Genomic DNA, 113,552 nt, shown 5'->3' with positions numbered 1-113,552 from the left:
AGCGCCTTCGACCACGTGCTCGAACCCGGCATCCCCGACAAGGGCGAGCTGTTGACGACCCTCAGCCTGTGGTGGTTCGACCAGCTCGCCGGCGGCGACGGCGGGCCGTCGATTCCGAACCACCTCGTCCCCGACCACCGCCTCGAAGGGGAAGAGACGGTGAGCCTGATCCCGGATGCCGTGCAGGGCCGCGCGATGCTGGTGCGCTCCCTCGACATGCAGCCGATCGAGTGCGTCGTGCGCGGCTACCTCACCGGGTCGGGATGGGCCGAGTACCGCGCGTCGGGCACGGTGTGCGGCATCCCCCTCCCTGAGGGCCTGAACGACGGTGACCGCCTCCCCGAGCCGCTCTACACGCCGGCGTGGAAGGCTCCGATGGGCGAGCACGACGAGAACATCACGTTCGAACGCTCCGTCGAGCTCGTCGGCGCCGAGACCGCGACCGCCCTGCGTGATCTGTCGCTCGAGATCTACCGCCGCGCCTCCGCGACCGCCGAGGCCCACGGGTTGATCCTCGCCGACACGAAGTTCGAATTCGGCTACGACGCCGACGGCGTGCTGACCCTGGCCGACGAGGTCCTGACCTCCGACTCGTCCCGGTACTGGGATGCCGAGGCCTGGCGCACCGGCACCACTCCCGGCGAGCGCATGGCGAGCTTCGACAAGCAGATCGTGCGCGACTGGCTGTCGGCGAACTGGGACAAGCAGGGCGAGCCCCCCGTCCTCCCCGCCGAGATCGTCGAGCGCACGCGCGAGCGCTACGCGACCCTCCTGCGCCTGCTCACGGCATCCTGACCTGCCCGCGGAGGCCTCGACGAGTTCCGCCACCGCCCCTGCCGCACGAGGCCCCGGGGCACCACCCCGGCCCCTGAGCACCACCCCACCCGGTCCCTGAGCACCACCCCACGAGGTCCCTGAGCCTGTCGAAGGGACCGCCTCTCGCAAGGAGACACATGTTCCGCTGGAAGCTGCACGGCGACGGCCGCACCGTCGCACCCGGAGCCGTCGTCGCCCCGGGCGAACGCCTGAACTGGGGCGCGACGGTCGCGATCGGCCTCCAGCACGTCATCGCGATGTTCGGCGCGACCTTCCTCGTGCCGGTGCTCACCGGGTTCCCGGTGTCGACGACGCTGCTGTTCTCGGGCGTGGGAACGCTGCTGTTCCTGCTCGTGACGAAGAACCGCCTCCCCAGCTACCTGGGGTCGTCGTTCGCGTTCATCGCGCCGATCACCGCCGCCACGGCCACCGCCGGCACGGGTTCCGCCCTCGCGGGCATCGTCGCGGTCGGCGTGCTGCTCACGGCGATCGGCTTCGTCGTGCAGTTCGCGGGTCTCGGGTGGGTCGACAAGGTCATGCCGCCGGTCGTCGCGGGCGCCATCGTCGCCTTGATCGGCTTCAACCTCGCCCCGGTGGCGTGGTCGAACTTCCAGGTGCAGCCCCTGCCGGGCACCATCACGCTCGTCGCCGTCATCCTGTTCAGCGTGCTGTTCCGCGGCTTCCTCGGTCGCATCTCGATCTTCCTCGGCGTGATCGTGGGCTACGTCGCGACCGTCATCATCCAGCTGACGACGGGTGAGGTCCTCATCGACTTCTCCGTCGTGGAGCAGGCCCCCTGGGTCGGGCTCCCGACCTTCGAGATCGCCGACTTCACGAAGCCCGCCACCTGGTCGGTCATCGCGATGTTCCTGCCGGTCGTCCTGGTGCTCGTCGCCGAGAACGTCGGACACGTGCGCGGGGTCGCGGCGATGACGGATGCCACCGCCAACCGCTCCACCGGGCGCGCCCTCATCGCCGACGGCGTCGCCACGACGCTCGCGGGAACCTTCGGCGGCTCGGGCACGACGACGTACGGCGAGAACATCGGCGTGATGGCCGCGACCCGCGTGTACTCGACCGCGGTCTACTGGGTCGCGGGCCTCAGCGCGATCGTGCTGAGCCTCTCGCCCAAGGTGGGCGCGGTGTTCAACACCATCCCGCCGGGCGTCCTCGGCGGCGTGACCACGGCGCTGTACGGCCTGATCGGCATCATCGGCATCAAGATCTGGGTCGACAACCGCGTCGACTTCTCGCGTCCGGTCAACCAGTACACCGGCGCGGTGGCCCTGGTGCTCGCGATCGCCGGGTTCACGATGCAGTGGGGCGACTTCCAGCTCGGCGCCATCGTGCTCGGCTCGGTCGCGGCCCTGGTGATCTACCACCTCGGCAACGCGATCGCGCGCGCCCGCAAGACCGGCGCCGACGACGGCGGACCGATCCCCGCGGTCGGCCCGCTGGGCGGCGACCCGTCCTGACGCGCCCCGCCCGCGTCACGTCCGCGCCGCCCGCGGCGCGCGCCGCGAGATGACCCGTCTTCGCCGAGATGACCCGCGTTTCGCGCGAAACGCGGGTCATCTCGGCACACGGTGGTCATCTCGGCGAGCGTCGGCGCACCCCGGCACCGCTCAGCCGGCCCGGGTAAGCTGGTCGAGGCGTGTCGGGAAGTCTGGTCGACGATCTGTCGATCGACCCCGGAAGGGATTTGCCCATGACCGAGACCCACACGCGCGCGCCGAGCTGGCCGGGCTACCGCGAAGTCCACCGCGTCACCACACTGCTCCGTCAGGAGTCCGTGGGCGGAATGCTGCTCGTGGTCGCCGCGATCATCGCGATCATCTGGGCCAACTCCCCCGCCGCCGACGCGTACTTCGCGCTGCGCGACTTCCGCTTCGGCTACGAACCGTGGCACCTCGAGCTCAGCGTCGGGTCATGGGCGGCCGACGGCCTGCTCGCGGTCTTCTTCTTCATGGTCGGCCTCGAGCTGAAGCGCGAGATCGTCTCCGGCAGCCTCCGGCGATTCGGCACCGCGATCGTCCCCGTGACGGCGGCCTTCGCCGGTGTCGCCGTGCCCGCCCTCATCTACGTCGCGATCGTGCACACGCAGCCGAGCCTGCTGGCGGGATGGGCCATCCCCACGGCCACCGACATCGCGTTCGCCGTCGCCGTCCTCGCCCTCGTCGGCTCGCACCTGCCCGGTCCGCTGCGCATCTTCCTGCTGACGCTCGCGGTCGTCGACGACCTCATCGCGATCGCGATCATCGCGATCTTCTACACGACCGACATCCAGCTCCTCCCCCTCGGCGTCTTCGCCGTGCTCGTCGTCGTCTACGGCGTGATCGCCCACCGCGCCCGCGCGTGGTTCTCGCGCAACGCGTGGGGTGCCTGGGTCGTGCTGCTGCCGATTGGCTTCGCCGCGTGGGCGTTCCTGCACGCCTCGGGCGTGCACGCCACGATCGCCGGTGTGGCACTGGCCTTCACCATCCCCGTCGCCGCGTCCAAGCGCCAACCGGAGCACCACGGCATGGACCTCGCCGAGCAGTTCGAGCACCGCTTCCGTCCGCTCTCCAGCGGCATCGCCGTGCCGATCTTCGCGTTCTTCGCGGCGGGCGTCGCCGTGGGCGGCGGCGAGGGGGTCGTCCGCGCCCTGATGGACCCCGTGACCATCGGCGTCGTCGCCGGTCTCGTGCTCGGCAAGCCGATCGGCATCCTGCTCGGCGTGCGCCTGCTCACGCTCGTGACGAAGGTGCGCCTGGATCCGGCCCTGAAGTGGATCGACCTCGCCGGGGTGGGGCTGCTCGCGGGCATCGGCTTCACGGTGTCGCTGCTGATCGCCGAGCTGAGTTTCCCGGCCGGTTCCCCGCACACCGACGACGCGAAGATCGCGATCATGGCGGCCTCGCTGCTGGCATCCGTCCTGGCCTCCGCGGTGCTGCTCGTGCGCAACCGGCGCTACAAGCAGCTCGCCCTCGCCGAAGAGGTGGATGCCGACGGAGACGACGTCCCCGACGTCTACCAGCAGCCGGAGCCGCCGCGACGCTGAGGCGTCACCGTCAGCCGAAGATCTGCGACGAGATCTCCGACAGCCACGCGCGCGCGTCGACGTTGACGGTCTCGAGATAGATCCACACGCCGTCTCGAGCGACCACGACGTCTTCGGTCTGCGCCGTACCGCCGGCCTTCACGCAGTACTGGGCGCCGAAGTCCTCCGCGGCCTGGCACTCGTACCCCTGGGCGGCGAGTCCGTCGACCCCGGTGGAGACCTCGGCGGCGGACGCGGTGCTGATGAGGAGCAGAACGCCCGCCGACTCCTCCTGGATCCAGTTGCACGACAGCTCGGTCGTCGCGTTCGCGGGTGCCGGCCGCACGAACCCGTCCGCGTGCTGGGCGGTCAGGCCCCCCACCGTCTGCTGCCGTGTCGCCGCCGTGCCGAGATCGTCGCAGGATCCCGGGATGGCGGCCGGGTCGACGGTCGGGGCGGTCGGCGCGGCCGTCGGGGTCGGGGTCGGGGTCGATGCGGAGCCCGTCGGCGAGGCGCTCGGGGCAGTCGCCGACGGCGAGTCGACGGTCGTGGTCGACGCCGGCGAGGGGGACTCGGGGACGCATCCCGTCAGAAGGGCCGCAGCCGCGATCAGCAGCGCGCCCGACACGGCGATGAATGCACGGTTCATGGCGAGACCCCCTCCGCGTGACGGCGCTGTCCCGCACCGACCGCTCTCTGCGCTCACCATAGCCCCGAGAGCAGCGCTGCCTCACCAGGCTCTTGACCCTCACGCGGCGTGAGGGCCGACGCTGGGGCCATGGACCAGAATTTCGAGGCCTTCGCGGTCAGCCCCGTGCCCCCTCCCGGACCGGATGCCGTCGCGCCCCCGTTGTACCGCGGCATCTACGGCATGCCCATGTTCGTCACCCTCTCGACCGCCGACCTGCCGGCATCCGTGGACTTCTGGACGCAGGGCCTCGGTTTCTTCGAGCTGTTCGCGATCCCCGGGCAGATGGTCCATCTTCGACGATGGGCCTTCCAGGACGTGCTGCTCGTGGTCGGCGAGAAGAGCCCGAGCGCCCCGCCCGCCAGCGTGAGCTTCGCCTGCGTCCTCGACGAGATCGACACCGTCGTCTCGTCGTTGCGCGCCCTCGGCGCCGTTCCCGAGGTGCGCGAGACCCCGTGGAACACCCGGGACGTCGAGGTGATCACCCCCGAGAAGGCGCGGGTCGTCTTCACCGCGGCCAAGGTGTTCGACCCGGCGACCGTCGAAGGCCGCAACCTGCAGTCGGTGGGGATCGGGCGCGACGACAATGGGTCCCATGAGTGAGCAGGAGATGCCGGTGGGCGAGACGGCCGCTCGGCTCGGTCTCACCGTGCGCACGCTCCATCACTGGGACGAGATCGGTCTCGCGCGCCCGGCCGCACGCTCGAGCGCCGGCTATCGGCTCTACACGGACGAGGATCTCGAGCGGCTCCGCCGCATCGTGGTCTACCGCGAGCTCGGTCTCGACCTGGATGCCATCCGCGCGGTGATCGACGAGCCCGGAGGAGACGTCGCCGCACAACTCCGGGTCCAGCGGGCCCACGTCGCTCAGCGCATCGCGCAGCTGCAGATCGTCGACGACGACCTCGAGCGCATGATCGCGGCGCAGGAGCGCGGCATCCTCCTCTCCGAAGACGAGCAGCACGAGACGTTCGGGCCCGGCTGGGACACGAGCTGGCCCGCCGAGGCGCGAGACGCCTATGGCGGATCACCGCAATGGCAGCAGTACGCCGAGCGCTCGGCATCCCGTTCCGTCGACGACTGGGCGGAGGTGACGCGGGCGGTCTCCGCCGTGGACGAGGAGCTCGCGGACGCCGTCGCCTCCGGCGTCGAGCCCGGTGACGCGGTGGCCGACGCGCTCGTCGAGCGGCACCGCACGGTGTTCTCGCAGTACTTCCCCCTCACCCGGCAGATGCAGGTGCACCTCGGCCGCATGTACGCAGCCGACCCGCGCTTCGCCGCGCACTACGACGCGATCCGCCCCGGGCTCGCCACGTGGCTGCGCGACGCGATCGAGGCGAGCGCCCGCGCACACGGCATCGACCCCGACACCGCACGCTGGGAGTGATCAGGCGGAGCCGCGCTCGATGACCTCGGTGGGCAGGATCGTCGCGTGCGCAGCCGGCCGCCCGGCGAGGATGTCGAGCAGCACGGATGCCATGTACCGCCCCTGCGTGAGCGAGGGCTGCCGCACCGTGGTCAGGGCGGGGCTGAGGGCCGTCGACACCGCGGAGTCGTCGAAACCCATCACGGCGACGTCGCGCCCGGGCTCCAGGCCCTTTTCGCGCAGCACCGTGTAGGCACCGCGCGCCATGAGATCGCTCGCCACGAAGACCGCGTCGGGGCGCTCGCCCGCGGCGAGCACGCGGGCCATCGCCAGCGCCCCGCCCACCTCGGTGAAATCGCCGTTCTCGACGGCCACGGGCTGCAGCCCCGCCTCGGCGATCGCGTCGCGGAAGCCCTGCAGACGGTCGATGCCGGCGGGCATGTCGGTCGGACCCGACACCGTGGCGATGCGGCGGTGTCCTCGGGCCAGCAGGTACGAGGTCGCGACCCGGCCGCCCTCGACGTTGTCGACGTCGACGTAGTAGTCGTCGGCGCGCACCCGGGCGGGGCGCCCGCCGTAGACGACGGGCACCACGTCGGCGACGCGGTCGAGAAAGGTGTCGCTGGTGTGGTGCGAGGCCACGATCGCCCCGTCGACGCTGCCCCCGCGGAGATAAGCGAGGGCCTTCGCGCTGGCGTCGTCGCTGGCGATCAGCATGTTCATGATGTAGTCGCTGTCGCCGATCACCTCGCCGATTCCGGCCACGATCGCGGCGAAGAACGGATCGCCGAAGAAGCGGTCGGTCTGCTCGGGGATGACCAGTGCGATCGCCCGCGTCTGCCGGCTGGCCAGGGAGCGCGCCGCGCGATTCGGAACGTATTGCAGTTCGTCGATCGCGCGGCGCACGGCCTCGAGCGCGGCGGGAGAGACGGCCGTGGAACCGTTGACCACGCGTGACACCGTCGAGCGGGAGACGCCGGCCCGCGCCGCGACCTCTTCGATCGTGGCGGTACCGCGAACGGGTGCGATCTCCATAGCCCTGCCTCCTGGCGTACCCGGTGGTCGAGCTCTAGACCGCGGGGGCCGCGGCCAGAGCACGCTCGGCGATGATGCGAGCGTACTGCCGGCCCGAGTCCTTCAGAACGCGCTCCTGGGTCCGGTAGTCGACGTACACGATGCCGAAACGCTTGGCGTAGCCCCAGGCCCACTCGAAGTTGTCCATGAGCGACCAGTAGAAGTAGCCGCGCACGTCGACACCGCGCTCGACGGCGTCGAGGACGGCCCCGAGGTGGGCCTCGACGAACTCGACGCGGTCGATGTCGTGGACGCGCTCGTCGCCGTCGTCGGCCACGACCTCGTCGTCGTACGCCGCGCCGTTCTCGGTGACGTACAGAGCCACGTCGGCGGGGGCGGCGTACTCCTCGCTCACCCGCTCCAGCAGGCGCGTCAGGCCCTCGGGCTGCACCTCCCAGCCCATGTTGGTGCGAGGGAGGCCGCGGTCGTGCCAGTAGAGCTTCTCGTGCGCCGGGAACGGCACACCGATCGGACGCGGGGTGGGCGCGTCGCCCGCGGGCGGGTCGACCTCGGGCGGCGTGCCGCCCACGAACTCGCCGTGGTAGTAGTTCACGCCCAGCGAGTCGACCGGGGTCGAGATGATCTCGAGGTCGCCCGGGTGGACGGCCTCCTGCCAGCGCGCCACGGCCTCGGCGTCGGTGTCGCGGAAGTCCTTGATGATGTCGGCCGGGTACGAGCCGCGGAAGATCGGGTCGAGGAACCACCGGTTGAACTGCCCGTCCACGCGCCGCGCGGCGTCGAGGTCGGCGGGATCGGCCGGGTTCACGGCATCCGCCACCGTGAGGTTCAGCGTGATGCCGAGGTTGAGCGAGGAGTCGCGCGCCCGCAGTTCGCGCACGGTCTGCCCGTGACCGAGGAGCAGGTGGTGGGCCGCGAGCATGCCCTCGGCCTGGGAGAAATGCCCGGGCGCGTGGATGCCCGCGGTGTAGCTGAGGAACGACGAGCACCAGGGCTCGTTCAGCGTGGTCCACACGTCGACGCGGTCGCCGAGGGCGTCGTGCATGTCGAGCGCGTACTCGGTGAAGCGGTCGCTCGTCTCGCGCACGGTCCACCCGCCCCGCTCCTGCAGGGCCTGCGGGAGGTCCCAGTGGTACAGGGTGAGCCAGGGCAGGATGCCGGCATCGAGCAGTTCGTCGACGAGGCGCTTGTAGAAGTCGACGCCCTTCGCGTTGAGCGCGCCGCCGTCGGGGCGCACGCGCGACCACGAGGTTGAGAAGCGGTACGTCTGCAGGCCGAGCTGCTTCATCAGCTGCACGTCGTCGGCGTAGCGGTGGTAGTGATCGCACGCGACATCGCCGTTGTCGGCGTTGATGACGGCATCGGGGACGCGGCTGAAGGCGTCCCAGATCGACGCGGTGCGGCCGTCTTCGAAAGCGGCGCCCTCGATCTGGTAGGCGGCGGTCGCGGCGCCGAAGAGGAAGCCGTCGGGGAACGAACGGGTGGTGGACATGGATCGGGTTCCTTCCGTGGGCGCGAGGGTCATCCCTTGACCGCCCCTTGCATGATGCCACTGACCAGCTGCTTGCCCGCGAAGACGAACAGCAGCAGCAGCGGGATCGTCGACAGGAGCACGCCCGCGAGGACGATCGAGTAGTCGACGAAGTAGTTGGACTGCAGCAGCGACAGGGCCACCGGCAGGGTCGGGTTCTGGCGGTCGAGCACGATGAACGGCCAGAAGAAGTTGTTCCAGGCGCTCACGAACGTGAACAGGCCGAGCATCGCCGCCGCGGGGCGCGCGGCGGGCACGCCCACCGTGAGGAAGGTGCGGAACGAACTCGCCCCGTCGACACGGGCCGCCTCGATGAGCTCGTCGGGCACGGCCTGACGCAGATACTGCGTCATCCAGAACACCCCGAACGCACTCGTGAGGGCGGGGATGATGATCGCGCCGAGCTGCCCGGTCCACCCGAGCTCGCTGAAGAGGATGTAGAGCGGGACCACGCCCAGCTGCATCGGCACCGCCATCGTCCCGACGACGAAGACCAGCAGCCACGGCCCGCCGCGGAAACGCAGCTTCGCGAACGCCCATCCCGCGAGGGTGGAGAAGAAGACGACGGATGCCGCGATCAGGCCGGAGCTGATGATCGAGTTCAGCAGCGCGGGCCAGAAATTGACCGCGGAGTCGCCGATCACGGCGGCGGCGTTGGTGAAGAAGTTCCCGCCCGGGATCCACGAGCGGTTCGCGTCGCGGATGGTGGACGAGTCGCCCGAGCCGATCAACAGCGACCAGTAGAAGGGGAAGACACTGGCCAGCAGCACCGCGCCGAGGCTCGCGTAGACGATCCAGCCGGGGCGCGATCCGCGCACCGGACGCGGGCGGCGGCGCGAAGGCGACGGGGTGCCGCGTTCCACGATCGGGACGGGTGCGGCGTTCACGGCGGTCATCGACGCGTCTCCTCTCCGCGGATGCCGACCGACGCGGCATCCGCCCTCAATCGTTCTTCGGCGGCCCGGGCCTGCGCCCGCCGCTCTCGGCGGCTGCGGGGATCGCGGCTGCCGTCGTCGCGCACGAGCGAACGCGTGACGACCATGTTGATCGCGCCGATGGCGAGGATGATCAGGAACAGGATCCACGCGAGGGCCGCGGCGCGGCCGAAGTTCCACTCCCCCCAGCCGACGTTGTAGAGCCACAGGGTCACGGTGAGCCACTGGTTGTCGGCTCCGCCCGTGCCGTACTGGTCGTACATGCGCGGCTCGTCGAAGATCTGCAGTCCGCCGATCGTCGCGGTGATGATGACGAAGATCAGGGTGGGCTTGAGGCTCGGCAACGTGATGGAGAAGAACTGGCGGATCTTGCCGGCGCCGTCGACCGTCGCGGCCTCGTAGTACTCGCGCGGGATCGCCTGCATCGCGGCGAGCAGGATGAGGGTGTTGTACCCGGTCCACCGGAAGTTGACCATCGTCGCGATGGCGATGTGGCTCGCGAACGCGTCGGAATGCCACGGCACCGCGGGCAGGCCTAGGTTCTGCAGGGTGGTGTTCACGACGCCGTACTGGTCGCCGAACATGTTGCTGAAGATGAGGGCGACGGCCACCGGCGCCATCACGTAGGGGATCAGCACGCTCATGCGCCAGAAGGTCTTGGCGCGGATGTTCTGGTCGAGCATCGCGGCGACGAAGATGGCGATGATCAGCTGCGGGACGCTGGAGAGCAGGAAGATGCTGAAGGTGTTGCGCAGCGCGATCCAGAACTTGGGCTGCGAGAGCACCCACGCGTACTGGTCGAAGCCGATGAACTCGCCGGAGTTGCGCACCAGGTCCCAGTCCATGAACGAGATCACGGCGGTGTACGCGATGGGGAAGAGCCCCGTGATCGCGAACAGGATGAAGAACGGCGAGATGTAGAGGTAGGGCGAGAGCTTGAGGTCCCACGTACTGCGGCGCGTGCTGAATCCCACGCGGCGGGGTTCGCGGGCGCGCGTCTGCGGCGCCGCGCCCCCCGTGGGGCGTTCGAGTGTACTGGTCACGATCTGTGCTCCGTTTCCGTTGCGCGAGGGGCCGGAAGCTATCGCCCGCGACGATGCGGGAGCGACGGGTCTCGACCCCTCACGCGAGAAGGGGACGGGCGACGGATGCCAGGGGCGCGAGGCCGCGGCCCCTGGCATCCGATCGCGGGGTCAGGACAGGGCGTCGACCTCGGTCGCCCACTGCTTCCACGAGTCCGCGGCGCTCTGCGTTCCGTCCTCGACGCGGGTCAGGGCCTTCTGCATCGCGTCGTTGATCTGGAAGTAGAACTGGCCCTTGAAGGGAGAGACCTTCACGGCCTGAGCGCGCTCGGAGAGCATCTCGCCGACCGGAGCGTCGTTGAAGTACGCGTTGACGCTGCCGGTGAGGGCGTCCGCCTTCAGCGCGTCGGTCTGGCTCGGGAACGTGCCCGCGTTCTCGAACGCCTTGACCTGCGTCTCGGGGTCGGTCAGCCAGTCGGCGAGCTCCTGCGCGGCTTCGACGTTCTTGCCGTTGCCGGGGACGGTCAGGTACGAACCGCCCCAGTTGCCCGCGCCGCCGGGGAAGACGTTCGCGATGTCCCAGCCCTTCACCTCGGGGGCGTTGCCCTCGATCACGCCGAGCATCCAGCCGGGGCAGAGCATCGTGGCGAACGCGCCGTTCGACAGGCCCGCGAACCAGTCGTCGGACCACTGACCGAGGTGGGCGGACTGCGTGGCGCTGGCGGCGAGCACCTGGTCGTAGATCTTCTTGACCTCGGGGTTGCTCGTGGCGGTGATCGACCCGTCATCCGGGTTCTCGTACGCGGCCTCGACCTGGTTGATCGCGCCCTGGTACGTGCCGCCGGCGGAGTCGAAGAAGGCCTTGCCCGTGGCGGCGACGTACGTGTCGCCCGCCGCGAAGTAAGTCGACCAGTCGCCCTCGAGCATCGCGGCGACCTCGGCGCGGTCGGTGGGCAGCCCTGCCGCGGCGAACAGGTCGGAGCGGTAGCAGACGCCCTCGGGACCGATGTCGGTTCCGTAGCCGACGAGCTTGCCGTCGGTGCTGGTGGCGGCCTCGACCTTGTAGTCGAGCCAACGGCTCTTGAGGTCGTCGGGAACGGGCGCGAGCAGGTCGGCGTACTCCATGACCTCGGGCAGCCAGTCGACCTCGATCGCCTCGATGTCGGCGAGGCCGGTCTTGCCGAGCTTCTGGAAGTAGTTCTCGCGGGCCTCGTTGCTGGTGGCGGCCTTGTTGTGCACGATCTTCACGTTCGGATGCGCGTCCATGTACTCCTGCAGGAGCGCATCGGTGTAGCCGAAGTCGTTGAAGGTGGCGATGGTGAGAGTCACGTCGCCGTCTCCGCCCGAGGCGGAGCCCCCCGCGCCGGAGCAACCGGCGAGGACGAGGGCGGAGGTGGACGCGACCGCGGCGACGAGCGCGGTCCGGCGCAGGGCATGGGTGTTCACAGATCACTCCTTTGTGGTGGGTGTGAAGCGGTGCGAGCAGTCGCGCTGTGGGAGCGCTCTCACCGATCGGGACGACAGTATGGGATCGCTCCCACGCCGTCAAGGGAGCGCTCCCATTCCGTTACCCGGTCGAGACTCGCCTCACGCCTCTTCGATAAACGCTCGCTGCACTCGGAAACGCTCTCGGAATGCGTTTCCCGGTGCTGCGGGCGTTTATCGGGGTGGCGGTGCGGCGCGCCCCGCACCGCCGGCGCCCCGCCCCACCGGCGCAGTCGCCCCCACCGGCGCGCCCCACCGGCGCAGCCGCACCACCGGCCCAGCCGCCACACCCCCACCACCGCAGCCGCCCCGCACCACGAGGCGTCGCCGCGCTCGCGTAAGATGACTCCCACAACGCCACCCGACTTCTGGAGCTGCAGTGCCCACCATCGTCGTCGACGTCATGCCCAAGGCCGAGCTTCTCGACCCGCAGGGGAAGGCCGTCGCCGGCGCCCTCTCCCGGCTCGGCGAGAACCGCTTCTCGGACGTCCGCATCGGCAAGCGTTTCGAGCTCACCGTCGAGGGCGAGGTCGACGAGGCCACGCTCGCCCGGGCCCGCGAGCTCGCCGACGAGATGCTCTCGAACGCCGTCATCGAAGACGTCGTCAACATCGAGGTCATCGAGCGGTGACCGCGCGCATCGGGGTCATCACCTTCCCCGGCTCCCTCGACGACCGCGACGCGCAGCGCGCGATCCGCCTCGCCGGTGGCGAGCCCGTCGCGCTCTGGCACGGCGAGCACGACCTGAAGGGCGTCGACGCCCTCGTGCTGCCCGGTGGCTTCAGCTACGGCGACTACCTGCGCGCCGGCGCCATCGCCGCGTTCGCGCCGATCATGGCCGAGGTCAAAGATGCGGCAGCCAAGGGCATGCCCGTCCTGGGCATCTGCAACGGCTTCCAGATGCTGGTCGAGGCGCACCTGCTGCCCGGTGGCCTCATCCGCAACGCCCACCAGCAGTTCATCCGTCGCGACCAGCGCCTGCGCGTCGAGAACGCCTCGACGGCCTGGACCAGCGACTTCTCCGAGGGCGACGAGATCGTCATCCCGCTGAAGAACGCCGACGGCGGATACATCGCGGATGCCGAGACCCTGGCCCGCGTGAACGGGGAGGGCCTCGTCGCCTTCCGCTACGTCGGCGTCAACCCGAACGGCTCCCTCGACGACATCGCCGGCCTCACCAACGAGCGCGGCAACGTCGTGGGACTCATGCCCCACCCCGAGCACGCGGTCGAGCCCGGCTTCGGCCCGGGCACCGCCGCAGCGATGCGCTCGGGCGTCGACGGCCTCGGCTTCTTCACGTCGGCCATCGCCGCCGCGGTGAACGCCGCCGCCTGACCCGGCCCCGCCGTGACCGACAAGCGCGCCCCCGATCAGGACGCGCTGATCGATCGCATCCTGCACCTCTGGCGAGCGGATGCCGACACCCTGCCGTCCGAGCCGCGCCTGGCCGCGCTGACCGGCGCGAGTCGCAACTCGGTGCGCGAGGCGCTGATCCGCCTCGAGGAGCGCGGATACGTCCACCGCACGCAGGGGGCGCGCACCTCGCCGAACCGGCGCCTGCCGGGCGTCGGGCGCCGCATCGACCAGCAGTTCGACCATCTCCTGTCGATCCGCTCCGCCGGTTACGACGCGGCCCTCGACCTGGTGTCGTCCGAGCGCGTCACGCTGACTCCCGGCATCGATCGATTCGACGATCTCCCCGACGGCACGAGCGTGCTGCGCACGGTGAAGATGTGGCGCGTCGACGGGGAGCCGTACGCCCTCGCCGAGGACCTCGTACCCGTCACGCGAGAGGGGGAGCTCGACCCCCACAGCCCGGTCTTCGCTCTGGCGGAAGCCGCCAACGGCGTGCGCGTGGCCTGGGAGACGCTGTGGATCGAGGCGAGCGGCCTGGATGCCGAACGCGCGGCCCTGCTGTCGTCGACACCCGCGACGCCGGTCATCGAGATGACCTACTGCGGGTACGGCGCCGACGACGCCATCGGGTACTGGTCGCGCGAGGTTCAGCTCCCCGCACCCCCGGGGCTGCGCAACGCGCTGATCCGGCGCGTGCGGGCGTGAGCGTTTCGGACGCGTAACAGCACGGTGAACTTGTCCGACAAGATGCTCACAGCCTTGTTGGACAAGCGTAACGTCAAGGTCACCCGACGAAAGCGAGCCGTCATGACCGACACCCTGACCGTCCACCCGCTGCGATCCGAGGTCGTCTCCGCCGAGGCCTTCGAGGCCTTCGGCGTCGTCCTGACCCCCATGGAGGACGGCACCCCGTTCACCGCCGAGGAGGCCGTGCTCGACGTGTCGGGCGGCATCCCGCGCTTCTACCTCATGCACCTCGACGACAAGCCCGCCGAATTCGTGCGGGTGACCCGTCACCTCGAGACGACGCAGACGCTGATGGCCGTCGGCGACGTCGAGTGGACCCTCGCCGTCGCCGCCCCCGGCATCGACGAGCCCGCGCTCGACGACCTGCGGGCCTTCCGCATCCCGCCGCGCACCGCCGTCACGATGCGCAAAGGCACCTGGCACGCGGGCCCCTTCTTCGCCGATCCGAGCATGGACTTCGTCAACCTCGAGCTCGACGACACCAACGTCTCGGACCACCACAACCACCGTCTCGACGACGCCTACGGTGTGCGCGTCGTGATCGACGGGGAGTGAGGGTGCTCACCCCCCTCCCCGACGCCGCCGCACGCCTCGCGTCCCTCGAACGAGACGCCGCGCACCAGGCGGAGCTGAGCGCCGGGGACGGACGCTCGTGGGCCGGCACCCGCGACGGCGTGCGCCCGGTGGTCATCGTCGGCGCCGGTCAAGCCGGTCTGGTCCTCGCCCGGGGCCTGCGGCGCCGCGGCATCGACGACGTCGTCGTGATCGACGCAGCCCCCGCCGACGCGGCCGGCCCGTGGACCACCTACGCGCGCATGCACACGCTGCGCACCCCGAAGGACATCGCGTGGCCGACCTGGGGCACCCCCGCGGTGAGCCCGCGGGCGTGGTTCGAGGCCGTCTACGGCGACGCGGCCTGGGAGGCCATCGAGTACTTCCCGACGGTGGCGTGGCAGGGCTTCCTGCACTGGTACCGCGACGCCTCGGCCGTGACCACGGTCGCATCCACCCGTGTGCGCTCCCTCGTCGTCGAGGGCGCCGACGACCCCCTGACCCTGCACCTCGACGGGCCCGACGGGGAGTGGATGCTGCCCGCCCGGCACGTCGTGCTGGCCACGGGCATCGAGGGCGCCGGCGGTCGACACCTTCCCCCTCTGCTCGACGGCCTGCCTGCCGATCGCGTCCATCACACGCACGACGACATCGACTTCTCCGCCCTCGCGGGCCTGCGCATCGGCATCCTCGGAGCCGGCACCGGGGCGTTCGACAACGCCGCCACCGCCCTCGAGCACGGGGCGGCGAGCGTCGACGTGCACATGCGCCGCCCGTCGATGCCGCAGGTGAGCCCGTATCGCTGGATGGAGTTCGCCGGACTCATCGAGAACTACGGCTCCTTCACCGACGCGCAGAAATGGGCGTTCAACGTGCACCTCTCCGCCGTCGACCAGCCCGCGACGCAGAACGCGCTGTGGCGGGCGCACGCGTTCGACACGTTCCGCTTCCTCACCTCCTCGCCGTGGGAGAGCGTGTCGTGGACGGGCCGCGACATCGCGGTGGCGACGCCGCACGGCATCCATCACTACGACGTCGTGCTCGCGGCCACGGGGATCGCGGCCGACCTGGCGCGGCGCCCCGAGCTGGCGGGCGTCGCCGCGGACGCCGCGCTGTGGAGCGACCGCCTGTCGCCCGCGGAGATCGCGCAGAACCCGGGGTTGGCGGCGTTCCCCTACCTCGACGACGACTTCGGGCTCGTCAGCCGAAGCGCGCCCGGCCGTTCGGCGCTGTCGCGCATCCACATGTTCAACCACGGTGCGCGGATCAGCCAGGGCATGCTGAGCCATCAGATCCCCGGCCTCGTCGGCGGCGCCACGAAACTCGCCGCCGCCCTCTCGCGCCGCCTGTTCGAGCACGACTCCGACCGCCTGCTCGCGGAGTACCTCGCCTACGACGTGCCGGTGGGCGTGCACATCGGCCGCCGCGCGCAAGACTCCTCCCCGCCGCGGGATCCGCGGGTAGCGTCGATCGGGTGACGACCTCCACCCCTCTTCTCGTGTCCGTGCCCACCCCCCAGCTGCGCGACGACCTGGGCGCACTGCCCGACGGCGTCGAGGTGGTCGTGTGGGACATGCAGGATGCCGCTCCCCGAGAACGCTTCGACATGGTGGTGCCGCCGTACATGTCGATGACCGGCGTGATCGAGCGCCTGCGCGAGATCGAGGTCGGGCTCGTGCAGAGCCAGTCGATCGGATACGACAACGTCGAAGGACGACTACCCGAGGGACTCGTCTTCGCCAATGCCGCGAGCGTGCACGAGACCGCGACCTCGGAGCTCGCCGTGGCCCTCACCCTCGCCGCTCGACGTCGGCTGCCCGAGTTCGTGCGTGCCCAGGACCGCGGCGAGTGGTCCGGCGGCGGGGCGCCCGGCCTCGCCGACGCCCGCGTCACCCTGCTGGGCTTCGGCGGGGTGGGCCGCGCGATCGCCGCGCGCCTGAAGCCCTTCGAGGTGCACCTGCGCGCCGTCGCCTCGCACGGCCGCTTGCAGGACGACGTCGAGGTGTTCCCCCTCGGCAAGCTGGCCGAGGTGCTCGCCGACACCGACATCGTCATCGCCTCGCTCCCCGGCGGCGACTCCACGCGCCACATCCTCGATGACGCGGCACTCTCGGCCCTGCCCGACGGCGCGCTCGTCGTGAACGTCGGACGTGGGCCGCTGGTCGACACGGACGCCCTGGTCGACCACGTGCGGCGCGGTCGCATCCGTGCGGCGCTCGACGTCACCGACCCCGAGCCGCTGCCCGAGGGCCACCCGTTGTGGAGCCTTCCGGGCGTGCTCATCGCCCCGCACGTGGGAGGGGCGACGGATGCCATGCGCCCGCGCATCGCGCGCCTCGTCCGCCGTCAGATCGAGCGCCTCGCCGCGGGCGAGGAGCCGCTGAACGTCGTGCTCGGCGGCTGACGCCCCCGCCCCCCTCACCCGTCGAGTGTCCAGGACACGCCGCCCCCGTCCGGCGGATGCGGCGCGTCCTGGACACTCGACGGGGATTCGCCGGGGCGCGGGTGCGGAGGGAGGGGCCGCGAGGCGACGACGGGCCGCCGGGCCACGGCGGTCAGCCGCGGAAGCCCGCCGGGTTCGACAGCAGGTCGGCGAAGGCGAGTTCCGCCGGGCCGATGAGCATGAGCCGCGACCGCAGGTGCGCACGCTCGAGCCGGATGGTGCGCCCCTCGGCGCCGAGGGGATGCACGCGGACGGCGTCGGCGAGACGCTCACGGCTCACCGAGAGCAGCGCGCCGAGGTATCCGGAGAGCACCACGGTCTCGGGGGCGAAGGCGTTGACGAAGTTGGTCAGGGCGAGCGAGAGCATCTCGACCTGACGCGTGACCTCGGTCATCACGCGCGGGTTGCGGGCGACGCCGAGCTCCACGTCGAGTTCGTCTTCGTCGAGCTTGCGACGGCCCAGCAGTGGTTCGAGGATGTCGAGACTGACCTCGGCCTCGAGGCACCCTCGACGTCCGCACACGCACGCGCGACCCCGCGGGTCGACGACGGTGTGCCCGAGCTCCCCGGCATAGCCGGAGGTGCCGCGCAACAGGGTGCCGTCGATGATGAGGCCGCCGCCGATGCTGTGCATGGCGCCACCGAGGTAGAGCAGGTTGCCGACGCCCACGCCGACCCCGAAACGCGACTCGGCCAGAGCGCCGATGCTGGCGTCGTTGCCCGCGGTCACCGGCATCCCGAGCTCGTCGCTCAGCCGGGCGGACACCGGATCGCGCCGCCAGCCGAGAGTGGGCGAGACGAGCACGGAGCCGTTGGCGTTGACGAGCCCGGGCACGGCGAGACCCGCCCCCACCACGCGGTAGTGCCGGTCGATGTCGGCGCGCATCGCCTCGACCGACGACGCGACGATCTGCACGAATCGGCGGGGCGAGGGCGCCGAGGCCGTGTCGTGTCGGAGTCGGGCGTGGACCACTCCCCCGAGACCGACGAGCGCGACGGTGACCGCGTGGGGTTCGGCCCGCACACTGAGGGCGGCGACGTGGTCCTCCGGCTCGAGGTCGAGGGTCGGGCGCCCGACCTTGCCGGTGCGCTCCCCGCTCGGCGCCTCGCGCACGAGGCCGAGCTCGGTGAGCTCCATGATGAGCCCGGTGACGGTGGAGCGGTTCAGCCCCGTCATCGCCCCCAACTGCGCGCGTGAGAGCGCTCCCCGAGAGTGGAGCAGCGCGAGCACCGACGCGAGGTTCTGCTGCCGGATCAGGTCGTTCGTCGTACGACCGGCCGGGGGCGCGAGCGGGGTCGCGGGCTCGAACACGGCAGGGGTCATGAGGGGAGCACCTCCCCCATCATCCCATCGGAGTCGCACGGACGAGAAACGCAGCGGATGACGCGGCGGGTGAGGCGGCGACGCGGATGGGGAGCGGGCCCCGGGGCCGCGCTCCCCATCCGGTCAGACACCGCCGTTGCGGCGCTTGTTGAAGATGTCGAAGGCGACCGCCAGGAGCAGCACGATGCCCTTGATGGCCATCTGCCAGGCGGCGTCCACGCTCAGGATCGACAGGCCCATGTTCAGCACGCCCATAACGAGGCCGCCGACGACCGCGCCCACGACCGTTCCGATGCCGCCCTGCACGGCGGCGCCGCCGATGAACACCGCGGCGATGGCATCCAGTTCGTAGTTCTGACCGGCGGATGCCACGGCGCCACCGGCGCGAGCGGTGCTGACCACCGCGGCGAGGCCCGCGAGCACGCCCATGTTCACGAAGATGAAGAAGTTGACCCACTTCGTCTTCACGCCGCTCATCACGGCGGCGAAGAGATTGCCGCCCATCGCGTAGATGTGGCGACCGAACGTGGTGCGGTTGAGCACGAACGTGTACGCCAGCACGAGCACGGCGAGGATGATCAGCACGATCGGGGTGCCGTTGTAGGCGGCGATCGTGAAGGCGACCGCCATGATCGCGACGACCGCGATGGCGTTCTTGAGCCAGAACGACCACGCGAGCTCACGCGGCAGTTCGAGGCGGCGCAGCGTGGCCCGGGTGCGCAGCTGCTGGACGATCAGCAGCACGCACGCGATCGCGCCCAGCACGAGGGTCAGGGAGTCCCAGTTGCCGAGGTAGCCCAGGAACGGCGGCAGCCAGCCGGCGCCGATCGCGGTGAAGCCGTCGGGGAGGCCGCTGATCGTGCCACCGGTGAGGAGCACGAGCGTGAGGCCGCGGAAGAGCAGCATGCCGGCCAGGGTGACGATGAACGCCGGGATGCCGACGAAGGCGACCCAGAAGCCCTGCCACGCACCGACCACGGCACCGACGACGAGCGAGAGCAGTACGGCGACGAACCAGGGCAGACCCCATTGATTCATCGCGATCGCGGCGATGGCGCCGACCATCGCGACGACCGAACCGACCGACAGGTCGATGTGGCCGGCGATGATCACCATCACCATGCCGATCGCGAGGATCAGCACATAGGCGTTCTGCTGGATGAGGTTGTTGACGTTGCCCGGCATGAGCAGGCGCCCGCCCGTGAGCACCTGGAACAACACGATGATGATGACGAGAGCGGCGAGGATGCCGAACTGACGGAAGTTGATGCGCGACAGGATGCCGCGGCGGCGCGGACCCGGTTGCGTCGGCGCCTCGACCGTCTGGGTGGATGCGGTGGCCATTGCTGTCAGTTCCTTCCGGCGGTCATGTGCCGCATGAGGGTCTCCTGCGTCGCGTCGTCGCGGCTGACCTCGGCCGTGATGCGTCCCTCGGAGATGGTGTAGATGCGGTCGGAGAGGCCGATGACCTCGGGCAGCTCCGACGAGATGACGATGACGGCCTTGCCCTGGGCCGCGAGCTCGTTGATGATCCCGTAGATCTCGTACTTGGCCCCGACATCGATGCCGCGGGTGGGCTCGTCGAGGATCAGCACGTCGGGTCCGGTGAACATCCACTTCGACAGGACCACCTTCTGCTGGTTCCCGCCGGAGAGGCGCCCCGTGATCGCGGCGACGCTGGGCGCCTTGATGTTCATCTTGTAGCGGTAGGAGTCGGCGACCTTGTACTCGCGATAGCGGTCGACCACGCCCAGTCGGGCGAGGCGGGCCAGAGCGGATGCCGACACGTTGACCTGGATGTCGCCGATGAGGTTGAGACCGTACTTCTTGCGGTCCTCGGTCGCGTAGGCGATGCCGTGCTTGATCGCCGCGTCGACGGTGCGCACGTCGATCTGCTGACCGTTCTTGTAGACCTCGCCCGAGATGCCGGTGCCGTACATGCGACCGAAGATGCTCATCGCGAGTTCGGTGCGACCGGCGCCCATGAGGCCGGCGAAGCCGACGATCTCGCCCGCGCGCACCATGAACGACGCGTCCTGGATGACGACGCGCTCGGTGTCGACGGGGTGGTGCACGGTCCAGTTCTCGACGCGGAACAGCTCGTCGCCGATGTCGGGTTCGCGTGGCGGGAACAGGCTGTTGAGGTCGCGGCCGACCATGGCGCGGATGATGCGCCCCTCGTCGGTGTCGGGGTCGGAGCGGTGCATCGTCTCGATGGTGCGGCCGTCGCGGATGATCGTGATGCGATCCGCGATGCGCAGCACCTCTTTGAGCTTGTGGCTGATGATGATGCACGTGATGCCCTGCGTGCGCAGCTGGTCGATGAGGTCGAGCAGGTGCGCCGAGTCGTCGTCGTTGAGGGCGGCGGTCGGCTCGTCGAGGATGAGGAGCTTGACCTCCTTGGCCAGTGCCTTCGCGATCTCCACCAGCTGCTGCTTGCCGACGCCGAGCTCGTAGATCTTGGTGGCCGGGTTCTCGCGGAGCCCCACGCGCTTGAGCAGGTCGGCGGCGGCGGTGTTGGTGGCGTTCCAATCGATGACGCCGCGCTTGGACTTCTCGTTGCCGAGGAAGATGTTCTCGGCGATCGAGAGGTAGGGGCTCAGCGCCAGCTCCTGGTGGATGATGACGATGCCGGCGGCCTCGCTGTCGTTGATCGAGCGGAACTCCATCCGCTCGCCTTCGAGGGTGATGGTGCCCTCGAAGGAGCCCGCCGGGTAGACGCCGCTGAGCACCTTCATCAGGGTCGACTTGCCGGCGCCGTTCTCGCCGCAGATCGCGTGGACCTCACCGCGGTACACGTCGATCGACACGTCGGCCAGGGCCGGCACGCCGTTGAACGACTTCGAGATCCCCGCCATGCGCAGGATCGGTTCGGTCATGGTGTGTTTCCTCCGTCAGCTTCCTCGCCGCGGTGGCGAGGATCGAGCGGCGGGGCGGGCGAACCCGCCCCGCCGCGAGAGGGCCGGGGCGGGCGAGCCCGCCCCGGCCGATGGGGATCAGAGCCCGACGTCGGAGGCCTTCAGGAAGCCCGAGTCGATGAGCTTGGACTGCACGTCGTCCTTGACGACGACCTCGGGGGTCAGCAGGTAGGACGGGACGACCTTCTTGCCGTTGTCGTAGGTCTTGGTGTCGTTGACCTCGACCTCCTTGCCGTCCTTGATCTCCTGAATCATCGTGAAGACGCGGTCGCCGAGGGCACGGGTGTCCTTCCAGACCGTCATCGACTGCGTGCCGTCGAGGATCGCCTTGACGTTGGCCTTGTCGGCGTCCTGACCCGTGATGATCGGGTACTCGGCGCCGGCGGTGTAGCCGGCCGACTTCAGCGACGCCTCGATGCCGATGGCGAGGCTGTCGTTGGGCGAGAGCACGACGTTGACCTTCTTGCCGTCGCCGTAGAACGACGAGAGACGGTTGTCCATCTCGGCCTGCGCCTTGTCGGACGCCCAGCCCTGGATGCCGATCGACGCCCACGCGTCGTCGTTGGCGGGCGACTTGCCGCTGGGGACCACCAGCTGGCCCTTCTCGACGTAGGGCTGGAGCACGTCCCAGGCACCGGCGAAGAAGAACTTGGCGTTGTTGTCGTCGGGGCTGCCGGCGAAGGGCTCGAGGTTGAAGGGACCCTTGCCGTCCTTCAGGCCCAGCTGCTCCTCGATGTACTGGCCCTGCAGGGTGCCGACCTTGTAGTTGTCGAAGGTGGCGTAGTAGTCGACGTTCTCGCTGCCGTTGATCAGGCGGTCGTAGGCGATGACGGTGGCGTTCTGCGACTTGGCCTCTTCGAGGACCGGGCCGAGCGTCGACCCGTCGATGGCGGCGATGACGAGGATCTTCGCGCCACCCGAGATCTGGTTCTGGATCTGGCTGATCTGCTGGTCGGTCTTGTTGTCGGCGTACTGCAGGTCGACCGTGCACCCGGCATCCTGCAGCTTCTTCTGCAGCTGCTCGCCGTCGTTGATCCAGCGCTCGAGGCTGCGGGTCGGCATCGCGATGCCGACGTTGCAGTCGCCGCTCGCGCCGGCGGCGTCTCCGCCGCCCTCGGCGGGGCGCGTCGAGCTGCAGGCTCCGAGGCCCACCGCGAGTGCGGCGATGGCCGCACCGGTCAGGATTTTCTTCAGCATGTGATCTGCGTTCCTCTCTGAACAGCAGGGACCGTGTGGTCCGTACCCGCGCCCTCCCCGGCGTCGGATCGGGTACGTCATCGTCCCGGCACTCTGGTCCGTCGAATTATGACGGCTCCGGAAAAATATCCACCGCGGGGGGTTTTGTCTATAGGCACGTCAAAATTGCCCACGCCGTGATCAGACCGTGACCGAACGTGCCGGATCCCCGGAAAGACGCGGCCGAGCCAGGCCTCAGCGGGTGTCGCGGTCGGCGCCCGACCACAGATCGCCGCACTCGATGAGCGACGCGCCCTGCGCGACGAGGTACGGCCGCGCGCCCACGTCGCCCCGGGCGGCGTCCGCGACGGCGGCCCAATGCGATCGGCCGAGCAGCACGGGATGACCCGGGGCCCCGGCGTACGCCGCTTGCGCGAGCGCGTCCCGATCCGCGTGCCGGAGCATGCGCGCCACCGCCGCGGGCGGCATCCCCGGGGTGTCGACGGGGACGACGACAGCGGCGATCCCCGCCCCGGATCGCAGTGCGCCGAGGCCGGCCCGCAGGGAGGCCGCCATGCCCGACTCCCAGTCGGCCACGGTCACGATCGTCGCGCCCCGCGGAACGAGAGCGACGGCCTCCTCGGCCCCGGCTCCCAGCGCGACCGTGACGTCGCGGCATCCGCCCTCCGTCAGCGCGCGGACGGCGAGGGCGATCCACGGCGTTCCCGCGGGGGTGCGCGCGAGAGCCTTGGGACCGCCGAAACGACGACCCGCACCCGCGGCCAGCACGAGCCCCGAGACGGCGACGGGAGGCGCGGCGGGCATGGTCACGACAGCGTAGCGTGCGCGAAACACGCCCCGATTACCGTCGTCCCATGCTCGATCTGGCCGCCGACCTGGTGCCTCTGATGGATGCCGGGGTGCCGCTCGCGGCCGTCACGGTGACCGCCGTGGTGCGCAGCGCCCCGCGCGGCGTGGGCGCGACCCTCGTCGTCACGCGCGAGGCGCGCGTCATCGGATCGATCTCCGGAGGCTGTGTCGAGAACGACGCCGTGATGCTCGGTCTCGACGCCCTGCGCACCGGACACGTGCGTCGCGCGCGCTTCGGGTTCACCGACGACGGCACCGTCACCCCCATCGCCGCGGGGCTCGCGTGCGGGGGTGCGGTCGACGTCGTGGCCTACCCGCTCGACGACAGCGTCCGCCCGGCGCTCGAAGCAGCCCGCGCCGGACGAAAGGCGACCGTGCGCCTCGACCTCGACGGAGGACCGGTCGTGCTCGAGCGGCCCGCGGCCCCGCGCCTGATCGTCCTCGGCGCCGGCGAGCACGCGGCGGCGCTGTGCCGGCTCGGCGCGGCCGCCGGATTCCGGGTCACGGTGTGCGACGACTGGGCGCTCCTGGCCACGCGCGAGCGCTTCCCCGACGCCGCCGAGGTCGTCGTCGCCGCCCCGCACGAGTACCTCGCGACCGTCGACGACGCCGACGAGCGCACCGCGGTGTGCGTACTGACGCACGACGAGCGGCTCGACATCCCCGCCCTGCGCGCCGCCCTGCGCATGCCGGTGGGCTTCGTCGGCGCGATGGGGGCACGGGCGACCGTCGCGCGCCGCGCGCAACTGCTGCGGAACGCGGGGGTGACGGATGCCGAGCTCTCGAGGCTTCACTCCCCTCTCGGCCTCGACCTCGGAGGCGCCTCGCCCGAAGAGACCGCCCTGTCGGTGATCGCCGAGATCGTGACATCCCGCAACGCGGCGAGCGCACGACCCCTGCGCGAGAAGGCGGGGGCGAGGCTGCACGGATCGGGTGCCGCGGGACACGACCCCTCCTCGGGAGCGCGCGCCCGGGTCTCGGCCGCGGACGACGCCGGCCTCGCGTGCGGCGTGAGGACCGCATGAGCGCGCTCGTGGTGCGCGACGCCGTGGCCGTCGTCGAGGCGGCGGGCCGCGTGCGCACGGGCGACGTCGTGATCGCCGACGGGCGGGTCGTCGACGCGGCCGACCTCACCGGAGCGCGAGTCGTCGACGCGAGCGGGTGCGTCGTGACGCCGGGCCTGGTCAACGCCCACCACCACCTGCTGCAGACCGCGTTCCGCACGCTCCCCGGCACCCGCGGCATCCCGATGCGCGAGTGGCTTCCGGCGATGGCGTCGGCATACGGCGAAGCGGGCGTCGACCCCGACCTGACGCTGCTCGCCGCGCGTGCCGGCCTCGCCGAAGCGCTGCTGAGCGGGGTGACGACGGTCGCCGATCACCATCTGACCTGGCCGAGCGGTGCCGACACCGTCGGGATGGCGCGGGCCGCGGCCGACGCCGCCGCGGGGCTCGGTGCACGCCTCGCGTTCGTGCGGGGAACCGCGCGCGACGACCCGCAGGAGGCCGCCGCCTCGGCCGAGGCGATCGTCTCGGCGCTCGTGCCCGAGGGCGCCGGCGGCGTCTCGGTCGACGGGATGCTGCAGGTCGCGGTCGGGCCCGCCGGGGTGCACAGCGATCCCCGCGAGACGTTCGAGCTGCTGGGCGAGCTGGCCCGACGCCACGGGCTCCGACGACGCACGCAGGCCAACGAGGTGGTCGACGTCGAGATCGCGCTCGAGCGCTACGGACGACGACCCCTCGATCTGCTCGAGGAGTGGGGCTGGCTCGCTCCCGACGTGACGCTCGCCCACCTCTGCGACGTCGCCCCCGACGAGATCGCCCGCCTCGCGGCATCCGGGGTCACCGCCACCCATGCGCCCGGCTGCGACGTGCCGATGGGCTGGGGAGTCGCCCCGGTTCGGCGTCTCCTCGACGCGGGGATCGCGGTGGGCCTGGGAACCAGCGGCGGCGGCAGCAATGACGCGGGCCACCTTCTCGCGGACGCGCGCCTGGCGATGCAGGTCTCGGCGCTGGTGGGGCCGCAGCTGCCGGCATCCGAGGTGCTGACGATGGCCACGGAGGGCTCCGCCGACGGTCTCGGTCGCCCCGAACTCGGACGCCTGACGCCGGGCTCGGCCGGCGACCTGTGCCTGTGGGACGTCTCGGGCGTGGCCGATGCGGGCGTCGCGGATCCCGTCGCGGGGCTGCTCTGGGCCTCGCCCGGCCGGCGCCCGCGCACGGTCGTCGTGGGCGGGCGGATCGTGGTCGACGGGGGCCGCCTCGCGACGGCCGACGAGGGCGAGATCGTCGCCCGCCTCTTCGAGAGGGTGGCACGATGACGTCCATGGCTCCACCGGCGGTCCCCCTCTCCGCGCTTCCGACCCCCGACGCGCACACCCCCACGAGTGACGAGCGCCTCGGCGCGCACCTGCGCAGCCTGCGGAAGGCGCGCGGGCTCACGCTCACCCAGCTCGCCGAGGCGGCCGAGCTGTCGCATCCGTTCCTCAGCCAGCTGGAGCGCGGGCTCGCCCGGCCGAGCATGGCGAGTCTCGAGCGGCTCGCACGGGCCCTGGGGACGAGCCGGGTCGAGCTGATCGCGGGCTCCGAGCCCCCGCGTGCCGACGCCGATGCGCAGCCGTCGTTCGTCGCGGCCGGAGAGGGCGTGACCGGTCCGTACGCGGAGGGCACCGCACGCCTGCTCGCGGAGGGCCCGCGCCGCTTCGAGCCGCTGGAGTTCACGGGGTCCAACCCGCAGCCGGGCGATCACTACGTGCACGACGAGGACGAGTTCCTCACGGTGCTCGAGGGCTCGATCGTGATCTCGTTCGGCGCCTTCGGCGAGCGCACACTGCACGTCGGCGACTCGGTGTATTGCCGCTCGGGCACGCCGCACCGCTGGCACTCGCCCGACGGCACGCCCTATCGCCTGCTGATCGTCAAGGAGGTCGTCCACGGCGACGGCGCCGACGATCCGACCGACGTCTGACCGAGGAGGAGAACGCGTGAGCGCAGGGGTGAGCTTCGACGCCGTGGTGCGGGAGCGACGGGATGCCGCCGAGGGGATCGTCGTGCTGGACCTCGAGCGCGCGACGGGGACGCTGCCGCACTGGTCGCCGGGGGCGCACATCGACGTGGTGCTGCCCGACGGACTCGAGCGGCAGTATTCGCTGTGCGGGTCGCCGAGCGCGCGCGGCACGTGGCGCATCGGCGTGCTCCGCGAGCGCGAGGGCTCCGTGTGGTTGCACGAGAACGCGCACGTCGGGGCCACGCTGCGGGTCCGGGGCCCCGCGAACCACTTCCTCTTCGCCCCGACCGCGGGGCGCTCGTACGTGTTCGTCGCCGGCGGCATCGGGATCACGCCGATCGTGCCCATGATCGAGGCCGCGGAGGCGGCGGGGGCCGCCTGGACCCTGCTCTACGTCGGACGGTCACGCGCGACGATGGCCTTCGTCGATGAGCTCGAGCAGCGCTACGGCGACCGCGTCGAGGTGTTCGCCGCAGACGAGGGGCGCCGACTCGACATCCCCCGACGCCTGGGCACGCCCGTCGCCCGCACGGTCGTGTACGCGTGCGGACCCGCGCGTCTGCTCGAGGCCCTCGACGCCACGATGGCGGTCTGGCCGCGCGGGAGCCTGCACGTCGAACGCTTCGAGGCGAAGGTGCTCGGGCCGCCGGTGTGGACGGAGCCCTTCGAGGTCGACCTCATGATGTCGGGACTGACCGTGACCGTTCCGCCGGAGCGGTCGATCCTCGACGTGGTCGAGGAGAACGGCGTCGTCGTGCCCTCGAGCTGCCGCGTGGGCACGTGCGGCACCTGCGAGGTCGCGGTCGTCGACGGCGACGTCGAGCACCGCGACTCCGTGCTGTCGCCGGAGGAGCAGGAGGCCAACCGCACGATGATGCCGTGCGTCTCGCGAGCCGCGTGCGATCGGATCACCCTCGAGCTCTAAGGCTTCACCCTCACGATCACCCGCTGGTCGCAGGACCCCTCGAGCACGCCGGCTCAGAACTCGACGCGGCGACCCAAACGGCCGGCCCGCGCATCGGCAGCCGCCCGACGGAGCACGCGCAGCTTCGCGGGACGCCCCGTCAGCACCGTACAGCCGAGGCACAGGGCCCAGAACAGGGCGGCATTCACCGAGCGGGCGGGACTGCGCCGACGACCGGTGCGCAGCTCACGGTGGATGCGATTGCGGACCGAATAGTACAGCAGGGCGTCGTTCGTGGACCGGAACATCGCCAGGACCTCGAACCCGGGCGGCATCCATCGCTCGCCGCGCGGATCGACCACGACGGCGTCGCAAGACAGACGGATGAGCCCGCCCGCCGCGACGATGCGCGAGGTGTACTCCAGGTCGTCGCCGTAGAGCACGAGAGCGGTGTCGGGGAAGCCGATGCGCCGGATGACGTCGGCCCCCACGAGGAGCCCCCCGTACGGGGCGTAGGCCAGATCCGCCCCGCCCGCAGCCGCCGCCGGACGCCGCAGCCCCAGGCGCTCCCCCGCGCGGCGGGCGAAGAGGGTCAGCTCGACGCCGGCGAACGACCGGTCTTCGCGCGGCTGCTCCCGCGCCTGCTCCACCCGGATCGCCTCGGCGATCTCGGCGGGCGCGGCTCCCGGGGCCCGGGTCGGGGCGACCGCGCACAGCCCGTGTCCCGCCGCGCGAAGAGCCCGCTCCTCGCGCAGGAGCGCCGCCAGCGCGTCGCCGGCGGGAAGGTTGTCGTCATCGAGCACCCACACATGGTCGGCCCCCGCCTCGACGGCCCGGGCGAGGGCGATCCCGAACGCGAGCGCCGATCCCTCGTTGCGTTCCAGATGGTGCAGGTGCACCCGCGGCGCGTGCTCGCGCGCATACTCGACAAGCGCCTGCCGGGACGACGGGGTCGAGCCGTTGTCGACCACGACGACCTCCCTCACCCCCGCGGCGAGGAACGCGTCGACGGTCGCCAGACACGACGCCGATCGCGCGCCGTAGGTGACGGTGGCCCCGACCACGCGGGGGAGAGGAGAAGAAGAGGTCACGAGCTCAGCTTTCGTCGGAGGTGGAGGCGTAGACATCGGCCAGCGTGCGCCGGAAGCGCTCCACCGAGAACTCGGCAGCCGCCGCGGGCTGCACCGCGCGAGCCTGGCGGCGCGCGCCGGCAGGATCGTCGAGCGCAGCGCAGACGCCGTCCGCCAGACCCGCGGCGTCGTCGGCGAGGGCGAAGGCCGAGAGGACGTCGTCGACGATGCCCTCGACGCCGATCGAGGTCGACACGACGGGGATTCCGCGCACCATGGCATCCACCGTCTTGAACTTCACGCCGGCACCCGATCGCAGCGGGATGAGGACCAGGGCGGCGTCGGCGTAGTACTCCTCGAGGGAGTCGACGCGACCGGTCACTGTGACGGTGTCGGGCACGAGCTCCGCCTCCCGCCGCATCTCGTCGGTGGGGTTCGCGCCCGCGAAGACGAACCGCGCGCCCGGGTGCCGCCGATGGACGCGGGGAGCGATCTCGCGCAGGGTCCACAGGGCGGCGTCGGCGTTGACGGAACGGTCGAACGCCCCCACGAACAGCACCGTTCCCCCACCCGGGGCCGTCACGACGGCCGACTCGGCACCGGACACCGCATCTGGCGCGACGGGCTCGGCCAGAGGCGGCCGCACGACGCGGACCGGGGCCGCGCAACGCGCCGCGCGGTGCACCACCGCGGCATCCTTCGCGCTGAAGACGAGGACCGTGTCGACGTCGGTGTATACCCGCCGCTCGTCGCGGCGCACGGTGGCGAGTCGCACGCGGGCGACCAGGCCCCGGGGAGACCACCGCGATCCGGCCGCGGCGAGGAAGCGTTCCGCGCTCTGCAGCATGACATCGTGCGCGAAGACGAGGCGTCGGGCCGGAGCCCCCACCCACCGGGCGAACCACCCCATCTGCGTCCACTGGAACTCCACGGCATCGGCCGCGGCGAAGAGCGCGCGCACCTCGGACGACTGCGCGAAGGCACGGCACACGCGCCTCACCGGGCGGACGGGGAAGAACCGCCGCTGCTGCCGTTCGTCGAGAGCGGTGAGGCGCCGCAGACCGCGTCGGGGGGCGGGGAGAGGCACGAGGACGATGGTCGCGGTCACCGTGGATCGCGCGCGGGCCGCGCGATTGTCGTCGGAGTCCGGGGCGACGAGGGTGACCTCGTGTCCGTCGTCGGCGAGCGCCCGCAGGTGGCGGAGGTAGTACTGGCCTCCGGCGTGCGGAATGCCGTCGAACGGCACCACCGGCGCGACACTGACGATCCTCACGTGCTTCCTCCCCGGCGCCGACGGCGCGGCGCTCGAGCCCACTCTGCGGATATCGCTCGCGCACTTCCCCGGCCGCGCTCCCGCACGGGGCGGGTGAAGCAGCCGGTCGCGGCGAGTTCCGCCAGCGGGTGAGAACAGGGACGGTGCGCGCTCACGATGCCGCGCGGCCACGCGAGACCGGGGGCGTCGACGCCTCCGCCGACGCGTAGTGTCCGCCCGGGAAGGGAGCCGAGGTGAGGATCACGCACGTCCAGAGCAGCTTCGTCGCACCGCTGGGCGGGGCCGAGTCGTACGTGCTCGCCCTGGCCTCCGAGCAGGCCCGGCGAGGTGACGAGGTCGAGATCCTCACCGCGTGGACCGACCCCGACACCGTCGAGCGGGCGCGCCGAGCCGGCGTGGCCGTACGCGTTCGCGCGACCTATCGCCCCTATCGCCCCGACCAGCACGGAGCGGGCACCGCCGCCAAGGTCGCGTTCCACGCGCTCGACGTGCTCGGCACCCTCGGACCGGCGACCTGGATGCCGAAGGAGGCGCGGTCCGACGCCGTGGTGCACGTCCACCGCTTCCAAGGCGTGGGCGCGCAGGTGCTCCGGGCCCGACACGGCGCGGTGGTGCACACCGCGCACGACTACTGCCTCGTCGACACGACGTCCACCTCCATCCGCGACGGACACGAGCCCGCGCGCCTCGGCGGCGTGCAGCGGCTGCGCGCTCGCGCCATCTGGCTCGCGGCCCGACGCTCCAGCATCCTGGTGTTCCCGAGCGAGCGCGCACTGGCCCGTCACCATGCCCTGGGCATGCCCGCCGAGGGTGTCGAGCAGCGGGTCGTTCCGCACGGGTGGCCGGCACCCGCCGTCTCACCCGCTCGCGTCGGGAACGAGGGACGCACCCGCCCGCGCTTCGTCTTCCTCGGCAAGCTCCAGGCGACCAAGGGCATCGACCTGCTGCTGCGGGCGTGGGAGCGGGCCGACATCGACGCAGAGCTGGTCGTCGCCGGCGACGGCCCCGAGCGGCCGACCATCGAACGCGCGGCGGCGACGGGACGGATCACCTACGTCGGATGGGTCGACGCCCAGCAGAAGGCCGACCTGATCGCCTCCGCGACAGCGCTGGTGTTCCCCTCGCTCTGGCCCGAGACGTTCGGACTGGTGATCGCCGAGAGCCTGCTCATGCGGTGCCCGGTGATCGCGACCCCCCAGGCCGCCGGCGCCTTCGTGCGAGACGGCGAGAACGGACTCGTGACGACGGACGCCACACCGGGCTCGCTGGCCCGCGCCCTCCGTTGCCTCGCGCACGACGCGACGCTGCGGGAGGGCCTGGCCCGGGGGGCCGCCGCGAGCGCCGCGGCGCTCGACTTCGGTCGCCACGTCGACCGGGTGCAGGCCGTCTACGCCGACGCCCGCGGGATCTTCGCTCGGGCGCGCTGAGCCGGGTCGGCGCGCCCCCTCGCGAGAGACGGGCGAGCGCACGGCGACGGCGCCGAGGCCCGCGGCATCCCGGGTTCGCCCAGCGAACCGCAGCCTGTCCGACATGTTTGTCACGAGGGTCACGCGGGAGAAATACGGCGGAAACGCAGGCTTCCTAGCATCGGACCAACGCCGGATGTTGCTCACACCAACACTGACGCAGCCGCCCCGAGCGGCTCGCCCCGTCGCCGTGGCGCTCGTCTCGACTCCTGCCTTCCCGACTCTCCGGAGGTCTCCGTGTCCGCCGTTCCACCCGTCTCGATCGCCGCTCTGCGAGGTGTGCGACTCGCCTCCGGCGACGTCGTCGACATCGCGCTCGACGGTGACGCGGTGCTCGCGGTGGTCCCGGCCGGCAGCCCGCTGCCCGAGACGGACGGCGTCGTGCTCGACCTCCCCGGCTACCTCGTCACCGCCGCCGGCGCCGAGCCGCACGCCCACCTCGACAAGTCGCAGTCGTGGGATGCCATTCGGCCCCCGTTCGGCGACCTCGAGCGCGCCATCGAGAGCTGGCATGCCTTCGCCCTGACCCTGGACGAGGACGACACGCTGCGCCGAGCCCGTTCCACGGCGCTGCGGATGCTGGCATCCGGGATCACCTCCGTCCGCACCCACGTCGACCTCCTGCGCGGAGAGGACGCCCTCACGGGTGTCCGCGCCCTGGTCCGGTTGCGGGCGGAGCTCGAGGGAGTCATGGACCTCGAGCTCGTGGCCCTCGGCGGCCCCACGGTCGCCGACGAGGTCTTCGAGGCCGCGCTCGACGCGGGCGTCGACCTGGTGGGCGGTGCGCCGCATCTCGCCGACGACCCGGTCGCCGACCTCGAACGCCTCGTCGCCCTCGCCCGGCGCCGCGACGTCGGCCTCGACCTGCACACCGACGAGAGCCTCGCAGGGGCCGACACCCTGGCCGCCTACGCCCGGTCCGTCACCGGCTGGCACCGGCCACGGACCGCGGGCCACTGCGTGCGGCTGAGCATGATGCCCACGGCCGACCTCACCGCCCTGGCCGAGCAGGTCCGCACCGCCGACATCGGCGTCATCGCCCTGCCGATCACCAACCTGTACCTGCAGGGATGGGATGCCGAGCACGCCGTGCCCCGCGGGATCGCGCCGATCGGACGGCTCAAGACCGCCGGCGTCCGCGTCGCGGCCGGAGCCGACAACGTGCGCGACCCCTTCAACCCGGTGGGCCGCTGCGACCACCTCGAGACCGCCTCGCTGCTCGTCAGCGCCGGGCACCTCGCCCCGGAGGACGCTCTCGACGCCGTCACCGTCGGCGCGCGAGACGTGATGGGGCTGCCGTTCGCGGGTCCCGTCGCCGGCGCGCGGGCGGAACTGGTGGCGATCCAGGCGGACTCCCTCGGCGAAGCCGTCGCCTTCGCCACTGCCGACCGCGTCGTCATCCATCGGGGACGTCTCGTCAGCCGCACCCGCGTCGCGACCGAGACCGCCGCCCTCTCCTCGTCCGTCCCCACCCGCACCGCCGCACCCGCGACGGCGTCGTAACCCGACCCCACGGAAAGTGAGCGCCCCCGTGACCCTGGCCTCCCCCGCCCCGGCATCCGTCGCGGATCCCACCGCGCCGATCCTGGACTTCCGCAACGTCGCCATGACGTTCCCCAACGGCACCACCGCCCTCTCGGGCGTCGACCTCACCGTCGAGCGCGGCGAGTTCGTCAGCGTCGTCGGCCCCTCGGGCTGCGGCAAATCCACGCTGCTGCGCATCGCCTCGGGTCTCGAATCCGCCAGCGAGGGCACCGCGACCGTCAACACCGACCGCATCGGCTATGTCTTCCAGGACGCGACCCTGCTGCCGTGGCGCGACGTGCAGGCCAACGTCGAGCTGCTCGCCGAGCTCAACTGGCAGCCCAAGCGCGTGCGCACCCCGAAGGCCCAGTGGGCGATCGACCTCGTCGGCCTGAAGGGGTTCGAGAAGCACCTCCCCAAGCAGATGTCGGGCGGGATGAAGATGCGCGCCTCGCTCGCCCGCTCCCTCACGCTCGACCCCGAGCTCTTCCTCTTCGACGAGCCCTTCGGTGCGCTCGACGAGATCACCCGCGAACGCCTGAACGACGAGCTCATCAAGATCTTCGTCGAGCAGAAGTTCGGCGGGCTCTTCATCACCCACTCGGTCTCGGAGGCCATCTACCTCTCCACGAAGGTCGTCGTGATGTCGGGTCGCCCCGGCCACCTCGTCGACACGTTCGAGGTCCCCTTCGACATGCCGCGCGACCCCGAGATCCGTTACACCGCCGAGTTCGCGAAGCTCGTCGGCGAGGTCTCCCACGCCCTCCGGGAAGGACACTCATGAGCACCACCTCCGCTGAGCCCGTCGTCGACGAGGCGGCCGTACCCCCGGCATCCACTCCTCCGATCGAGCCGCCCCGCACCCGCACGGCATCGCGTCGTCGGGGCTTCGGATCCCGCGCCGCCGTCATCGGTCCCCCGCTCGCGGTCCTCGTCGTTCTGCTCGGCGGCTGGTACGCCGTGTCGATCGCCCTGGCCGCGTCGGGCAAGGGCTTCCTCATGCCGATGCCCCACGAGATGTTCACGCTCGGGTTCTTCGACCCGCAGGTCGGCGCCGACATCTGGATCGCCCTGTTCCGGACGACCGGTGTCGCCCTCACCGGCCTCGCGGTGGCGATGATCCTCGGCATCGGTTGGGCGATCGCGATGTCGCTGGCGCGGTGGGTCGAGCGTTCGACCTACGCCTACGCCGTGATGCTGCAGTGCATCCCGATCCTCGCGCTGGTGCCGCTGGTCGGCTTCTGGTTCGGGTACGAGTTCACCGCCCGTGTGATCGTCTGCGTGCTGATCGCCCTGTTCCCGATGGTCTCGAACACGCTGTTCGGCCTGCAGTCGGTCGACAAGTCGCAGCGCGAGCTGTTCCGCCTGCAGAAGGCGAACAAGTGGACGGTGCTGACCAAGCTCACCCTCCCCGCCGCCCTGCCCTCGATCTTCGTCGGCATGCGCACCTCGGCGGGCCTGTCGGTCATCGGCGCGATCGTCGGCGATTACTTCTTCCGCCGCGGCGAGCCGGGAATCGGCTCGCTCATCGCCAACTACCAGTCGCGCCTGCAGAGCGCCGAGCTGTTCGCCGCCATCCTCGCGGCCTGCCTGCTCGGCGTCGCGATCTTCGCGTTCTTCGGCTGGCTGTCGAAGGTGGCCGTCGGCCGCTGGTACGAAAGCGCCCTCTAGACCCCGGATGCCACCGCACCGCCCTCCCGCGCGCAGGCGCCGGAGGCGGCATCCGGCGTACCCGAAATCCCGCAGCTCCCCCTCCCGCACCCGAGCACCACCGACGTCACAGAAAGCGAACCAGCATGCAGCGCTCCACCCTCCTCCGCGGCACCGCCGTCACCGGCGCCGTCGCGATCGCCCTGACCCTCACCTCCTGCGCCGGCAGCGCGGCGGAGAGTGCGCCGGCCGCCTCCTCCGACATGGAGATCGGTTCGGTCGACCTCTCGACCGACTGCCCCTCGACGATCGTCGTCCAGACCGACTGGAACCCCGAGGCCGAGCACGGTCACCTCTACGAGATGATCAAGGACGACTACACGATCGACGCCAACACCAAGGCGGTCACGGGTCCCCTCATGTCGGACGGCGAATACACCGGCGTCAACCTCGAGATCCGCGCCGGCGGCCCGGCCATCGGCTTCCAGACGGTCTCGGCGCAGATGTACCAGGACGACGCGATCACCCTCGGCTACATCAGCACCGACGAGGCGATCCAGCTCTCGTCGACCACGCCCACCAAGGCCGTCTTCGCCCCTCTCGACATCAGCCCGACGATGGTCATGTGGGACCCGGAGACCTACCCCGACGTCAAGACGATCGATGACGTCAAGGCCGCCCTCACGGCGAAGGGCGGCGTCTGGCGCTACTTCGACGGCTCCGCCTACATCGAGTACCTCAAGAGCGCCGGTCTCGCCGACTCGGCGATCCTCGACGGCTCGTACGACGGCACGCCCTCGAACTTCGTCGCCGCCGGCGGCAAGGACATGCAGCAGGGCTTCGCCTCGGCCGAGCCGTACGTCTACCAGAACGAGGTGTCGGCGTGGGGCAAGCCGGTCGACTTCGCGCTCATCCACGATGCCGGATGGCAGACGTACCAGTCGTCGGTGTCGGTCAAGGCCGACAAATTCGACGAGCTGTCGCCGTGCCTGTCGAAGCTCGTGCCCGTGCTGCAGAAGGCCGGCGTCGCGTACTACAAGGACCCCTCCGCCGCGAACGACCTCATCCTGAAGCTCGTCGACGAGTACGCCACCGGCTGGACCTACACGCAGGGCGTGGCCGACTACTCCGTGAAGACGCAGGTCGACCTCGGCCTCGTGGGCGACGGCCCCGACTCCACCTACGGCAACTTCGACGACGACCGCTTCGCGGACTTCTTCGACAAGGCCGGCAAGGTCTACACCGACCTCGGCACCCCGCCCGCGTCGGGCTACACCCCGGCCGACCTCTACACGAACGAGTTCATCGACACCTCGATCTCGTTCTGACCCGCTCGGCCCGGTCCGCCTCGTGCGGGCCGGGCCGTTGGGTGGGGCGGTTCCGCCCTGCGCATCCCCGGTCCCCCAGCCTGTCGAAGGGACCGGAGCCGGAGGCTTCGACACGCTCAGCCACCTCCCCGCACAGGTCCCTGAGCCCGTCGTAGGGACCGGAACTCATGACATCCCCGGTGGCTTCGACAGGCGGAGCCACCTCCTTTGCATCCACCCCACCCGCCCCACCCGGAGAAACACCCATGAGCGACACCGCCACCCGCGTCCTCTCCCTCGAGGACGAACTGCTCGACCTGCTCGGCCCCGCCGCCGTCAGTACCGAACCACGCGTGCGCGAGCGCGCCAGCGTCGACGGCTCCCCGATGTCGCCGATCATCGCCGCGAAGCTCCCCCTGGGCCTCGCCGACCTCGTCGTGTTCGCCGCCGACGCCGAGCAGATCGCCACGGCCGTGGCCGCGGCATCCCGTCACGGGGTACCGATCACCGTGCGCGGCAAGGGCACCGGCAATTACGGTCAGGCCATCCCGATGCAGGGCGGCCTCGTGATCGACACCACGCGCGCCAAGGCCATCGTCGAGGTCGGCGACGGGTACATCACCGCCGAGGCCGGGACCCCGATGGTGCTGCTCGAGCAGGCCGCGTGGGCCGCCGGCCAGGCGCTGTGGATGTACCCGTCGACCGCACAGTCCACGATCGGCGGTTTCCTCTCGGGCGGCTCCGGGGGCACCGGGTCGATCGCACACGGCTCCAACGACCGGGGCTTCGTCGCCGCCCTCGACGTCGTGCACGCCGACGGCAGCGACGAGATCATCCACGTCGAGGGCGACGAGGCCCAGAAGTACGTGCACAACTACGGCACCGCCGGGGTCATCGTGCGCGCGACGGTCCGCCTCGAACCGCTGCGCGAGTGGCGTGGGCTGTGGGCGAGCTTCCCCGACTTCGCCGGCACCCTCGCCGTGCTGCAGACCATCGGCAACCTCGAGCCCACCCCGCGGCTCGTGTCGGGCGACGGGCCCGAGATCTCGGCATCCCTCCCCTCCGACGAGGCGATCCCCGAGGGCCGATCGAGCCTGCGCGCGATCGTCGACGCGTCGCTGATCGAGGGGATCACCGCGATCGTCGAGGGCGCGGGCGGACGTGTCGAGGCGGTGCGCGAGGGGCCGCAGGCCAGCATCCGCCTGTCGATGCTGAGCTACAACCACCCGATCGAGTGGTACCAGAAGAGCCAGCCGCACGAGGTGTTCCACCTCGAGGTCGCGGGTGCGCCGCTCGCGGACGACATCGAGGCCGTCGAGAGCGTGTTCGCCGGCGGCAAGCTGCACATCGAGTCGACGAAGGCGTTCCCGATCGGCATGCTCGCAGCCCCCTACGTCAGCGAGGACGACGTCTACCGCGGCATCGCCGCGCTCAACGCCATCGGCGTGGGCGTGCACAACCCCCACCAGTGGAACGTCGACTTCAACGTCGAGCAGACGGTCGAGACCGCGCGCCTCACCGACCCGAACGGCCTGCTGAACCCCGGCAAGCTCAACCCCGACTACACCGGCGCGCGCAAGGGAGCGATCATCTCATGACCCGTCTTCTCAGCGAGCTGAGCGGTTCCGCCGCCGCCGAGGCCCTCACCGAGGACTCGATCCTGGTGCTGCCCACCGGGGCGATCGAGCACCACGGACCGCACCTGCCCCTGGCGACGGATGCCATCGTCGCCGAGGCGTCCGCCACGGCCGCCGTCGCGCGCGCCGCCGCCCAGGGGCTCGACGTGTGGCAGCTGCCGACGCTGTCGATCACGAAGTCGGACGAGCACTCGTGGGCCCCCGGGACGCTGTGGCTCACGCCCGAGACCATGCTGCAGACCATCGTCGACATCGGCCGCTCGATCCTCACGACCCGAGCGCGCACGCTCGTGTTCCTCAACGGCCACGGCGGCAACGTCGCGCTGCTGAACGTCGCGAACCGCGAGCTGCGGCGCCGCTTCGGGCTCCGCACGTTCTTCATGCCCGCCGCGCGCGTGCCCTCGTTCGACGGCACCGACGGGGGCCCCGACGAGCACGGAACCGGCATCCACGCCGGTCACGGCGAGACGAGCATGATCATGCACCTGCGCCCCGAGCTCGTGGACGCCACGAAATTCGAGGCCACGGTTCCGGCGCACATCGGAGACTTCCGGCACATCGGCTTCAACGGCAAGCCCGTGACCTTCGGGTGGCTCTCGAACGACTTCGGCCCCACCGGCGTGCTCGGCGACCCGACGGGGGCGAACGCCGCCCACGGCGCCCAGCTGTTCGAGGACAGCGTCTCGTTCGTCGTCGAGGCGCTCGAGGAGATCAGCCGATTCGACTACACGGCGTGAGGGGTTCGAGGCGCGCACAGCTCCTGCACCTGCGGCGTCCGGCGGCCGCGGCGGGCATGCCGCGCGCGTTGCGCAGGAGTTGTGCAGCTTCCGGGTGCGGCCTCGCGCCGACCCCGGGGACCGCGGATACTCGGCCCCGCCCGCACAACTCCTGCAGAATCGGGGGCGCCGCCCGTCACGCGGGCCCGAGGCGTGGAACCTGCAGGAGTTGTGCACCGACGACCGCAGCCCGGCGGCCCACGGAGACGACGGTGCCCGCGTGAGCGTCGCCGCCGCCCCGGCCACCGGCGTCCGCGCCTACGGGCAGGTCCTGGGTCTGCCCGGGGCCCGCAGCTTCGTGGCCGCCGGCATCCTCGCGCGCTTCCCGCGCGCGACGCTGTCGCTCGGGATCATCCTGCTCGTGTCGGCCACGACCGGGAGCTTCGCCTCGGCGGGACTCGTCGTGGCTCCGCTCGTGGGCGGCATGGCCGTGGCCGCGCCTCTCTGGTCGTCGCGGATGGACCGGCACGGCCAGGCCCGCGTCATCCTGGTGTCTCTCGGATGCCTCGTGCTCGCGGCATCCGGTCTGCTCGCCCTCGTGCTGACGGGTGCGCCGTTCTGGACGTGGCTGATCGCGGCGTTCGCGACGGGAGCCGCCACCCCGGACCTGACCTCGGCCGTGCGTGCGCGGTGGACGGTGCTCGCGCCCGCGTCGCAGCGCACCGCCGCTCTCGCGCTCGAGACGATCGCCGACCAAATGGTCTTCATAGCCGGACCGCCCGCCATCACGGCCGTCGCCGCGGCCGTGGATCCCGCGGTGGCGATGCTCGGCTCGCTCGGGCTCGGCGTGATCGGCGGCGTATGGCTCGCCGCCCAGCGCGGGACGCAGCCTCCCCCGCAGCCGGGCGGGGCGCGCCGCGGGCTCGTCCTCCCGCCTACGGGCGTCGTGCCGATCGCCCTGGCCTGCGTCGCGCTCGGCGGGGTCTTCGGCGCGTTCGACGTCAGCCTCGTCGGGTGGGCCGACGTCGGCGACCGCCCCTGGCTCGCCGGGCCCGCGTTCAGTGCCCTCGCGGTGGCCATCGCGATCGGATCGGTCGTGACCGGGGCGCGGGCGTGGCGACTGTCCCCCGCCGCGCGGTACATCGGCTTCGCCGCCGTGGCCGCCGTCGTCGCCGCAGGGCTCCCGTTCGCCCAGGGCTCGGTTCCGCTGCTCTTCGGCGTCATCCTGCTGCTCGGTCTCGCGGTGTCGCCGGTGATGGTCTCCGGCATCCTCGTGGCATCCGCCCGCGCCCCGGAGGGCCGCGTGACCGAGACGCTCGCCTACCCGACCGCCGCGATGTCACTCGGCGTGCCGATCGGCGGTGTGATCGCCGGAGCGGCTCTGGATGCCACGGGTCCCGCCGCGGCTCTCGTCACGATCGCGGTGTCGCTGGCGCTGGCCGCGGGCATCGCGGCCGCGGGTGAGGCGTTGTTGCGGGTGGGGCGGCGGTAACCACGGACGCGGCGGCGCTGCGCGAGCGAGGTCCCCGAGTCCGTCGAGGGGCCGGGACGCTCGCGCGAGACCCGGCGCTCGAGATCAGATCGCGATCTCGCGGAGAGCTCGCCCCGCCACACTCCGCGGAGTCTCCTCGCCCCCGTGGAGCGCCCACCAGACCACGGACGCATTGACCGCCGCGGCGAGCACATGCACGCGGACGACGATCGAGAAGTCATCGGGTCGCGCGTGCGTCCGTTCCGCGGCGAAGAGCGCCGCGGCATCCGTCATCGTCCCGATCGTCGGGGCACCGAGCTGTGCGAGGGACGGGTTCGCGCGGATGACGCGAAGCCGGTGGCGCGTGACCTCGATCGACTCGGCGGGGATGGCCGCGCTGGCCTCGAAGGCGCGGCGGATCACCTCCCAGACCGGGTCCTCCTCCGCGCTCTCGGTCAGAGCGGCCTGAAAGCGCTCGAGCGACTCCTCCAACCCGTCCCAGACGAGAGCGGCCTTGCTCGGGAACAGACGGAACAGTGACCGCCTGCTCACCCCCGCCTCCGCCGCGACATCGTCCATCGACACCGCATCGAACCCCTGCTCATCGAAGAGACGGAGCGCGACGAGGGAGACGCGGCCGGGATCGATCGTGCGCGGCCGCCCCGCGGCACGCTCGTTCGGATGTTCCATAGACACCTTTCGGCACTGAGTGCTAAAACCGTGAGTGGCGCACTCGCGCCCTCACGGAGGAGAAGATCATGACCGCGTCGACCGTCGCACGATTCGCAGACAAGACCATCATCGTCACCGGTGCCGGGTCCGGCATCGGGCGCGCCACGGCGACGCGGATCGCGCACGAAGGCGGGCGCGTCATCGCGACCGACGTCGTCGCCGAGCGACTGGACGCCCTGCGCGAGGAGCTGAGCGGCCTCGCCGTCGAGACGGTGGTCGGAGACGTTTCGGCGCCCGACACCATCGCCGCCCTCATCGAGGCGGCGGGGAATCACATCGACGGACTCGCGAACGTCGCCGGGATCATGGATGCCTTCCTGCCGCCGAGCGAGGTGGACGACGCCACCTGGGACCGGGTCCTGAGCGTCAACCTGACCGGCCCGATGCGCCTGACGCGCGCCGTGCTCCCCCTCATGATCGCGGCCGGCGGGGGCGCGATCGTCAACGTCGCCTCGGAGGCGGCGCTGCGCGGATCCGCCGCCGGTGTGGCGTACACCTCGTCGAAGCACGCGATCGCCGGATTCACCAAGAGCGTCGCGTTCTTCCACGGACCGCAGGGCATCCGCGCGAACGCCGTCGCCCCGGGAGCGGTCGCGACGAACATCGAGGCTCCGATGGGAAGCGCCTACGCCGCGGGACGCGTCGGCCCTCTCCTGCAGGTCGTCGTCCCGCCCGTTGCGCAGCCCGAACAGCTCGCCGCGGCCATCACCTGGCTGCTGAGCGACGACTCCGCCAACGTCAACGGCGCGCTGCTGCCGAGCGACGGCGGGTGGTCGGTGATCTGACGGTCATTCACCGCCGCGCGCTCGGTCGGGCGCTTCGACAGGCTCAGGCACCTCCGCCGCGCCCGCGAGCGCGGACTCTGAGCCTGTCGAGCAGACCGGAACCGTCTGGGCGGCGATCGCGCGACGCGTAGCGTGGTCCTCATGGACCCCGAGAACGAGGAGCAGCGATCGCGCTTCGCCCACTGGAGTTGGCAGGACCGGTCGCTGCGGTCCACCACGCCTCCACGACTCGAGGACGGACGGCGTCTCATCCGCGTCTTTCCGGAGTGGATCAGCGGCCTGCCTCTCTGGGAGAACTTCACCGACAACTATCCGTTCGAGCGCGACGCACTGCCGCTCTCGGCCGAGTTGCAGGACGCTCTCGAGGCGTGGAACGAGCACTGGCAGGATCGGGACCTCGACGAGGAGCTCCCCGATCTTGACATATGGCTCGCAGAGGGCAGGGAGCTCGTCGCGCGGCTCCGGGACGAGCTCAAAGACATCGCCGAGGTGCGGGCCGAGTTCGAGGGGTGACGCGCGCGTCCCGTTGTTCGACTGTCCAGAACACCCGGGCACCTGCCGCGGCACGTCCGGGTGTTCTGGACGCTCAGCGCGATAGGAACCGCCGCGCGCGAGGCGCGGGCAGAGCGGAGCCGAAGGACCGACGGAACCGGCGGGCTACAGGATGACGCCGAACTCCTCCGCCAAGGCGGGCAGCTGCGTGTGCAGCACCTCGGACGCCTCGACCGCGAGCGGGTTCGTCGAGACGCCGTTCTCGTTCACGAGCTCGCCGCCGACATAGACCTGCGTCAGGTTGCGCAGGCCGCACGCGAGCACGTAGCTGCGCACCGGGTTCCACAGCGGGCCGACGTCGGGCTTGCGCGGATCGACGACCACGAAGTCGGCGAACTTGCCCACCTCGAGGCTGCCGACGCGGTCGTCGACACCCATGATCTCCGCTCCCCCGAGGGTGTGCAGGCGCAGCACGCGCTCGGGCATCATCGACAGCGGGTCGTGGGTGCGGGCGCGCTGCATGAACATGCCCATGCGCATGTTCTGCCAGGGGTCGGCGACGTCGGTGCAGGCCTGGTCGTCGAGGCCCATGCCGACCTTCATCCCCTGCTCCAGCATCTCGGGCACGTGCGCGATCCCGGACGCCAGACGCCCGTTGGATGCCGGCTGCCACGACATGCTGGCGCCGCCGGCAGCGGCATCCTGAATGATCTCCGGCGTCGTCTGGATGAAGTGGCCGAACATCATGCCGGGGCGGAGGGCGCCGGCGTTCTTGTACAGCTGGAACTTCGTCTGCTGGTGCTCGATCGCCTCATACGTCTCGAGGAAGTGCGCCTGGTTGGTGACGCCGAAGCGGTCCATGACGGCGACCTCGATCTCGGCGGCGTCGGGGCGAGTCGACCACTGCACCTGGCCCATGATCGAGGCACCGAGCGCGATGTCGGGGTCCATGGCCAGGACGTGGTCAAGGGAGGCCTCGAACCGGGCGAAGATCTCCTCGTCGGTGCCGACGGTGGCATCCAGCGCGATGGAGTCGACGAAGCGGAGCCCGGCGTCATGGCATCCGTCGGTCTGTCGGGTGTGCCAGGCGTGATCGCGCAGGATGCCGCCGCCGTCGGCGCGCTTGCCCTCGACCATCGGCTCCCACGGCAGGAGGGGGTCGGTGAAGTTGTATGCGGTGGTCACGCCGTTGGCGAGGAAGTCGAGCGAACCGTGCAGCGTCGCCCAATAGATCTGGTCGGGCGAGGCGTTGTTGAGCACGCTGAACATCGACGTGCACCAGCCGTACAACGTCTGGTCGACGCCGAGCCCGCGCGAGCCGCTAGTGAAGAGGTGGCTGTGACTCGAGACGAAGCCGGGGGCGACGAACTTGTCGTCGACGTCGAGGATCTCGTCGGCGGTGAGTCCCGGTTCGGGGTCGCCCGCGCCGATCGCGGCGATGCGGCCGCCCTCCACGAGCATGTACCCGCGCTCGATGTAGCCGGGGTCGTCGGTGCCCGCGGGGACCGTGATGAGACGTGCGTTCGTGACGAGGAGCGACATGTTGATGACGGTAACAATGGCGTGTTTCCGCGGTGTTCCGGGCCGGTGGCGGGGGTTTTGCAGGCAGCCTCGTCCCATTTATGTCGGTGCATGTCCCAGAAACGGCCGGTGCAGCGCCCCTCAACCCACCACAAGTGGGACAAGGGTGCGCAGCGCAGCGCGAAAGCAGCGCCCCAGCAGAGCCTCGTCCCACTTCTGGCGGTGCATGTCCCAGAAACGGCCGGTGCAGCGCCCCTCAACCCACCACAAGTGGGACAAGGATGCCTGCACAGCGCCCCAGCAGAGCCTCGTCCCACTTCTGGCGGTGCGTGTCCCAGAAAAGGCCTGTGCAGCGCCCCTCAACCCACCACAAGTGGGACGAGGGTCGAGCGGGTCAGGCGAACGCCGCCCGCACCGCCGGTGCGATCTGCGCGAGCACCTCGTCGCGCGCGGGCGTGGACGGGAACACGAGGAACAGGTGCGGCACGCCCTCGCGCCGCACGAATTCGACGGGGGTTCCGGATGCCGCCACCCGCGCGGCGTACTCCTCGGCTTCGTCCGCGAGCGGGTCGACGGCCGCCGCGACGATCACGGCCGGCGCGGAGCCGGCGAGCTCCGGCGCCCGCAGCGGCGCGGCCTCCACGGGAACCTCAGCCGCGCCGCTCCCCGACGTGCTGCCCGGCGCCGCACCGGCCGCATCCGGCCGCGGCAGCGACGCGGCTACGGGCGCCCCGCCGCCGGCATCCTGCAGGTACAGCCCCCAGTACCACTGCATCCCCTTCGCGGTCAGCGGCAGGTTCTCGGTGTGAGCGCGGTAGCTGGGACGGTCGGGATCGGGGGCGTCGAGAACGGGGCACAGGAGCACCTGCACCCGGATGCCGGGAGCTCGGCCGTCCCGCGCACGCAGGGCGAGGGCGGCCGCGAGGTTCCCGCCCGCGCTGTGCCCGGCGACTCCGAGCAGCGCGGGGTCGATCAGCCCCTCCGCTCCGGACGCCGCGAAGCGCAGCGCGCTCTCGAGGTCGTCGAGTCCGGCCGGGAAGGGATGCTCGGGCGCCAGCCGATAGTCGACGCTGAGCACCTGCGTCCCGGCGGCGAGCGCCAGCGCGCGGCACAGCGCGTCGTTGTTGTCGAGGTCCCCGGCGACCCATCCCCCGCCGTGAGCGAACACGAGCGTGCCGCGGTGACCGGCGCGTGGCCGGTACAGGCGCAGGGCGAGGCCGTCGGCATCCAGGTCGATCGACTCGAGATCCTGGTCGTCGGGCAGACGCACCCACGACGGGTTCGCGCGCAGCTCGGCGATCCGTGTGGCGTCGTCGCCGTCGGCATCCGTCGCCCCGGACGGGATCGTCCCTGCCTGAGCGGCGAGGCGCGCGAGGTGCGCACGCACGGGGGGATCGGTGATGGCCGGGTGCACGGCGTCGGTCACGGGGGTCCTTCCGGTGGGGTTCGGGATGCCGCTGATCGCACGACGCCCCGAGCGTAGACCGCCGGATGCCGCCGTCACCGCCGTCACGAAGAAGCTTCACGCCGCCGAAACATCGGCGCCTCCCCAAACCCCGGCGCCTGTTACCGCCGCGAAACAGCGCCGTCTCCGCGGAGTACGGGGCCGGGCGTACCGTGACCGCCAGGGCGACCCGATGCCCGCGGGAGGAACCTCATGTCGCAGCGCGTCATCGTCACGGGAGGCTCGGGCGGCATCGGCGCCGCCATCGTGGCCCGGTTCACCGCCGACGGGGCCCGGGTCGCGGTGCTCGATCGCCGCGCCCCGGCCGAGGGTGCGGCATCCGCGTTCTTCGCCGTCGACCTGCGGGATCCCCTCGACACGCGACGAGCGGTCGGAGAAGCCGTCGAGGCGCTCGGCGGGATCGACGTGCTCGTGAACTGCGCGGGGGTGTTCCAGCACGCATCGCTGCTCGACATCACCGTCGACGACTGGGATCTCGTCCTCGACATCAACGCCCGAGCGACGCTCGTGACGATGCAGGCCGTCGCTCCCCGGATGCTCGAGGCGCGGGGCGGCACGATCGTCAATATCGCGAGCATGGCCGCCAAACAAGGTGGCGGCGGCGAGGGCCACTACGCCGCCTCGAAGGCGGCGGTCGTCGCCCTCACGCGCGCCGGCGCACAGGAATGGGGATGCCACGGCGTCCGCGTCAACGCCGTGTGCCCCGGGTACGTGCTCACCGACATGGGCGCCGACACGCGTTCGGAGGACGACGTGAGGGCGTGGAGCGCGAAGTCACCGCTCGGCCGACTCGGGATGCCCGAGGACGTCGCCGGGGTCACGCACTTCCTCGCCTCCCCCGCGGGCGGTTACCTCACGGGGCAGGCGATCAACGTCACCGGCGGGATGATCATGCACTGAGGCGGGGGCGCGGTGAACAGCGGCGTGTGACCGCGCGTGACGGCGGCCCCGCGGCGCGCCGGAGGGCGGTGGTTACGGTGGGGCTCTGGCATCCGTTCCGCCGTTCCCGACCTGGAGAGCACATGTCCGAGTACTTCGACCGCACCGCCGACAAGACCTACACGAAGGTCTACAAGAACGAGACGCCCGACATCCTCGCCGCGTTCGCCGCGTTCGATCAGGCGGTCTTCGCCCCCGAGGGGCGCGCGATCCCGCTGAAGTACCGCGAGCTGATCGCCCTCGCCGTCGGCATCACCACGCAGTGCGTCTACTGCATCGACGGGCACTCGCAGAACGCGGTCAAGGCGGGCGCGACCGAGGCCGAGCTGGCCGAGGCAGCCTGGGTCGCCACCGCCATCCGCGCGGGCGGCGGGTACGCGCACGGCCGCCTGGCGTTCAAGCTCGGCGAGGACGCCCGTCCCCACGAGCACTGACGGCTCCTCCCCGTGGACGACGAGATCGGGGCCGGGTCGCCGCAGCCGGGCGGCCCGCAGCCCGACGCCCTCGAGGCGGAGGCGCTGGAGTTCATCCGCGCCCTGATCCGCATCGACAGCGTCAACACCGGCGACCCTGCGACGATCGGCGACGGCGAGACTCGGGCGGCGCGGTTCGTGCAGGCGCAGCTCGAGGACGCCGGGTACGACACGACGCTGGTCGAGCCCGTTCCCGGACGGGCGAGCGTGATCGCGCGCTTGACCGGGTCGGATCCGGATGCCGGTGCCCTCGTCGCCCACGCGCACCTCGATGTGGTGCCGGTGGATGCCGCCGACTGGACGCATCCGCCGTTCGGCGCCGAGATCCACGACGGCATGCTGTACGGACGGGGAGCCGTCGACATGAAGGACTTCGCCGGCATGTTGCTGGCGATCGCGCGGGCATTCCGGCGCGAGGGGATCGTGCCGCGCCGCGACCTCATCTTCGCGTTCTTCGCCGACGAGGAGGCCGGGGGTGTGTGGGGCGCGCGATGGATCGTGCGGAACCGCCCCGAGCTGTTCGCGGGGGCGACCGAGGCGATCAGCGAGGTGGGCGGGTTCTCGCTGCCGCTGCCCGGTGACCGGCGCGCGTACCTCGTCGCCACGGCCGAGAAGGGGGTCTCGACCGCGGCCCTCACCGCCCGTGGGCGCGCCGCGCACGGCTCCCGGCCCACCGCCGACAACGCCGTCGTGCGCCTGGCGCGGGCCGTCGCCGCGGTCGGTGCGCACGCGTTCCCCGTGGTCCGTACGGCGACGCTCGAACGGTTCGTCGAGACCTGGGAGCGCGCGGGCGGGCGGATCGACGACCTCGGGTTCGCGGCATCCCTCCTCGACGCGGGCCAGCGCAACACCGCGTCGCCCACGGTGCTGACCGCGGGCGGCAAGCCCAACGTCATCCCCGCGTCGGCGAGCGCCGTCCTCGACGTGCGGATCGTCCCCGGGCAGCACGACGCGGTGCGCGCGGAGCTGGCCGCCGTCGTCGGCGACGAGGTCGAGGTGACGTGGGCGCGCGACATCGCGGCGATCGAGTCGCCCGTCGACGCGCCGCTGGTCGGGGTGCTGCAGCGCGCCATCAGCGCAGAGGATGCCGACGGGGTGGTCGTGCCCTACCTGCTGCCGGCGAGCACCGACAACAAGCACCTGAGCCGGCTCGGCATCCGCGGGTACGGGTTCGTGCCGTTGCGCGTGCCCGCCGATTTCGACGTGTTCGGACAGTTCCACGCCGCCGACGAGCGGGTGCCCGTCGAGGCCCTCGCGTTCGGCACGCGGGTGACGGCGCGGATCCTGCGCGAGGCGTGACCTCGCGGCCGGCGCCGCGCGGAGCCGGAGCCGACGCTCGACGCCCGGCGCGCACAACTCCTGCAGAACCGCAGGTTCGGCGCCTCGCGACCGCTCCCGGCACCGATAGTGCAGGAGTTGTGCGCCGCGTCGACCGCCCCGCTGGCCAGCCGGCCGGCCACGGGTGACCGCGCATCCTGCGCGAGGCCCGAGACGGCGCTCGGCACCGCGAGCGCACAGCTCCTGCAGAACCGCGGGTTCAGCGCCCGCAACCGCCTCCGCCGCAGGTAACGCAGGAGTTGTGCGCGGCCCCGCGCGGCGGTCGCGCGGCGCGTGCCGGACGTACCCGACCCCGCAGTCGCCGTCCAGCCCGTTACCGCCCGTGACACCGGATTTCGGTGCGTGGCGGAGCGTTTCGACCCGTGAATCCGCGCCTCGCGGAGCTCTCCGGGGCGGTCGTACCGTGACCCTCACCCACCGACGCCCCCGCGTCGTTCCGGAGTCTCGAGGAGCACGCCATGACCACCACCGCGCCGGCACCCGCCGACCGCACGGCACCGCCTGCCGCGTCGACCACCGAGGTCGACCTCGGCACGATCGCCGTGGTCCCCACCCGCCACTGGTGGCGCTGGATCTTCAGCGCCCTGCTCTTGTTCGTCGTCGCCCAGTTCGCCTGGAGCCTCGTGACGAACGACCGGTACATGTGGGGCACCTTCGCGCAGTACTTCTTCGCGGAGCCGGTGCTGATCGGCATCGGGTACACGCTCGGGCTCACCGCGATCTCGGCCGTCGTCGGCTTCGCGCTCGGGACCCTGCTGGCCCTCGGCCGCCTGTCGGCCTCTCCTCTGCTGAACGCCGTCGCGTGGGGCTACATCTGGTTCTTCCGGTCGGTGCCGCTCGTGGTGCAGATCATCGTCTGGTACAACCTCGGCTACCTCTACCCGACGCTCGGCCTCGGCACCCCGTTCACGACCGACTTCTGGATCGTCGAGTTCCCCACCGTGCAGCTCGTGAGCGCCTTCGCCGCGGCGATCCTCGGCCTGGGCCTTCACCAGGCGGCGTACTCCGCCGAGATCATCCGCGGAGGGCTCGTCTCGGTCGACCCGGGCCAGCACGAAGCGGCTGCAGCCCTCGGGATCCCGGCATCCCGTCGCCTGTTCCGCATCATCCTGCCGCAGGCGATGCGCTCGATCGTGCCGAACGCCACGAACGAGGTGATCGGGCTCGTGAAGGGCGCGTCGGTGGTGTTCGTCATCGCGATCCCCGAACTGTTCTACGCCGTCCAGGTCATCTACAACCGCAACAGCCGCGTGATCCCGCTCCTGCTGGTGGCGGTGGTCTGGTACACGCTCATCACCACGATCCTCAGCGTCGCGCAGTACTACATCGAGCGGCACTACGCCCGCGGTTCGGCCCGCGCTCTTCCGCCGACGCCGGTGCAGCGCACCCGCCGCTGGGTCAGCGCGCAATGGGCACGGCTCGGCGACGCCCCTCCTGGCGGAACGGATGCCGACGGCCCCGCCGCCGCGAAGGGGGTGCGCGCATGAGCGCCATCGCCCCCACCCGCGGACTCGTCGAGGTCCGCAACGTCCACAAGGCGTTCCACGGCACCGAGGTGCTCAGAGGCATCGACCTGACGGTGCACCCCGGCGAAGTCGTGGCACTGCTCGGCCCGAGCGGCTCGGGCAAGTCGACGCTGCTGCGCACGATCAACCACCTCGAGACCGTGGATGCCGGCTCGGTCACCGTCGACGGGGACTTCATCGGCTACGAGCTCCGCAACGGCAGACTGCACGAACGGCGCGAGCGCGAGGTGCTGCGACGTCGCACCCAGGTGGGCATCGTGTTCCAGAACTTCCACCTGTTCCCGCACCTGACCGCGCTCGAGAACATCACCGAGGCACCGCTCGCTCTGAAGCGTCTCGGCAAAGACGACGCCGCCGAGCTCGCCCGGGGGCTCCTCGACCGCGTGGGACTCGCGCACAAGGCCGACGCCTACCCCCGACAGCTGTCGGGTGGCCAGCAGCAGCGCGTCGCGATCGCCCGCGCCCTGGCACTGCAACCGAAGGTGCTGCTGTTCGACGAACCGACGAGCGCCCTCGACCCGGAGCTCGTGGGCGAGGTGCTCGACGTCATCCGCGACCTGGCGAAGCTCGGGACGACGCTGGTCATCGTCACGCACGAGATCGGCTTCGCCCGCGAGGTCGCCGACCGCGTGGTGTTCCTCGACCAGGGGCGCATCGTCGAGCAGGGCACGCCCGACGACGTGCTCGTGCGCCCGCAGCACCCGCGCACGCGCGAGTTCCTCGCGAAGGTGCTCGGCTGACGCGCACCCCCGACACAGGTCTTTGAGCCCGTCGAAGGGACCGGGACCCGCGGTACACCGGGTGGCTTCGACAGGCTCAGCCACCCTCGCCGCGACCCAGGTCCCAGAGCCCGTCGAAGGGACCGACACCCACCGAGCCCGGTGGCTTCGACAGGCTCAGCCACCTCCGACCCCGCGACGCGACCCTGCGCCGCGGCACCCCACCCTCACAAGGAGACACAGCATGGCCCTCAGCAAGAAACAGGGGATCGCCCTCGGCGTGATCGCCGCCGCCCTCGTCGCCGTCGTCGGCGTGGGCGTCACGATCGGCCTCACCCGCCCCGTCGAGGCGGAGGCCGCGGCCGCCCCCACGGCCACCGCCGGCGCGAACCCCGACACCGGCGACATCCCCCGCATCACGGGCAAGGCCGTACCCGAGGCCGTCGCCGCCCTCAAGGCGAGCGGCTTCACCCCGATCGAGCCCGGCAAACTCACCGTGGCGATCGGCGCGTTCGTCCCGCCGCTCAGCTACCAGCCCGAGGGCACGACCGCCGCGACCGATGTCGCCGGCACGGAACCGAACGTCGGCGAGCTCATCGCCGAGGGTCTCGGGCTCGAGTACAACCCGGTCGTGGTCGCGTGGGCCGACTGGCCGCTCGGCATCCAATCTGGCAAGTACGACCTGATCACCTCGAACGTCACCGTCACCGACGAGCGCAAGGAGCTGTACGACTTCGCCAGCTACCGCCAGGACCTGCTGGGGTTCTACGTGCGCTCCGACAGCGCGATCTCGAAGATCGAAAAGGCCGCCGACATCTCGGGCCTGAAGATCGTCGTGGGCTCCGGCACCAACCAGGAGAAGGTGCTGCTGAAGTGGAACGAAGAGCTGACCGCCGCGGGCAAGGCCCCCGCCGAGCTGAACTACTACGACGACACCGCCGCCGCGACCCTCGCCCTGCAGTCGGGCCGCGTCGACGCCACCTTCGGCCCCAACGCGACCGCCGCCTGGGCCGCACGTGAAACCGGCCAGACGAAGCTCGTGGGCATCATCCCCGGCGGCTGGCCGCTCGCGGCCGACATCGCCGCGGCGACGAAGAAGGGCAACGGCCTCATCGAGCCGGTCGGCATCGTGCTGAACGCCTACATCGCCGACGGCACCTACGCGAAGGTGCTCGACGCCTGGGGCCTGACGTCGGAGGGCGTCGACAAGAGCGAGATCAACCCTCCCGGACTCCCGAAGTCCTGACCCTCCGGCGGGGCCCGGTCGTCCGCGATCGGGCCCCGCCGCCTGTCCTGCGAGAAGAATGGATGCCATGACCCCCACGCCCCCATCGACCGTGACGATCCGTCTCGTCGAACCGCACGAGTACGCCGAGGCCGGTCGCGTCACCGCCGACGCCTACCGCCTCAGCTACGACGGCCTGTCCGAGGCGTACCTCGACTCGCTCGCCGACGTCGCAGGCCGCGTCTCGCAGGGCGAGGTCTGGGTCGCGGTGGACGGCGGCGAGATCGTGGGCACGGTGTGGACGCCCCGACCCGGCGAGCGCCTGTCACCCCTCGCCGAGGACGGCGAACTCGATTTCCGTCAGCTGGCCGTGGCACCGTCGGCGCGCGGTCGCGGCATCGGGGAGCTGCTCACGCGGCACGTGCTGGCGATCGCGCGCGAGCGCGGGGCGGCGCGCGTCGTCATGAACAGCGGGCCCGAGATGCTCGGCGCCCACGCGCTCTACGGCAAGCTGGGGTTCCGCCGGCTCACGGAGCGCGAGAACCCCGTCGAGGTGGAATCGGGGCGTTTCCTCGACCTGAAGGCCTTCGGATACGACCTCTGAGACGTTCCGGATCCGCTCAGCGCGGCGACCACGTGACGGCGAGCACCGTGACATCGTCGTCCTGCTCCTGAGCGCCGGCTCGGGTGATGAGGTCGTCCACGAGGGCGTCGATGTCGTCGTGCGCGGCGACCAGGGCGGCGTAGCGGTCGATCGAGTCGAGGGAGCCTCCGAACAGGTCGAGCACTCCATCGCTCACGCTGACGAGGCTGTCGCCGGGATGCAGAGCCGCCTCGAAACTGGACCAGCTGGTGCCGACCCCGACGGGCAGATGACCGGACCGGAGGAACTCGACAGCGCCGTCTCTGCGCCGCAGCACGGTCAGACCGTGACCGGCGTCGACCCACCGGATCGTGCCGTCGGGGGCGATGCGCGCATGGAAGCACGTGCTGAACTGCGCGCCGACCATATCGGTCGGCCCCGTGCTCAGGCCGACCGCCGTCCGTTCGAAGGCCACGGCCGGATCCGCGTCGTCGCGACCGCTGCGGATGACCGTGCGCACCGCGGCGGCGATCATGCCCGCGCCCGCGCCCTTGCCCATCACATCGCCGAGGGTGACGGCCGCGCCCCCGTCGGGCGTCGGGTACCAGTCGAAGAAGTCGCCGCCCACCGTTCGAGCCGGAACGCACGCGCCAGCGACCCGGAACGCGTCCGGAAGGTCCGAGCCGTCGGCGGGTTGGAGAGAGCGTTGCACGAAAGCGGCTTCGGACACCTCCGCCTCGGCGAGCCGTCGGCGGTGCTGCGAGAGCGAGAGCTTGAGCAGGGACCGACGCGACAATTCGTTCACCACCCCACCGACCGCGGCGTACACGAGAATCGCGATCGCGAGGCGGACGAGCTCGCTGGGTGTCAGGCCGCGCTCCGAAGAGAGCAGCAGCGGCAGGAGGAGCGCCGCGCAGACCCCGAACAGCGGGACGAGGATCCGCCACCGCCCGCGGCCGGCTGCGATCCAGATGACCGGGAGCACGACGATGACGAAGAAGACCGACTGGTTGTCGCCGGTGCCGTACCGCAGCAACCCGATCGCGAGGAAGTCACCGAGCGGGACCACGAGCTCGGCCCGGCGAAGAGCGGGCCACCGCGCCATGAGCAGCGTCACCACGACCAGGGCGAGTGCCACACCCACGCCCTGCCACATGCGCGCGGCGTCGGTGACGAGCAGCCAGGGGATCGAGCCGCTCGCGACGCCCGCCACCACGACGAGAGCCGCCACGACGGCTTGCTTCGCGAGAGGCTCCCACGAGGTCTGCACCGCGGGCAGAAGCCTCGCCCCCGCGCTCGACGGCCGGACACGGGTGCGCGGGAGCTCCTGGGTCACCCTCCCAGTCAACAGCGGATGCCGGGATGGCGGCCGATCTGGTCCGGAACCGCACAGAATTCGGCCGCGTCGCGCAAGCGTCGCGTACCCCGCGCTCGGTCAGCGGAGCGGCTTGGCGAAGCACCTCGACGACGGGAACCGCTGGTACGGCGGGAAGACCTCGACCGCCCGGTACCCGATGCTCTCGTAAAGCGCGATCGCCTCGGGCTGACGATCGCCGGTCTGCAGGATCAGTCTGTCGGCGCCGCGCCCGCGCGCCAGGCGCTCGAGCTCCGCCATCAGCGCGCGACTGGCACCCCGGCCCCGCGCCCGCGGGTCGACGTACACCCGCTTGACCTCCAGCTCGTCGCCGAGGGCACGAAGCGCCGCGTGCCCGACGGGCTCCCCCGACGCGTCGATCACCAGGACCGCGTCGACGATGCTCGCGGGATCGACCGCGAAGTCCTCGGCGAGAAGCGCGGCGACCTCGGCGTCGAAGGCGGCGAAGACCTCGGCGTAGCGCGGGGAGACCTCGGCATCCATCGCCTCGCGCAGCGCGACCGCGCGGCGGTCGTCCCAGTCGACGCTCTCCAGGACCCATGTCGCGTGCGAAGCCGTCATCTCGCCAGTATCGCCGTCGCGCCGGAGGACGGAACGAGACGGCGAAACGACCGGTAACACGCCTCTCGCCGACGCTCGGGACACGCAATGGCACCCCTCCACACGGCTCCGAGTTGCGCGCGATGACCGACGAGTTGCACCGCGCCCTCGACCGGCGCAGAGTGTCCCGGTGACCTCCGCCTCGACCCTGCCCCTCCCCCACGCCGGCGCCACCGTCCTCGACAACGCCGCGTGGCATTCGCTCGCCGGCCCGCACGCCTCGTTCGCGATCGGGGGCGACCTCGCGCGGCGCTATCCGGCCGACGTCGCACCGTTCGTCGCCGTGCGCTCGTGGGACGAGCCCGGGGTGTGGGACGCCCTGCACGAGCTCGTCGGCCCCGGCGCCGAGGTCGGCCTGTCGGGCTACGAGGGCGAACTCCCGGCGGGCTGGGAGTACCTGGGTGGCGGCGAGGGCGTGCAGCTCGTCGAGACCGACGCCCTGCACACGCGCCCTTTCGAGGAGGCGATCGAGCTCGGGGCCGATGACGCCGCCGACATGATGGCACTCGTCGAGCGCAATCAGCCGGGCCCGTTCCGGCCCCGCACGTACGAGCTCGGCCGGTACATCGGCATCCGTCGGGAGGGTCGTCTCGTCGCCATGGCGGGCGAGCGTCTGCACCCCACCGGCTGGACCGAGATCAGTGCGGTGGCGGTGGATGCCGACCACCGGCGCCAAGGGCTCGCCTCGCGCCTCGTGCTCGACGTCGCCTTCCACATCCAGCAGCGCGGCGATCGCGCGATGATGCACGCCGCCGCGACGAACGTCAACGCGATCACCGCGTACGAGAAGCTCGGCTTCGCGCTGCGGCGGCGCAACCGCTTCGCGGCGGCGCGTACGCCGGCGTAGAGCGCCCCACGCGGCGAATCCCGCCTGGGGAATCACCCGTTGGAGCGGTCGAATCGCCCGCCCGTCAGGGGCCGATCGTGAGGGGAGTGCCGAGCGGGAGGAGCTGCGCGAGCTCGGTGATGTCGGCGTTCGACAGGCGGATGCACCCGTGGCTGACGGACTGCCCGATGCTCGCCTCGTCGTCGGTTCCGTGCAGGCCGATCTGGCCGGGTCCCCCGCCGAACGTGGAGAGGACCTCGGAGAAGGCGGACACACCGAAGGCGTACGGGCCGTATCCGTCGTTCGTCGGCTGGATGAGTTCGGTCAGATAGAAGGAGCCCTGAGGTGTCGGCGTCCCGCCCGTGCCGGTCGCCACCGCGTAGGTCTTCACCTCACGCCCACCCTCGCTGAGCGTGAGGGTGTTCCGACCCGTCGAGACCGCGAGGCTGTAGACGAGGGAGTGGAGCGTGACCGAGTCGGCGGTGACCCATCCGGTGCTGCCGTTGGGGCGCTGCGCGAGGAGCACCTGGATCCAGTCGCCTCGGCGGGCGGCGACGAGGAACGTCAACGGCGCGCCGGACTCCTGCGGATGGGGCAGATACTGCGTCACACTGCCGCCGGGTTCGGCGTAGACGGCGACGTGATCGGTGATCGCCGTCGCCGACGTCGCGAGCGCGGCCGCATCTGCCGCGCCGGTCATGGCGACCCTCGGCGAGGGTGACGCGGTGCCCTGCGGTGACGACGGCGGTGAGGCCGTCGAGGGGGTCTGTGGAACGCACCCCGTGAGGAGCGCGACCGCCAGGAGGAGGGCGGGACCCCGGAGGGCGGAAGAGGTCGTTCGACGGTTCACGAGCGTCTCCGAGTGAGGAAATAGTCCACCGGGCCGGAACGCACGTCCGGCCCGGTGAAGGAGGCAGCGGTCAGCCCGTGAAGCTCACGGCGCGCGCGACGGGCGTCGCGGCGGTCGCGAGCGGGGTGCCGGCGGAAGCCGCAGCCGGCGCGGTGGTCGCGTCGGAGGCCGCGTCCGCGGTCACCGTGAAGCTCACCCGCTGGGCGACGATGCTCAGGTCGGTCGACGCGGCGATCACCTCGTACGTCCCCTCGGTGGAGTAGCTGCCCCCGGCCTGCGGCACCCAGTGGACGGTGACCGAGCCGGCGGCGTCGGCGACCGCGTCCGGCGAGATGCGGATTCCCGATGCGGCATCCCCGATGGCGAAGCCGACCGTCTCGCCGGGCGTGAATCCGGAGTAGGTGACCGTGACACCGTCGGCGAGGTAGTCCGCGAGCGCGACCGTCGACGGAGTCACCGACGCGGTGGGCTGTGCCACGACGGTGATCGTCGTGGACGCGACATCGGAACTGCTCGCGTCGGTGACCGAGATGGTGTGCGTGCCGAGCGTGGCGTCTTCGGGGATCAGGGCGTCGCCGGAGTAGTCCCCGTTGGCGTCGGCGGACTCGTCCTTGCCCACGAGCGGCGACGTGCTGAGCGCGGTGCCGTCCAGTTCGAACGAGAGGGCGTCGCCCGGCGTGAAGCCCTGGGCGTCGAGGAGCACCGAGCCGCCCGCCGTCGCGGTCGCCGGGCTCGACGTCAGCGACGCGGACGAGGCCTGGGCCGAGGCGGCGCCACCGAGGGCGAGCGCGGTGACGACGAGGCCGGTCGCGAGGAGAGCGGAGGAGCGCTTCGCGGCCTCTCGGCGAGGGGATGACGTTTTCGACATGAGGGTTTCCCTTTCGAGGAATCGGGGCGGGATCGCGGGGATCGTCGCCGACTCTGACGCGCTCGTGAGCCGACCCGCGCACAGCGGACCCTGAAACGAGAGCCCCCATAGGGGACCACGTCGGCTCACCCCGGCCGTTCCGCACAGCGGGCAGCGACGCGGGTGAAATGTGACGGTCGATGACGTGTCACGCCGCGTGACCGCCCGTGACGGCGGGACGCCCGTGCGCATGACTCCGCGGCTACCGTTTCGGCATGACCCGCCGCCTGCGTTCCCTCGGCTTCCTCACCATCGGCCTGTTCGACCGCGACGACCCGCGCACCGGACACGAGACGACGCTGTCGGTCATCGAGCGGGGCGAAGACCTCGGCTTCGACAGCGCGTGGCTGCGCGATCGGCACCTGCAGTACGGCATCTCCTCTCCGGTCGCCGTGCTCGCCGCGGCGACTCAGCGCACGAGCCGCATCCGTCTGGGAACCGCGGTCATCCCGCTCGGGTGGGAGAACCCGCTGCGGCTGGCCGAGGATCTCGCCACCGTCGACGTCCTCTCGGGTGGGCGCCTGGAGCCGGGTTTCTCGGTGGGCCCTCCCCCGCGTCTCGACGATGTCGCCGCCGCCCTGTACCCCGACACCGTCGAGCACGAGGAGTTCGGGTACGAACGCCTCGCGCGGTTGCGCCGCTTCGTCTCCGGCGATCCCGTCAGCACCCGCGCCGGCATCGAGGGGATCGAGGAGTTCTCCGAGCGCGTCGAGCCGCACTCCCCCGGCCTCGCCGAACGCCTCTGGTACGGGGCGGGAAGCGCTCGGTCGGCCGTCTGGGCGGCCGAGAACGGCTTCCACCTGCTGACCAGCAGCGTCGTGCAGGCGGGCGAGAGCACCGACTTCGACCAGGAGCAGCACGCGCAGATCCGGCTGTACCGTGAGTCGCATCCCGCGGGCGAGCACGCCCGCGTCTCGCAGGGACTCGTCGTCATCCCCACCGACTCGGCGACTCCCGAACAGCGCCGGCGCTACGAGGCCTATGCCGATGCGCGGCGTGGGCGGGTCGGCATCCCCCAGGGCCCGCGCGGGCTGCTCTTCGCCGAGGACCTCGTCGGCACCGCGGAGCAGATCGCGGAGCGTCTGCTGTCGTCGCGGGCGTTCCCCGAGGTCGAGGAGGTGGCCTTCGCGCTGCCGTTCGACTTCGCGGCCGATGACTACGCGCAGATCCTGGACGACATCGCGGGGCGTCTCGGGCCGCTGCTGGGATGGGCGCCTGCCACCTGACGCCCGTCGCGGCCTGCGGTCAGCGATCTGCGCAGCCTCCGTCCGCATCCCCGCGACGGGACTGAGCCCGCGCAGATCGCTGAGCTTGCGCACATCGCTAAGGCTGCGGAGATCGCGGATGCGGCGCAGATCGCTGAGCCTGCGCAGATCGCTGAGCCTGCGCGGACACCAGGAGCCGCGACCTCGGAGAACGGCCCCGCCTCCGTCCGCATCGCCCCGATCGGGCTGATCATGCGCAGATCCCCGACCCGGCGCCGTTCACAGTGCCCGTGCACAACGCGCGAGTCCGCGCCCCCTCGCGGGCGCGAGTCCGCACCGACGCGAGTCCGCAGCACCGCGTCCGCGAGTCCGGTCGGTCCCGCCGCGCGCCTCAGCGCTGCCGCGCCACCGCCCGCTCCAACCGCGCCGCCGCCTCACGCAGACGCTCCTCGTCGACGTCGCCGTAAGCGAGGCGCAGGTGCCGGTCGGCATCCGTCCCCGGCCCCGAGGGGAAGAACGAGCCGCGCTGGTACTCCACGCCCTCGGCGCTCGCGTCGGCGGCGAGGCGGTCGGCATCCACCCGGTCGTCGACGAGTCGCGGCCAGAGGAACAGTCCGCCGTCGGGCACCGTGACGTCGAAGGAGCCGGATGCCGAGAGCTCCTCGGCCAGCGTGTGCGCCCGCGACCGGTACAACGAACGCGCACTCGCGAGCACCCGGTCGAAGAGCCCCGCGTCGCTCGTCAGCAGCTCGGCGACCACGGCCTGCACAAGGGTCGACGAGTGCGAATCCTGGCGACTGCGCAGGGCCACGGCATCCGGGACCAGACGCTCGGGGAGCACGACCCAGCCCAGGCGCAGACCCGGGCCGAGGGTCTTGGTGAAGGTGTTGACGTGGATGACGTGGTCGGAGTCGTGGAATGGAGCGAGCGACTCGGGCTCGCCGTGGAAGCGCAGTTCGCGGTAGGGGTCGTCGGCGAAGACGACGAAGCCGTACTTCTCGGCCAGGTCGACCAGCTCGCGGCGGCGGGCCGTGGGCAGCGACGACTGCGACGGGTTGTGGAACTCGGGCACCGTGTAGACCGCGGCGGGCCGGGCTCCGGCGCGCAACTCCGCGGCGAGCGCATCGACGTCGAGCCCCTCGGCCCCCACGCGGATGGGCAGCACGCGCGCGTCGGCGAGCTCGAGCCCGCGCAGGAACAGCGGGAACACCGGGTTGTCGACCGCGACGAGGTCGCCGCGCTCCAGCACCGTCTGCACCGCGATGGCGAGCCCGTGGAATCCGCCGTTGGTGATCAGCACCCGCTCCACCGCCACGCCCTCGTGGGCGGCGATCCACTCGCGCAGCGCCGGGATGCCCTCGGTCCGCGAGTACTGCAGCGAGGGCGCGCCGGGCCGGGCGAGCACGCGGGCCGTGGCCTCGGCGAGTTCGGCGGTCGGCAGCACGGACGGATCCGGGATGCCGCCGAGCAGCTCGATCGCATCGGGACGGCGATCGCGCAGGGTCTGGTCGCCGAATCCCTTCGGCGCGCTGAAGGCCCGGACGAGCGTGGGACGGGAGGGGGCGAGAACGGTCATCGGGAGCTCCGGAGATCGGGGGACGGGATCGCGTCGACGAGGGCGCGCGTGTACTCCTCGCGGGGGTGCGAGAGCACGTCGGCCACGCGCCCGGCCTCGACCACGCGTCCGCCCTGGAGCACGGAGACGGTGTCGGCGATCTGCCGCACGAGCGCCAGGTCGTGCGAGACGAACAGGTAGGTGAGACCGCGCTCGCGCTGCAGGCGGCGGAGGACGTCGAACACCCCCGCCTGCACGGTGACGTCGAGGGCTGAGGTCGGCTCGTCGAGCACGATGACGTCGGGCTCGAGCACCAGGGCGCGCGCGATCGCGACGCGCTGACGTTGGCCGCCCGACAGCGCGTCGGGGCGGCGGCGAGCGAGCTGCGGCGGCAGGCCCACGGCATCCAGGGCTTCGGCGACCTTGGCGGACCTCTCGGCGCGCGTGCCGACGCGATACCGGTCGAGCGGTTCGCGGATGATCCGCCCGACGCTCCACGTGGGATCGAGGGAGGTGAAGGGGTTCTGGTACACGAGCTGGAGGTGACGACGGATGCCGCGAAGCTCCGCCTCGGTGCGCCCGGTCACCGCCGCGCCGTCGACGAGGATCTCGCCGGAGTCCGGGGTCTCGAGCCCCAGCAGTAGGCGCACAGTGGTGGTCTTCCCCGAACCCGACTCGCCCACGAGCGAGTGGGTCGTGCCCGGCGGGACGCGGAACGAGACCCCGGCCACGGCGGCTCGAGCGGTGCCGTCGACGACGAAGCTCTTCGAGATCTCGCGCACCTCGATGCGGGCGGCGGTGGTGTCGGTGGTCCACGCGTCGACCCCGCGCCCGTCGGCGTGACGGTAGCGGTCGGGGTTGAGGGCCGGGGCGTCGGCCTGCAGCTGCCGGGTGTACGCCGAGGTCGGCGCGGCGAAGATGTCTCGGGTGGCGCCCGCCTCCTGGACCCGCCCGCCCTTGAGCACCACGATCTCGTCGGTGCGCTCGGCCGCGATCGCGAGATCGTGGGTGATCAGCAGCAGACCGATTCCGAGTTCGCCGCGCAGCTCGTCGAGGAGGTCGAGGATGCGCTTCTGGATCGTGACGTCGAGGGCGCTCGTCGGCTCGTCCGCCACGAGCAGTTCGGGCCGCGGCAGCACCGCGAGGCCGATCAGCACGCGCTGCAGCATGCCGCCGGAGAGCTGGTGCGGGTAGGAGTCGTAGACGCGGGCCGGGTCGGGCAGACCCACCCGGGCGAAGATGTCGAGGACCGCCGCGCGGCGGTCGGGGGCGCCGGTCAGCGCCGCCGCCTCGAGCGCCTGCGCGCCGACCGTGCGCACGGGGTTGAGCGCGTGCGACGGGTCCTGCGGGACGAAGCCGATGCGGCGGCCGCGGAACGGCCGGAACCGCGCCTCGGAGAGCCCCAGCACCTCGTCGCCGGCGAACTCCACGCGCCCGCTCGCCCGACCGGTGCCGCGAGGCAGCAGCCGCAGCACCGACCGTGCGATCGTCGACTTCCCCGACCCGGATTCGCCGATGAGCGCGAGGCTCCCGCCGCGGGGGATCGCGAACGACACGTCGTGCACCACGGGGGTGCGCCCGTACGCGACCGAGAGGTTCTGCACGTGCAGCAGGGGCGCGGGCGTCGTGCCCGCCGTCTCGCGGAGGGGAAGGGCGGTGGTCATGACGTCCTCCTCAGCCACCGGCTGATGCGGTTGATCGAGAGCACAGTGGCCACGGTCGCCAGGGCCGGCCACACGACGAGCCACGGCGCGCGCGGGTAGTCCTTGCCCGCCGAGATGAGCAGACCCCAGTCGGATGCCGGGGGCGGCGCGCCGTAGCCGAGGAAGGCGAGCCCCGCGATGACGAGGATCGACAGCCCGAACTGCAGCACGGCGAGCGGGATGAGCGAGCGCGAGGCATTGGGGAGCACGTGCCGGAACAGCACGTGCAGGGTCGACCCGCCCTGCAGTCGCGCCGCCTCGACGAACACCGAGGAGCGCACGCGCAGCACCTCGGACCGCATGACCCGGGCGAACACCGCCACGGCCGAGACGCCCGTCGCGATCGCGGCGTTGATCGTCTGGAAGCCGAGCGAGCTGACGATGACGACCGCGAGCAGGAACGCGGGGATCGCGAGCAGCACGTCGACGAAGCGAGCGAGCACGGTGTCGGTCCACGAGCCGAGGAACCCGGCGAGCAGGCCGATGAGACCCCCGACGACGACCCCGATCGCCACGGCGACCAGGGCGCTCGTCACCGACGACTGCGCGCCGAAGACGATGCGGGCGAACAGGTCGCGCCCGAGGTGATCGGTGCCTAGCAGGTGCGCCGCGCTCGGGGGCTGCAGCTTGTCGGCGGGCACGCCCTGCGCCGGATTCTGTGCGGTGAAGAGCCCCGGCGCGAGCGAGAACGCCACGACCACGGCGACGACCGCGAACGAAACGATCACGTCGATCGGTACGGAGAGACGGATGCCACGGATGCGGGCGAGCGGCCCGCCCGGCGCCGATCCCGGCGACGGGTCGGCCGCGGGCGGCACCGGGGCCGCGACCGGGGACAGGGGTGCGGCGGTCATACGATGCTCACCTCCTCGCGGAGCAGGGGCGCGGGGTCGTCGGCCGCGGGGGCGGCGACGGTGCGCCCGCGCGAGCCGATCGACACCCGCGGGTCGAGGAGCGGGTAGGCCAGGTCGGCGACGAGGTTGACCACGACGAACACGATCGCCGCGAGAGAGACCACCGCCTGCAGCACCGGAAGGTCCTGGCTCGCGACGGCCTGCTCGACGAGGGTCCCGATGCCGACGCGACCGAAGATCGCCTCCGTGATGAGCGCGCCGCCCAGCAGCTCGCCGACGATCAGCGCGAGCACGGTCACCGTCGGCAGCGCGGAGGGCTTCACGAGGTGACGCAGGAACAGCGCCCCCTGCCCGAGGCCGCGCGAGCGGGCCACCGCGACGTACTCCTGCCGCGACTCGTGGTCGAGCGAGGCGATGAGCACCTCGGCGAGCTGCGCCGAGACCGGGATGCCGAGAGCCACGGCCGCGAAGAACGTTCCCCAGGGCGTCTCGGTGTCGATCATGCTGAACAGCCCGAGCCCGAAGGCGAACACGTGGATCAGCAGCAGGCCGATCACGAAGTTCGGCACGGACAGGAAAAGCGAAGGGAGCGAGCGCAGCACTCCCTGACCGAACCGGGGCGGGAGGAACTGGGTGCCGTACGCGATCGCGACGGCCAGCACCACGGCGACCAGCAGGGCAGCCCCCGCGAGGCTGAGCGTCGAGCCGAGTGCGTCGGCCACGAGGGTTCCGACGGGCAGGTTCGATCGCAGGGAGACGCCGAGGTCCCCCACCACGAAGCGTCCGAGCGACGACCCGAGCTGCACCCACCACGGCTGGTCGAGGCCGTAATACGCCACGATGCGGGCGATGTCGTCTTCGGTGAAGCCGTTGTCGGGGTTGCGCAGGGTGCTCGTGATCGGGTCGCCGGGCAGGATGCTGATCACGAAGAACGTGAACAGGTACGCCAGCAGCACGACGACGAGCGCCTGGCCCGTGCGCCGCAGCGCGAAGCGGCCGTAGATCCGCAGCATGCTCTCTCCTTTCGTTCGCGAGGGGCCGGGAGGGGTGGATGCCGCGCACCCACCCCTCCTCGGACGTCAGCGATTGAGCCAGGCGTCCAGGTAGTACGCGTAAGCGAGGCCGTTGTAGCTGACGCCGCTGACTTCGGGTGCCTGCACGTACACGCGCTGCACGATCTGGGTGAGCGGCACGAAGTAGCCCTGCTGCAGCACGTACCCCTGCAGCTCGTCGGCGACCTTCGCGCGGGCGTCGCGGTCGGTCGCCGTGGCGATCCGGGTCGACAGGTCGTTGAGCGTGGCATCCGAGGTGCCGACCCTGAACCAGTCCTCGTCGCCCTTCTTCTGCGAGGTCAGGACGCCGGCCACTGTCCCGACGTCGACGAAGCTGCGGGTGATCTCGTTCGCGGGGACCGCGGCGTTGCCGATGACCTTCTGCCCGTAGGTCGGAACGTCGTAGGTCTCGAGGTTCACCTCGAAGCCGAGGTTCGTCAGCTGCTGATCGACGAGCTCATCGACGGACTGCGACGCCTGGAGGTAGGGGTTGGGGTAGAGCGTGAACGACAGCTTCTGGCCGTTCTTCGTGCGGACGCCGTCGGCGCCCTTCGTCCAGCCCGCCTCGTCGAGCAGGGCCGCGGCCCTGTCGGGGTCGTACGCGAAGTCGGCCGTGTGGTCGGTGGCCTCGGGCACCGTGCTCTGGAACAGCGACTCGGCCGCGAACCAGTCGGGGGTGTAGACCGTCGAGAGGATCTCGTCGCGGTCGATGCCGTGCTGGACGGCCTGGCGCACCTTGATGTCGTCGAAGGGGGCGACGGACGTGTTCAGCGCGTACCCGTTCACGAACCCGAGGTAACGCGGCGTCTCGACGGTCAGACCCTCCTGCTTCAACGCCTCCAGGTCTTGCGGGCTGGCGTTGTACGCCACCTGCGCCTGGCCGGACTCGACCGAGGCGGTGCGCAGGGTGGGCTCGGCGACCTGCTTGTAGGTGATCGTGTCGAGGTAGGCCGCGCCCTGGTGGCCGACGGCCTCGGGGCCCCAGTCGTAGTCGTCGCGCTTCTTCAGCACGACGCTGTCGCCCTCGGCGACCTTCTCGACGACGAACGGGCCGCTGCCGATGTCTTTCGTGAGATCGGCCTGCTGGGCGGCGGGGAGGGCGAGGGTCGCGGGCGAGATGAGGATCGAGCCGTGGTAGGCCAGGGTCGGGATGAAGCTCAGGGTCGGCGCCGAGAACGACACCGTCACCGTCGTGGCATCCACCGCTTCGGCGCCCACGTATTTCGCCGAGGGGAACAGGCCGATGCGGTTGATGCCGTCGTCGGGGCGCCCCTTGGCCCAGATGTCGATGTTCGCGACGACCGCGGCGGCATCCAGGGGCGTGCCGTCCGAGAAGGTGACGCCGTCCTTGAGGTGCAGGGTGTACTGCGTCTTGTCGGCGTTCTCGTCCCAGCTCTCGGCGATCCACGGGCTGAGGGTGCCCTCGGCGTCGACGTAGATCAGCTTGTCGGTGAGGTTGCCCCAGATCTGGCCCTGGTAGCTCGAGATCGCGCTGTTGTTCGGGATCCAGGTCGCGCCGAGCGAGTCGATCAGGAAGACGAGGTCACCGCCGGGCTTCGGCGTGGAGCCTCCGGCCGGGCCGGCTGCGGTGCCGGCGCCGCATCCGCTGAGCAGGACGGCCCCGACGGTGAGGGCGGAGGCGACGCCGAGGAGGCGTCGGAAGCGAGAGGTCATGAGGGTCCTTGTGCTGTGGGGAGGTGCTGTGGGGAACGGGTTTCAGAGGGCTTTGCCGGGATTGAAGAGCCCGGTGGGATCGAGTGCGTCCTTGATCGCGAGCTGGGCGACGCGCACGCGCGCGGCGAGTTCCTCGGCGGCGAGCTCGCGCTTGACCGTGCCGATGCCGTGCTCACCGCTGACCGTGCCGCCGACGGCGAGGGCCGCGCGGACGAGGTCGTCGGCCGCGTCGTGCAGGACCGCGGGCACGGTGGCGGGGTCGGCGCCGGCGGGAATGGGCAGGGTGATGACGGGATGCAGGTTGCCGTCCCCCGCGTGCGCGACGGCGCTCACGGCCACGCCGTAGCGCTCCTCGAGGGCGGGGAAGACCGCGAAGACCTCGGCGATGCGCGACTTCGGTACGGCGACATCTCCACCGACGAACCACGAGTCGTCGTCGAACCGGCGCCCGGACCGTCGCAGCTCCCAGAGCGCCTCGGCATCCGTGTCGCTCTCGACGCGCACGCGAGCGCCGGCGCTCTCGAGGGCGACGGTGAGCTCGGCGGTCTGCTCGTCGATACCGAAGCCGTCGAGTTCGATGAGCAGCAGGGCGGCGCCCCGGGCGCGGAGTCCCGAGTCCTGCGCGGCGTCGATGCCGACGAGGGTGGGCTCGTCGAGGAACTCGATGACGCTCGGGCGCACGCGCGACGCGGTGATGGCGCCGATGCCGGCGGCCCCCGCCGCGGCGGAGTCGAAGAACGCCGTCACCGTGCGGCGGGCGACGGGGAGGGGGCGGATGCGAACGGTCGCGCCGACGACGATGCCGAGGACTCCCTCGGATCCGACGAAGAGGGAGACGATATCGAGGCCGGTCACGCCCTTGATCGAGCGGTGGCCGATCGAGACGAGGCTCCCGTCGGCGAGGACGACGTCGAGGGCGAGCACCGACTCGCGGGTGACGCCGTACTTGGCGCAGCGCAGGCCCCCGGCGTTGGTGGCGATGTTGCCGCCGATGGTCGAGATGCGCCAGCTCGCGGGGTCGGGGGCGTAGAACAGGCCGAGAGGTTCGAGATGGTCGTTGAGCGCCGCATTGAGGACGCCGGGTTCGACGACCGCGACCTCGTCGGCGGGCGAGATCTCGACGATCCGGTTCAGACGGTCCGTCGACACCACGAGCTGATCACGGGTCGCCGAGGCTCCTCCCGACAACCCGCTGCCGGCGCCGCGCGGAACGATGCTCACCCCGTGCCGCCCGGCGAGCTGCACGAGCTGCTGCACCTCGGAGACGGTGGAGGGGAAGGCGACCGCGGGCCCGTCCTCGTCCGCCTCGCCGTGACGGGGAGCGGTTCCGGCGTCGAAGGCGAAGGAGGCCGTCGCGGCCGAGGGCGCGCGCACGTCGAGGTGCGGGGCGACCTCGCGCACGGCGTCGAGCAGGGCGGGCAGACCGGTGAGCGGGGCGACGACGACGGAAGTGCTCATGGGCGAACCACTCTCCGGGATGCGATGGGCGACGGGACTCCGGCCGAAGGTAGGCCCCGGAGCCGCCGCCCTCACCTCGGCCGAAACGGGCCGTAGCGCCCCGTCACCGTCGGAAACGCGGCGTCGCGCGGCGTCACAGACCACTCCGAGGAGTGCGTCGTCCGGCGGGAAGCGCTAGGTTCCGCGGCCTCGTCCGCGAACGTGTCGCTGCGAGGCGTTGCGTTACGTCACCGATTGAGGCCCGCGCCACCCTCGCGCGACAGTGAAGACGATCCGCCGCCCACTGACCCGCCGCCCGCAGAACAAGGAGCCTCGATGCCGGACCGCATCCATCTCGCCGTCGCCCTGGACGGGGCCGGCTGGCATCCCGCCGCCTGGCGCGAGCCCGGCGCCCGCCCCACCGCGCTGACCTCGGCCGCGTATTGGCGTGACCTGATCCGCACCGCCGAAGGCGCCGGGGTGCTCTTCGCCACGATCGAGGATGCGCTCAGCCTCGGCGGCCGTTCGAGCGAACCGGATGCCGAGACGCGGCGCGACCGCGTCCGCGGGCGCCTCGACGCGGTGCTGCTGGCGTCGTTCCTGGCCCCGGTCACGGGCCGGATCGGCCTCGTGCCCACGGTGACGACCGCGCACCCGGAGCCCTTCCACGTCGCGACCGGGCTGCAGACGCTCGATCACGCGAGCCGCGGACGCGGGGGCGTGCGGCTCGTGGCCGGATCGACGGAGCAGGAGCGAGCCAACTTCGGACGCCGCACCGGCGGCCCTGCGGGTCTGCCCGCGTCGGGTCGGGTCGAGGACGACCCGGCGCTGCTGGCCGCGTTCCGCGAGGCGGGCGAGGTCGCCGAGGTGATCCGCCGGCTCGCCGACTCGTGGGAGGACGAGGCGATCGTGCGCGACCTCGAGACGGGCAGGTTCCTCGACCGCGACCGCGTGCACAACATCGACTACGCGGGCGAGTTCTTCTCGATCACCGGCGCCTCGATCGTGCCGCGCTCCCCGCAGGGCCAGCCGCTGATCACCGCCCTCGCGCACCAGAGCGTGCCCTACCGCTTCGCCGCGGAGCACGCCGACCTGGTGTTCGTCACCCCCTCCGACGCGGCGTCGGCGACCGGCATCCTCGATGAGCTGCGGGATGCCGCGGACGCGGTGCGCACGCTCGACGAGCCGCTGCGCGTGTTCGCCGATGTGCTCGTGCTCGTCGAGGAGACGCGCGAGGCCGCCGCCGTCGTGTGGGACCGCCTGCAGGATCGGGCGACGCTCACCACCGACGCCCGCGTGGTCGTCGGCACCGCCGACGATGTCGTGGACGAGCTGCGGGCCCTGGCCGCGGCCGGGGTCGACGGCATCCGCCTGCGTCCGGCCCGCCTGCCCGCCGACCTCGAGGCGATCGCCGAACGGGTCGTCCCGCGAGCGGCGGAGGTCGGAATCCTGCGGCCCGACGACGGAGCGGCGACGCTGCGCGAACGTCTCGGACTCCCCCGCCCCGCCAGTCGCTACGCCCGTCAGGAGGTCGGCGCATGACCCGTCGGCAGATCCACCTCGCCGCCCACTTCCCCGGTGTGAACAACACCACGGTGTGGACCGACCCGGCCGCGGGCAGCCAGATCGATTTCTCGTCGTTCGAGTACTTCGCCCGCACCGCCGAGCGCGGCCTGTTCGACTACCTCTTCCTCGCCGAGGGGCTCCGCCTGCGCGAGCACCGCGGGCAGCTGCACGACCTCGACGTCGCCGGGCGCCCGAACACCCTCGCGATCCTCACGGCGCTGGCCGCGGTCACCGAGCACATCGGGCTCGTCGGCACGCTCAACACCACCTTCAACGAACCGTACGAGCTCGCGCGTCAGCTCGGCACCCTCGACCTGTTGTCGAACGGCCGTGCCGGATGGAATGCCGTGACCAGCTCCGACGCCTTCCACGGCGCCAACTTCCGCCGCGGCGGCTACCTCGACCACGCCGACCGCTACGTGCGGGCCTCGGAGTTCGCCGAGCTGTCGAAGGCGCTGTGGTCGTCGTGGCGCGACGACGCGATCGAGGCGGATGCCGAGACCGGGACGTTCCTGCGGGCCGGGGCGATCGCGCGGGTGCGGCACGCCTCGCGCCTGTTCGACGTGGACGCCGTGTTCGACGTGCCCCGCTCGCCGCAGGGGCGGCCGGTCATCGTGCAGGCGGGCGACTCGGCCGACGGTCGTGACTTCGCCACCGCGCACGCGGACGTCATCTTCTCGCTGCACACGGAGTTCGCCGACGCGCAGCAGTTCTACCGAGACGTGAAGGGGCGGCTGGCCGCGCACGGCCGCGACGAGGACTCCCTGAAGATCCTGCCCGCCGCGACCTTCGTGCTCGGCGACACCGCCGCGCAGGCCCGCGAGCGCTCGCGCGAGATCGCCCTCGCCCAGGTGCGCCCGCAGACGGCGATCACCTATCTCGAGCAGATCTGGAACCGCGACCTCAGCGGCTACGACGCCGACGGGCCTCTCCCCGACATCGAGCCCGACACGGGCGTCGAGACCGCACAGGGCTTCGCGGGCCGGCACGCCGCGATCCGCGCCCGGGTCGGGCAGTTGCGCGAGCAGGCGGCGGCCGAGAACCTCAGCATCCGCGAGCTCGTCATCCGCCTGACCGCGAACCACACCTTCGTCGGGACGCCGGAGCACGTGGCATCCGAGATCGACCGCTACGTGCAGGAGCGGGCGACCGACGGGTTCACCGTGGTCGGACACGTCACCCCGCACGGCCTCGACGAGTTCGCCGACCGGGTCGTGCCGCTGCTGCAGGAGCGGGGCTCGTACCGCCGCTCGTACGACGAGGGGGCGACGCTGCACGACCTGCTGGGGCTGCCGGCGGTTCGCGAACGGGTCACCGCGCCGTGAGCGACCTCGTGATCGTCGGGGCGGGACCGCGGGCGGTGATGCTCGTGGAGCGCCTGCTCGCACGGCGCACGCGCGCCACGACCGCGCCCCTGCGCATCACGCTCGTCGACCCGTTCCCGCCCGGGGGCGGCCGCATCTGGCGGTACGAACAGTCACCGCTGCTGAAGCTCAACTCCATGGCGCGCGACGTGACGGTTTTCACCGACGACAGCTGCGTGATCTCCGGTCCGGTGCGCTCGGGCCCCTCCCTCATCGAGTGGGCGGAGCGCGTGCGCGACGGGCGCCTGCCCGATGTGCGGATCGACGATCCCGCGCTGACCGACGAGGTGCACGGGCTGCGCGGCGACAGCTTCCCGACGCGCCGCCTGCAGAGCCTGTACCTCGACTGGTTCTGGCGCCGCACGGTCGCCATCGCCCCGCCCGGTGTCGAGGTGCGATGGCATCCGGGCAGCGTGCAGTGGGTCGACGACACCCCCGAAGGGTGGGAGGTCGCACTCGCCGACGGCACGCGCTTGAGCGCCGACGTCGTCGTCTACGCGGTCGGACACAACGGACGCGAGCCCGAGGGCACCGCCCTCGACGTGAGCGCCGCAGCCGCCGCCGCCGGTTTCGTCTACCTCGAGCCGGCCTTCACCGCCGACGCCGACCTGTCGCGCCTCGCACCCGGCACCGACGTCATCGTGCGGGGGATGGGACTGGCATCGGTGGATGCCGTCGTGCTCCTGACCCAGGGACGCGGGGGCCGCTTCTCGCGCCGCGCCGACGGGAAGCTCGCCTACACCGCCTCGGGGCGCGAGCCGCGTCTGCACCTCGGGTCGCGGCGCGGAGTCCCGTACCGGTCGAAGGTGGCGTCGCAGGTGCAGGGCGATGCTCCCGAGCGCGAGGTGCTCACGCCCGCGGCCATCGCCGAGCTGCTGGATCGACCGGGCAGTATCGACTTCCTCGACGACGTGTGGCCGCTCATCGCGCGGGAGCTCGTGTGGGGGCACTATCGCGAGCTCTTCACCGGGCATCCCGAACGGGTCGGCACCACGTGGGAGGCGTTCCGCGCGACGCTGCGGGCCGTCGACGGCGACACGGCGGCGCTGCGTCGCGCCGTCGCCGAGGTGGTGCCGGATCCCCTCGACCGTTTCGACGTGCGCGCCCTCGACGTCCCGCTGGGCGAGGAGACCTTCCTCGACGAGCGGGCGGTGCACGCGCGCGTCCGCCGCCACATCGCCGACGACCTGCTGCTGCGCACCTCGGCGGAGCACAGTACGACGCAGGCGCTGTTCCTCACGATCCTCGAGTCGTTCCTCGCGCTCGGCGACATCCCGGTCGATCGATGGAGCGCACGCTCGCGCGCGGTCGACCTGCCCGTCACCTGGCACACGTTCTTCAGCTACGTGGCGTCGGGACCGCCACCGCACCGGTTGGAGGAGCTGCTCGCGCTCGCCGACGCGGGCGTCGTGCGCTTCCTCGGCCCCGACCTGGCGGTGCACCTCGACCCGCCCCGGGGCTTCGTCGCGACCTCCCCCCGCCGCGGGGGCGAGGTCGTCGCCGCCGCTCTCATCGACGCCTGGCTGCCCGCACCCGCGGCGGCCGCGAGCGACAACCCGGCGCTGCGCGAGCTCGCGACCCGGCACGGGCGGGAGGTGCACGTGTCCGACGAGCAGTTCGCAGGCTCCCTCGGCCGCATCGACGTCGACCCCGACGGGCGGGTGGTCTCACGCGACGGCTCGGCGCACGCGACGCTGTTCGCCGTAGGCCCGTTCACCGCGGGTCTCGAGGCGGGGGCGTTCACCCGACCGAACTCCAACGCCCTCTCGCTGCGCCATACCGACCGTGTGGCGGGGGCGGTGACCGCGGCTCTGCAGGCGCGGGTCGGCGCGTTCTCGCGCTGAGCGGGGGCGGGGGCGGGGGCTTCGCCACGCGGCACGCGAGCCGGGGGCAGACTCACGCAACCTCAGCGATCCGCACGACCTCAGCCCGGTCGGCATCCACACGGCTGAGGGTGCGCAGATCACTGAGGCTATGCGGGGGCATCCGCCCCGCGCCCGCGCCCCGCGAGGCCCTCGATCACCGGCCGGGCGACCTCAGCGATCCCGGCAAGAACGCCGTCAGCGCAGGCGCCGCACGATCTCGGCGAGAGCCTCGGCGAACGACTCCTCGGCGCCCTCGCGTCCGCCCGACAGGTTGACGCCGACGACGCCGGGGAGCGCGAGCATCTCCTGCGCCATCGCCACCGCGAGGGCGACCCCCTCGGCGCGCGGGTCGCGGGACCGGCGCACGCGCGCGAGGAACCCCTCGGGCAGCACGAGCGTCGTGAACGACTCCAGCAGATCGGCCGACGCGTGGTCGACCACCACGGGCACGCAGGGGATGAAGCGGATGCCGTCCCCGACCTCGTCGATGAAACGGCGCACGGGCTCCGCCCCTCCGGCGTGGTTGACGAAGCACACGTCGGCTCCGGCGCGGAGCTTCTCGCGCAGCCGCGCCGCGCGCCGGTCGACGGGAGGGGCGGCCGGAGAGGCGGCGACCGACACGACGTGCCCGGCGGCGCGGGCCAGGGCGGCGGCCTCGGTGGAGTCGAGGTCGAACACGGGTGCGGCGTCGGGGCGATGGCCCGTCTGCGTGTGATCGCCCGTCACGCAGTGCACCCCGGCGACGCCCTCGACCGCGAGGGCGGCGAGCTCGCCCTCGATCGCCACCCGGTTGCGGTCGCGCATGTTGAGCCCCGTCCACACGCGCAGGCCGCGCCGCTGCAGCAGGTGCGCGCGGTACGCGGGAGGGAACTGCACCCGGGCGCTTCCCGCGTCGCCGGCCAGGACGGCATCCACTTCTCCCGTGAGAATTCCGGCGCACGCGTCGATGGATGCCACGCTCAGCGCCCGCGCCGGCAGATCGGCCACGATCCAGGGGCGCGTGCCGAGGGCGTCGAGGGTCGCGATCGCGGCGGCGGTGCGCGGGGCGGGCCGTACCGCCGTGGTGCGGTCCAGGCCCGTCCACGGCACGGTCGGACGGTGGACGAACGCGCAGCGGTGCGCCGCGTCGACCTCGCAGGAGCCGTCGAAGCCGACCCCGCCGCACGGGCCGTACTGCATGCGTTTGGGGCACGAGTCGATGAGGGGCAGCACGCTCATGCGGGGAGTGTACGAACGCCGTGTTTCGACGAATGTTCATGGCGGCAACATCGCCGAAACGCGCGCTGCCTACGCTCGTCGATACCCCCAGCATCCCCGGAGGTCGCCATGATCACGGCCGGCACCACGTTCGGTTCCGACGTCGACGACGTCGACACGCTCGTCGACGATCCGCTGACGCTGCTCGTGCGCTGGCTGCCGCCGCACGACAGCGAGCTCCGCCCCCTCGCCGCGCTGGCGACGATGGGCCGCGACGGCCTGCCCTCGCTGCGGCACGTGCTGGTCAGCGATCGCGACCTCACCGGGCTGTACTTCCACACCGACGCCGCGAGCCCGAAGGTCGCGCAAATCGCGGCGAACCCCGTCGCGGCCATGTCGGTCGCCTGGCCGGACGTGGGGCGTCAGCTCGTCGTGCGGGGGATCGTCGAGCGGGTCAGCACCGCCGACGCCGCCGAGGTGTACCGTCGGCGCTCGCGCTACCTGCAGCTGCTCGCGTGGCTGAACACCGACGAGAACGCCCACCTGCACGTCCTCGAACGCCGGCACCTGTGGGCGGAGTTCGACGCCGCGCACCCCGAGCTCGACCCACCGGAGCGATGGGTGGGCTTCCGCGTGCGCCCCGTGACGCTCACGTTCTGGAGGGGCGACGCCCTCGGGCAGAGCACGCGCCAGCACTACGCGCTCGCCGACGGGCGCTGGACCGGCCGGATCCTGGCGGGCTGAGCATGGACATCACCAGCGTCACCTCGTACCGCGTGGCCCGGACGCGCGCCGATCTCGCGCTGCGCGACGGCGAGGTCGTCATCGCCGGCGGCACGTGGCTCATGAGCGAGCCGCAGCCGGGCACCACCGGCTTCGTCGATCTGACCGGCCTCGACTGGCCCGACCTCGAAGCGACCGACGAGGGCCTGCGGATCGGTGCGACCTGCACCATCGCGCGCCTGCTGGCGTGGGTCGAGCACGAGGCCCCGCCCGCGTGGACCTCCCTCGCCCTCGCCCGCCCCGCCGCCGACGCCCTGCTGGCGTCGTTCAAGATCTGGAACACCGCGACCGTCGGCGGCAACGTCTGCCAGGCGTTCGCGGCCGGTGCGATGATCGCGCTGCTGTCGACCCTGGATGCCACGGCACTGGTGTGGACGCCCGACGGCGGCGAGCGCCGCATCGCGGTGGCCGACCTCGTCGTCGACAACGCCGCGACCTCGCTCGCGCCGGGAGAGGTCGTGCGCGCCCTCGACATCCCGCTGCGTGCTCTCACCGCCCAGGTCGGCCTGCGCAAGATCGCCCTCGCCGAGCTCGGCCGCTCCGGCGCGGTGGTCACCGCGCGCGTCGATCCCGACGGATCGAGCGTGTTCGTCGTGACGGCGGCGGTGCGCCGCCCGCGCGTGCTGCGCTTCGCACGGGTGCCGGGAGCCGGGGAACTGCGGGATGCCGTGGCCGGCGCCACCGACTTCTACACCGACCCGCTCGGCAGCGCCGATTGGCGCCGCGGAGTGAGCATCGTGCTCGCCGAGCGCCTGCGCGCGGAGTTCCAGCGCGAGCCGCAGCGGGGTGCGGCATGACGGCGGCATCCCTCCCGGGCCGAGGGGGAGCGCACCCGTCCGCCGCGCCGAGGGGCCGGGCGACGACCGCCGGGGAGGCAGCCGGATGAGGTTCCACGTCAACGGCTCCCCCGTCGAGGTGGAGCCGCGGGCCGGTCAGTGCGCCCGCACACTGCTGCGCGAGACGGGGCACGTCGAGGTCAAGAAGGGGTGCGACGCCGGAGACTGCGGCGCCTGCTCCGTGCTGCTCGACGGCACGCCCACCCACTCGTGCATCGTGCCCGCCGTGCGCCTCGAGGGGCGTGCGGTCACCACTGCCGCGGGCCTCGCCCCCGGCGACGCCCTGCACCCCGTGCAGGAGGCGCTCGCGAGCGGCTTCGGGTTCCAGTGCGGCTTCTGCTCTCCCGGCATGAGCGTCACGGCATCCACCCTCACCGCCGACGACCTCGACGACCTCGACCGCCGCATGAAGGGCAACCTGTGCCGGTGCACCGGGTACCGCCCGATCCGCGAAGCCATCCGGGCCTCGGTGCTCGGTCCGGTGCGCGAGACCGGGAGCGGGGCGGACGCGGGCGGGGCGGACACCGACGCCGGCGCGTGCGGCGCGGGCTGCGGCGGTCATTCCGGCGCCGCGGCGGCAGCCGGATCCGCTCCCGCGGGGAGCACAACTCCTGCAGAACAGCGCAGCCTGCTGTCCTCCGCCCGCGGGCGGCCCGATCTGCAGGAGTCGTGCGCGCCCGCCGCCTCCCCCACCGCGGGCGTCGGCACCTCGGTCATCCCCGAGGCGGCGCGCCGCATCGTGCAGGGACGCGAACCGTTCACCCTCGACGAGCCCGTGCCCGGCGGCCCCGCCCTCGTGCTGCGGGTCGTGACCTCCCCGCACGCCCACGCCCGCGTGCGCGCGATCGACACGTCGGAGGCGCTTGCGGTACCGGGGGTCGTCGCCGTGTTCACCCACGCCGACGTGCCCGACGTGCGCTACTCCACGGGCCGGCACGAGCACCGCACCGACGACCCCGACGACACCCGCATGCTCGACGACGTCGTGCGCCACGTCGGCCAGCGCGTGGTCGCTGTCGTCGCCGAGACGGCGGAGGCGGCGGATGCCGGCTGCCGCGCGGTGCGCATCGACTACGACGTGCTGCCCGCCGTCTTCGATCCCGAGCAGGCCCGGCGCCCCGGGGCGCCCCTGCTGCACCCCGACCGCACCCCCGCGGACCGCGTGATGGATGCCGGACGCAACGTCGTGGCCGGGTTCCACACCGGGCACGGCGGCGACATCGACGCCGCCCTCGCGACCAGTCACGCGACGGTGACCGGCGAGTGGCGCTCCTCGCGCGTCACGCACGCGGCGCTCGAGACGCACGCGGCCGTGGGGTGGCTCGACGACGACGGGCGCCTCGTCATCCGCTCATCGACGCAGGTGCCGTTCCTCGCCCGCAACGAGCTCGCGCATGTCTTCGGCCTCGAGCGCGACCGCGTGCGCGTCTACGCCACGCGGGTCGGCGGTGGCTTCGGGGGCAAGCAGGAGCTCCTCACCGAAGACCTCACGGCCCTGGCCGTGCTCAAGCTCGGGCGCCCGGTGGCGTACGAGTTCTCGCGCACCGACCAGTTCGTGCGGGCGTCGCTGCGGCATCCGATGCGCGTGCGCGCGTCGCTGGGGGCGGATGCCGCGGGGCGGCTGACCGCGATGAAGATCGACGTGCTGAGCGACACCGGCGCCTACGGCAACCACGCGATCGGTGTGCTGTTCCACTCGTGCGCGGAGTCGACGACCCTCTACCGGGTTCCGGCGAAGTGGATCGACGCCGAAGCGGTCTATACCAACAACCCGCCGTCGGGGGCGTTCCGCGGATACGGTCTCGGACAGGTGGTGTTCGCCGTCGAATCGGCGATGGACGCCCTCGCCCAGGAACTCGACATCGACCCCTTCGACCTGCGCCGCATCAACGCCGTGCGCGAGGGCGATCCGCTGCACCCCGACGACGGCGAGACGCACGAGGAAGACCTGATCTGGGGAAGTTACGGCCTCGACCAGTGCCTCGACCTGGCGCAGGACGCGCTGCGCCGCGGCAACGGCGTCGAGGCACCCGAGGGGTGGCTCGTCGGCGAGGGCATGGCGACGGCGATGATCGCCACGATGGCGCCGCGCGGCCACATCGCCCACACCACCGCCACCCTGCGCGGCGACGGCACGTACCTGCTGCGCGTGGGCACGGCCGAGTTCGGCAACGGCACCTCGACCGTGCACCGGCAGATCGCCGCGACCGTGCTCGACGCCGCTCCCGAGCGCCTCGAGCTGTGGGCCGCCGACACCGACGCCGTCCGCCACGACACCGGGGCCTTCGCCTCGGCCGGCACCGTGGTCGCGGGCAAGGCCCTCTTCGGCGCCTGCACGGCGCTGCGGCGGCGGATGGTCGACATCGCCCGGGAACTCGCGACCGGAGATGCCGCTGAACTCGCGGTCGCGGCATCCGCCGTCGGGTCGAGGACGCCGATCGGACGCCCCGCGGCGGCATACGGGGATGACGCGCCCCTCGCGGACTCGGCATCCGGGAGGGACGACGTGGAGCTCACGGCATCCGGGATCCGGGTGGGCCGAGAGGTCGTCTCGTGGGGACGGATCGTCGCGGCCGGGGGCGGGGACGAGCTCACCGCGGACGGCGCGGAGTTCGGCGACCTGCGCTCTCTCGCCTTCAACGTGCACGCGGCCCGGGTCGCGGTGGACCCCGAGACGGGGACCGTGAAGGTGCTGCAGTCGATCCAGTCGGCCGACGCCGGGGTCGTCATCAACCCTGCGCAGTGCCGCGGGCAGATCGAGGGCGGGGCCGCGCAGGCGCTCGGCGGAGCACTGTACGAGGAGGTGCTCCTCGAGGACGGCGTGGTGCAGAATCCGGTGTTCCGCACCTACCGGGTTCCGCAATTCGCCGACGTGCCCGACACCGAGGTGTATTTCGCCGAGACCGATGACACCCTCGGACCCTTCGGCGCGAAGTCGATGAGCGAGTCGCCGTACAACCCGGTGGGCGCGGCGATCGGCAACGCCGTCTCGCGCGCGCTCGGTCGTCGCGGCTACGAGCTGCCGTTCTCGCGTGATCGGGTGTGGCGTCTGGCGGGCGGGAAATGATCGGGGTTTCCTCCCCCGGCGGCGTCCGCTAGGCCCCTAGCGAAGGGGTTTGGGGCGCGTTTCGTCGTTCGGGGCGGGAAAATTCACGCCCCGAGCGGAAGAACCCGCCCCAAACGAGGTGAAGGTGCAGCCGGCGAGGCCGTCTCCGGGCTTGGGGCGCATCGTGTCGTTCGGGGCGGACGACTCGCGCCCCGAACGACGGAATGCGCCCCGAACCACGCGTCACAGGGGCGTCGCGGTTCCCCGCACGAGAATGCCTCCGGATGCCGGGACCTCGACCTCGAGCACGCTCGGTCGCCCGATATGCCGACCTTGAAGCACCGTGAAGGCGAACGGCGCGGTGAGGCCGCCCTGCTCGCGCAGGTACGCGCCCAGCGAGGCGGCGGCGGAACCGGTCGCGGGATCCTCGGTGATCTCGCCGACGGGGAAGAGATTGCGCGCCTCGGCGACGAGGCCGTCGACGAGGTCGCCCCCGATGTGGACCGTGATGACGGTGCCCTTCCATCCGCGCTCGTCCATGAGCGTGCGAAGTTCCGCGGGATCGAAAGTGAACGCGTCGAACGTCTCACGAGAGGCGATCGCGACCACCGGGTGCAGGTTGCCGGCGAACGCCTGGGCGAGCGGCATCCGCTCATCGAGGTCGTCGGAGCGCAGACCCAGGATGCCCAGCAGGCGGTCGGCGACCTCCGGATCGAGCGCCTCGAGGTGCGGCTCGACGCTGCGGAAGCCGGCGGTCACACGGCCCTCGGCGTCGCGCTCGGTCGACGTCTCGACGACGCCGGCCGCGGTCTCGAACGTGAACGGGCCGACACCCTCGGCCTCGGCGAGCGCGACGGCGGTCGCGATCGTGGCGTGCCCGCAGAAGGGCACCTCGGCTCCCGGCGAGAAGTACCGCACGGCGACCCGGCGGCCGTCGCGCTGCCCCACGAACGCCGTCTCGGGGTGGCCGAGGTCGATCGCGATCCGCTGCATCTGCGCGGTATCGAGGTCCACGGCATCCGGAACCACTCCCGCCGGATTGCCTCCGCCCGGCCCCGCGGCGAAGGCGAGCAGTTCGAGGATCTCGGGAGCGGAAGTCATGCGTCCATTCTCGCGGTGCGACTGCGGGTTCTCGATGGGCTCACCCTGCAAGACCGGCTGGAGCGCTGTTCCTCGGTCGCGACGGGGCCGCCGCGGGGCCACTTCTGTCGACCCTCCGGCTACCGCACCGCACGCAACGCGCCCCGGCACCACTTCCGTCGCCCCACCGGCTACCGCACCCGCACACACGGTGCCCGGGGCCACTTCTGTCGCCCCTCCGGCTGCCGCACCCGCGCACACCGCGCCCCGGAGCCATGGCCGGCGCCCGGGAACACCCCTCAGCGCACCTCCGCCCCGAGGTGCAGCACCGCCTCGGCGAGCGCCCGGAGTCCGGCCGCGACGTCGGCCCCGGTGACCGCCTCATCGGGGTGGTGGCTGATGCCGTCGGGGTTGCGCAGGAACAGCATTCCGACCCCGGTGATCGCGCCGATCGACATGGCGTCGTGACCGGCGCGACTGAAGAGGGTCGAGGCATCGGCCCCGATACCCGCGCGGACGACGTCTTGCAGCAGCGGTGCGCAGAACACCGCGGGAGCGCTGTGCACCTCTCGGGCGCGCCACCGCAGGCCCCGACGTCCCATGATCGCGTCGAGCTCGCTCGAGATCTCCGCCCACGTGTGATCGCGCGTGTCGTCGAACTCCCCGCGCAGGTCGAGGGAGAAGTGCGCCTCCCCGGGCACGACGTTCACGGCGCCCGGGAAGGCCTCGAGCTGCCCGACCGTTCCGATGATGTGATGCTCGCCCCGGCAGATGCGTTCGACCGCGAGGGCGGCCTCGCTCGCCCCGAGCAGAGCGTCGCGCCGCATGTCGTAGGGCGTGCCGCCTGCGTGCCGGGCCTCGCCCTCGACGACGAGCTGGAACCTTCGGGCCGAGGCGATCGACGACACCGCGGCGAGCGCCTGCCCGCTGCGGTGCAGCTCGGGTCCCTGTTCGATGTGCGCCTCGAGGTAGGCGACGAGCTCGTCGGGTCGCCGCGCGGCCTCGCCCACGCGGCCCGGGTCGAGCCCGAAGTCGCGGAACGCTTCGCGCAGCGTGATGCCGTCGGCATCGGCGAGGTCCCACCACGCGGCCTCCCATTGCCCGGCGACCGCTGACGAGCCCAGTAGGGCCTTGCCGAAGCGCGTCCCCTCTTCGTCGCTGAAAGCGATGACCTCGAGGGCGAAGGGGAAGGGACTGGATGCCGCACCGTCATCGTCGACACGGCGCAGAAGCCGCACGACCTCGAGCGCCATCAGCACCCCGACGATGCCGTCGAAGCGTCCGGCGTCCGGGACGGTGTCCAGGTGCGACCCGAGCAGGAGAGCGGGGGCGTCGGGGGATCCCGCGGGGGCGAGGCGCCCCACCTGATTGCCGGCGGCGTCCTGGTGAGTCGTCATGCCGAGCTCGCGCATCCACTCCGCCGCGAGGCGGTTGACGCGCGCATGCTCGGGCGAGAGGTAGACGCGCGTGATGCTCCCGGGCGTCGCCGTGACCCGCGCGAGCTCCTCGCACCGGCCCATCACGCGGCGCGATGCCGCCGCGATACGTTCGGGGGCGACCTGCAGGCGTGTGGCGGCGGTCATGCGCAGCATCCCGTCGACGTCTCACGTTGGGTGACGCTGCGCATCACGCGCCCGCCCCCGCGTACACGCCCTGCGCCGCCTCGACACCTCCACCTGCCGACACCGTCGCCCCGTGACGGCGCAGCACCGCCTCGAGGGCGGCCAGCGTCGTCAGCACGGCGTCTTTCCGAGCGTTGTACCCCATCGTCCCGATACGCCAGACGCGTCCGTGCAACGGACCGAACGAGGTGCCGATCTCGATGCCGAAATCGCTCAGCAGCTCGCTCCGCACGGCGTCTCCGACCACGGCATCCGGGATCTCGACCGCGACGACGTTCGTCATCTTGTGCGCGACGTCGCCGAAGACGGTGAGCCCGAGCCCCTCGACACCCGCGAGCATGGCGTCGCCGTGCAGCCGGTGTCGCGCGATGACCTCGTCGCGACCCTCGAGCAGCAGCACGCGCGCGCACTCCCGCGCGCCGTAGAGCATGGTGGTCGCCTCGGTGTGGTGGTTGAGGCGGCGCGGTCCCCAGTAGTCGAGGATCATCGCGAGGTCGAAGTAGTTCGAGCGGATGAAGTCGGATGCCACGGCATCGCCCTCCTCGCGGATGCCGGCCTCGACGCGGGCACGCGAGCGGACGACCTCGACCGCGCGCGCGGACAGGCTGATCGGCGCCGATCCGGAGGGGCCGCCGAGGCATTTCTGCAGGCCCGCGGTCGCGGCATCCAGGCCCCAGGCATCCATCTCGAACGGGTTGCCGCCGAGCGAGGCCGTGGCGTCGGTATAGAAGAGGGCGCCGTGCGCACGGCAGATCTCGCCGATCTCGTCGAGCGGCTGGAGCATCGTGGTGGAGGTGTCGCCCTGCACGCACGCCACGAGGTGCGGCTGCACCCGCTCGATCGCCTCGCGGATCGTCGACACCGGGAACACCTGCCCCCACGGCACCTCGATCGTGTGCACCTCGGCGAGGGCGCGCTCGGCGATCTCGGCGAGCAGGTGCCCGAAGCGTCCAAAGACGGGCACCAGCACGCGGTCGCCGGGGCGGATGAGCGAGACCATCGCCGCCTCGATACCGGCACGGCTCGTGCCGTCGATGAGCAGCGTCGCGTCGTTGGCGGTGCCCCAGACCCGCCGATAGAGGTCCTGCGTCTCGGTCATCGTCGCCGTCATGAACGGGTCGTACTGCCCGACGAGCGGTGCGCCCATCGCGCGCAGCACGCTCGGGTACGCCGAGATGGGGCCGGGGCCCATGAGCAGGCGGGCGGGCGGGTCGATCGGGCCGGGGAGGTGGGTCATCGGGACTCCATGGTGCGGGCGGGGCGGGGGCAGGCGGGCAGGTGCGACGCGGGGCGGGCTGCGACGCGGACCGGCACGGGGTGAGCGGTGCCGCGGGTCGGCACGACTCCGGCAATCCGGGCGATCGAGGCCCGGGATGCCGCCGGACGGCGGATCTGCAGGAGTTGTGTCGGCGCAGAGCGAGGCGTCGCCGGAACGGGACAGGGTGCCGAACGGGTCGGGGACGGCCGGCGGCTCATCGCCCGTCCCCCGCACCGACCAGCGCGGCCAGCCGACGGGCGAGACGGACCAGCGCGATGTCGGTGCCGGCGCGCGACACCAGGCACACGCCCACCGGCGCACCCCCGACCGTCAGGAGCGGCACCGAGATCGCGGGCAGGCCCGCCGCCGCCGCGGGGGCGGTCATGCGCAGGGTCGCCGCGCGGACGGCATCTACGTCGGCGGTGCGCAACGGCGCGGGGCCGGGGACGGCCGGGAAGATCAGCACGGCGCCGTCGACGAGCTCCGCCAGGTGCGCGGCGATCGGTTCGAGGTCGGCGCGGGCGCGGGACTCCTCGGCAGCGGTGATCTGCGATGCGGCGCGGAAGCGCTCGGCCACCGCCTCCCCCACGGCCCCGGGGTGCGCGCGCAGCCACTCGCCGTCGTTGCGCCAGGCCTCGGCGCCTTGCACGGTGCGGAACGCGGTGAAGGCGGCATCCACCTCGCCCGTGTGCACGGCGCGGAACGACGGCGGATCGTCGGATGACGCGAGCGCCGCCAGCAGACGCGAGAAGGCCTCGCGCGTGTCGGGGTCGGCGCAGTCGAGGATCTCCTCCGGCACGAGGAAGCGCCACGGCAGGTCATCGCCCGAGGCTCCGTAGACGCTCTCGGTCGAGGCCGAGCCGTCGTAGCTGAGGCACCAGTCGGCCACGCGCTGCAGCGTATCGCCGTCGCGGGTGAGCCAGCCGATCGTGTCGAACGACTGCGCGAGGGGCAGCATGCCCTGGCGCGGGACGAGGTCGTGGGTCGTTCTCAGCCCCCACAGACCCTGGTAGGACGCGGGCACGCGGATGGAACCGGCCGTGTCGGTCGCGAGGCCGACGTCGGCGTGGCCCAGGGCGACGGCCGATGCCGGACCACTCGAGGACCCGCCGGGGAGGGCCCCGACGACAGCGCCGTTGGGCGGGGTGCCGTAGTGCACGTTGTCGCCCGCGATCGAGTAGGCGAACTCGTCGGTGCGCGCGATGCCGCGCAGCGAGGCACCCCCTCTCAGCAGATCCGCGACGGCGGGGGCCGTGGCCTTCTCGGGGCGTGCCTCTTCGAGATAGGCGGGATTGCCGGCCCCGATGCGGAAGCCCGCGATCGCGAACAGGTCTTTCACCGCGACCGTGAGGCCCGCCAGCGGTCCCTCCCACGCGCCCTGCAGGAACGGGTCGCCGACGCTGCGCCAGATCGTGCGGTCGAGCGCGGGAGTCCGCGGGGTGACGTGGGCGGCCGTGATGAGCCATCGCCCGTCGATGCGCTGCCAGATTTGCGTCTGCAGACCGCGCCCACCGCCTCGGAACGCCGAGACCGAGACGAGAAGGGCCACATCGCCGTCGGCGCTGCCTGCCGGGGTGCCCGGGGCGCCGGCATCGTCACGGACGTCGTTGGAGGCGGCGGGTGCGGCCCGGCGTCCCGAGGAGAGAGGGCGGTAGTGGATCGCGGCGATCTCGCGCGGCGGAACGCCGCCGCGCAGAGCCCGGAAACCGCTGATCGCGTCGTGCCCGACCAGCAGACCCGCGGTGTCGCCTCGGAGGGTCTGCGTCCCAGGCGCGAAGAAGGCGTCGAGAGCGTCGAGGTCGTTCGCGACGATCGCGCTCTCGTAGGCGTCGAAGGCTGCGCGCAGGTCGTCCGGCATCGCCGCGTCGTCTGCGGGAACGGCCACGGCCGGTCCCTGTTCGGCATCCGTCACGAGCGTCGCCCGCCTTTCTGCTGCGTCGGGTGTCCGCGGAAGACCGACAGCCGGGAGTTCCGGTCGGGACTCCCGGACACGCGATTCGCGGGCGGCAGCGGAGCGGCTGCGTCGGCCGCCGACTCGACGCACACGTCAGCCGCTTCGGCGCGGGCCAGGGCTGCGGCCAGGATCGGGCTCACGCGACGCCTCCCTCGTGAGCGGATGCGAGCGGCATGGGCTCCACGGACGGGATCTCGGCGAAATCCGCCTCGCGGATCCGCGCGTGCACGCCCGAGACGATGTCGACCACCTGCGAGATGTCGAAGTCGGTGGCGGCGCTCAGGTAGGCGTAGGCGAGGTGCTCGTCCATGCCCCACCGTCCCCCGATGAGCGTCAGCGATGCACGGACGCACGCGCGCATCGCGGCGTCGAGGTCGGGGTCCATCCCGGTCGGCACGAGGTATTCGGGCGTTCGCACGAGCGGGCCGGTCACCTCGCCGAACGCCGCGCGGGCGGCATCCTCGGGGATCACTTCGAAGCGTAGCGTCGCGCGCAACGAGGCCTCGAGCGCGGTCAGCGCGACCTCGCCGTCGCCCTGGGCGAAGTGGGGATCGCCGACATACGCGAGGGCCCCGTCGACCTGCACCGGCAGGAACAGCGTGGTGCCCTCGACGAGAAGGTTGATGTCGATGTTGCCGCCGTGCATGCCCGGCGGCACCGAGTGCGGTCGCTCGTCGGCCGCGACGGCCACGCCCATCGTGCCGAGGAACGGGGCGAGCGGGAAAGCGACGATCGGGTCGCCGCCCTCGACGATCGGCAGGGTGCCGTGCAGCACGCCCTCGCGCTCGGCGACGGCGGCGAAGACGCTGACGTTGCGCTCGCCGCGCGGCAGCTCGCCCACCAGCGCCCCCTTGCCGTGGCGGTTCGAGATCACGCCGTACGGGACGCGCGGGGTCAGGGTCTCGACGGTGATCTTCAACAGATCGCCGGGGCGGGCCCCGCGCACGTGCACGGGCCCCACCACGACGTGCGGTCCGTCGGCGAAGGGATCCCGAGCGACGGATGCCGCGATCTCGATCGCGTCGTCGAGCACGTGATCGGCGGGCACGCCGTGGGCCGCGAAGAAGGCGAGGGGGTCTTTGCCCTGGTCGTCGAGGATGCCCTCGTGACTGACGGTGTCGAACGTCACGCTCTCGCCCGAGCCGATCTCGAGCGCGGGCGCATCGGCCGTGCACGGAAGGCGCCCCCACATCACGGCGGCGGGTGTGGCGGGAAGGTAGTGGTCGCCGGGGATCGAACCGACGCCCGGCTGGAGGATGGGGACGGGTGTCGACGTGCGGGCGTGAGAGCCGGTCCCTTCGACGGGCTCAGGGACCACCGCTCCGGCGGGGGTCCCGGTCCCTTCGACGGGCTCAGGGACCTCCGTTCCGGCGGAGGCGACGGGCTCGGGGGCCTCGGGCGCGGGAGTCACGCCTGCACCGCCGCGGCCTCGCGCAGGAGCTCGCGCCCCTCCCGCTCGCTGACGGGCGCCCCTCGGCGATAGACCGACGAACCGCGCACCCAGGTCTCGCGTACGACGCCGGTCAGCGTCTTGCCGTGCCACGGCGACACCGGATTGCGGTACTCGAGACTCGCCGCGTCGACCACGACCTGCTCGTCGGGGGCGAAGGCCACGAGGTGCGCCGGAGCGCCGGGCTCGATCACTCCGAGGCCTGCGAGACCGGCGATGCGCGCGGGCCCCGTGGTCATGAGCGGCAGGAGGGTCTCGAACGCGAGTCCCCGCTCGCGCGCGGTCGTGTGGATGGCCGGGAGGCCGGTCTGCAGCCCCGCGATGCCACCCCAGGCGAGGCCGAAGTCGGGGTTGCTCTTCAGCTCGACCGTCGCGGGCGAGTGATCGCTCACGATGGCGTCGATCGTCCCGTCGACGACTCCGGCCCACAGGAGATCGCGGTTGCCCCCGCCGCGGATGGGCGGGCAGCACTTGAACGCCCCCGCGCCGTCGGGCACCTCCTCGGCATCGAGCGTGAGGTAGTGCGGGCACGTCTCGACCGTGAGGCGCACGCCCTCGGCCTTGGCCGCCCGCACCGCGTCGAGCGCGCCGCCGTCGGAGACGTGGACGATGTGCGCGCGGGCGCCCGTTCGGCGGGCGGCACCGATCACGCGCTCGATCGCCGCGCGCTCGCTCAGGGGCGGGCGGCTGACCTCGAAGTCTCGGTACCGGGGTCCGAGCGCGCCGTGCGCGGGCAGATGAGCGGGGTCTTCGGCGTGCACGATGAGGAGGCCGTCGAAGACCGCGAGCTCCGCGAGGCACAGCTCGAGCTGTGCGGCGTCGAGGTGGCCGAACTCGTCGATGCCGCTCGGCGAGAGGAAGCACTTGAAACCGACGACGCCGGCGTCGGAGAGGGCGCGCAACGACCCGAGGTTCTCGGGCACCGCGCCGCCCCAGTAGGCCACGTCGACGGCGAGCTTGCCGCGCGCGGCCGCTCGCTTGGCATCCAGCGCCTCCACCGAGGTCGTCACGGGGACGCTGTTCAGCGGCATGTCGACCACCGTCGTGACCCCGCCCGCTGCCGCGGCCGCCGTTCCCGTCGCGAAGCCCTCCCACTCGGTGCGGCCGGGCTCGTCGAAGTGCACGTGCGAGTCGACCAGGCCCGGCAGCAGAGTCGCGTCCTGCGGGAGGACCGTGTCGGCGGTGGCGTCGAAGGACTCGATCGCCGCGATGTGACCGTCGTCGATCACGAGGGTGGCGGGCGCGAAGGCGCCGTCGAGGAAGACCCGACGCGCGGCGATCCGTGTGCTCATGCCGTTCACGCTAAGCGCCCTGCGTTTCACGAATGTAACCGTCATCAACATCTGTGGGAACACCCGGAAGCGCGCCACCTGGGGAGGAGTCGCGCCGGCGTCCGGAGCCCCCGCGCGGGACGTCGCAGCCGGATGCCGCCGGTGGCCCCGGGGCGTGCACAGTGGCCCCGGGGTCACCCGCGAACGCCGCACCCCCGACACCCGGCACGACCGACGCCCCGGGGCCACCCACGAACGCCGCGCCCCCCACACCCGGCGCAACCGACGCCCCGGAGCCACCCGCGAACGCCGCCTCCCAACGCTCCGGCCCCACCGTCACCGCGAAGCCGCTCCCCGCGCGCACCGGCTCGCGAACCGGCGGCGTCGCATACTCGTCGCGCTTGCTCGTCCCCAAGCCCATCCGCACCATCCCGGATGCCATCCCCACCGCCGCCGCCACCCCGTCGACGACCGGTACCCCGACGCGGGCCGTGAGCTCGGCGCACAGATCCGCCATTCCCGCGCAGCCGAGCACGATCACGTCGGCGCCGGAGGCCGCGGCATCCGCGCTGTAGCGGGCGATGGTCTCCACCGCCACGGAGCCCGTGTCCTCGAGATCGAGCACCGGGATGCCGGTGGCCGCGAGCGAGGCGCAGGCACGATCCATGCCGTACCGCGCGACGAGGTCGCGAGCCCGGCCGAGGGTGCGGCTCAGCGTCGTCACGACGCCGAAGTGCCGCCCCGACACCGCCGCCAGATGCATGGCTGCTTCGGCGATCCCGATCACGGGCACCTCGACCAGCTCGCGCGCCGCGTCGAGCCCCGGATCGCCGAAGCACGCGATCACATAGGCGTCCGCCGGGTCGACGCCGTCGCGATCGGCCACGATCAGCTCCACGACCGCTGCCGCCGCCGCGATCTCGTCGACGTGGCTCTCGATGGCCGGCGCACCGGTCGCCGGGCATACGGCGTCGATGACCACGTCGGGCCCCGCCACCCCCCGAGCGGCATCCGCGATCTTCGCGGTCATCGCCCGGGAGGTGTTGGGGTTCAGGAGCAGGATCCTCACGCGAGCGCCTCACGCCCACCGGCGACGCCCGGCGCCCGCAGCGACGACGGCGCGCCCGAGGGGGCGTCGGTGGCATCCGCAGCCGTCCGCGCGAGCACGAGGGCCTCGGCCTCGGCGGGGGCCTCGACGGCATCCGTCGTCCCGTCGGAGATCCCCTCGGTCTCGCCGTCGAAGGTCGGGACGCGGGGATCGAGCCGCTCGAAGAGGAGGAAGAGCACCAGGCCCAGCGCGCAACCGATGAACCAGCTGTAGTCGCTGACCGCCGAGACGTCGAACATCCCCAGGTCGGCGAAGAGCTTCGGGAAGATCGCGATCGCCACCGTCGGCACGCCCGCGGCGATGACGGCCTTCACCGCGTTCGGGTTGAATCCGTTGCGGTACCAGTAGGGGCCCGCGGCATCCATCGTGAACATCGCGTCGACGTTCACGCGCTGACGCGCCGCGAAGTAGTAGCCGGCGATCAGGATGCCGAAGAGCGGGCCGATCAGCGCACCCAGCACGCCGAGCGAGTAGTGGATGGCGTCGCTGTTGGAGTACCAGTTCCAGGGCATGAGGAACGTGGAGCCGACCGCCGCGATCATGCCGCCCGCGCGCCACGAGATCTTCTTCGGGGCGACGTTGGAGAAATCGAACGCGGGGGAGATGAAGTTGGCGACGATGTTGATGCCGACCGTGGCGGTGACGAAGGTGAGTCCGCCCAGCAGGATCGCGAACGGGGTGTCGATGCGCTCGACGGTCGCGATCGGGTCGGTGATGAGGTCGCCGAACACGGGCACCGTGGCCGAGGCGGTGATGACAGTGAGGAGCGAGAAGAAGAGGAAGTTGATCGGCAGGCCCCAGAAGTTGCCCTTCTTCACCGCGGCGAAGCTCTTGCCGTAGCGGGCGAAGTCACCGAAGTTGAGCATCGGGCCCGAGAAGTACGACACGACCAGCGCGATCGCGGCGAACATCACCGGGATCGAGGCCCAGAAGTCGAGCTGGGTGGTCGAGAGGGTGAACGAGATGTTCTCGATGCCGGCCTGCGACACGAGGTAGACGGCGAGCACGATCATCACCAGGTAGACCGCCGGACCCGCCCAGTCGATGAAGCGGCGGATGACCTCCATGCCGTTCCAGAACAGCAGGAACTGCGCGGTCCACAGGATCGCGTACGAGATCCAGCCGAGCGCCGACAGGCCCGCGAACGACACGTCGAGCAGGGCCGCCGAACCCGGGATGAACTTCAGGAACACGATGTTCAGCGACTCGGCCGCGAGGAACGTCTGCACCCCGTACCAGGCGATCGCGATGAGACCGCGGATGATCGCGGGGATGTTCGCACCCCGGATGCCGAACACGACGCGGTTGATCACCGGGTAGGGGACGCCGGTCTTCTGGCTCGGCTTGGCGACGAGGTTCGCGAACACCTGCACGATGACGATTCCGGCGATCAGCGCCACGAGCACCTGCCACGACTGCAGGCCGAGGGCGAAGAGCGAGCCGGCGGTGACGTAGCCGCCGACGGAGTGCACGTCGCTCATCCAGAACGCGAAGATGTTGTAGCTCGACCACTTCTGCTTCCGCAGCGGAGCGAGGTCCTCATTGGCGAGCCGGTCGTCGTAGTGCGGCTTCATGTTGCCGCCCCCGTGGGGGTGGCCGGCGGCCTCCACGAGATCGTGGGGGCCGGTGAGCGGGGTGGATGTCATGTCATTCCTCTCAGGACGGATGGATGCCACGACGTGGAGTCCGCGGCCGGAGTGGAGCTCTGATGTGAAGTTATGGGTTCACGCGACCGCAGCGGTTTCGCTCATGTAACGAGCTTGTGAAGTCGATCCTTCACACTCGGCGGCTGCCTAGACTCGGGGGCATGACGCAGCCGCCCCTCGCCGACGCCGTCGATCACGACGCGACGGCCGAGCCGTCGGCATCCGTCGGGGCGCGCATCCGCGACCTCCGTCAGGCCCGCGGCATCTCGGCCCGCGCGCTCGCGAAGACACTCGGCATCTCCCCCAGCGCCGTCTCGCAGATCGAGCGCGGAGTGATGCAGCCGAGCGTCTCGCGGCTCATCGCCATCACCGACGCCCTCGGCGTGCCGCTCGTCGCGGCGTTCGATCCGGCATCCGACCGACCCGTCGAGCCCGTCGGGCCGTCGGGCTTCACCCTGCAGCGCGCGGGGCAATCGCCCGACATCGTGCTCGACAGCGGCGTCTCGTTCCGTCGCCTGACCCCGGGCTCCTCCCCCGGCGTCGACTACTTCGAGTCGATCTACCCGCCCGGAGCCTCCGCGCACGGCGCCGACGGCCTCTTCCACCACGAGGGATACGAGGTCGGCACCGTCGTCGCGGGCGAGCTCACCATCGACTTCGAGGCCGAGCGCGTCATCCTGCGCGCCGGCGACGCGATCAGCTATCCCTGTTCGGTCCCCCACCGTCTGCACAACACCGGCGGGACGGATGCCGTGGCGCACTGGCTGATCGTGCACGCCTGACGCGCGGGATCGTCACCGGCGGTTCCCGCCGCGCACCCGCCACGTCATGAGAACAGGCGCCGGCACGAGAACAGGCCGGAATCCGCCGAATGGGCCTGTTCCGGCGGCATCCCCTGTTCTCGTGACGCCGCACACGCCCGAAATGTTCCCCACAGCAACATCGCCGACACATCGCGCCACAGCCCCGTAACGCGGCCCGCCTAGCCTGGCCCGCATGCTCCTGCGCCACTTCCACGCCCTCGACGACGCGGAGGCCTCGGCCGTGGTCCGCGTGTGGGCCGACGTCCCCGGATGGGTCGACGCCATCGTCGACGGCCGGCCGTACGCCGACCTCGACGCCCTCGCGGCCTACGCCGGGGACCTCGCGTCGGCGTGGTCGCCCGACGACCTCGCCACCGCCCTGCACGCGCACCCCCGCATCGGCGCGAAGGTGTCGGGCGAGGGGGCCGAGGCCGCGGCATCCCGTCGCGAGCAGGGATCCATGGCATCCGCCGCCGACGACGACGTGGCGGCCATCGCCGCCGGCAACGCCGCGTACGAGGAGCGGTTCGGCCGTGTCTTCCTCATCCGCGCCGCCGGACGCACGCCGGGCGAGATGCGCGCCGAGCTCGAGCGTCGGCTGACGAACGACCCGGCGGCCGAGACGATCGAGGCGACGCGACAGCTCGCCGAGATCGCCCTGCTGCGCCTGCGAACCACGTTCGCCGCCGACGCGCCCGCCGAGCCGGAGGACGCGGAGTGACCCGCAGCGCCGTCACCCCCGCACGAGCCGCCCGAGGAGTCTTGCGATGACGCACCTGACCACCCACATCCTGGATGCCACGACCGGCACCCCCGCGGCCGGCGTCACCGTCACGCTGGCCCACCTCGACGGCGCGACGATCGACTCCGCGACCACCGACACCGACGGTCGCCTCGCCCTCGGCCCCGACCGGCTCGACGACGGCGACTACGCGTTGACGTTCGGTACGGGGGCCTACTTCCGCGGGCGCGGCGTCGCGTCGTTCCACCCCGTGGCGGTGGTCGCGTTCACCGTCGCCGGTGAGGCTCATCTGCACGTGCCGTTGCTGCTGAGCCCGTTCGCCTACTCGACCTACCGCGGCAGCTGAGGAGAGTCATGAAGGTCATCGTCATCGGCGCGGGAGTCGGCGGAACCTCGGCCGCCCTCGCCCTGCAGAAGCTCGGCCACGAGGTCGTCGTCTACGACCGCATGCGCGAGAACCGCCCGGTCGGCGCCGCCCTGTCGCTGTGGTCGAACGGCGTGAAGGTGCTCAACTGGCTCGGCCTCGCTCCGCAGGTCGCCGCCCTCGGCGGGCGGATGGACGACATGGCGTACTACGACGGCCACACCGGCGACGAGCTCTGTCGCTTCAGCCTCGCCCCCGTGACCGCGCAGACGGGACAGCGCCCCTATCCCGTCGCCCGCGCCGACCTGCAGGCCCTGATGATGGATGCCGTCGGCCCGGCGAACATCCGCCTCGGGATGCAGCTGGTCGCCGTGGCCGACGACGGCGAGACCGTCACCGCGACTTTCGCCGACGGGTCGACCGACACCGCCGACCTGCTCATCGGCGCCGACGGGGCGCGCTCGATCGTGCGCGATTACGTCACGGAGCCCACCGGCATCCGTCCGGAGCGGTCCTACTCCGGATACGTCAACTACAACGGTCTGGTGGCCGCGGACGAGCGCATCGGACCGCTCGACCAGTGGACGACGTACGTGGGCGACGGGAAACGGTGCGCGGTGATGCCCGTCGCGGGCGACCGCTTCTACTTCTTCGTCGACGTGCCGGGGCCCGCGGGGGTGCTCGAGGACCGCATGGCCGCGCTCGAGGACGCGTTCGGCGCGTGGGGCGCCCCCGGTGTACGGGCCCTGCTCGACGGCATCGACCCCGACGAGTCGCTCAACCGCGTGGAGATCTGGGACATCGACCCCTTCGACACCTGGGTGCGCGGGAGGGTCGCGATCCTCGGCGACGCCGCGCACAACACCGCGCCCGACATCGGCCAGGGCGCCTGCTCGGCCCTGGAGGACAGCTTCGCCCTCGGCATCGTCTTCGCCACCTCGACCCTGGGCGTCGAGGACTCGCTGAAGCGCTATGAGCGCATCCGCACCGAGCGCGCGGGCGACCTCGTGCTGCGCGCCCGGAAGCGGGCGTTCGAGACGCACGCCTTCGACGTCGACGCGACGCAGGCCTGGTACGAGGGCCTGCGCCGCGAGGACGGGACGGGTGTCATCCGGGGGATCGTCGGCAACATCGAGGGCAGCCCGGTGGAGCTGGGCGCGAGCGTCCTGGGCTGAAGGCGCCGATACCGGACGACCGTCGCGGCCGCGCCTGCCCGCGTTCAGTACGCCCGGAGGCGCTGCGGCGGGATCCAATCGACGGTCGCGCCGAGCTCGCGCGCCCAGCGCAGAGGCGTGCTCGGGTCGCGCAGGGCCGCGCGCCCGATACGCACCGCGGCGACGCCGCGCTGCACGACCTCTTCCGCCTGCTGCGCCGTCTCGATCAGACCGACGGCCGAGGCGACGACGCCCTCCCGGGCGATGCGCTCGGCGAGGTGCGCCTGATAGCCCGGCCCGACGGGGATGTCGGCGAGCACGAGCCCTCCGGATGAGGCGTCCACGGCATCCGCTCCCGCCTCGACCGCCCACCCTGCGACGGTGGCGGCATCGTCGGGGGTGAGACCCCCCTCGACCCAGTCGGTCGCCGACAACCGCACGATGATCGGCACCGTCGGCAGCTCCGCCCGGATGCGACGGACGATGTCGAGCAACAGGGTCGCCCGGCCGGCGAGATCGCCCCCGTAGCGATCGTCGCGGCGGTTCGACAGCGGCGACAGCAGCTGGTGCAGCAGATAGCCGTGGGCCGCGTGCACCTCGATCACGTCGAAGCCCGCGTCGTCCGCACGGCGCGCGGCGGCCACGAACGCCTCGGCGACGGCCTCGAGCTCGGCGGTCGTGGCCGGACGCGGCGCCGCCAGACCCATGACCGGCGCGTCCGAGGCCGACACCGTCTGCCAGCCACCCCGCTCGACGGGGACGGAGCCCCGCTCGACGCCGTCGCGGCCGAAGCCTGCGAAAGTGCTCGCCTTGGCGCCGGCGTGGTTCAGCTGCACGCCGATCGCCGCGCCCTGCGCGTGGGCGAACGCGACGATGCCGCGCCACGCCTCGACCTGCGCCTCGTTCCACAGCCCGGTGTCCTGGCGGGTGATGCGCCCCTCGGGGACGACCGCCGTCGCTTCGACCACGAGCAGACCGGTGCCGCCCGCGGCGAGCGCGCCGTAATGCACCCGGTGCCACTCGGTGGGGATGCCGTCGTACGCATCGACCGAGTACTGGCACATCGGGGCGATCCAGATGCGGTTGCGCAGCGTCAGCTCGCGCAGCCGCATCGGCTCGACGATGCCGGTCACGCGGCATCCCCTCCGCCCAGGCGCACGAGGATGCCGGCCGCAAGCGCCGTGCGCTGCACCATGCCGTCGATGGAGATCCACTCGTGACGCGCGTGTGCGCCGTCGCCGACGGCGCCGAGGCCGTCGAGCACCGGCAGCCCCAGAGCGGCGGCGAAGTTGCCGTCGCTGGCGCCGCCGACCGAGATCTCCTCGACCGCCCATCCCTGCTCCGCCGACACCGCCTCCGCGATGCGGAACAGCGCGACCGTCGATGCGCTTCGTGGCATGACCGGTCGGTTCCACCCGCCGGCGATGTCCAGCGTCGCCTCCGCGCGGTGGGGCTCGAGGGCGGCGAGCGCGGCGTCGATCCGCTCGCTCTCGGCCACGTCGGTCACGCGCACATCGACGAGGGCGTCGGCGCGACCGGCGGTGACGTTGGAGCGGGACCCACCCGCGACGGTGCCGACATTGACGCTCGTCCCGGCACCGAGGTCCGCGAGCGCGTGCAGGGCGAGCACGACGCGGGCCATCTCGTCGATGGCGCTGACCCCCCGCTCCGGGTCGAGCCCCGCGTGGCCCTCGACGCCGTGCGTCGTGACGCGGAAGATCCCCACGCCCTTGCGCGCCGTCTTGAGCGCGCCGCGGGCGCTCGCCTCGAAGACCAGCACGGCGTCGCGGCCCGTGACGGCCTCCTCGATGTGCGGGCGGGAGCCGAGCGAACCGATCTCCTCGTCGCCGTTGAGCACGAGACGGATGGCGGGCAGCGGCAGTCCCTGGGCCCGGGCGATCGCGATCGCGTGCGTCGCCTGGACGAGACCCGCCTTCATGTCGAAGACGCCGGGGCCGGTGAGCCGGTCGCCGTCGATCGTGACGGGCCACTCGGCGAGGGTGCCGAGGGGCCACACGGTGTCGTAGTGGCAGAGGATCGCGACGGACCCCGCGCCGCCGCCCGTCGCCGCCCAGTCGAGCACCGCGACATCGCCGTGGGGAGCGGCGTCGATCACGCGCTCCGCGTCGGGGGCGCCGAGGTGACGCGTCACGAAGGCGCGCACCCAGGCGAGTCCCTCCGCGAGGGCGTCGAGGTCGTCCGAGGGGGTCTCCTGCTGCGTGTACGCCGTCAGGTCGGCGACGAGCGCCTCGCGCGCGGCCTCGGCGGCCGTGGCCAACGCGCTCATGCCGTCACCATCCGGTCGAGCTCGTCGAGGTGCGCCTCGTCCATCACGATGGCGTGCGTCTCGAGCTGCTCGATGCGCGACACCAGCCACCGCGTGAGCGGGGCCGGGATTCCCCGGCGTTCGGCCGCTTCCCGCACCGGCGCGTACTGCGTCGGAACCTCGGTGCGTCGACCGCGCACGGCGATGTCGCGCCAGATCCCCGAGCGCTTCTTCGTCTGGCGGGCGAGCCAGGCCACGAGCCCGTCGGTCGCGGCGTCGGCGGCGCTCGCCTCGCCGAGGTAGTCGTAGGGGACGAAGGCGTCGAACCCCTCGAGGTGGATCCCCTCGGCGACGGCGACCTCCAGCACTTCCCGCACAAGGGCGTGCAGGCCCGCGCGGTGGCGGTCGATCAGGTCGCCCATGTCGTCGTCGGCGAGGGCGGATGCCACGAGCATCGCGCCGAATCCCAGCTTCGACCACAGGAATCCGGGCACGTTGTCGGAGACGATCGGCGTGCCCCACTCGCGCAGATCGTGGGCGAGTGCGCGGACGCGATCGCTCGACCCGCCGGCGTGCTCGCCCAGCGCGATGTCGCCGATGCCGCCGTCGCGCACCACACCGGGCTCGACGACGTCGGCGAACAGGTCGACGAAGGCGGCGACCGTGCGGTCGACGCCGATGTGCCGGGCGATGGTGGCCTCGTTCAAACCGTTCTGCATCGACGCGACCCACCCGTCGGGGGCGAGACGCGGCGCGATCCACTCGGCGACGGCGTCGGTGGCCTGCGCCTTGACGGCGAGGAGCACCGCGCCGAGCTCGTCGGGAGCCTCCTCGGGGGTCGAGATCGGCAGGCGCGCCGTGAACGCCCCACCGGGGTGCTCGATGCGCAGGCCGCGCTCGCGCACGGCGGCGATGTGCTCGGCATCCGTGTCGATCAGGCGCACCTCCGCCCCGGCCCGATGCAGGTGCACCGCGAGGGTGCCGCCGATGGCTCCCGCGCCGATGATCGTGTAATTCGAGGTCATTCGTGCTCTCCCTGGCCGGTGGCGGCCCAGTGTTGCGGGAGGTGCCACGCGCCGGTCGACGATCCGCCGTCGACGCGCAGCACCTCCCCGGTGATCCATTCGGCTTCTTCGCCGGCGAGCCAGACGACGGCGCGGGCGATGTCGGCGGGCGTCCCCCGGCGGCCGAGAGGCGTGTCGCCGACAGCGGCGGCGTACTCGTCGGTGACGGGATTGACGCGCGAATCGACGGTGACGAACCCCGGCGAGACGGCGTTGACCCGGATGCCATGGGGTCCGAGTTCGAGGGCCGAGGCCCGGGTCGCGGCCTCCAGCGCCGCCTTCGACGTCGAGTACGGCGCCGCTCCCGGTCGAGCGCGCAGCGCCGCTCCGGAAGAGATGTTGACGACGGATGCCGGACGCCCGGCCTCGATGGCGCGGCGCGCGAGAGCCACGGTGAGCAGCACGGGCGCCCGCGTGTTCACGTCGAGCACGCGGTCCCAGGTGTGCGCGTCGAGGTCGAGGAAGGGCGTGGCGGGATACACGCCCGCGCTGGAGACGAGGACGTCGACGGGCGCGGTCGACCACGCCGTGCGCATCAGGTCGGCGGGGGCGTCGGCCTCGCGGAGGTCGACCGTCGCCGCGGCGCAGCTCGGCGCGCCCGCGTCGAGGGCCAGGGCGGCCGTTTCGGCGAGGGGCTCGGCGTGCAGGTCGGCGACGGTGAGCGCCTCGCCGCGTCGTGCGAAGGCGAGGGCGATCTCGCGGCCGATCCCCGACCCCGCCCCGGTCACCACAACGTGGCGCATCAGTCGAGCTCCTTGCCCTTGGTCTCGGGCATCGTGAGATAGACCGCCAGGCCGATGGCCGCCGCGATCGAGGCGTAGAGCCAGACCCACTCGCCGTAGCCGTTCGTGTTCATCCAGGTGGTGATGTAGGGCGCCGTGCCCCCGAAGATCGCGACCGCCAGCGCGTAAGGCAGGCCGATACCCGTCGCGCGCACCTCGGGCGGGAACTGCTCCGCCATGATCACCGCGCAGTTCGCCGAGTAGCCGACCAGCAGCACGATGCCGATGATCTCCACGGCCAGCAGCGCCCAGAATCCACCGCCGATCAGCTGGAAGGCGGGCCACGCGAAGATGAGGAAGCCGCCCGCGAAGGCCGCCATGGTGGGCTTGCGACCGATCTTGTCGGAGAGCAGACCCCCGAAGGGCAGCAGCACGATGAAGATGATCATCGCGATGACGTTCGCCAGCAGTGCCTGGTTCAGCGGGATGCCCGTGGTGACCGCCGCGTAGGTGGGCATGAAATTGACCCACATGTAGTAGAGCAGGGTGCCGGCGATGGTGATGCCGAAGACGCGCAGCGTGGCCTTGGGGTGGTCGCGGAACATGCGCACGAAGGCGTTGTGGCGGGCGGGCTTCGCGGAGCCGTCGACGCGCTCCCGGCCGGTCGCGAACGACTGCGTCTCCTCGATCCCCCGGCGCAGCCACAGCCCGACGAAGCCGAGCGAGGCGGCGAAGATGAAGGCGGCGCGCCAGCCCCAGCTGTCGACCGCTTCCGGCGGCAGCGCGGTCGTGATCGTGAAACCGAGCGCCGACGCGATGAGTACTCCCGCGGCGACCGAGACCTGCTGCCACGATCCGGCGAACCCGCGCCGCTTCGGAGCAGCGGATTCGACGAGGAACGCCGACGCCGAGCCGAACTCCCCGCCCGCGGCGAAGCCCTGGGCGAGGCGGGCGAGCACGAGCAGCAGCGGCGCGAAGATGCCGATCTGCTCGAAGGTGGGTGCGAGACCGATCACGAGGGTGGCGACCGCCATCAGGGTGATGGTGAAGAGCAGGCCCTTCTTGCGGCCGAAACGGTCGGCGTACGTGCCCATGACCGCGGCGCCGATGGGACGCATGATGAAGCCGACGGCGAAGATGGCGAGCGTCGACAGCAGGGCCGCGACGTCGTTGCCCGCGGGGAAGAAGTGGTGGGCGAAGATCGACGAGAACGTCGAGTAGACGGCCCAGTCGACGAACTCGACGGCGTTGCCGATCGAGCCGGCGACGATCGCCTTCTTGCCCTTCTTGCTGAGCTTCGTCGCGTGGACGGTCTCGGGTGCGGTGGAGGTCATCTGCATTCTCTCTCGAGGCGGTGCGGGTCAGAGGAGGGGGCGCACGTGGGCGGCCAGGTCGGCGTGGGGGCCGATCCACACGTCGTCGAACGAGCGGATGTGACGGAGAAGCTCATCGAGGATCCGCAGGCGCGAGCGGTGCCCGATGATGTGCGGGTGCATGGTCAGCTGGAAGACCCCGCCCTCCTCGCGCGCCGCGTCGAACTCGTCGATCCAGATCTGCAGGAGGCTGCGGGGCGGCATGTGGGGACGGAGGCCGCCGAAGCGGTCCATCATCAGGTACGGGGCGTCGTCGCGGATCCACTCGACCGGGATCTCGACGACCCCGGTGCGCTCGCCGTGCTCCAGCAGCTCGTAGGGGTCCGCATCCGCCATCAGCGAGGAGTCGTACACGAACCCGAGCTCGCGGATGACGGCGAGCGTCGACCCCGAGAAGTCCCACGACGGGGTCCGGATGCCGGTCGGGCGATGTCCGATCTGCCGCTCGAAGACGTCGAGGCACCGGCTGACGAGCTCGAGCTCGTCGTCGTGGCCGAGTGCGGTGTTGCGCTCGTGGATCCAGCCGTGCACGGCGACTTCGTGACCGCCCGCGACGTAGGACGGCGCCTCGTCCGGCCGCAGCAGGGCGCAGACCGCGGGCATGTAGAACGACGAGGGCGCCTCGTACCGGGCGAGCAGGTCGAGGATCCGGGGCACCGCGAACCGTGCGCCGAACTCGCCCTGCGCCATCCGACCCGGTGACGTCTCCCCGTCGCGGAGGGGGATCGACTCGTGGTCGGAATCGAACGACAGCAGCACGGCGACCCGCGCGCCCGACGGCCATCGCTGTGCGGGGTCGTCGTGCACGAGCCGGCGCCCCGCCCGGACGTGCTCCACGTGGCCGCGCCACACGCTCTCGTCCCACTGCCACGGTTGCTGCTCGTCCATGCGATCCTCCTGGCCCTCGACGACACCTGCGTCATCGATGCAGGTAACTGTAGGAATAAACAAACTTGGGGGCAAGCATGATGGGCAAATATGTCGTTCGTGTTTCCTCTAATGGGATATTCGTGTTCCGGCCATCGAGAAGCGCCTGAGATAGGTTGAGACCGTGCACCGATCAGACCCGCGCGCGGTCCGACCCCAGCTCGACGAGACCGATCTCGACATCGTCGCGGCCCTGCACATCGCCCCTCGCGTCCCCACGGCCGCACTGGCCGACATCCTCGGCATCCCCACCAGTACCGCGTCCCGGCGCCTCGCGCGCCTGCAGGACGAACGCCTTCTCCGGGTCGTCGGTCGGTTCGCCTGGGAGCTGATCACCTCGAGCAACCCGTTCGAGCTGTGGGTCACCTCCACCCCCGGGCACTCCGAGGCCGTCGTGAGCGAGCTCTTGCGCATTCCGGACGTGCAGTTCGTGCTCCGCACCAGCGGCGCGGCCGACATCTACGCCAACCTGTTCCCGCTGCGCGGGTCGGACCCCCACGACCTGCTGACCTCGACGATCCCCTCCATCCCCGGGGTGCGCGCCATCGACAGCCGAATGATCCTGGAGCCCGCGAAGGTCGGACAATCGTGGCGGTACCGCCGACTCGACGCCGCGTGCACCGCGGAGCTCGAGAAGCACGCCTCCGTGGCCGACGGCGAACCGCTCCGCGACCTCGAGCAGCTGTCGGACCTCGAGTTCGAGACCATGCGGATGCTCGGCGCGAACGGCCGCGTCACCGCCGCCGAGGTGGGGCGCACGCTCGGCGTCTCGCCCACGACCGCCGCCCGTGCGATGCGACTCCTCATCCACTCCGGGGCCATCTCCCCCCGCATCGAGATCCAGCCCGACCTCATGGGCTTCCCCCTCAACGCGGTAGTCACCATCGACGTCCGGCCGCGTGACATCCGCGGCGCGCTCGACACCCTCGCCGCGCACCCCAGCGTGCGCCTGCTGTCGACCGTCACCGGCTCGGCGCCGGTCAGCCTCGCGGGCGTCTTCGCCGGGCCCGTCGATCTCGCCCGCTTCGTGCGCGACGACCTCGGCACCCTCGCCGGCGTCAGATCGGTGCAGTCGGTCGCGGGCCTGCGGCTCGAACGCCGGTACTGGGTCGATCGCGACGGCCTGCGCCTCGGCGACTCCGTCGAGGGCGTGCTGCGCCGCTGACCTGCGAGGCCTCGCGGGCCGGCTCAGGACAGACGAGCGGGATCAGCCCGCGCGCAACCGCGCGTTCGCGGCCCCCGACGCCGAGGTCATGCGGTCGAGGAACGCGCGCACCACCCGCAGCTCCTCGGCAGAGGTGTCGCGCACGGCGGCGGCGATCTCCGTTCCGGCCGCGTCCAGGAAATCCGCCGTCCCCGCCCTCGCCGCCGACGTCGGACGCAGGTTCACGCGCCGACGGTCGGCGTCCTCGCGGCGCCTCTCGACATGTCCGGCCCGTTCGAGGCGGTCGATCAGCACCGACACGGCCCCGGACGTCATCCCGATCTGCCGTGCCAGCTCAGCGGGCGACAGCGGGTGCCCCGACTGCTCGGCCCACACGATGCGGCCGAGCGCGTCGGCATCCGTCACCGGGAGCGCCATCCACGCCGAGAGGTGGCGGTGCAGCTCCTCGGATGCCAGCGACCAGTCGCGAAGGCCGTGCATGACGGCGACCTCGTCGGTCGACCACGAGGTGGAGAGCGCATCGGATCCGGCCACGCAATGACTTTACAGTCAAGTGACTTTGCCATAAAGCTTTCTCTATCGACCTCGAGGAGTTCCCATGACCGCCCCGCATGCCCTTGTCTCCGGCGCGAGCATCGCCGGCCTGTCCGCCGCCTGGTGGCTGCGCCGCATCGGGTGGGAGGTGACACTGCTCGAGAAGGCGACGTCGTTCCGCGACGGAGGCCAGAACGTCGACGTTCGCGGCGTCGCCCGGGACGTCCTCGACCGCATGGGGCTGACCGACGCCATCCGCGCGAAGAACACGACCGAGACGGGGACGGTGATCGTCGACGCGCAAGGCGAGGTCATCGGCGAACTCCCCTCGGACGGAGCCGGCGGCGCGACGGCCGAACTCGAGGTGCTGCGCGGCGACTTCGCGCGCACGATCCTCGACGCCCTGCCCGTCGGCACGCCCGTCGTCTACGGAGCGTCGATCGCCGAGGTCGATGAGACCGACGAGCAGCGGGTGGTCGTGACCACCGACGACGGGCAGCGGCTCGAGGCCGACCTCCTCGTCGTCGCCGAGGGGGTGCGCTCGAGCACCCGCGACCTCCTCTTCGCGTCATCCGAGGTCGACGCCCGCCCCCTCGGGGTGACGATGGCGTTCGGCACGATCCCCCGCACGCCCGACGACGACGACCGCTGGCGCTGGTACAACGCTGTCGAGGGCCGGCAGGTGCACCTGCGTCCCGACCCCTACGGCACCACCCGGGCGATCCTCGCGTACGCCGGCGACGACCGCCTCGCCTCCCGCGACCGCGAGGACGCCCTGCGCGTGCTGCGCGAGCGGTACGCCGACGCGGGCTGGCAGGCCCCGCGCGTGCTCGACGGCTTCGACGACTCCGACGACGTCTACATCGACGAGCTGACACAGATCCGCATGCCGGGATGGCACCGCGGGCGCGTGTGCGTCATCGGCGACGCGGCCTGGTGCGTCACACCGATGGGCGGCGGGGGCGCGTCGCTCGCTCTGACCGGCGGCTATGTGCTCGCGGCATTCCTCTCGCGGATCGAGGGGCGACCCGGCCGCGACGCTCTCGATGACGCGCTGGAGCAGATGGACGCCTGGATGCGACCGCTCGTCGACCGGATCCAGGGCATCCCGCGCGGGATGCTGCGCTTCGCCTACCCGCGCACCCGGTTCGGGCTGGCCGCGCGCGCCGTGATCACCAAGGTCATGACCTCGCCGCCCCTGTCGCACGTGACCGCGACGTTCGCGGAGGTCGCCGATGCCGAGCAGCCGCTCCCCGACCTGCTGACGCGGGGTACCGCGCACGACTGACGGTGGCGCCGCGGGCAGGCGCGCCAGGAGTCGGCCCGTGGTGACCTCGCCACGTCGGCGGGCATCGTCTGACGGCGCGGTGAGCCGGGTCTCCGAGCCGCGTCTCAGACGCGAAAACGCAGCCGTTCAGGCGCGGAAGACCGCGTGCACGTCGTCGCCGAGCACATCGCGGCCACCGAGGCCGTCGATCTCGAGCAGCGTCGCGATCCCGACGACCTCGCTGCCCACCGCCTCGAGCAGGTCGCGCCCGGCGCGCAGGGTTCCGCCGGTCGCGAGCACGTCGTCGAGAAGCAGGACGCGCGCGCCCGCGGCGTTGTCGTCGTGCATCTCGATCTGCGCCGAGCCGTACTCCAGGTCGTACGACATCGTCGCTGCGGGGCGCGGCAGCTTGCCCGCCTTGCGGATCGGCATGAGACCCACGTTCGCGGCGATCGCGGCGGCGCCGGCGAGCAGGAACCCGCGCGCCTCGACCCCCGCAACAGCGTCGAAGCGGCCCGCGAAGGGCTCGATGAGCGCCTCGACGACGGTCCGCAGGGCGGCGGCATCCGTCAGCAGCGGGGTGATGTCGCGGAAGACGATGCCCGGCTTCGGGTAGTCGGGGATGCTGGTGATCAGCGATTCAGCGCGGGTGAGAGCGGAGGCGTCGGGCACGACTCCAGCCTAATCGCGGCTCTCTCGTGCCGCCCCCGCGCTCTCCCCCGTCGAGTGTCCAGAACACGCCGCAGCAGCCCGCGCGGTCACGGCGTGTTCTCGACACTCGACGCGACGGAGGGGGGCGGGCGGACGCGGCGATGAGGGAGCGGTTGACGTGACTGTAAGCGCTTGCAGTAACGTGGGGCGCATGACTTTCACGCAGGAGGGCGCGCGCGCCGATCTCGTCTCGGCCCCGGGCTCCGAGTGGTGGCGCACCGCCGTCATCTACCAGATCTACCCCCGCTCCTTCGCCGACGCCTCGGGCGACGGCCTGGGCGACCTGCCCGGCGTCACCGCGCACCTCGACGACCTGCGCGATCTGGGAGTGGATGCCATCTGGCTTAGCCCCTTCCAGACCTCGCCGCAGAAGGACGCCGGCTACGACGTCGCCGACTACCGCGACGTCGACCCGATCTTCGGCACCCTGGCCGACTTCGACGCGATGCTCGCGGGCGCGCACGAGCGCGGCATCCGGGTCATCGTCGACCTCGTCCCCAACCACTCCAGCGATCAGCACGTGTGGTTCCAGGAGGCCCTGAAGGCCGGCCCCGGCAGCCCCGAGCGCGCGCGCTACATCTTCCGCGAGGGGAAGGGCGAGAACGGCGAGCTGCCCCCGAACAACTGGGAGAGCGTGTTCGGCGGCGGCATGTGGAAGCGCGTGACCGAGGCCGACGGCACGCCCGGCCAGTGGTACCTGCACATCTTCGACGAGAGCCAGCCCGACTTCGACTGGACCAACGAGGAGGTGCGCGCGGAGTTCCGCGACGTGCTGCGGTTCTGGCTCGACCGCGGGGTCGACGGCTTCCGCGTCGACGTCGCGCACGGCCTCATCAAGGCCGAGGGCCTGCCCGACTTCACGCCCGACCCCGAGGGCGGCTCGATGGGCGGCGACGCCGAGGAGGTCCCCTACTGGGGCCAGCCCGGTGTGCACGACGTCTGGCGGGAGTGGCACGAGGTGCTCGACGAGTACGACGGCGACCGTGCCCTCTGCGCCGAAGCCTGGTTGCCGACGGTGAAGCAGACCGCCCTGTGGGTGCGCCCCGACGAGATGCACCAGGCGTTCAACTTCCACTACCTCGAGACGACCTGGGATGCCGCCGCCCTCCGCGACGTCATCACGGAGTCGCTCCACGAGTACGGCGCCGTCGGCGCCCCGAGCACGTGGGTGCTGTCGAACCACGACGTCGTGCGTCACGCCTCGCGCCTGGCGCTCACGGCCGAGAACCCGCAGGGTGCGGGCATCGGCCCGAAGTCCCCGGGTAAGCCCGACCCGGTGAAGGGCCTGCGCCGCGCGCGCGCCGCCACCTCCCTGATGCTGGCCCTGCCCGGCTCGTCGTACCTCTACCAGGGCGAGGAGCTCGGCCTGCCCGAGGTCATCGACCTGCCCGACGACGCGCGCCAGGACCCCACTTGGTTCCGCACGAACGGCGAGCGCTACGGCCGCGACGGATGCCGCGTGCCGCTGCCCTGGACGGCCGATGCGCCGGCATACGGGTTCAACGACACCGGTGCGTCGTGGCTGCCCCAGCCGGCCGAGTGGGCGGACCTCGCGTTCGACCAGCAGGTCGACGACCCCTCGTCGACACTCACGCTCTACCGCTCGCTGCTCGCCGAGCGCCGCGCCCGCAACCTCGGCGCCGGTGACCTCGAGTGGGTCGACGGTCTCGGGGACGACGTCGTGGCGTTCCGCAACGGGTCGCTGCTCGTCGTCGCGAACCTGGGCGATGCCGCCGTCGAGCTGCCCGTCGGAGAGGTGCTGATCGCGAGCGGCCCCCTCGACGGCGACCGCCTGCCGACCGACACGACCGTCTGGATCGCGGCGGCCTGAGCCGCGGCATCCACCGTTTCGGACGACGCACGAGACCGTGGTCGGCATCGACGACGTCGCCCGCGCGGCGGGGGTGTCGACGGCCACGGTCTCGCGCGCGTTGAGCGGGCGCGGCCCTGTCTCGGCCGCGGCGCGCGATCGCGTGGTCGCCGCGGCCGAGAGGCTCGGCTACGTGGTGTCGGCCGCCGCGTCGAGCCTCGCCTCGGGACGCACGAGGGCAGTCGGGGTGGTCGTGCCCTTCCTCGACCGGTGGTTCTTCAGCACCGTCCTGGCGGGCATTTCCGACGCCCTCGTGCGCCAGGGCTACGACATCACGCTCTACAGCGTCAGCGCCGACCCCGCCGAACGCCGCCGCGTCTTCGACGACCACCTGCGCCGCCGCCGGATCGACGCGGTCATCACGATCGCCCTCGAGCTGGATGCCGAGGAGTCGGCGTCGCTGCGCGGCCTCGGCGTCCCGATCGTCGCGATCGCCGGACCCAACCCCCTGCTGACCACCCTGACCGTCGACGACCTGGCCGTCGGTCGCCTCGCGACGACGCACCTGCTCGAGTTGGGGCACCGCCGCCTCGCGCACATCGGCGCGGATGCCGTCATCGACGCCGGATCCACCGTGCCGTCGTTGCGTCGACGCGGCTTCGAGGAGGTGCTCGCCGAGGCCGGGATCGCCGACGCCCGCTTCGAGCCGGCCGACTTCACCATCGAGGGCGGGTCGGCCGCAGCGACGCGCGCCCTCGAAGCCGCGGATGCGCCGACCGCGCTGTTCGCGGCATCCGATGAGATGGCCATCGGCGCGATCCTCGCCGCGCGCGAGCGCGGGCTGCGCGTGCCCGAGGACGTCTCGATCATCGGCGTCGACGGACACGAGCTCGGCCGCTGGTTCGGGTTGACCACGGTCGACCAGTTCGCGCGGGGCCAGGGCGAACGCGCCGCGGACGCCGTGCTCGCCGAGCTCGACGGGGCCGAGCCGGCCCGGGGTCGGGGAACGCTGCCGTTCGAGCTGGTCGACCGCGGCTCGACGGCCGCTCCGCCTCGGTGACGCGGGGCGGCCGGGCGACGGACGACGCGTCTCAGCGAGCGGAGCCCCGTAGCGACCCGGTGGTCTGATCGACCTCGGGGTCGTAGAGCATGCAGGAGATCTCGCGGTCGCCCTCGGCCCAGGTCTCCGCGGTCGGCGAGACGTACGTGTAGGCGAGCGTCGACTGCTCCCACGGAACACCGACAAAGTCGGGGTAGACGGCGTCGCAGCCCTCGTACGCCGACGACTCGATCGCGTCGTCACCGGGGAAGGCGCCGTCGGCGAGGAAGAAGCCGCCGAAGACCTCGTAGGTGTGCGGCTGGGCGCAGTCGACCAGGTTGGAGGGGGAGATGAAGCCGCTGGGGATGTCGTCGAGGCACGCCCCCACGGGCAGCGTGTACGCACCACCGGGCGCCTGCTCGCTCGGGCCGATCGTCACCCCTCCATCGCCCGGTTCGGCGGGCAGCTCGAAGGGATCGCTCGAGGAGGACGCGACGCCGGCACCGAAGACCGCGAAGAGCACGAGCGCGAAGATCGCGACGATCGAGAGCACCGTGATGACGCCGCCCGCGATGATTCCGCCGATCGCGAGGCCACGGCCTTTCTCGCCGGTGCGCTTGATCTGGGCGAGGGCGACGGCCCCGGCGATGATCCCGCCGATCGGCAGCACGAAGCCCATGATGATCGCGGCGATCGCCACGCCGTTCGTGCGTTCGGAGGTCCCGGATGCCGCGCCGGGAGCGTACGGCGACGCTCCGACCCCGGAGGGCGAGGCTCCGGGCGCGTACGGCGTATCCGACGGCGCGGCCGCTCCCGGATAGCCGGGGTACCCGGAGGCACCGGAGTATCCGCTCGGCGGTACCGGGGGCGTTCCGACGTACGGCGGGGCGGGGGCTGTGGGCTCTCCCTCGGCGGCCGGCGGCGCCGGAGCGACCGGCGCGGGCCACGCGGGGACGGACGCGCCCGGGGCATCGCCCGGCGAAGGAGCCGCGGCATCCCCCGATCCGGTGGGGGCAGCCTCCGCAGCATCGACGAGAAGGCCCTGAGACGCGAGGCGCCGGCCCGCGAGGTGCGCGGCTTCGCGAACGACGTCGCCCGCCTTGGCGGCGCCGATCGCCCCACCCTTGAGGAACCCGCCGGCGGTCGAGTGCTCGAACGACGCGAGGGCACCCTCGGCTATCTCGGCGAGGTGCACGTCGAACCGGACGTGCATGTCCTGCCCGGCGAACGCGCCCGCGACGAGCGTCGTGCCCAGGCTGCCGCGCGAGACGTCGAGCGATCCGCCCGGGGTCGGCTGCACCGAGAAGCCCTGCTCGGTGAGAGCCGCCGCGACGGCGTCGCGGGCACGGTCGACGGGCAGGGTGAGACGAAGCTCGGCGGTGGCCATGGGTGCTCCCGGGTGTCGCGCGCCGCGAGACTCACAGCGCGCGTCCAGGTTAGACCCGTCGCGCGGTGGGATGCCCCTGCCAGGGCCGCGAGTGCGGGACCGACCGTTGCGCTGCCCGCGTCACCCCCATGCGTGACCTCGGCTCGCGCGCCGTCCACCGCCGCGTCTCCGCGTCGCTCGCGCAGGATCACCCGCGCGCGCCGCTCGCGGGGCGACGCGGATACTCCGCGGACCGTCCGCCCCGTGATGGCCGACCTCCGTGGATCGGGACGCGAGCGGGTCGCGCGGATATCGCGGCTCGTCCTCGAGGATCGCCACGGAGGCGTCGAGCGCTCCGGTCCGCGTTGAAGCGCATCAAATCGATCGCGCCGATCGGTTAGCATCCATCTCAGAGTCACGGCGGTCGAAGGGGGCGTGGTGCAGCACACGAGGCGAACGCCGAGCATGTCGGATGTCGCGCGCGCTGCCGGGGTGGCGCTGGGCACCGTGTCGAACGTCTTGAACCACCCCGACAAGGTCGCCCCCGCCACATTGGAGAGGGTGCAGGGGGCGATCGAGCAACTGGGTTTCGTGCGCAACACGAACGCCCAGCAACTCGCCGCGGGGCGATCGCGCAGCATCGGACTGGTCGTGATCGACATCAGCAACTCGCTCTTCGTCGACATCGCGCGCGGCGCACAGCGGTACGCGTCGGAGCTCGGCATGAACGTCCTGATGGCCAACAGCGACAACAGGGCAGACCAGCAGCGAGCGGATCTCGACTTCTTCGACGGAGCTCGAGTGGGGGGGATCCTGCTCGCTCCGATGGAGGACGCCGGAGAGGACGTCGCGCGCATCCGCACCCACGGTCGGCCGACCGTGGTCCTGAACTTCGATACGGGGCGCAACGACTGCTGCCAGGTCCTCGTCGACAACGAGGAGGTCGGCTACCTCGCGGCGCGACATCTCATCGACAACGGACGCACCCGCTTGGCGTTCGTCGGCGGTCGGGACTATCTGCAGCCCGTCGCGCTTCGGCGCCGCGGGGTGAGGCGCGCCGTCGCCGAGGAGGGCGGGCGCGTCACCCTGCAGGAGGTCCCGACGGAGAACCTCGATCCGCCGGGAGGGTTGCGGGCGGCCGAGGGACTCGTGGAGGACGTCCGTCGCGGCCGTCTCGACGGCGTCATCGCCGTCACGGACCTGTTGGCGATGGCGATCATCCAGGTCTTCGGCGCCCGGGGCGTCGAGGTGCCGAGAGACGTGGCGGTGATGGGGTGCGACCACAACTCCGCCGCCTGGGGCGGCATGATCCCGCTCACATCCGTTCAGATGAAGGGTCTCGACATGGGGCGCGAGGGACTGCGCCTGCTCCTCGCCGAGATCGATGAAGACCCTGCTGAGCACCGACATGTCACCACGATGCTGCGCCCCGAGTTGGTCGTGCGCGAAAGCACCGTCGGGCGCGAGCGGGCCACGCCACTTCGAGACTGAAGCGTTTCAAAAATGAGCTGACGCGTCTTCTGCACCCATGCATAATCCTCTTGAAGCGCTTCAATGATCGAGGCGCATTTTCAAGGAGGAAAAGTGTCCACAGCATTCCCGCGCTCGCGCCGCATGGTCGCGATCACCTCGCTCGGTGCCGCCGGGCTCCTCGCCCTCACCGCGTGCGCCGGCGGCGGGTCGGCGGGTGCGACATCGTTCTCGTTCCTGGTCAACCAGGAGAACACGACCATTCCCGAGCTGCTCACCAGCTTGAGCACCGACCAGTGCAAGGCCGAGAACGACGCCCAGCCGCTTCAGGTCGAGACGGTGCCGCAGACGCAGCTGGACCAGAAGCTGCAGCTGCTCGCCGGCCAGAACGCCCTTCCGGCGCAGTACGCGGCGGGCAACGCCCCCGCCTTGACCAAGGAGCTCGCCCAGGGCGGTCAGGTCCTCGACCTCGACAAGACCTTGACCGACCTCGGGGTCATCGACCAGATCGAGCCGGCCGCCATCTCGACCATCGAGCAGCTCTACGGCGGATTCAACGTACTGCCGTACCAGTACAACATCGAGGGCGTCTGGTACAACAAGCAGCTGCTCGCCGATAACGGCATCGATGTGCCGAGCACCTGGGACGAGCTCTCCGCCGGCGCAGCGAAGCTGCAAGCCGCAGGTGTCCAGCCTTTCTCCGCCTCCGGCGAGCAGGGGTGGCCCATCACCCGCCTGATCAGCGGCTACATCTTCCGCGACCTCGGCCCGGACGCCCTGCAGAAGGTCGCTGACGGTGACGCCAAGCTCACCGATCCCGAGTACGTCGCGGCCGCTCAGGCCGTCGCCGACCTCGGCGCCAACGGGTACTTCGGTCAGGGCGTGGGGTCGATCGACTACGACACGGCCTTCAACACCTTCCTGACCGGGAAGGCCGCCTTCTTCTACATGGGCAGCTGGGCATTGGCGAACTTCGCCGACGAGTCGGCGAACCAGATCGGCTCCGACAACATCGGCTTCATGCCGTTCCCCGACGTCGCCGGCGGTGCGGGAGACTCGAGCCAGACCCCGGCGAACGTCGGACTCCCGATGGCCCTGTCGGCGAAGGCGTACACCGACGACACCGGCAAGTGGCTGACGTGCATCGCGAACAACTACGGTGCGCAGTCGCTCTCCGAGGCCGATACGATCTCCGGCTTCAAGGTCAATGGCGACGTGCAGGTCGACGACCTCACCGCGCTCGTCCAGGACCGCATCGCATCGACGCAGGAGTCGGTTCTGTGGTTCGAGGCCCTCTTCAACGCCAAGGCCACGGAGACGAGCCAGAAGAACGCCGCTCAGCTGGTCACGGGCGCCATCTCGCCGGAGGACTTCATGAGCCTGGTCCAGGCAGACCTGGGCTGACCCTCGGGGAGGCGAGGGCCGTTGCGAACGGTCCTCGCCTCCGCCATCGATGCGAAGGAACATCCGCTATGCACAAGGTCCTCGGCGATAAGAGGGCGATCGCGCTGCTGCTCGGCCCGGCGCTGGTCGTCTACTCCCTCGTCATGCTCATCCCCGTGGTGTGGTCGTTGGGCTACACCCTCTTCGAGGGGAATGCGATCTCGGGCTTCGAGTACGTGGGCGTGGAGAACCTCGCACGCCTGTTCAGCGACCCGCGCGTGGGCGAGGCGCTCCGCTTCACCCTTCTCTACGCCGTGATCATCACCGCCGGCCAGGTGCTGCTCGGATATCTCCTGGCGCTGTTCTACGTGTTCGTCCTGCGCAACCGCGGCAGTGTCGTGCGTACGCTCGTCTTCTTCCCCGTGATCATCCCGACCGTGGCCGTCGCGCTGATGTTCCAGAAGCTGTTCGAGGTCGCACCGCAGACCGGTCCCGTCAACGGCATCCTGAACATGTTCGGAGTCGAGTCGATCGACTGGTTCGGAAGCCCGGTCAGCGCGATCGTCGTGCTCGTGATCATGGACCTCTGGCGCTCGATGGGCTTCTATGCGGTGCTGCTGTACACCGGCCTTCTCGACATCCCCGACGACATCATGGAGTCCGCCCGTCTGGACGGGGCCACCGGATTCCGTCTCGTCCGCAGCATCGTCTTGCCCCTGTCGCTGCCCGTGCTGCTGTCGTCGATCATCTTCTCCATCAACGGCACGCTCAAGGTGTTCGATTCGATCGTCGCGCTGACCAACGGCGGGCCGGGCACGGCCACCACGCCGCTGACCCTCTACATGTTCCAGACGTCGTTCAGCTACGGCGAGTACGGCTACGGCGCGTCCATCGCGCTTCTGCTGACGATGCTCTGCCTGATCGTGACCGTCTTCATCTTCCGGTCGTCGCGACGCGACGTCACGAAGGGCTGATCTCCATGTCCACCGCCACCTTGCCCAAGACCCCGACTTCCGTCGAGCGCGACCGTCGCCGCCCGCCGGTGCGCCGCGCGTCAGTGCGACGTCTTCCCGGAACGCTCCTCATCGCGCTTCTCGTCGCGATCGAGGTGCTGCCCCTGCTCTGGCTGCTCATGAACTCCTTCAAGAGCCAGGACGAGTTCCTCAATGCGCCCACCTGGGCCCTTCCGCGGGCACTGAACTTCCAGAATTACGCCGACGCCTGGGTGACCGGCAACATCGGCCACTACCTCCTCAACAGCATGCTCGCGGTCTTCCCCGCGTTGTTCCTCATGCTCGTGCTGGGCGTCGCCGCCGGATTCGTGCTGGAGGTCATGGTGTTCCGAGGGCGGGGCGGCATCCTGCTCCTCTTCCTCGCAGGGATCATGGTCCCGGGTCAGATGATCCTCCTCCCGCTGTTCTCCGTGTACTTCCAGGCAGGCCTCACGGGCTCGCTGTGGCCGCTCATCATCACCTACACCGCCACCGGGCTCCCCCTGACGGTCTTCATGATGGCGACGTATTTCCGAGCCATCCCGCGCGAGGTCTTCGAGGCATCGACGCTGGACGGCGCATCGATCTTCCGCTCGTTCCGCGCGGTCGCCCTGCCGATGGCGCGTAACTCGATCGTGACCGTCGGCTTGGTGCAGTTCTTCTTCTTCTGGAACGACCTGCTCATCGCCCTGACGTTCACCAACTCCTCGCAGCTCCGAACGGTGCAGGTGGGCCTGCTCAACTTCACGGGGCAGTTCGGCGCCACCCAGTACGGTCCGCTCTTCGCCGCCATCTGCATCAACGTCTTCGGCATCCTGGCGATCTACCTCGTTCTCAACCAGCGCATCATGGCGGGCCTCGCGAGCGGGGCGGTCAAGGGGTGAGCGCGGCGCAGCCCGTGCGCGCCGCCGTCATGACGGCGGTCGAGAAGACCGTCGTGGAGACGCGCGCGATCGCACCGCTCGGGGCGAGCGAGGTGCTCGTCGAAGTCCGATCGGTCGGCGTCTGCGGGTCGGATGTGCACTGGTACCGCGACGGCCGTATCGGCAGCACCGTCGTATCGGCGCCCCTGATCCTCGGCCACGAGGCGTCGGGCGTCATCGTGGAGGTGGGAGAGGGCGTTCCACCAAACCGGATCGGTAGCCGCGTGGCACTCGAACCGGGCGTTCCCTGCGGGAGGTGCGCCCTGTGCAGAGCAGGACGCTACAACCTGTGTCCCGACGTGCGGTTCTTCGCGACGCCACCGGTGGATGGCGCCTTCGCCACCCACGTGGTGACCCACTCGGACTTCGCCCACGATGTCCCCGACAGCCTGGACGACGACGAGGCGGCCCTGATCGAGCCACTCGCCGTGGCGATGTGGGCGGTCGGCAAGGCGTCGGTCACCGTGGGCGACCGCGTCCTGGTCAGCGGCGCGGGCCCGATCGGACTCCTCGTCCTCCAGGTCGCCCGGGCGGCGGGTGCCGACGTGAGCGTCAGCGACGTGGCCGGCGATCGCCTCGTCGCCGCAATGCAGGCGGGCGCGACCGACACCATCGACGTGAGTGCCGACGAGCTCCCCCCGGGCTTCACGGTACTCATCGAGTGCTCAGGCGTCGGTGCGGCGATCAGCACGGGGCTGGCCGCCCTCGGTCCCGCCGGTCGCGCCGTTCTCGTGGGCATGTCGACCGACGGGCAGACGTCCGTTCCCCTCGACGTCATCCAGTCCCGCGAGATCACCCTCACCGGGACGTTCCGCTACGCGCATCAGTATCCGGACGCCATCGCACTGGCGGCGAGCGGACGCATCGATCTGCGCCGGCTCGTCACCAGCGTCCATCCGCTCAGCGATGTGCACGACGCGCTCATGCTGCCGGGCCGCGATCCGTCCGCCCTCAAACCCATGGTCCACCCCCAGCAGGATGAGAATCCCCCCGCATGATCCAGGTATCCCCCGTCACGTTCGAGCACCTGCCGCGCGCCCTCGGCATCGGTGTCGCCGCACCCCGCCTGTCGTGGAAGACCACGGCTCCCGCCGGATGGCGCCAGCGCGCGTACGAGGTCGCTCTGTCCGCGGACGGGCGAGTCGAGACCACCGCTCTCATCGCCGACACCGACTCCGTGCTGGTCACCTGGCCGTTCTCCCCACTGACGTCGCGGGAGCGGGCCGAGGTGAGCGTGCGCGTGCACGGTGAGGACGGTTCGACGTCGGAGTGGTCGACACCCGCCCCCGTCGAGGCGGGGCTCCTGCTCGAGAGCGATTGGATCGCGTCGGTCGTGGGTCCCGACTGGGCGGAGGACGCGGAGGCCCTGCGGCGCCCGCCTCGCGTCCGCCGCGCCTTCGACCTCGTCGGTCCGATCGCACGCGCGCGGTTGTACGCCAGCGCGCACGGCCTGTACGAGGTCGAGATCAACGGCATCCGCGTCGGCGACGACGCGTTGTCCCCCGGGTGGACCGTGTACGGCGAGCGGCTGAGGTACTACACCTACGACGTGACCGAGCACCTCGTCTCCGGGCGCAACACCGTGGGGTCGTGGCTGGCCGACGGGTGGTACCGCGGCCGGCTGGGCTTCCATGGCGGATACCCGAACCTCTACGGCAGCGACATCGGTCTCATCGCCCAGCTGGAGATCGAATACGTCGACGGCAGCCGCGTCGTCGTCGCGACGGATGACGCCTGGGAGGTCGCGGCGAGCCCGATCGTCACCACCGGTCTCTACGAGGGCGAGCGGTACGACGCCCGTCTGCAGCAGGACGAATGGGCGGGCGCCGCCGACCCGTCGTGGAGGCCCGCGAGGGCGCTCCCGGTCGATCATGGAACGCTCGTCGCGCCCGAGGGCGCACCCGTGCGGTGCACCGAGGAGCTCGCTCCCGTCTCCGTCGTCCGGGGCGCGTCCGGAGGCTGGATCCTCGACTTCGGGCAGAACATCTCCGGTCGGCTGCGCCTGCGCGTGCACGCCGAGTCCGGGCGGGAGATCACGCTCCGCCATGCCGAGGTCCTCCAGGACGGCGAGTTGTACACGCGACCCCTTCGGGGCGCGGCGGCGACGGATGTGCTGATCACGGACGGCTCGCCGCTCGAGTGGGAACCTCGTTTCACCATTCACGGGTTCCGTTACGCCGAGATCGACGGGTGGCCGGGCGAGATCGCGCCTGGCGCGGTCGTCGCGCGGGTCTACCACACCGACATGGAGCGCACGGGCTGGTTCGAGTCGTCGGACCCGCTCCTCAACCGCCTGCACGAGAACGTCCGATGGTCGATGCGCGACAACTTCGTCGACATCCCCACGGATTGTCCGCAGCGCGATGAACGGCTGGGGTGGACCGGCGACCTGCAGGTGTTCGCCCCCGCGGCGTCATATCTCTACGACTGCTCGGGCATGCTCCGGTCGTGGCTGCGCGACGTCGCGGTCGAGCAGCTCCCCGACGGGACGGTGCCCTGGTACGTCCCCGTCATCCCCGGAGGCGACGAGTGGACGCCGATCCGACCGGGTGCGGCATGGGGCGACGTCGCGGTCCTGACCCCGTGGACCCTTTATCGCCAGTTCGGCGACGCGCAGATCCTTCGAGAGCAGTACGACTCGGCCCGCAGGTGGGTGGATCTGGTGGCTCGGCTCGCTGGGCCGGATCGGTTGTGGAACACCGGTTTCCAGCTGGGCGACTGGCTCGACCCGGCGGCACCGCCGCACGACCCCGCAGACGCCACAACGGATCGCTACCTCGTGGCGACCGCTTACTTCGCGTGGTCGAGCCGTCATCTCGCGAAGATGGCGGAGGTGCTCGACAAGGTCGATGACGCGCGCACGTACACGCGCCTGGCAGCCGAGGTGAAGGCAGCGTTCCGTCGCGAGTACGTGGCTGCTTCGGGCCTCCTGACCAGCGACGCCCAAACCGCCTATGCGCTCGCGATCGAGTTCGACCTGGCCGAGGGCGAAGAGGAGGTCGCCCGTTGGGGAGAGCGATTGGCGACGTTGGTGCGCCAGGGAGGGAACCGGATCGCCACCGGCTTCGCCGGAACACCGCTGATCACCGACGCACTGACGCACTCGGGGCATCTCGACGCCGCGTACGACCTCCTGTTCGAGCGCGAATGCCCCTCGTGGATGTACACGGTCCTCTCCGGAGGGACGACGACCTGGGAGCGCTGGGACAGCCTGCTCCCCGACGGGACGGTGAACCCGGGCGGGATGACGTCGTTCAACCACTTCGCCCTGGGCGCGGTGGCCGACTGGATCCACCGCACCGTCGGAGGTCTGGCTCCGATCGACCCCGGCTACCGCCGGATCGCCTTCCGGCCTCAGCCGGGCGGCGGTCTCACCTTCGCGCGCGCAGCCCACGAGACGCCCTACGGGCGGGCCTCGATCGCGTGGCACGTCGACGAGGGCGAGCTCCACGTGGACGTCGCGGTCCCGACCGGAACGACGGGTGTCGTCGCACTGCCGGGAGGCGAGACGTTCGAGGTCGGATCCGGAGTGCACACGTACACCGTGGCCGCGCACGTGCCGGCACCGGTGTGACGCTGTCTGTCGGCGCCGTGGCGGTTCGAACGCGTCAGCGGATACGGCCCACCAGGTCGTCGCGCGTCAGGGTGTCGGCCTCCGCCAGCACCGCGCGGGCGGCATCCCGGGCCTCTTCGACGTTCCAGAGGAGCACGCCCACGACACGGTCGTCGTCGAGGTAGTAGACGACCCCGTGGTCGGTGTCGATCCAGTCCTCCACCGTCTCGAGCGACGAGTCCAGGGTTCCGACCGCCTCGTACCGGATGCCGAACACCGCCGAGTAGTAGTAGGGGGTGTGCGTGTACGGCTCGGCGGCGCCCGCCAGGTTGCGGCCTGCGGCCTTGCCCTGCTCGTTGGCGTTGTCGACGTGCTCGACCCGGCGACGCCCGAGCAGGCGGTCGGGGTAGCTCGCCACGTCGCCGGCGGCGTAGACGTCGTCGACCGAGGCGCGCAGTTGCGCATCCACGTGCACGCCGTCGTCGACCGCGAGGCCGGCCTTCTCGGCGAGGTCGGTGGCCACCTCGATGCCCAGACCGCTCACGACGGCGTCGGCGCGCACCTCGTCGCCGTTCTCGAGGCGGAGAGTGACGCCGTCGGCATCCGCCGATCCGCCCTCGACCTTCGACCCCGCCACGATCTCGACGCCCGCGTCGCGGAACAGCGTCTCGAAACGCTCTGCGAGCGCCGCGGGGAAGACCGCGTCGCCCAGCACCGCACCGGTGTGGATGAGGACGG

At 71.6% G+C, this 113,552-nt stretch carries 100 protein-coding genes (2 of these 100 only partly in view); 54 read left to right on the top strand and 46 right to left on the bottom strand.

Going from position 1 to position 113,552, the window contains the following annotated elements:
* The 3 genes from ACFZA2_RS08290 to nhaA form a co-directional block, all read left to right on the top strand.
* Positions 1-795, top strand: the 3' portion of a protein-coding gene (locus ACFZA2_RS08290; protein ID WP_391403099.1) for a phosphoribosylaminoimidazolesuccinocarboxamide synthase. Its footprint begins 138 nt before the window's first position; only the last 795 of its 933 coding nucleotides appear in the window; its start codon lies beyond the left edge, outside the window; the stop codon is at positions 793-795.
* 158 nt (positions 796-953) lie between these two features.
* Positions 954-2,291: a uracil-xanthine permease family protein gene (locus ACFZA2_RS08285; protein ID WP_391403096.1), complete on the top strand. Its 1,338-nt coding sequence runs from the start codon at positions 954-956 to the stop codon at positions 2,289-2,291.
* Between the two features lie 233 nt (positions 2,292-2,524).
* Positions 2,525-3,856 (top strand): Na+/H+ antiporter NhaA, encoded by a 1,332-nt coding sequence (gene nhaA / locus ACFZA2_RS08280; protein ID WP_391403093.1) that lies wholly within the window; start codon positions 2,525-2,527, stop codon positions 3,854-3,856.
* Between the two features lie 10 nt (positions 3,857-3,866).
* Here the strand turns inward: nhaA and ACFZA2_RS08275 are convergent, their stop codons facing one another.
* Complete coding sequence (locus ACFZA2_RS08275) at positions 3,867-4,484, bottom strand: hypothetical protein (RefSeq protein ID WP_391403090.1); 618 nt, start codon at positions 4,482-4,484, stop codon at positions 3,867-3,869.
* Between the two features lie 129 nt (positions 4,485-4,613).
* Here ACFZA2_RS08275 and ACFZA2_RS08270 point away from each other — a divergent pair, with 129 nt between their 5' ends.
* Positions 4,614-5,126: a VOC family protein gene (locus ACFZA2_RS08270; RefSeq protein WP_391403088.1), complete on the top strand. Its 513-nt coding sequence runs from the start codon at positions 4,614-4,616 to the stop codon at positions 5,124-5,126.
* Complete coding sequence (locus tag ACFZA2_RS08265; RefSeq protein ID WP_391403085.1) at positions 5,119-5,910, top strand: MerR family transcriptional regulator; 792 nt, start codon at positions 5,119-5,121, stop codon at positions 5,908-5,910. Before ACFZA2_RS08270 ends, ACFZA2_RS08265 begins: the two co-directional genes overlap by 8 nt.
* On the opposite strand, the gene ACFZA2_RS08260 is transcribed toward ACFZA2_RS08265, so the two are convergent.
* The 5 genes from ACFZA2_RS08260 to ACFZA2_RS08240 form a co-directional block, all read right to left on the bottom strand.
* On the bottom strand, positions 5,911-6,924 hold the full coding sequence (locus tag ACFZA2_RS08260) for a LacI family DNA-binding transcriptional regulator (RefSeq protein WP_391403082.1): 1,014 nt from the start codon (positions 6,922-6,924) through the stop codon (positions 5,911-5,913).
* Between the two features lie 34 nt (positions 6,925-6,958).
* Positions 6,959-8,413 (bottom strand): glycoside hydrolase family 1 protein, encoded by a 1,455-nt coding sequence (locus tag ACFZA2_RS08255; protein ID WP_391403079.1) that lies wholly within the window; start codon positions 8,411-8,413, stop codon positions 6,959-6,961.
* 29 nt (positions 8,414-8,442) lie between these two features.
* Positions 8,443-9,348 carry a carbohydrate ABC transporter permease gene (locus tag ACFZA2_RS08250; protein ID WP_391403076.1) on the bottom strand — a complete coding sequence of 302 codons (906 nt, stop codon included), beginning with the start codon at positions 9,346-9,348 and terminating at the stop codon, positions 8,443-8,445.
* Positions 9,345-10,430 carry a carbohydrate ABC transporter permease gene (locus tag ACFZA2_RS08245; RefSeq protein WP_391403073.1) on the bottom strand — a complete coding sequence of 362 codons (1,086 nt, stop codon included), beginning with the start codon at positions 10,428-10,430 and terminating at the stop codon, positions 9,345-9,347. Before ACFZA2_RS08245 ends, ACFZA2_RS08250 begins: the two co-directional genes overlap by 4 nt.
* Positions 10,431-10,580: 150 nt before the next feature.
* The gene (locus tag ACFZA2_RS08240) at positions 10,581-11,855 is read right to left on the bottom strand and encodes an ABC transporter substrate-binding protein (protein WP_391403070.1); all 1,275 of its coding nucleotides are present in this window, start codon (positions 11,853-11,855) and stop codon (positions 10,581-10,583) included.
* Between the two features lie 418 nt (positions 11,856-12,273).
* On the opposite strand from ACFZA2_RS08240, the gene purS reads away from it, so the two are divergent.
* From purS to ACFZA2_RS08210, 6 genes are all read left to right on the top strand, one after another.
* Positions 12,274-12,525: a phosphoribosylformylglycinamidine synthase subunit PurS gene (purS, locus tag ACFZA2_RS08235; protein WP_076673305.1), complete on the top strand. Its 252-nt coding sequence runs from the start codon at positions 12,274-12,276 to the stop codon at positions 12,523-12,525.
* Positions 12,522-13,229, top strand: coding sequence for a phosphoribosylformylglycinamidine synthase subunit PurQ (purQ, locus tag ACFZA2_RS08230; protein ID WP_315993848.1), 708 nt, complete (start codon positions 12,522-12,524; stop codon positions 13,227-13,229). Before purS ends, purQ begins: the two co-directional genes overlap by 4 nt.
* 12 nt (positions 13,230-13,241) lie before the next feature.
* Positions 13,242-13,955, top strand: a complete 714-nt coding sequence (locus tag ACFZA2_RS08225; protein WP_391403065.1) for a GntR family transcriptional regulator — start codon at positions 13,242-13,244, stop codon at positions 13,953-13,955.
* Positions 13,956-14,057: 102 nt separating this feature from the next.
* The gene (locus tag ACFZA2_RS08220; RefSeq protein WP_391403063.1) at positions 14,058-14,552 is read left to right on the top strand and encodes an ureidoglycolate lyase; all 495 of its coding nucleotides are present in this window, start codon (positions 14,058-14,060) and stop codon (positions 14,550-14,552) included.
* Positions 14,553-14,554: 2 nt separating this feature from the next.
* Positions 14,555-16,027, top strand: coding sequence for an FAD-dependent oxidoreductase (locus ACFZA2_RS08215; RefSeq protein ID WP_391403060.1), 1,473 nt, complete (start codon positions 14,555-14,557; stop codon positions 16,025-16,027).
* Positions 16,024-16,953, top strand: coding sequence for a 2-hydroxyacid dehydrogenase (locus tag ACFZA2_RS08210; RefSeq protein ID WP_391403057.1), 930 nt, complete (start codon positions 16,024-16,026; stop codon positions 16,951-16,953). Before ACFZA2_RS08215 ends, ACFZA2_RS08210 begins: the two co-directional genes overlap by 4 nt.
* Positions 16,954-17,104: 151 nt before the next feature.
* On the opposite strand, the gene ACFZA2_RS08205 is transcribed toward ACFZA2_RS08210, so the two are convergent.
* From ACFZA2_RS08205 to ACFZA2_RS08185, 5 genes are all read right to left on the bottom strand, one after another.
* Positions 17,105-18,316, bottom strand: coding sequence for an ROK family transcriptional regulator (locus tag ACFZA2_RS08205; RefSeq protein WP_315993853.1), 1,212 nt, complete (start codon positions 18,314-18,316; stop codon positions 17,105-17,107).
* A gap of 123 nt (positions 18,317-18,439) precedes the next feature.
* Positions 18,440-19,660 (bottom strand): multiple monosaccharide ABC transporter permease, encoded by a 1,221-nt coding sequence (gene mmsB, locus ACFZA2_RS08200; protein WP_315993854.1) that lies wholly within the window; start codon positions 19,658-19,660, stop codon positions 18,440-18,442.
* A gap of 5 nt (positions 19,661-19,665) precedes the next feature.
* Complete coding sequence (gene mmsA, locus ACFZA2_RS08195) at positions 19,666-21,195, bottom strand: multiple monosaccharide ABC transporter ATP-binding protein (RefSeq protein WP_391403053.1); 1,530 nt, start codon at positions 21,193-21,195, stop codon at positions 19,666-19,668.
* Between the two features lie 117 nt (positions 21,196-21,312).
* Complete coding sequence (chvE, locus tag ACFZA2_RS08190; protein ID WP_315993856.1) at positions 21,313-22,431, bottom strand: multiple monosaccharide ABC transporter substrate-binding protein; 1,119 nt, start codon at positions 22,429-22,431, stop codon at positions 21,313-21,315.
* Between the two features lie 234 nt (positions 22,432-22,665).
* The gene (locus ACFZA2_RS08185) at positions 22,666-23,235 is read right to left on the bottom strand and encodes an NTP transferase domain-containing protein (RefSeq protein WP_391403050.1); all 570 of its coding nucleotides are present in this window, start codon (positions 23,233-23,235) and stop codon (positions 22,666-22,668) included.
* 50 nt (positions 23,236-23,285) lie between these two features.
* Here ACFZA2_RS08185 and ACFZA2_RS08180 point away from each other — a divergent pair, with 50 nt between their 5' ends.
* From ACFZA2_RS08180 to ACFZA2_RS08165, 4 genes are read left to right on the top strand one after another with little or no spacing between them, the layout of a single operon-like run.
* Positions 23,286-24,305, top strand: coding sequence for an XdhC family protein (locus ACFZA2_RS08180; RefSeq protein WP_391403047.1), 1,020 nt, complete (start codon positions 23,286-23,288; stop codon positions 24,303-24,305).
* Positions 24,302-25,600, top strand: a complete 1,299-nt coding sequence (locus ACFZA2_RS08175; RefSeq protein WP_391403044.1) for an amidohydrolase family protein — start codon at positions 24,302-24,304, stop codon at positions 25,598-25,600. The genes ACFZA2_RS08180 and ACFZA2_RS08175 overlap by 4 nt, the downstream gene beginning before the upstream one ends.
* Positions 25,597-26,247, top strand: coding sequence for an XRE family transcriptional regulator (locus ACFZA2_RS08170; RefSeq protein WP_363387662.1), 651 nt, complete (start codon positions 25,597-25,599; stop codon positions 26,245-26,247). The genes ACFZA2_RS08175 and ACFZA2_RS08170 overlap by 4 nt, the downstream gene beginning before the upstream one ends.
* Before the next feature lie 16 nt (positions 26,248-26,263).
* The gene (locus ACFZA2_RS08165) at positions 26,264-27,211 is read left to right on the top strand and encodes a PDR/VanB family oxidoreductase (RefSeq protein WP_391403041.1); all 948 of its coding nucleotides are present in this window, start codon (positions 26,264-26,266) and stop codon (positions 27,209-27,211) included.
* Between the two features lie 53 nt (positions 27,212-27,264).
* Here ACFZA2_RS08165 and ACFZA2_RS08160 read toward each other — a convergent pair whose 3' ends face one another.
* The gene (locus ACFZA2_RS08160; protein ID WP_391403038.1) at positions 27,265-28,281 is read right to left on the bottom strand and encodes a glycosyltransferase; all 1,017 of its coding nucleotides are present in this window, start codon (positions 28,279-28,281) and stop codon (positions 27,265-27,267) included.
* 4 nt (positions 28,282-28,285) lie between these two features.
* Positions 28,286-29,533, bottom strand: coding sequence for a glycosyltransferase (locus ACFZA2_RS08155; protein WP_391403035.1), 1,248 nt, complete (start codon positions 29,531-29,533; stop codon positions 28,286-28,288).
* A gap of 233 nt (positions 29,534-29,766) precedes the next feature.
* On the opposite strand from ACFZA2_RS08155, the gene ACFZA2_RS08150 reads away from it, so the two are divergent.
* From ACFZA2_RS08150 to ACFZA2_RS08115, 8 genes are all read left to right on the top strand, one after another.
* Positions 29,767-30,960: a glycosyltransferase gene (locus ACFZA2_RS08150; RefSeq protein ID WP_391403032.1), complete on the top strand. Its 1,194-nt coding sequence runs from the start codon at positions 29,767-29,769 to the stop codon at positions 30,958-30,960.
* A gap of 276 nt (positions 30,961-31,236) precedes the next feature.
* Entirely contained in the window at positions 31,237-32,502 is a 1,266-nt protein-coding gene (locus tag ACFZA2_RS08145) for an amidohydrolase family protein (protein ID WP_391403029.1), read from the top strand.
* Between the two features lie 28 nt (positions 32,503-32,530).
* On the top strand, positions 32,531-33,307 hold the full coding sequence (locus tag ACFZA2_RS08140; RefSeq protein WP_167494159.1) for an ABC transporter ATP-binding protein: 777 nt from the start codon (positions 32,531-32,533) through the stop codon (positions 33,305-33,307).
* Positions 33,304-34,194: an ABC transporter permease gene (locus ACFZA2_RS08135; RefSeq protein WP_391403026.1), complete on the top strand. Its 891-nt coding sequence runs from the start codon at positions 33,304-33,306 to the stop codon at positions 34,192-34,194. Before ACFZA2_RS08140 ends, ACFZA2_RS08135 begins: the two co-directional genes overlap by 4 nt.
* 125 nt (positions 34,195-34,319) lie before the next feature.
* Positions 34,320-35,501 carry an ABC transporter substrate-binding protein gene (locus ACFZA2_RS08130; protein WP_391403023.1) on the top strand — a complete coding sequence of 394 codons (1,182 nt, stop codon included), beginning with the start codon at positions 34,320-34,322 and terminating at the stop codon, positions 35,499-35,501.
* A gap of 245 nt (positions 35,502-35,746) precedes the next feature.
* Positions 35,747-37,078, top strand: coding sequence for an FAD-binding oxidoreductase (locus ACFZA2_RS08125; RefSeq protein WP_391403020.1), 1,332 nt, complete (start codon positions 35,747-35,749; stop codon positions 37,076-37,078).
* Positions 37,075-37,854, top strand: coding sequence for a creatininase family protein (locus tag ACFZA2_RS08120; RefSeq protein ID WP_391403017.1), 780 nt, complete (start codon positions 37,075-37,077; stop codon positions 37,852-37,854). The genes ACFZA2_RS08125 and ACFZA2_RS08120 overlap by 4 nt, the downstream gene beginning before the upstream one ends.
* 259 nt (positions 37,855-38,113) lie before the next feature.
* Positions 38,114-39,325 carry an MFS transporter gene (locus tag ACFZA2_RS08115; RefSeq protein ID WP_391403014.1) on the top strand — a complete coding sequence of 404 codons (1,212 nt, stop codon included), beginning with the start codon at positions 38,114-38,116 and terminating at the stop codon, positions 39,323-39,325.
* Between the two features lie 84 nt (positions 39,326-39,409).
* Here the strand turns inward: ACFZA2_RS08115 and ACFZA2_RS08110 are convergent, their stop codons facing one another.
* Positions 39,410-39,994 carry a TetR/AcrR family transcriptional regulator gene (locus tag ACFZA2_RS08110; protein WP_391403011.1) on the bottom strand — a complete coding sequence of 195 codons (585 nt, stop codon included), beginning with the start codon at positions 39,992-39,994 and terminating at the stop codon, positions 39,410-39,412.
* Between the two features lie 68 nt (positions 39,995-40,062).
* Here ACFZA2_RS08110 and ACFZA2_RS08105 point away from each other — a divergent pair, with 68 nt between their 5' ends.
* Both ACFZA2_RS08105 and ACFZA2_RS08100 read left to right on the top strand, forming a co-directional pair.
* Entirely contained in the window at positions 40,063-40,821 is a 759-nt protein-coding gene (locus ACFZA2_RS08105; RefSeq protein WP_391403008.1) for an SDR family NAD(P)-dependent oxidoreductase, read from the top strand.
* Between the two features lie 141 nt (positions 40,822-40,962).
* On the top strand, positions 40,963-41,334 hold the full coding sequence (locus tag ACFZA2_RS08100; RefSeq protein WP_391403004.1) for a hypothetical protein: 372 nt from the start codon (positions 40,963-40,965) through the stop codon (positions 41,332-41,334).
* 144 nt (positions 41,335-41,478) lie between these two features.
* Here the strand turns inward: ACFZA2_RS08100 and ACFZA2_RS08095 are convergent, their stop codons facing one another.
* Together ACFZA2_RS08095 and ACFZA2_RS08090 are read right to left on the bottom strand one after the other, a co-directional pair.
* Positions 41,479-42,855, bottom strand: a complete 1,377-nt coding sequence (locus tag ACFZA2_RS08095) for an amidohydrolase family protein (RefSeq protein ID WP_391403001.1) — start codon at positions 42,853-42,855, stop codon at positions 41,479-41,481.
* Between the two features lie 373 nt (positions 42,856-43,228).
* Entirely contained in the window at positions 43,229-44,260 is a 1,032-nt protein-coding gene (locus ACFZA2_RS08090) for an alpha/beta hydrolase fold domain-containing protein (protein ID WP_391402999.1), read from the bottom strand.
* A gap of 231 nt (positions 44,261-44,491) precedes the next feature.
* Between ACFZA2_RS08090 and ACFZA2_RS08085 the strand changes: the two genes are divergently transcribed.
* The 7 genes from ACFZA2_RS08085 (at position 44,492) to ACFZA2_RS08055 (ending at position 51,123) form a co-directional block, all read left to right on the top strand.
* The gene (locus tag ACFZA2_RS08085) at positions 44,492-45,199 is read left to right on the top strand and encodes an SDR family NAD(P)-dependent oxidoreductase (protein ID WP_391402996.1); all 708 of its coding nucleotides are present in this window, start codon (positions 44,492-44,494) and stop codon (positions 45,197-45,199) included.
* Positions 45,200-45,321: 122 nt separating this feature from the next.
* Entirely contained in the window at positions 45,322-45,672 is a 351-nt protein-coding gene (locus ACFZA2_RS08080; RefSeq protein ID WP_363387702.1) for a carboxymuconolactone decarboxylase family protein, read from the top strand.
* 12 nt (positions 45,673-45,684) lie between these two features.
* The gene (locus ACFZA2_RS08075) at positions 45,685-47,010 is read left to right on the top strand and encodes a M20/M25/M40 family metallo-hydrolase (protein ID WP_391402992.1); all 1,326 of its coding nucleotides are present in this window, start codon (positions 45,685-45,687) and stop codon (positions 47,008-47,010) included.
* 497 nt (positions 47,011-47,507) lie between these two features.
* Entirely contained in the window at positions 47,508-48,536 is a 1,029-nt protein-coding gene (locus ACFZA2_RS08070; protein ID WP_391402989.1) for an amino acid ABC transporter permease, read from the top strand.
* Positions 48,533-49,315 carry an amino acid ABC transporter ATP-binding protein gene (locus tag ACFZA2_RS08065; RefSeq protein ID WP_391402986.1) on the top strand — a complete coding sequence of 261 codons (783 nt, stop codon included), beginning with the start codon at positions 48,533-48,535 and terminating at the stop codon, positions 49,313-49,315. The genes ACFZA2_RS08070 and ACFZA2_RS08065 overlap by 4 nt, the downstream gene beginning before the upstream one ends.
* A gap of 223 nt (positions 49,316-49,538) precedes the next feature.
* A complete protein-coding gene (locus ACFZA2_RS08060; RefSeq protein WP_391402983.1) occupies positions 49,539-50,540 on the top strand; it encodes an ABC transporter substrate-binding protein in 1,002 nt (333 codons plus the stop codon).
* 67 nt (positions 50,541-50,607) lie between these two features.
* Positions 50,608-51,123: a GNAT family N-acetyltransferase gene (locus tag ACFZA2_RS08055; RefSeq protein WP_391402980.1), complete on the top strand. Its 516-nt coding sequence runs from the start codon at positions 50,608-50,610 to the stop codon at positions 51,121-51,123.
* Between the two features lie 16 nt (positions 51,124-51,139).
* Here the strand turns inward: ACFZA2_RS08055 and ACFZA2_RS08050 are convergent, their stop codons facing one another.
* On the bottom strand, positions 51,140-52,438 hold the full coding sequence (locus ACFZA2_RS08050) for a PP2C family protein-serine/threonine phosphatase (protein ID WP_391402977.1): 1,299 nt from the start codon (positions 52,436-52,438) through the stop codon (positions 51,140-51,142).
* Positions 52,439-52,537: 99 nt separating this feature from the next.
* Positions 52,538-53,038, bottom strand: a complete 501-nt coding sequence (locus tag ACFZA2_RS08045) for a GNAT family N-acetyltransferase (protein WP_315993884.1) — start codon at positions 53,036-53,038, stop codon at positions 52,538-52,540.
* Between the two features lie 169 nt (positions 53,039-53,207).
* On the opposite strand from ACFZA2_RS08045, the gene ACFZA2_RS08040 reads away from it, so the two are divergent.
* Entirely contained in the window at positions 53,208-53,924 is a 717-nt protein-coding gene (locus ACFZA2_RS08040) for a GNAT family N-acetyltransferase (protein ID WP_391402974.1), read from the top strand.
* 64 nt (positions 53,925-53,988) lie between these two features.
* On the opposite strand, the gene ACFZA2_RS08035 is transcribed toward ACFZA2_RS08040, so the two are convergent.
* Both ACFZA2_RS08035 and ACFZA2_RS08030 read right to left on the bottom strand, forming a co-directional pair.
* Complete coding sequence (locus ACFZA2_RS08035; protein WP_391402971.1) at positions 53,989-54,603, bottom strand: L,D-transpeptidase; 615 nt, start codon at positions 54,601-54,603, stop codon at positions 53,989-53,991.
* Between the two features lie 220 nt (positions 54,604-54,823).
* Positions 54,824-55,621, bottom strand: coding sequence for a hypothetical protein (locus tag ACFZA2_RS08030; protein ID WP_391402969.1), 798 nt, complete (start codon positions 55,619-55,621; stop codon positions 54,824-54,826).
* Between the two features lie 254 nt (positions 55,622-55,875).
* Here ACFZA2_RS08030 and ACFZA2_RS08025 point away from each other — a divergent pair, with 254 nt between their 5' ends.
* Positions 55,876-56,886: an LLM class flavin-dependent oxidoreductase gene (locus ACFZA2_RS08025; protein ID WP_391402966.1), complete on the top strand. Its 1,011-nt coding sequence runs from the start codon at positions 55,876-55,878 to the stop codon at positions 56,884-56,886.
* A 370-nt stretch (positions 56,887-57,256) separates the two neighbouring features.
* Here the strand turns inward: ACFZA2_RS08025 and ACFZA2_RS08020 are convergent, their stop codons facing one another.
* From ACFZA2_RS08020 to ACFZA2_RS07995, 6 genes are all read right to left on the bottom strand, one after another.
* Positions 57,257-58,441: a PLP-dependent aminotransferase family protein gene (locus tag ACFZA2_RS08020; protein WP_391402963.1), complete on the bottom strand. Its 1,185-nt coding sequence runs from the start codon at positions 58,439-58,441 to the stop codon at positions 57,257-57,259.
* Positions 58,438-60,084 (bottom strand): dipeptide ABC transporter ATP-binding protein, encoded by a 1,647-nt coding sequence (locus tag ACFZA2_RS08015; RefSeq protein WP_391402960.1) that lies wholly within the window; start codon positions 60,082-60,084, stop codon positions 58,438-58,440. The genes ACFZA2_RS08020 and ACFZA2_RS08015 overlap by 4 nt, the downstream gene beginning before the upstream one ends.
* The gene (locus tag ACFZA2_RS08010) at positions 60,081-60,977 is read right to left on the bottom strand and encodes an ABC transporter permease (protein ID WP_391402958.1); all 897 of its coding nucleotides are present in this window, start codon (positions 60,975-60,977) and stop codon (positions 60,081-60,083) included. Before ACFZA2_RS08010 ends, ACFZA2_RS08015 begins: the two co-directional genes overlap by 4 nt.
* A complete protein-coding gene (locus ACFZA2_RS08005; RefSeq protein ID WP_391402955.1) occupies positions 60,974-61,990 on the bottom strand; it encodes an ABC transporter permease in 1,017 nt (338 codons plus the stop codon). The genes ACFZA2_RS08010 and ACFZA2_RS08005 overlap by 4 nt, the downstream gene beginning before the upstream one ends.
* Positions 61,991-62,056: 66 nt before the next feature.
* Positions 62,057-63,703 carry an ABC transporter substrate-binding protein gene (locus ACFZA2_RS08000; RefSeq protein WP_391402952.1) on the bottom strand — a complete coding sequence of 549 codons (1,647 nt, stop codon included), beginning with the start codon at positions 63,701-63,703 and terminating at the stop codon, positions 62,057-62,059.
* A gap of 42 nt (positions 63,704-63,745) precedes the next feature.
* Complete coding sequence (locus ACFZA2_RS07995) at positions 63,746-65,161, bottom strand: FAD-binding oxidoreductase (protein WP_391402950.1); 1,416 nt, start codon at positions 65,159-65,161, stop codon at positions 63,746-63,748.
* A gap of 315 nt (positions 65,162-65,476) precedes the next feature.
* Here ACFZA2_RS07995 and ACFZA2_RS07990 point away from each other — a divergent pair, with 315 nt between their 5' ends.
* From ACFZA2_RS07990 to ACFZA2_RS07980, 3 genes are read left to right on the top strand one after another with little or no spacing between them, the layout of a single operon-like run.
* The gene (locus tag ACFZA2_RS07990) at positions 65,477-66,682 is read left to right on the top strand and encodes an LLM class flavin-dependent oxidoreductase (protein WP_391402947.1); all 1,206 of its coding nucleotides are present in this window, start codon (positions 65,477-65,479) and stop codon (positions 66,680-66,682) included.
* Positions 66,679-68,031 (top strand): NtaA/DmoA family FMN-dependent monooxygenase, encoded by a 1,353-nt coding sequence (locus ACFZA2_RS07985; protein WP_391402945.1) that lies wholly within the window; start codon positions 66,679-66,681, stop codon positions 68,029-68,031. The genes ACFZA2_RS07990 and ACFZA2_RS07985 overlap by 4 nt, the downstream gene beginning before the upstream one ends.
* Complete coding sequence (locus tag ACFZA2_RS07980) at positions 68,028-69,914, top strand: FAD/NAD(P)-binding protein (RefSeq protein WP_391402942.1); 1,887 nt, start codon at positions 68,028-68,030, stop codon at positions 69,912-69,914. Before ACFZA2_RS07985 ends, ACFZA2_RS07980 begins: the two co-directional genes overlap by 4 nt.
* Before the next feature lie 216 nt (positions 69,915-70,130).
* Here ACFZA2_RS07980 and ACFZA2_RS07975 read toward each other — a convergent pair whose 3' ends face one another.
* Positions 70,131-71,153, bottom strand: coding sequence for a methylenetetrahydrofolate reductase C-terminal domain-containing protein (locus tag ACFZA2_RS07975; RefSeq protein ID WP_391402939.1), 1,023 nt, complete (start codon positions 71,151-71,153; stop codon positions 70,131-70,133).
* A gap of 108 nt (positions 71,154-71,261) precedes the next feature.
* On the opposite strand from ACFZA2_RS07975, the gene ACFZA2_RS07970 reads away from it, so the two are divergent.
* The 3 genes from ACFZA2_RS07970 (at position 71,262) to ACFZA2_RS07960 (ending at position 75,818) form a co-directional block, all read left to right on the top strand.
* Entirely contained in the window at positions 71,262-71,876 is a 615-nt protein-coding gene (locus ACFZA2_RS07970) for a pyridoxal 5'-phosphate synthase (protein ID WP_391402936.1), read from the top strand.
* 2 nt (positions 71,877-71,878) lie between these two features.
* Positions 71,879-72,712, top strand: coding sequence for an FAD binding domain-containing protein (locus ACFZA2_RS07965; protein ID WP_391402933.1), 834 nt, complete (start codon positions 71,879-71,881; stop codon positions 72,710-72,712).
* A gap of 85 nt (positions 72,713-72,797) precedes the next feature.
* Positions 72,798-75,818 carry a molybdopterin-dependent oxidoreductase gene (locus tag ACFZA2_RS07960; protein WP_391402931.1) on the top strand — a complete coding sequence of 1,007 codons (3,021 nt, stop codon included), beginning with the start codon at positions 72,798-72,800 and terminating at the stop codon, positions 75,816-75,818.
* A gap of 222 nt (positions 75,819-76,040) precedes the next feature.
* Here the strand turns inward: ACFZA2_RS07960 and ACFZA2_RS07955 are convergent, their stop codons facing one another.
* From ACFZA2_RS07955 to ACFZA2_RS07915, 9 genes are all read right to left on the bottom strand, one after another.
* Positions 76,041-76,898, bottom strand: a complete 858-nt coding sequence (locus ACFZA2_RS07955) for a PhzF family phenazine biosynthesis protein (RefSeq protein WP_391402928.1) — start codon at positions 76,896-76,898, stop codon at positions 76,041-76,043.
* 278 nt (positions 76,899-77,176) lie between these two features.
* Positions 77,177-78,460, bottom strand: a complete 1,284-nt coding sequence (locus ACFZA2_RS07950; protein WP_391402926.1) for an allantoate amidohydrolase — start codon at positions 78,458-78,460, stop codon at positions 77,177-77,179.
* A 43-nt stretch (positions 78,461-78,503) separates the two neighbouring features.
* Positions 78,504-79,736, bottom strand: a complete 1,233-nt coding sequence (locus ACFZA2_RS07945; RefSeq protein ID WP_391402923.1) for a pyridoxal-phosphate-dependent aminotransferase family protein — start codon at positions 79,734-79,736, stop codon at positions 78,504-78,506.
* 235 nt (positions 79,737-79,971) lie between these two features.
* On the bottom strand, positions 79,972-81,642 hold the full coding sequence (locus ACFZA2_RS07940; protein ID WP_391402920.1) for an AtzH-like domain-containing protein: 1,671 nt from the start codon (positions 81,640-81,642) through the stop codon (positions 79,972-79,974).
* 23 nt (positions 81,643-81,665) lie between these two features.
* Complete coding sequence (locus ACFZA2_RS07935; RefSeq protein ID WP_391402918.1) at positions 81,666-81,851, bottom strand: hypothetical protein; 186 nt, start codon at positions 81,849-81,851, stop codon at positions 81,666-81,668.
* The gene (locus ACFZA2_RS07930; RefSeq protein ID WP_391403415.1) at positions 81,848-83,029 is read right to left on the bottom strand and encodes an acetamidase/formamidase family protein; all 1,182 of its coding nucleotides are present in this window, start codon (positions 83,027-83,029) and stop codon (positions 81,848-81,850) included. Before ACFZA2_RS07930 ends, ACFZA2_RS07935 begins: the two co-directional genes overlap by 4 nt.
* A gap of 89 nt (positions 83,030-83,118) precedes the next feature.
* Positions 83,119-84,453, bottom strand: a complete 1,335-nt coding sequence (allB, locus tag ACFZA2_RS07925) for an allantoinase AllB (protein WP_391402916.1) — start codon at positions 84,451-84,453, stop codon at positions 83,119-83,121.
* A 10-nt stretch (positions 84,454-84,463) separates the two neighbouring features.
* Positions 84,464-85,501 carry an aspartate/glutamate racemase family protein gene (locus tag ACFZA2_RS07920; RefSeq protein ID WP_391402915.1) on the bottom strand — a complete coding sequence of 346 codons (1,038 nt, stop codon included), beginning with the start codon at positions 85,499-85,501 and terminating at the stop codon, positions 84,464-84,466.
* Positions 85,498-87,186: an NCS1 family nucleobase:cation symporter-1 gene (locus ACFZA2_RS07915; protein WP_391402912.1), complete on the bottom strand. Its 1,689-nt coding sequence runs from the start codon at positions 87,184-87,186 to the stop codon at positions 85,498-85,500. Before ACFZA2_RS07915 ends, ACFZA2_RS07920 begins: the two co-directional genes overlap by 4 nt.
* Positions 87,187-87,347: 161 nt before the next feature.
* Here ACFZA2_RS07915 and ACFZA2_RS07910 point away from each other — a divergent pair, with 161 nt between their 5' ends.
* The 4 genes from ACFZA2_RS07910 to hpxO all read left to right on the top strand — a co-directional run bounded on the left by ACFZA2_RS07910 (position 87,348) and on the right by hpxO (position 90,270).
* Entirely contained in the window at positions 87,348-87,968 is a 621-nt protein-coding gene (locus ACFZA2_RS07910) for a helix-turn-helix domain-containing protein (protein ID WP_391402909.1), read from the top strand.
* A gap of 214 nt (positions 87,969-88,182) precedes the next feature.
* Positions 88,183-88,710, top strand: a complete 528-nt coding sequence (gene uraD / locus ACFZA2_RS07905) for a 2-oxo-4-hydroxy-4-carboxy-5-ureidoimidazoline decarboxylase (protein ID WP_391402906.1) — start codon at positions 88,183-88,185, stop codon at positions 88,708-88,710.
* 46 nt (positions 88,711-88,756) lie between these two features.
* Positions 88,757-89,077: a hydroxyisourate hydrolase gene (gene uraH / locus ACFZA2_RS07900; RefSeq protein ID WP_391402903.1), complete on the top strand. Its 321-nt coding sequence runs from the start codon at positions 88,757-88,759 to the stop codon at positions 89,075-89,077.
* Between the two features lie 8 nt (positions 89,078-89,085).
* Positions 89,086-90,270, top strand: coding sequence for an FAD-dependent urate hydroxylase HpxO (gene hpxO / locus ACFZA2_RS07895; RefSeq protein WP_391402900.1), 1,185 nt, complete (start codon positions 89,086-89,088; stop codon positions 90,268-90,270).
* Positions 90,271-90,314: 44 nt separating this feature from the next.
* On the opposite strand, the gene ACFZA2_RS07890 is transcribed toward hpxO, so the two are convergent.
* The 6 genes from ACFZA2_RS07890 to ACFZA2_RS07865 are packed head-to-tail and all read right to left on the bottom strand — an operon-like array spanning position 90,315 to position 96,562.
* Positions 90,315-91,382, bottom strand: coding sequence for an oxidoreductase (locus ACFZA2_RS07890; RefSeq protein ID WP_391402897.1), 1,068 nt, complete (start codon positions 91,380-91,382; stop codon positions 90,315-90,317).
* Positions 91,379-92,536 carry a M20 family metallopeptidase gene (locus ACFZA2_RS07885; RefSeq protein ID WP_391402894.1) on the bottom strand — a complete coding sequence of 386 codons (1,158 nt, stop codon included), beginning with the start codon at positions 92,534-92,536 and terminating at the stop codon, positions 91,379-91,381. The genes ACFZA2_RS07890 and ACFZA2_RS07885 overlap by 4 nt, the downstream gene beginning before the upstream one ends.
* Complete coding sequence (locus ACFZA2_RS07880; RefSeq protein WP_391402892.1) at positions 92,533-93,540, bottom strand: ketopantoate reductase family protein; 1,008 nt, start codon at positions 93,538-93,540, stop codon at positions 92,533-92,535. The genes ACFZA2_RS07885 and ACFZA2_RS07880 overlap by 4 nt, the downstream gene beginning before the upstream one ends.
* Entirely contained in the window at positions 93,537-94,322 is a 786-nt protein-coding gene (locus ACFZA2_RS07875; protein WP_391402889.1) for an SDR family NAD(P)-dependent oxidoreductase, read from the bottom strand. The genes ACFZA2_RS07880 and ACFZA2_RS07875 overlap by 4 nt, the downstream gene beginning before the upstream one ends.
* Entirely contained in the window at positions 94,322-95,635 is a 1,314-nt protein-coding gene (locus ACFZA2_RS07870) for an MFS transporter (RefSeq protein WP_391402886.1), read from the bottom strand. The genes ACFZA2_RS07875 and ACFZA2_RS07870 overlap by 1 nt, the downstream gene beginning before the upstream one ends.
* A 27-nt stretch (positions 95,636-95,662) precedes the next feature.
* A complete protein-coding gene (locus tag ACFZA2_RS07865; protein ID WP_391402883.1) occupies positions 95,663-96,562 on the bottom strand; it encodes a polysaccharide deacetylase in 900 nt (299 codons plus the stop codon).
* Between the two features lie 163 nt (positions 96,563-96,725).
* Here ACFZA2_RS07865 and ACFZA2_RS07860 point away from each other — a divergent pair, with 163 nt between their 5' ends.
* Complete coding sequence (locus ACFZA2_RS07860) at positions 96,726-97,766, top strand: Lrp/AsnC family transcriptional regulator (protein ID WP_391402881.1); 1,041 nt, start codon at positions 96,726-96,728, stop codon at positions 97,764-97,766.
* A gap of 42 nt (positions 97,767-97,808) precedes the next feature.
* Here ACFZA2_RS07860 and ACFZA2_RS07855 read toward each other — a convergent pair whose 3' ends face one another.
* A complete protein-coding gene (locus ACFZA2_RS07855; protein WP_391402878.1) occupies positions 97,809-98,300 on the bottom strand; it encodes a MarR family winged helix-turn-helix transcriptional regulator in 492 nt (163 codons plus the stop codon).
* A 64-nt stretch (positions 98,301-98,364) separates the two neighbouring features.
* On the opposite strand from ACFZA2_RS07855, the gene ACFZA2_RS07850 reads away from it, so the two are divergent.
* Positions 98,365-99,588, top strand: a complete 1,224-nt coding sequence (locus tag ACFZA2_RS07850; RefSeq protein WP_391402875.1) for an FAD-dependent monooxygenase — start codon at positions 98,365-98,367, stop codon at positions 99,586-99,588.
* Positions 99,589-99,714: 126 nt separating this feature from the next.
* On the opposite strand, the gene ACFZA2_RS07845 is transcribed toward ACFZA2_RS07850, so the two are convergent.
* A complete protein-coding gene (locus tag ACFZA2_RS07845) occupies positions 99,715-100,239 on the bottom strand; it encodes an adenine phosphoribosyltransferase (RefSeq protein ID WP_391402872.1) in 525 nt (174 codons plus the stop codon).
* Positions 100,240-100,429: 190 nt separating this feature from the next.
* Here ACFZA2_RS07845 and ACFZA2_RS07840 point away from each other — a divergent pair, with 190 nt between their 5' ends.
* Positions 100,430-102,109 carry a glycoside hydrolase family 13 protein gene (locus tag ACFZA2_RS07840; RefSeq protein ID WP_391402869.1) on the top strand — a complete coding sequence of 560 codons (1,680 nt, stop codon included), beginning with the start codon at positions 100,430-100,432 and terminating at the stop codon, positions 102,107-102,109.
* 37 nt (positions 102,110-102,146) lie between these two features.
* On the top strand, positions 102,147-103,148 hold the full coding sequence (locus ACFZA2_RS07835) for a LacI family DNA-binding transcriptional regulator (protein ID WP_391402866.1): 1,002 nt from the start codon (positions 102,147-102,149) through the stop codon (positions 103,146-103,148).
* A 31-nt stretch (positions 103,149-103,179) separates the two neighbouring features.
* On the opposite strand, the gene ACFZA2_RS07830 is transcribed toward ACFZA2_RS07835, so the two are convergent.
* Positions 103,180-104,514: a septum formation family protein gene (locus ACFZA2_RS07830; protein ID WP_391402863.1), complete on the bottom strand. Its 1,335-nt coding sequence runs from the start codon at positions 104,512-104,514 to the stop codon at positions 103,180-103,182.
* 444 nt (positions 104,515-104,958) lie between these two features.
* Between ACFZA2_RS07830 and ACFZA2_RS07825 the strand changes: the two genes are divergently transcribed.
* The 6 genes from ACFZA2_RS07825 to ACFZA2_RS07800 all read left to right on the top strand — a co-directional run bounded on the left by ACFZA2_RS07825 (position 104,959) and on the right by ACFZA2_RS07800 (position 112,835).
* Positions 104,959-105,984: a LacI family DNA-binding transcriptional regulator gene (locus ACFZA2_RS07825; RefSeq protein WP_391402860.1), complete on the top strand. Its 1,026-nt coding sequence runs from the start codon at positions 104,959-104,961 to the stop codon at positions 105,982-105,984.
* A 93-nt stretch (positions 105,985-106,077) separates the two neighbouring features.
* On the top strand, positions 106,078-107,367 hold the full coding sequence (locus ACFZA2_RS07820) for an ABC transporter substrate-binding protein (protein WP_391402857.1): 1,290 nt from the start codon (positions 106,078-106,080) through the stop codon (positions 107,365-107,367).
* Positions 107,368-107,435: 68 nt separating this feature from the next.
* Positions 107,436-108,320 (top strand): sugar ABC transporter permease, encoded by an 885-nt coding sequence (locus ACFZA2_RS07815; RefSeq protein ID WP_315993934.1) that lies wholly within the window; start codon positions 107,436-107,438, stop codon positions 108,318-108,320.
* A 5-nt stretch (positions 108,321-108,325) separates the two neighbouring features.
* On the top strand, positions 108,326-109,222 hold the full coding sequence (locus tag ACFZA2_RS07810; protein ID WP_391402854.1) for a carbohydrate ABC transporter permease: 897 nt from the start codon (positions 108,326-108,328) through the stop codon (positions 109,220-109,222).
* Positions 109,219-110,259: an NAD(P)-dependent alcohol dehydrogenase gene (locus ACFZA2_RS07805; protein ID WP_391402851.1), complete on the top strand. Its 1,041-nt coding sequence runs from the start codon at positions 109,219-109,221 to the stop codon at positions 110,257-110,259. Before ACFZA2_RS07810 ends, ACFZA2_RS07805 begins: the two co-directional genes overlap by 4 nt.
* A complete protein-coding gene (locus ACFZA2_RS07800; RefSeq protein ID WP_391402848.1) occupies positions 110,256-112,835 on the top strand; it encodes a family 78 glycoside hydrolase catalytic domain in 2,580 nt (859 codons plus the stop codon). The genes ACFZA2_RS07805 and ACFZA2_RS07800 overlap by 4 nt, the downstream gene beginning before the upstream one ends.
* A 34-nt stretch (positions 112,836-112,869) precedes the next feature.
* On the opposite strand, the gene ACFZA2_RS07795 is transcribed toward ACFZA2_RS07800, so the two are convergent.
* Positions 112,870-113,552, bottom strand: the 3' portion of a protein-coding gene (locus ACFZA2_RS07795) for an NAD(P)/FAD-dependent oxidoreductase (RefSeq protein WP_391402845.1). The gene runs 511 nt beyond the window's last position; the window shows 683 of its 1,194 coding nt (coding positions 512-1,194); the start codon falls outside the window, past its right edge — the gene reads right to left on this strand; the stop codon is at positions 112,870-112,872.

The sequence above is a fragment of the Microbacterium sp. NPDC007973 genome (assembly GCF_042958465.1).
In the GTDB taxonomy this organism is placed as follows: domain Bacteria; phylum Actinomycetota; class Actinomycetes; order Actinomycetales; family Microbacteriaceae; genus Microbacterium; species Microbacterium galbum.
This window is presented reverse-complemented; position numbering and strand designations above follow the sequence as displayed.

What these genes read in the sequence shown, in the direction of transcription:
- ACFZA2_RS08265 (WP_391403085.1), top strand. Translation starts at nt 5,119, where the DNA reads ATGAGTGAGCAGGAGATGCCGGTGGGCGAGACGGCCGCTCGGCTCGGT.
- allB (WP_391402916.1), bottom strand. Translation starts at nt 84,453, where the DNA reads ATGAGCACACGGATCGCCGCGCGTCGGGTCTTCCTCGACGGCGCCTTC.
- ACFZA2_RS08045 (WP_315993884.1), bottom strand. Translation starts at nt 53,038, where the DNA reads ATGACGGCTTCGCACGCGACATGGGTCCTGGAGAGCGTCGACTGGGAC.
- ACFZA2_RS08055 (WP_391402980.1), top strand. Translation starts at nt 50,608, where the DNA reads ATGACCCCCACGCCCCCATCGACCGTGACGATCCGTCTCGTCGAACCG.
- ACFZA2_RS07975 (WP_391402939.1), bottom strand. Translation starts at nt 71,153, where the DNA reads ATGAGCGTGCTGCCCCTCATCGACTCGTGCCCCAAACGCATGCAGTAC.
- ACFZA2_RS08060 (WP_391402983.1), top strand. Translation starts at nt 49,539, where the DNA reads ATGGCCCTCAGCAAGAAACAGGGGATCGCCCTCGGCGTGATCGCCGCC.
- ACFZA2_RS07995 (WP_391402950.1), bottom strand. Translation starts at nt 65,161, where the DNA reads ATGAGCACTTCCGTCGTCGTCGCCCCGCTCACCGGTCTGCCCGCCCTG.
- ACFZA2_RS08125 (WP_391403020.1), top strand. Translation starts at nt 35,747, where the DNA reads ATGAGCGACACCGCCACCCGCGTCCTCTCCCTCGAGGACGAACTGCTC.
- ACFZA2_RS07885 (WP_391402894.1), bottom strand. Translation starts at nt 92,536, where the DNA reads ATGAGCGCGTTGGCCACGGCCGCCGAGGCCGCGCGCGAGGCGCTCGTC.
- ACFZA2_RS08080 (WP_363387702.1), top strand. Translation starts at nt 45,322, where the DNA reads ATGTCCGAGTACTTCGACCGCACCGCCGACAAGACCTACACGAAGGTC.
- ACFZA2_RS07955 (WP_391402928.1), bottom strand. Translation starts at nt 76,898, where the DNA reads ATGACTTCCGCTCCCGAGATCCTCGAACTGCTCGCCTTCGCCGCGGGG.
- ACFZA2_RS08220 (WP_391403063.1), top strand. Translation starts at nt 14,058, where the DNA reads ATGACCGACACCCTGACCGTCCACCCGCTGCGATCCGAGGTCGTCTCC.
- ACFZA2_RS07815 (WP_315993934.1), top strand. Translation starts at nt 107,436, where the DNA reads ATGCACAAGGTCCTCGGCGATAAGAGGGCGATCGCGCTGCTGCTCGGC.
- ACFZA2_RS07990 (WP_391402947.1), top strand. Translation starts at nt 65,477, where the DNA reads ATGCCGGACCGCATCCATCTCGCCGTCGCCCTGGACGGGGCCGGCTGG.
- ACFZA2_RS07875 (WP_391402889.1), bottom strand. Translation starts at nt 94,322, where the DNA reads ATGCGCCACGTTGTGGTGACCGGGGCGGGGTCGGGGATCGGCCGCGAG.
- ACFZA2_RS08100 (WP_391403004.1), top strand. Translation starts at nt 40,963, where the DNA reads ATGGACCCCGAGAACGAGGAGCAGCGATCGCGCTTCGCCCACTGGAGT.
- ACFZA2_RS07850 (WP_391402875.1), top strand. Translation starts at nt 98,365, where the DNA reads ATGACCGCCCCGCATGCCCTTGTCTCCGGCGCGAGCATCGCCGGCCTG.
- ACFZA2_RS08020 (WP_391402963.1), bottom strand. Translation starts at nt 58,441, where the DNA reads ATGACCGTTCTCGCCCCCTCCCGTCCCACGCTCGTCCGGGCCTTCAGC.
- ACFZA2_RS07945 (WP_391402923.1), bottom strand. Translation starts at nt 79,736, where the DNA reads ATGACCCACCTCCCCGGCCCGATCGACCCGCCCGCCCGCCTGCTCATG.
- ACFZA2_RS08005 (WP_391402955.1), bottom strand. Translation starts at nt 61,990, where the DNA reads ATGCTGCGGATCTACGGCCGCTTCGCGCTGCGGCGCACGGGCCAGGCG.
- ACFZA2_RS08085 (WP_391402996.1), top strand. Translation starts at nt 44,492, where the DNA reads ATGTCGCAGCGCGTCATCGTCACGGGAGGCTCGGGCGGCATCGGCGCC.
- ACFZA2_RS08250 (WP_391403076.1), bottom strand. Translation starts at nt 9,348, where the DNA reads ATGACCGCCGTGAACGCCGCACCCGTCCCGATCGTGGAACGCGGCACC.
- ACFZA2_RS08065 (WP_391402986.1), top strand. Translation starts at nt 48,533, where the DNA reads ATGAGCGCCATCGCCCCCACCCGCGGACTCGTCGAGGTCCGCAACGTC.
- ACFZA2_RS08205 (WP_315993853.1), bottom strand. Translation starts at nt 18,316, where the DNA reads ATGACCCCTGCCGTGTTCGAGCCCGCGACCCCGCTCGCGCCCCCGGCC.
- ACFZA2_RS07870 (WP_391402886.1), bottom strand. Translation starts at nt 95,635, where the DNA reads ATGACCTCCACCGCACCCGAGACCGTCCACGCGACGAAGCTCAGCAAG.
- ACFZA2_RS08000 (WP_391402952.1), bottom strand. Translation starts at nt 63,703, where the DNA reads ATGACCTCTCGCTTCCGACGCCTCCTCGGCGTCGCCTCCGCCCTCACC.
- ACFZA2_RS08035 (WP_391402971.1), bottom strand. Translation starts at nt 54,603, where the DNA reads ATGACCGGCGCGGCAGATGCGGCCGCGCTCGCGACGTCGGCGACGGCG.
- ACFZA2_RS07970 (WP_391402936.1), top strand. Translation starts at nt 71,262, where the DNA reads ATGATCACGGCCGGCACCACGTTCGGTTCCGACGTCGACGACGTCGAC.
- ACFZA2_RS07800 (WP_391402848.1), top strand. Translation starts at nt 110,256, where the DNA reads ATGATCCAGGTATCCCCCGTCACGTTCGAGCACCTGCCGCGCGCCCTC.
- ACFZA2_RS07865 (WP_391402883.1), bottom strand. Translation starts at nt 96,562, where the DNA reads ATGGACGAGCAGCAACCGTGGCAGTGGGACGAGAGCGTGTGGCGCGGC.
- ACFZA2_RS07880 (WP_391402892.1), bottom strand. Translation starts at nt 93,540, where the DNA reads ATGACCTCGAATTACACGATCATCGGCGCGGGAGCCATCGGCGGCACC.
- ACFZA2_RS07910 (WP_391402909.1), top strand. Translation starts at nt 87,348, where the DNA reads ATGACGCAGCCGCCCCTCGCCGACGCCGTCGATCACGACGCGACGGCC.
- uraD (WP_391402906.1), top strand. Translation starts at nt 88,183, where the DNA reads ATGCTCCTGCGCCACTTCCACGCCCTCGACGACGCGGAGGCCTCGGCC.
- ACFZA2_RS08095 (WP_391403001.1), bottom strand. Translation starts at nt 42,855, where the DNA reads ATGTCGCTCCTCGTCACGAACGCACGTCTCATCACGGTCCCCGCGGGC.
- ACFZA2_RS07830 (WP_391402863.1), bottom strand. Translation starts at nt 104,514, where the DNA reads ATGGCCACCGCCGAGCTTCGTCTCACCCTGCCCGTCGACCGTGCCCGC.
- ACFZA2_RS08025 (WP_391402966.1), top strand. Translation starts at nt 55,876, where the DNA reads ATGACCCGCCGCCTGCGTTCCCTCGGCTTCCTCACCATCGGCCTGTTC.
- ACFZA2_RS07985 (WP_391402945.1), top strand. Translation starts at nt 66,679, where the DNA reads ATGACCCGTCGGCAGATCCACCTCGCCGCCCACTTCCCCGGTGTGAAC.
- nhaA (WP_391403093.1), top strand. Translation starts at nt 2,525, where the DNA reads ATGACCGAGACCCACACGCGCGCGCCGAGCTGGCCGGGCTACCGCGAA.
- ACFZA2_RS08180 (WP_391403047.1), top strand. Translation starts at nt 23,286, where the DNA reads ATGCTCGATCTGGCCGCCGACCTGGTGCCTCTGATGGATGCCGGGGTG.
- ACFZA2_RS08260 (WP_391403082.1), bottom strand. Translation starts at nt 6,924, where the DNA reads ATGGAGATCGCACCCGTTCGCGGTACCGCCACGATCGAAGAGGTCGCG.
- ACFZA2_RS08070 (WP_391402989.1), top strand. Translation starts at nt 47,508, where the DNA reads ATGACCACCACCGCGCCGGCACCCGCCGACCGCACGGCACCGCCTGCC.
- mmsA (WP_391403053.1), bottom strand. Translation starts at nt 21,195, where the DNA reads ATGACCGAACCGATCCTGCGCATGGCGGGGATCTCGAAGTCGTTCAAC.
- ACFZA2_RS08185 (WP_391403050.1), bottom strand. Translation starts at nt 23,235, where the DNA reads ATGCCCGCCGCGCCTCCCGTCGCCGTCTCGGGGCTCGTGCTGGCCGCG.
- mmsB (WP_315993854.1), bottom strand. Translation starts at nt 19,660, where the DNA reads ATGGCCACCGCATCCACCCAGACGGTCGAGGCGCCGACGCAACCGGGT.
- ACFZA2_RS08255 (WP_391403079.1), bottom strand. Translation starts at nt 8,413, where the DNA reads ATGTCCACCACCCGTTCGTTCCCCGACGGCTTCCTCTTCGGCGCCGCG.
- ACFZA2_RS08130 (WP_391403023.1), top strand. Translation starts at nt 34,320, where the DNA reads ATGCAGCGCTCCACCCTCCTCCGCGGCACCGCCGTCACCGGCGCCGTC.
- ACFZA2_RS08030 (WP_391402969.1), bottom strand. Translation starts at nt 55,621, where the DNA reads ATGTCGAAAACGTCATCCCCTCGCCGAGAGGCCGCGAAGCGCTCCTCC.
- ACFZA2_RS07965 (WP_391402933.1), top strand. Translation starts at nt 71,879, where the DNA reads ATGGACATCACCAGCGTCACCTCGTACCGCGTGGCCCGGACGCGCGCC.
- hpxO (WP_391402900.1), top strand. Translation starts at nt 89,086, where the DNA reads ATGAAGGTCATCGTCATCGGCGCGGGAGTCGGCGGAACCTCGGCCGCC.
- ACFZA2_RS08170 (WP_363387662.1), top strand. Translation starts at nt 25,597, where the DNA reads ATGACGTCCATGGCTCCACCGGCGGTCCCCCTCTCCGCGCTTCCGACC.
- ACFZA2_RS08270 (WP_391403088.1), top strand. Translation starts at nt 4,614, where the DNA reads ATGGACCAGAATTTCGAGGCCTTCGCGGTCAGCCCCGTGCCCCCTCCC.
- ACFZA2_RS07840 (WP_391402869.1), top strand. Translation starts at nt 100,430, where the DNA reads ATGACTTTCACGCAGGAGGGCGCGCGCGCCGATCTCGTCTCGGCCCCG.
- uraH (WP_391402903.1), top strand. Translation starts at nt 88,757, where the DNA reads ATGACGCACCTGACCACCCACATCCTGGATGCCACGACCGGCACCCCC.
- ACFZA2_RS08285 (WP_391403096.1), top strand. Translation starts at nt 954, where the DNA reads ATGTTCCGCTGGAAGCTGCACGGCGACGGCCGCACCGTCGCACCCGGA.
- ACFZA2_RS08010 (WP_391402958.1), bottom strand. Translation starts at nt 60,977, where the DNA reads ATGACCGCCGCACCCCTGTCCCCGGTCGCGGCCCCGGTGCCGCCCGCG.
- ACFZA2_RS07825 (WP_391402860.1), top strand. Translation starts at nt 104,959, where the DNA reads ATGTCGGATGTCGCGCGCGCTGCCGGGGTGGCGCTGGGCACCGTGTCG.
- ACFZA2_RS07810 (WP_391402854.1), top strand. Translation starts at nt 108,326, where the DNA reads ATGTCCACCGCCACCTTGCCCAAGACCCCGACTTCCGTCGAGCGCGAC.
- chvE (WP_315993856.1), bottom strand. Translation starts at nt 22,431, where the DNA reads ATGCTGAAGAAAATCCTGACCGGTGCGGCCATCGCCGCACTCGCGGTG.
- ACFZA2_RS08120 (WP_391403017.1), top strand. Translation starts at nt 37,075, where the DNA reads ATGACCCGTCTTCTCAGCGAGCTGAGCGGTTCCGCCGCCGCCGAGGCC.
- ACFZA2_RS07950 (WP_391402926.1), bottom strand. Translation starts at nt 78,460, where the DNA reads ATGACCGCCGCCACACGCCTGCAGGTCGCCCCCGAACGTATCGCGGCG.
- ACFZA2_RS08175 (WP_391403044.1), top strand. Translation starts at nt 24,302, where the DNA reads ATGAGCGCGCTCGTGGTGCGCGACGCCGTGGCCGTCGTCGAGGCGGCG.
- ACFZA2_RS08015 (WP_391402960.1), bottom strand. Translation starts at nt 60,084, where the DNA reads ATGACCACCGCCCTTCCCCTCCGCGAGACGGCGGGCACGACGCCCGCG.
- ACFZA2_RS08275 (WP_391403090.1), bottom strand. Translation starts at nt 4,484, where the DNA reads ATGAACCGTGCATTCATCGCCGTGTCGGGCGCGCTGCTGATCGCGGCT.
- ACFZA2_RS07915 (WP_391402912.1), bottom strand. Translation starts at nt 87,186, where the DNA reads ATGACATCCACCCCGCTCACCGGCCCCCACGATCTCGTGGAGGCCGCC.
- ACFZA2_RS08110 (WP_391403011.1), bottom strand. Translation starts at nt 39,994, where the DNA reads ATGGAACATCCGAACGAGCGTGCCGCGGGGCGGCCGCGCACGATCGAT.
- ACFZA2_RS08135 (WP_391403026.1), top strand. Translation starts at nt 33,304, where the DNA reads ATGAGCACCACCTCCGCTGAGCCCGTCGTCGACGAGGCGGCCGTACCC.
- ACFZA2_RS08105 (WP_391403008.1), top strand. Translation starts at nt 40,063, where the DNA reads ATGACCGCGTCGACCGTCGCACGATTCGCAGACAAGACCATCATCGTC.
- ACFZA2_RS07960 (WP_391402931.1), top strand. Translation starts at nt 72,798, where the DNA reads ATGAGGTTCCACGTCAACGGCTCCCCCGTCGAGGTGGAGCCGCGGGCC.